The 114,280-nt window shown below is 70.8% G+C and carries 101 protein-coding genes (2 of these 101 only partly in view); 52 read left to right on the forward strand and 49 right to left on the reverse strand.

What is annotated here, in order from left to right; genetic code table 11:
* The 3 genes from ACIBO2_RS30410 to ACIBO2_RS30420 form a co-directional block, all read left to right on the forward strand.
* A protein-coding gene (locus ACIBO2_RS30410) for a carbohydrate-binding protein (RefSeq protein ID WP_397301216.1) crosses the window boundary here: on the forward strand, positions 1 to 480 show its 3' end. It extends 690 nt beyond the left edge of the window; the window shows 480 of its 1,170 coding nt (coding positions 691-1,170); its start codon lies off the left edge, out of view; the stop codon is at positions 478 to 480.
* A gap of 10 nt (positions 481 to 490) precedes the next feature.
* Complete coding sequence (locus ACIBO2_RS30415; protein WP_397301219.1) at positions 491 to 3,025, forward strand: carbohydrate-binding protein; 2,535 nt, start codon at positions 491 to 493, stop codon at positions 3,023 to 3,025.
* Positions 3,026 to 3,239: 214 nt separating this feature from the next.
* Entirely contained in the window at positions 3,240 to 5,306 is a 2,067-nt protein-coding gene (locus ACIBO2_RS30420) for a carbohydrate-binding protein (protein ID WP_397301222.1), read from the forward strand.
* Between the two features lie 114 nt (positions 5,307 to 5,420).
* Here the strand turns inward: ACIBO2_RS30420 and ACIBO2_RS30425 are convergent, their stop codons facing one another.
* From ACIBO2_RS30425 to ACIBO2_RS30435, 3 genes are all read right to left on the reverse strand, one after another.
* On the reverse strand, positions 5,421 to 6,560 hold the full coding sequence (locus ACIBO2_RS30425; RefSeq protein WP_397301224.1) for a monooxygenase: 1,140 nt from the start codon (positions 6,558 to 6,560) through the stop codon (positions 5,421 to 5,423).
* Positions 6,561 to 6,738: 178 nt separating this feature from the next.
* The gene (locus ACIBO2_RS30430; RefSeq protein ID WP_397301227.1) at positions 6,739 to 8,157 is read right to left on the reverse strand and encodes a pyridoxal phosphate-dependent decarboxylase family protein; all 1,419 of its coding nucleotides are present in this window, start codon (positions 8,155 to 8,157) and stop codon (positions 6,739 to 6,741) included.
* A gap of 31 nt (positions 8,158 to 8,188) precedes the next feature.
* A complete protein-coding gene (locus ACIBO2_RS30435) occupies positions 8,189 to 8,812 on the reverse strand; it encodes a TetR/AcrR family transcriptional regulator (RefSeq protein ID WP_358542644.1) in 624 nt (207 codons plus the stop codon).
* A 115-nt stretch (positions 8,813 to 8,927) separates the two neighbouring features.
* Here ACIBO2_RS30435 and ACIBO2_RS30440 point away from each other — a divergent pair, with 115 nt between their 5' ends.
* Positions 8,928 to 9,572 carry an HNH endonuclease family protein gene (locus ACIBO2_RS30440; RefSeq protein ID WP_358542646.1) on the forward strand — a complete coding sequence of 215 codons (645 nt, stop codon included), beginning with the start codon at positions 8,928 to 8,930 and terminating at the stop codon, positions 9,570 to 9,572.
* Positions 9,573 to 9,620: 48 nt separating this feature from the next.
* Entirely contained in the window at positions 9,621 to 10,340 is a 720-nt protein-coding gene (locus ACIBO2_RS30445; protein ID WP_397301230.1) for a hypothetical protein, read from the forward strand.
* 18 nt (positions 10,341 to 10,358) lie between these two features.
* On the opposite strand, the gene ACIBO2_RS30450 is transcribed toward ACIBO2_RS30445, so the two are convergent.
* Complete coding sequence (locus tag ACIBO2_RS30450) at positions 10,359 to 10,745, reverse strand: MerR family transcriptional regulator (protein ID WP_397301233.1); 387 nt, start codon at positions 10,743 to 10,745, stop codon at positions 10,359 to 10,361.
* A 27-nt stretch (positions 10,746 to 10,772) separates the two neighbouring features.
* Here ACIBO2_RS30450 and ACIBO2_RS30455 point away from each other — a divergent pair, with 27 nt between their 5' ends.
* Together ACIBO2_RS30455 and ACIBO2_RS30460 are read left to right on the forward strand one after the other, a co-directional pair.
* Positions 10,773 to 11,552: an MBL fold metallo-hydrolase gene (locus tag ACIBO2_RS30455; RefSeq protein WP_358542652.1), complete on the forward strand. Its 780-nt coding sequence runs from the start codon at positions 10,773 to 10,775 to the stop codon at positions 11,550 to 11,552.
* Between the two features lie 41 nt (positions 11,553 to 11,593).
* Positions 11,594 to 12,460 (forward strand): SMP-30/gluconolactonase/LRE family protein, encoded by an 867-nt coding sequence (locus tag ACIBO2_RS30460; RefSeq protein WP_397301236.1) that lies wholly within the window; start codon positions 11,594 to 11,596, stop codon positions 12,458 to 12,460.
* 48 nt (positions 12,461 to 12,508) lie between these two features.
* On the opposite strand, the gene ACIBO2_RS30465 is transcribed toward ACIBO2_RS30460, so the two are convergent.
* Entirely contained in the window at positions 12,509 to 15,148 is a 2,640-nt protein-coding gene (locus tag ACIBO2_RS30465) for an AAA family ATPase (RefSeq protein WP_358542656.1), read from the reverse strand.
* A 117-nt stretch (positions 15,149 to 15,265) separates the two neighbouring features.
* Between ACIBO2_RS30465 and ACIBO2_RS30470 the strand changes: the two genes are divergently transcribed.
* Positions 15,266 to 17,071 carry a GMC oxidoreductase gene (locus ACIBO2_RS30470; RefSeq protein WP_358542659.1) on the forward strand — a complete coding sequence of 602 codons (1,806 nt, stop codon included), beginning with the start codon at positions 15,266 to 15,268 and terminating at the stop codon, positions 17,069 to 17,071.
* Between the two features lie 7 nt (positions 17,072 to 17,078).
* Here ACIBO2_RS30470 and ACIBO2_RS30475 read toward each other — a convergent pair whose 3' ends face one another.
* Complete coding sequence (locus ACIBO2_RS30475) at positions 17,079 to 19,115, reverse strand: alpha-amylase family glycosyl hydrolase (RefSeq protein WP_397301240.1); 2,037 nt, start codon at positions 19,113 to 19,115, stop codon at positions 17,079 to 17,081.
* Between the two features lie 85 nt (positions 19,116 to 19,200).
* On the opposite strand from ACIBO2_RS30475, the gene fxsT reads away from it, so the two are divergent.
* From fxsT to ACIBO2_RS30505, 6 genes are all read left to right on the forward strand, one after another.
* Positions 19,201 to 22,242, forward strand: a complete 3,042-nt coding sequence (fxsT, locus tag ACIBO2_RS30480; RefSeq protein WP_397301243.1) for an FxSxx-COOH system tetratricopeptide repeat protein — start codon at positions 19,201 to 19,203, stop codon at positions 22,240 to 22,242.
* An 88-nt stretch (positions 22,243 to 22,330) separates the two neighbouring features.
* Entirely contained in the window at positions 22,331 to 22,591 is a 261-nt protein-coding gene (locus tag ACIBO2_RS30485) for a hypothetical protein (protein WP_358542665.1), read from the forward strand.
* Between the two features lie 27 nt (positions 22,592 to 22,618).
* The gene (locus tag ACIBO2_RS30490) at positions 22,619 to 24,085 is read left to right on the forward strand and encodes a S8 family serine peptidase (RefSeq protein ID WP_397301246.1); all 1,467 of its coding nucleotides are present in this window, start codon (positions 22,619 to 22,621) and stop codon (positions 24,083 to 24,085) included.
* A gap of 241 nt (positions 24,086 to 24,326) precedes the next feature.
* Positions 24,327 to 25,439, forward strand: coding sequence for an FAD-dependent oxidoreductase (locus tag ACIBO2_RS30495; protein WP_397301249.1), 1,113 nt, complete (start codon positions 24,327 to 24,329; stop codon positions 25,437 to 25,439).
* A gap of 174 nt (positions 25,440 to 25,613) precedes the next feature.
* Entirely contained in the window at positions 25,614 to 27,275 is a 1,662-nt protein-coding gene (locus ACIBO2_RS30500; RefSeq protein WP_358542673.1) for a protein kinase, read from the forward strand.
* A 222-nt stretch (positions 27,276 to 27,497) separates the two neighbouring features.
* On the forward strand, positions 27,498 to 28,508 hold the full coding sequence (locus ACIBO2_RS30505; protein ID WP_358542675.1) for a hypothetical protein: 1,011 nt from the start codon (positions 27,498 to 27,500) through the stop codon (positions 28,506 to 28,508).
* 84 nt (positions 28,509 to 28,592) lie between these two features.
* Here the strand turns inward: ACIBO2_RS30505 and ACIBO2_RS30510 are convergent, their stop codons facing one another.
* Positions 28,593 to 28,994 (reverse strand): dTDP-4-dehydrorhamnose 3,5-epimerase family protein, encoded by a 402-nt coding sequence (locus tag ACIBO2_RS30510; RefSeq protein ID WP_397301253.1) that lies wholly within the window; start codon positions 28,992 to 28,994, stop codon positions 28,593 to 28,595.
* Between the two features lie 41 nt (positions 28,995 to 29,035).
* On the opposite strand from ACIBO2_RS30510, the gene ACIBO2_RS30515 reads away from it, so the two are divergent.
* Complete coding sequence (locus ACIBO2_RS30515; protein WP_358542680.1) at positions 29,036 to 29,209, forward strand: hypothetical protein; 174 nt, start codon at positions 29,036 to 29,038, stop codon at positions 29,207 to 29,209.
* On the opposite strand, the gene ACIBO2_RS30520 is transcribed toward ACIBO2_RS30515, so the two are convergent.
* Complete coding sequence (locus tag ACIBO2_RS30520) at positions 29,206 to 30,687, reverse strand: sugar ABC transporter ATP-binding protein (RefSeq protein WP_358542683.1); 1,482 nt, start codon at positions 30,685 to 30,687, stop codon at positions 29,206 to 29,208. The two genes, ACIBO2_RS30515 and ACIBO2_RS30520, sit on opposite strands and share 4 nt — an antisense overlap.
* Positions 30,688 to 30,761: 74 nt before the next feature.
* Positions 30,762 to 31,562, reverse strand: a complete 801-nt coding sequence (locus ACIBO2_RS30525; RefSeq protein ID WP_358542685.1) for a DeoR/GlpR family DNA-binding transcription regulator — start codon at positions 31,560 to 31,562, stop codon at positions 30,762 to 30,764.
* Between the two features lie 228 nt (positions 31,563 to 31,790).
* Between ACIBO2_RS30525 and ACIBO2_RS30530 the strand changes: the two genes are divergently transcribed.
* From ACIBO2_RS30530 to ACIBO2_RS30555, 6 genes are all read left to right on the forward strand, one after another.
* Positions 31,791 to 34,301, forward strand: a complete 2,511-nt coding sequence (locus tag ACIBO2_RS30530; RefSeq protein ID WP_397301256.1) for a PA14 domain-containing protein — start codon at positions 31,791 to 31,793, stop codon at positions 34,299 to 34,301.
* 15 nt (positions 34,302 to 34,316) lie between these two features.
* Positions 34,317 to 35,378, forward strand: coding sequence for an ABC transporter substrate-binding protein (locus ACIBO2_RS30535; protein WP_358542692.1), 1,062 nt, complete (start codon positions 34,317 to 34,319; stop codon positions 35,376 to 35,378).
* Complete coding sequence (locus ACIBO2_RS30540; RefSeq protein ID WP_397301259.1) at positions 35,365 to 36,909, forward strand: sugar ABC transporter ATP-binding protein; 1,545 nt, start codon at positions 35,365 to 35,367, stop codon at positions 36,907 to 36,909. Before ACIBO2_RS30535 ends, ACIBO2_RS30540 begins: the two co-directional genes overlap by 14 nt.
* A gap of 41 nt (positions 36,910 to 36,950) precedes the next feature.
* Positions 36,951 to 37,889 (forward strand): ABC transporter permease, encoded by a 939-nt coding sequence (locus tag ACIBO2_RS30545; protein WP_397301262.1) that lies wholly within the window; start codon positions 36,951 to 36,953, stop codon positions 37,887 to 37,889.
* A gap of 77 nt (positions 37,890 to 37,966) precedes the next feature.
* The gene (locus ACIBO2_RS30550; RefSeq protein ID WP_397301264.1) at positions 37,967 to 38,872 is read left to right on the forward strand and encodes an ABC transporter permease; all 906 of its coding nucleotides are present in this window, start codon (positions 37,967 to 37,969) and stop codon (positions 38,870 to 38,872) included.
* A gap of 135 nt (positions 38,873 to 39,007) precedes the next feature.
* Complete coding sequence (locus ACIBO2_RS30555; RefSeq protein ID WP_358542702.1) at positions 39,008 to 39,856, forward strand: hypothetical protein; 849 nt, start codon at positions 39,008 to 39,010, stop codon at positions 39,854 to 39,856.
* Between the two features lie 352 nt (positions 39,857 to 40,208).
* On the opposite strand, the gene ACIBO2_RS30560 is transcribed toward ACIBO2_RS30555, so the two are convergent.
* Together ACIBO2_RS30560 and ACIBO2_RS30565 are read right to left on the reverse strand one after the other, a co-directional pair.
* The gene (locus tag ACIBO2_RS30560; RefSeq protein WP_397301267.1) at positions 40,209 to 40,679 is read right to left on the reverse strand and encodes a hypothetical protein; all 471 of its coding nucleotides are present in this window, start codon (positions 40,677 to 40,679) and stop codon (positions 40,209 to 40,211) included.
* Between the two features lie 38 nt (positions 40,680 to 40,717).
* Entirely contained in the window at positions 40,718 to 42,187 is a 1,470-nt protein-coding gene (locus ACIBO2_RS30565) for an MFS transporter (RefSeq protein WP_397301271.1), read from the reverse strand.
* A gap of 136 nt (positions 42,188 to 42,323) precedes the next feature.
* Here ACIBO2_RS30565 and ACIBO2_RS30570 point away from each other — a divergent pair, with 136 nt between their 5' ends.
* Complete coding sequence (locus ACIBO2_RS30570; RefSeq protein ID WP_397301703.1) at positions 42,324 to 43,478, forward strand: AsnC family transcriptional regulator; 1,155 nt, start codon at positions 42,324 to 42,326, stop codon at positions 43,476 to 43,478.
* 61 nt (positions 43,479 to 43,539) lie between these two features.
* A complete protein-coding gene (locus ACIBO2_RS30575) occupies positions 43,540 to 46,041 on the forward strand; it encodes a protein kinase (RefSeq protein ID WP_397301273.1) in 2,502 nt (833 codons plus the stop codon).
* A 191-nt stretch (positions 46,042 to 46,232) separates the two neighbouring features.
* On the opposite strand, the gene ACIBO2_RS30580 is transcribed toward ACIBO2_RS30575, so the two are convergent.
* Positions 46,233 to 47,147 (reverse strand): pirin family protein, encoded by a 915-nt coding sequence (locus ACIBO2_RS30580; RefSeq protein WP_397301276.1) that lies wholly within the window; start codon positions 47,145 to 47,147, stop codon positions 46,233 to 46,235.
* Positions 47,148 to 47,149: 2 nt separating this feature from the next.
* Here ACIBO2_RS30580 and ACIBO2_RS30585 point away from each other — a divergent pair, with 2 nt between their 5' ends.
* A complete protein-coding gene (locus tag ACIBO2_RS30585) occupies positions 47,150 to 47,287 on the forward strand; it encodes a hypothetical protein (protein ID WP_397301279.1) in 138 nt (45 codons plus the stop codon).
* 41 nt (positions 47,288 to 47,328) lie between these two features.
* Here the strand turns inward: ACIBO2_RS30585 and ACIBO2_RS30590 are convergent, their stop codons facing one another.
* The 3 genes from ACIBO2_RS30590 to ACIBO2_RS30600 all read right to left on the reverse strand — a co-directional run bounded on the left by ACIBO2_RS30590 (position 47,329) and on the right by ACIBO2_RS30600 (position 50,582).
* Positions 47,329 to 48,600, reverse strand: coding sequence for an MFS transporter (locus tag ACIBO2_RS30590; RefSeq protein ID WP_358542717.1), 1,272 nt, complete (start codon positions 48,598 to 48,600; stop codon positions 47,329 to 47,331).
* Positions 48,582 to 49,703, reverse strand: a complete 1,122-nt coding sequence (locus ACIBO2_RS30595; protein ID WP_358542719.1) for an MBL fold metallo-hydrolase — start codon at positions 49,701 to 49,703, stop codon at positions 48,582 to 48,584. Before ACIBO2_RS30595 ends, ACIBO2_RS30590 begins: the two co-directional genes overlap by 19 nt.
* A gap of 90 nt (positions 49,704 to 49,793) precedes the next feature.
* A complete protein-coding gene (locus ACIBO2_RS30600) occupies positions 49,794 to 50,582 on the reverse strand; it encodes an SDR family oxidoreductase (protein ID WP_358542722.1) in 789 nt (262 codons plus the stop codon).
* 94 nt (positions 50,583 to 50,676) lie between these two features.
* Here ACIBO2_RS30600 and ACIBO2_RS30605 point away from each other — a divergent pair, with 94 nt between their 5' ends.
* The gene (locus tag ACIBO2_RS30605) at positions 50,677 to 51,255 is read left to right on the forward strand and encodes a helix-turn-helix domain-containing protein (RefSeq protein ID WP_358542724.1); all 579 of its coding nucleotides are present in this window, start codon (positions 50,677 to 50,679) and stop codon (positions 51,253 to 51,255) included.
* A 364-nt stretch (positions 51,256 to 51,619) separates the two neighbouring features.
* Here ACIBO2_RS30605 and ACIBO2_RS30610 read toward each other — a convergent pair whose 3' ends face one another.
* The 4 genes from ACIBO2_RS30610 to ACIBO2_RS30625 all read right to left on the reverse strand — a co-directional run bounded on the left by ACIBO2_RS30610 (position 51,620) and on the right by ACIBO2_RS30625 (position 55,654).
* Positions 51,620 to 52,831: a cytochrome P450 gene (locus ACIBO2_RS30610; protein WP_397301282.1), complete on the reverse strand. Its 1,212-nt coding sequence runs from the start codon at positions 52,829 to 52,831 to the stop codon at positions 51,620 to 51,622.
* Between the two features lie 281 nt (positions 52,832 to 53,112).
* On the reverse strand, positions 53,113 to 54,267 hold the full coding sequence (locus ACIBO2_RS30615; RefSeq protein ID WP_397301284.1) for an NAD(P)/FAD-dependent oxidoreductase: 1,155 nt from the start codon (positions 54,265 to 54,267) through the stop codon (positions 53,113 to 53,115).
* 41 nt (positions 54,268 to 54,308) lie between these two features.
* Positions 54,309 to 54,740 carry a type II toxin-antitoxin system PemK/MazF family toxin gene (locus ACIBO2_RS30620; RefSeq protein ID WP_358542730.1) on the reverse strand — a complete coding sequence of 144 codons (432 nt, stop codon included), beginning with the start codon at positions 54,738 to 54,740 and terminating at the stop codon, positions 54,309 to 54,311.
* A gap of 80 nt (positions 54,741 to 54,820) precedes the next feature.
* Entirely contained in the window at positions 54,821 to 55,654 is an 834-nt protein-coding gene (locus ACIBO2_RS30625) for a helix-turn-helix domain-containing protein (protein WP_397301287.1), read from the reverse strand.
* Positions 55,655 to 55,800: 146 nt separating this feature from the next.
* Between ACIBO2_RS30625 and ACIBO2_RS30630 the strand changes: the two genes are divergently transcribed.
* Positions 55,801 to 56,160, forward strand: a complete 360-nt coding sequence (locus ACIBO2_RS30630; protein WP_358542734.1) for a VOC family protein — start codon at positions 55,801 to 55,803, stop codon at positions 56,158 to 56,160.
* Between the two features lie 4 nt (positions 56,161 to 56,164).
* On the forward strand, positions 56,165 to 56,581 hold the full coding sequence (locus tag ACIBO2_RS30635) for an SRPBCC family protein (protein ID WP_358542736.1): 417 nt from the start codon (positions 56,165 to 56,167) through the stop codon (positions 56,579 to 56,581).
* On the opposite strand, the gene ACIBO2_RS30640 is transcribed toward ACIBO2_RS30635, so the two are convergent.
* Entirely contained in the window at positions 56,479 to 57,603 is a 1,125-nt protein-coding gene (locus ACIBO2_RS30640) for an epoxide hydrolase family protein (protein ID WP_358542738.1), read from the reverse strand. The genes ACIBO2_RS30635 and ACIBO2_RS30640 overlap by 103 nt on opposite strands.
* Before the next feature lie 51 nt (positions 57,604 to 57,654).
* On the opposite strand from ACIBO2_RS30640, the gene ACIBO2_RS30645 reads away from it, so the two are divergent.
* Together ACIBO2_RS30645 and ACIBO2_RS30650 are read left to right on the forward strand one after the other, a co-directional pair.
* Complete coding sequence (locus ACIBO2_RS30645; RefSeq protein ID WP_397301292.1) at positions 57,655 to 58,593, forward strand: helix-turn-helix transcriptional regulator; 939 nt, start codon at positions 57,655 to 57,657, stop codon at positions 58,591 to 58,593.
* An 11-nt stretch (positions 58,594 to 58,604) separates the two neighbouring features.
* On the forward strand, positions 58,605 to 59,375 hold the full coding sequence (locus ACIBO2_RS30650; RefSeq protein WP_397301295.1) for a thioesterase family protein: 771 nt from the start codon (positions 58,605 to 58,607) through the stop codon (positions 59,373 to 59,375).
* Between the two features lie 56 nt (positions 59,376 to 59,431).
* Here ACIBO2_RS30650 and gndA read toward each other — a convergent pair whose 3' ends face one another.
* Both gndA and ACIBO2_RS30660 read right to left on the reverse strand, forming a co-directional pair.
* The gene (gene gndA, locus ACIBO2_RS30655; RefSeq protein ID WP_358542745.1) at positions 59,432 to 60,856 is read right to left on the reverse strand and encodes an NADP-dependent phosphogluconate dehydrogenase; all 1,425 of its coding nucleotides are present in this window, start codon (positions 60,854 to 60,856) and stop codon (positions 59,432 to 59,434) included.
* Positions 60,857 to 60,922: 66 nt separating this feature from the next.
* Positions 60,923 to 61,615, reverse strand: a complete 693-nt coding sequence (locus tag ACIBO2_RS30660; RefSeq protein WP_358542747.1) for an HAD family hydrolase — start codon at positions 61,613 to 61,615, stop codon at positions 60,923 to 60,925.
* An 85-nt stretch (positions 61,616 to 61,700) separates the two neighbouring features.
* Between ACIBO2_RS30660 and ACIBO2_RS30665 the strand changes: the two genes are divergently transcribed.
* Positions 61,701 to 62,735, forward strand: coding sequence for an aldo/keto reductase (locus tag ACIBO2_RS30665; protein ID WP_358542750.1), 1,035 nt, complete (start codon positions 61,701 to 61,703; stop codon positions 62,733 to 62,735).
* Positions 62,736 to 62,738: 3 nt separating this feature from the next.
* On the opposite strand, the gene ptsP is transcribed toward ACIBO2_RS30665, so the two are convergent.
* The 8 genes from ptsP to ACIBO2_RS30705 all read right to left on the reverse strand — a co-directional run bounded on the left by ptsP (position 62,739) and on the right by ACIBO2_RS30705 (position 69,361).
* On the reverse strand, positions 62,739 to 64,346 hold the full coding sequence (ptsP, locus tag ACIBO2_RS30670) for a phosphoenolpyruvate--protein phosphotransferase (protein ID WP_397301299.1): 1,608 nt from the start codon (positions 64,344 to 64,346) through the stop codon (positions 62,739 to 62,741).
* A complete protein-coding gene (locus ACIBO2_RS30675) occupies positions 64,339 to 64,620 on the reverse strand; it encodes an HPr family phosphocarrier protein (protein WP_358542754.1) in 282 nt (93 codons plus the stop codon). Before ACIBO2_RS30675 ends, ptsP begins: the two co-directional genes overlap by 8 nt.
* 10 nt (positions 64,621 to 64,630) lie before the next feature.
* A complete protein-coding gene (locus ACIBO2_RS30680; RefSeq protein ID WP_397301302.1) occupies positions 64,631 to 65,635 on the reverse strand; it encodes a zinc-dependent dehydrogenase in 1,005 nt (334 codons plus the stop codon).
* Positions 65,632 to 66,060, reverse strand: coding sequence for a PTS sugar transporter subunit IIA (locus ACIBO2_RS30685; protein WP_358542758.1), 429 nt, complete (start codon positions 66,058 to 66,060; stop codon positions 65,632 to 65,634). The genes ACIBO2_RS30680 and ACIBO2_RS30685 overlap by 4 nt, the downstream gene beginning before the upstream one ends.
* Positions 66,053 to 66,361, reverse strand: coding sequence for a PTS lactose transporter subunit IIB (locus tag ACIBO2_RS30690; protein ID WP_397301306.1), 309 nt, complete (start codon positions 66,359 to 66,361; stop codon positions 66,053 to 66,055). Before ACIBO2_RS30690 ends, ACIBO2_RS30685 begins: the two co-directional genes overlap by 8 nt.
* A gap of 3 nt (positions 66,362 to 66,364) precedes the next feature.
* A complete protein-coding gene (locus tag ACIBO2_RS30695) occupies positions 66,365 to 67,537 on the reverse strand; it encodes a PTS mannitol transporter subunit IICB (protein WP_358542760.1) in 1,173 nt (390 codons plus the stop codon).
* Between the two features lie 77 nt (positions 67,538 to 67,614).
* Complete coding sequence (gene pfkB / locus ACIBO2_RS30700) at positions 67,615 to 68,565, reverse strand: 1-phosphofructokinase (RefSeq protein ID WP_397301309.1); 951 nt, start codon at positions 68,563 to 68,565, stop codon at positions 67,615 to 67,617.
* Between the two features lie 34 nt (positions 68,566 to 68,599).
* On the reverse strand, positions 68,600 to 69,361 hold the full coding sequence (locus tag ACIBO2_RS30705) for a DeoR/GlpR family DNA-binding transcription regulator (RefSeq protein ID WP_358439762.1): 762 nt from the start codon (positions 69,359 to 69,361) through the stop codon (positions 68,600 to 68,602).
* A gap of 88 nt (positions 69,362 to 69,449) precedes the next feature.
* Between ACIBO2_RS30705 and ACIBO2_RS30710 the strand changes: the two genes are divergently transcribed.
* Entirely contained in the window at positions 69,450 to 70,358 is a 909-nt protein-coding gene (locus ACIBO2_RS30710; RefSeq protein WP_397301312.1) for a hypothetical protein, read from the forward strand.
* A gap of 15 nt (positions 70,359 to 70,373) precedes the next feature.
* On the opposite strand, the gene ACIBO2_RS30715 is transcribed toward ACIBO2_RS30710, so the two are convergent.
* Positions 70,374 to 70,979, reverse strand: a complete 606-nt coding sequence (locus ACIBO2_RS30715) for a class I SAM-dependent methyltransferase (protein ID WP_358542766.1) — start codon at positions 70,977 to 70,979, stop codon at positions 70,374 to 70,376.
* A 21-nt stretch (positions 70,980 to 71,000) separates the two neighbouring features.
* On the opposite strand from ACIBO2_RS30715, the gene ACIBO2_RS30720 reads away from it, so the two are divergent.
* Complete coding sequence (locus ACIBO2_RS30720; RefSeq protein WP_358542769.1) at positions 71,001 to 71,864, forward strand: hypothetical protein; 864 nt, start codon at positions 71,001 to 71,003, stop codon at positions 71,862 to 71,864.
* On the opposite strand, the gene ACIBO2_RS30725 is transcribed toward ACIBO2_RS30720, so the two are convergent.
* A complete protein-coding gene (locus tag ACIBO2_RS30725) occupies positions 71,833 to 72,219 on the reverse strand; it encodes an MmcQ/YjbR family DNA-binding protein (RefSeq protein WP_358543058.1) in 387 nt (128 codons plus the stop codon). The genes ACIBO2_RS30720 and ACIBO2_RS30725 overlap by 32 nt on opposite strands.
* A 2-nt stretch (positions 72,220 to 72,221) precedes the next feature.
* Complete coding sequence (gene def, locus ACIBO2_RS30730) at positions 72,222 to 72,761, reverse strand: peptide deformylase (protein WP_397301316.1); 540 nt, start codon at positions 72,759 to 72,761, stop codon at positions 72,222 to 72,224.
* A 140-nt stretch (positions 72,762 to 72,901) separates the two neighbouring features.
* On the opposite strand from def, the gene ACIBO2_RS30735 reads away from it, so the two are divergent.
* Positions 72,902 to 73,696 (forward strand): methyltransferase domain-containing protein, encoded by a 795-nt coding sequence (locus ACIBO2_RS30735; RefSeq protein ID WP_358542772.1) that lies wholly within the window; start codon positions 72,902 to 72,904, stop codon positions 73,694 to 73,696.
* A gap of 175 nt (positions 73,697 to 73,871) precedes the next feature.
* Here the strand turns inward: ACIBO2_RS30735 and ACIBO2_RS30740 are convergent, their stop codons facing one another.
* Positions 73,872 to 74,417 carry a hypothetical protein gene (locus ACIBO2_RS30740; protein WP_397301319.1) on the reverse strand — a complete coding sequence of 182 codons (546 nt, stop codon included), beginning with the start codon at positions 74,415 to 74,417 and terminating at the stop codon, positions 73,872 to 73,874.
* A gap of 11 nt (positions 74,418 to 74,428) precedes the next feature.
* The gene (locus ACIBO2_RS30745) at positions 74,429 to 75,403 is read right to left on the reverse strand and encodes a hypothetical protein (protein WP_358542777.1); all 975 of its coding nucleotides are present in this window, start codon (positions 75,401 to 75,403) and stop codon (positions 74,429 to 74,431) included.
* A gap of 142 nt (positions 75,404 to 75,545) precedes the next feature.
* On the opposite strand from ACIBO2_RS30745, the gene ACIBO2_RS30750 reads away from it, so the two are divergent.
* Positions 75,546 to 76,502 carry a GNAT family N-acetyltransferase gene (locus ACIBO2_RS30750; RefSeq protein ID WP_358542779.1) on the forward strand — a complete coding sequence of 319 codons (957 nt, stop codon included), beginning with the start codon at positions 75,546 to 75,548 and terminating at the stop codon, positions 76,500 to 76,502.
* Between the two features lie 40 nt (positions 76,503 to 76,542).
* Here ACIBO2_RS30750 and ACIBO2_RS30755 read toward each other — a convergent pair whose 3' ends face one another.
* From ACIBO2_RS30755 to ACIBO2_RS30765, 3 genes are read right to left on the reverse strand one after another with little or no spacing between them, the layout of a single operon-like run.
* Positions 76,543 to 77,280 carry a DNA polymerase beta superfamily protein gene (locus tag ACIBO2_RS30755; RefSeq protein WP_397301324.1) on the reverse strand — a complete coding sequence of 246 codons (738 nt, stop codon included), beginning with the start codon at positions 77,278 to 77,280 and terminating at the stop codon, positions 76,543 to 76,545.
* Complete coding sequence (locus ACIBO2_RS30760; protein ID WP_397301327.1) at positions 77,277 to 77,930, reverse strand: DNA polymerase beta superfamily protein; 654 nt, start codon at positions 77,928 to 77,930, stop codon at positions 77,277 to 77,279. The genes ACIBO2_RS30755 and ACIBO2_RS30760 overlap by 4 nt, the downstream gene beginning before the upstream one ends.
* Positions 77,927 to 80,572 (reverse strand): MXAN_6230/SCO0854 family RING domain-containing protein, encoded by a 2,646-nt coding sequence (locus ACIBO2_RS30765; protein ID WP_397301330.1) that lies wholly within the window; start codon positions 80,570 to 80,572, stop codon positions 77,927 to 77,929. The genes ACIBO2_RS30760 and ACIBO2_RS30765 overlap by 4 nt, the downstream gene beginning before the upstream one ends.
* A gap of 320 nt (positions 80,573 to 80,892) precedes the next feature.
* On the opposite strand from ACIBO2_RS30765, the gene ACIBO2_RS30770 reads away from it, so the two are divergent.
* The 3 genes from ACIBO2_RS30770 to ACIBO2_RS30780 all read left to right on the forward strand — a co-directional run bounded on the left by ACIBO2_RS30770 (position 80,893) and on the right by ACIBO2_RS30780 (position 88,036).
* Positions 80,893 to 82,767, forward strand: a complete 1,875-nt coding sequence (locus ACIBO2_RS30770) for an amino acid transporter (protein ID WP_358543061.1) — start codon at positions 80,893 to 80,895, stop codon at positions 82,765 to 82,767.
* 258 nt (positions 82,768 to 83,025) lie between these two features.
* The gene (locus ACIBO2_RS30775) at positions 83,026 to 84,882 is read left to right on the forward strand and encodes a propionyl-CoA synthetase (protein WP_358542788.1); all 1,857 of its coding nucleotides are present in this window, start codon (positions 83,026 to 83,028) and stop codon (positions 84,880 to 84,882) included.
* A 106-nt stretch (positions 84,883 to 84,988) separates the two neighbouring features.
* Positions 84,989 to 88,036: an NACHT domain-containing protein gene (locus ACIBO2_RS30780; protein WP_397301333.1), complete on the forward strand. Its 3,048-nt coding sequence runs from the start codon at positions 84,989 to 84,991 to the stop codon at positions 88,034 to 88,036.
* A 17-nt stretch (positions 88,037 to 88,053) separates the two neighbouring features.
* On the opposite strand, the gene ACIBO2_RS30785 is transcribed toward ACIBO2_RS30780, so the two are convergent.
* Together ACIBO2_RS30785 and ACIBO2_RS30790 are read right to left on the reverse strand one after the other, a co-directional pair.
* Positions 88,054 to 89,211, reverse strand: coding sequence for a HAMP domain-containing sensor histidine kinase (locus tag ACIBO2_RS30785; protein WP_358542792.1), 1,158 nt, complete (start codon positions 89,209 to 89,211; stop codon positions 88,054 to 88,056).
* Complete coding sequence (locus tag ACIBO2_RS30790) at positions 89,208 to 89,864, reverse strand: response regulator transcription factor (protein ID WP_358542794.1); 657 nt, start codon at positions 89,862 to 89,864, stop codon at positions 89,208 to 89,210. The genes ACIBO2_RS30785 and ACIBO2_RS30790 overlap by 4 nt, the downstream gene beginning before the upstream one ends.
* A gap of 155 nt (positions 89,865 to 90,019) precedes the next feature.
* Here ACIBO2_RS30790 and ACIBO2_RS30795 point away from each other — a divergent pair, with 155 nt between their 5' ends.
* Positions 90,020 to 91,441 (forward strand): hypothetical protein, encoded by a 1,422-nt coding sequence (locus tag ACIBO2_RS30795; protein ID WP_358542797.1) that lies wholly within the window; start codon positions 90,020 to 90,022, stop codon positions 91,439 to 91,441.
* Positions 91,438 to 92,043 (forward strand): response regulator transcription factor, encoded by a 606-nt coding sequence (locus tag ACIBO2_RS30800; RefSeq protein WP_358542799.1) that lies wholly within the window; start codon positions 91,438 to 91,440, stop codon positions 92,041 to 92,043. The genes ACIBO2_RS30795 and ACIBO2_RS30800 overlap by 4 nt, the downstream gene beginning before the upstream one ends.
* Here ACIBO2_RS30800 and ACIBO2_RS30805 read toward each other — a convergent pair.
* Positions 91,969 to 93,993: a sensor histidine kinase gene (locus ACIBO2_RS30805; RefSeq protein ID WP_397301337.1), complete on the reverse strand. Its 2,025-nt coding sequence runs from the start codon at positions 93,991 to 93,993 to the stop codon at positions 91,969 to 91,971. The two genes, ACIBO2_RS30800 and ACIBO2_RS30805, sit on opposite strands and share 75 nt — an antisense overlap.
* A gap of 150 nt (positions 93,994 to 94,143) precedes the next feature.
* Here ACIBO2_RS30805 and ACIBO2_RS30810 point away from each other — a divergent pair, with 150 nt between their 5' ends.
* From ACIBO2_RS30810 to ACIBO2_RS30825, 4 genes are all read left to right on the forward strand, one after another.
* Complete coding sequence (locus tag ACIBO2_RS30810; protein WP_358542804.1) at positions 94,144 to 94,548, forward strand: hypothetical protein; 405 nt, start codon at positions 94,144 to 94,146, stop codon at positions 94,546 to 94,548.
* A 13-nt stretch (positions 94,549 to 94,561) separates the two neighbouring features.
* On the forward strand, positions 94,562 to 95,395 hold the full coding sequence (locus ACIBO2_RS30815; protein WP_358542806.1) for an NmrA family NAD(P)-binding protein: 834 nt from the start codon (positions 94,562 to 94,564) through the stop codon (positions 95,393 to 95,395).
* A gap of 159 nt (positions 95,396 to 95,554) precedes the next feature.
* Positions 95,555 to 96,439 (forward strand): hypothetical protein, encoded by an 885-nt coding sequence (locus ACIBO2_RS30820; RefSeq protein ID WP_358542808.1) that lies wholly within the window; start codon positions 95,555 to 95,557, stop codon positions 96,437 to 96,439.
* 91 nt (positions 96,440 to 96,530) lie between these two features.
* Complete coding sequence (locus tag ACIBO2_RS30825; RefSeq protein WP_358542810.1) at positions 96,531 to 97,418, forward strand: hypothetical protein; 888 nt, start codon at positions 96,531 to 96,533, stop codon at positions 97,416 to 97,418.
* A 13-nt stretch (positions 97,419 to 97,431) separates the two neighbouring features.
* On the opposite strand, the gene ACIBO2_RS30830 is transcribed toward ACIBO2_RS30825, so the two are convergent.
* Positions 97,432 to 98,562, reverse strand: coding sequence for a UDP-N-acetylglucosamine--N-acetylmuramyl-(pentapeptide) pyrophosphoryl-undecaprenol N-acetylglucosamine transferase (locus tag ACIBO2_RS30830; protein WP_358542812.1), 1,131 nt, complete (start codon positions 98,560 to 98,562; stop codon positions 97,432 to 97,434).
* Between the two features lie 98 nt (positions 98,563 to 98,660).
* Between ACIBO2_RS30830 and ACIBO2_RS30835 the strand changes: the two genes are divergently transcribed.
* Both ACIBO2_RS30835 and ACIBO2_RS30840 read left to right on the forward strand, forming a co-directional pair.
* A complete protein-coding gene (locus ACIBO2_RS30835; RefSeq protein WP_358542815.1) occupies positions 98,661 to 99,611 on the forward strand; it encodes a Ppx/GppA phosphatase family protein in 951 nt (316 codons plus the stop codon).
* A gap of 56 nt (positions 99,612 to 99,667) precedes the next feature.
* Positions 99,668 to 99,904 (forward strand): hypothetical protein, encoded by a 237-nt coding sequence (locus ACIBO2_RS30840; RefSeq protein ID WP_358542818.1) that lies wholly within the window; start codon positions 99,668 to 99,670, stop codon positions 99,902 to 99,904.
* Between the two features lie 18 nt (positions 99,905 to 99,922).
* Here ACIBO2_RS30840 and ACIBO2_RS30845 read toward each other — a convergent pair whose 3' ends face one another.
* Together ACIBO2_RS30845 and ACIBO2_RS30850 are read right to left on the reverse strand one after the other, a co-directional pair.
* Positions 99,923 to 100,357, reverse strand: a complete 435-nt coding sequence (locus ACIBO2_RS30845; protein WP_358542821.1) for an ATP-binding protein — start codon at positions 100,355 to 100,357, stop codon at positions 99,923 to 99,925.
* 73 nt (positions 100,358 to 100,430) lie between these two features.
* Positions 100,431 to 100,976 (reverse strand): helix-turn-helix domain-containing protein, encoded by a 546-nt coding sequence (locus ACIBO2_RS30850; RefSeq protein ID WP_358542823.1) that lies wholly within the window; start codon positions 100,974 to 100,976, stop codon positions 100,431 to 100,433.
* Between the two features lie 109 nt (positions 100,977 to 101,085).
* Here ACIBO2_RS30850 and ACIBO2_RS30855 point away from each other — a divergent pair, with 109 nt between their 5' ends.
* Positions 101,086 to 102,657, forward strand: coding sequence for an MDR family MFS transporter (locus tag ACIBO2_RS30855; protein ID WP_358542825.1), 1,572 nt, complete (start codon positions 101,086 to 101,088; stop codon positions 102,655 to 102,657).
* On the opposite strand, the gene ACIBO2_RS30860 is transcribed toward ACIBO2_RS30855, so the two are convergent.
* Complete coding sequence (locus tag ACIBO2_RS30860) at positions 102,638 to 102,958, reverse strand: STAS domain-containing protein (protein WP_358542829.1); 321 nt, start codon at positions 102,956 to 102,958, stop codon at positions 102,638 to 102,640. The two genes, ACIBO2_RS30855 and ACIBO2_RS30860, sit on opposite strands and share 20 nt — an antisense overlap.
* 68 nt (positions 102,959 to 103,026) lie before the next feature.
* Between ACIBO2_RS30860 and ACIBO2_RS30865 the strand changes: the two genes are divergently transcribed.
* From ACIBO2_RS30865 to ACIBO2_RS30890, 6 genes are all read left to right on the forward strand, one after another.
* Positions 103,027 to 103,989: a GNAT family N-acetyltransferase gene (locus ACIBO2_RS30865; protein ID WP_358542831.1), complete on the forward strand. Its 963-nt coding sequence runs from the start codon at positions 103,027 to 103,029 to the stop codon at positions 103,987 to 103,989.
* A 125-nt stretch (positions 103,990 to 104,114) separates the two neighbouring features.
* A complete protein-coding gene (locus ACIBO2_RS30870; protein WP_358542874.1) occupies positions 104,115 to 104,969 on the forward strand; it encodes a shikimate dehydrogenase in 855 nt (284 codons plus the stop codon).
* 15 nt (positions 104,970 to 104,984) lie between these two features.
* Entirely contained in the window at positions 104,985 to 107,093 is a 2,109-nt protein-coding gene (locus ACIBO2_RS30875) for a bifunctional sugar phosphate isomerase/epimerase/4-hydroxyphenylpyruvate dioxygenase family protein (protein ID WP_397301347.1), read from the forward strand.
* Positions 107,059 to 107,724: a TetR/AcrR family transcriptional regulator gene (locus ACIBO2_RS30880; protein WP_357953133.1), complete on the forward strand. Its 666-nt coding sequence runs from the start codon at positions 107,059 to 107,061 to the stop codon at positions 107,722 to 107,724. Before ACIBO2_RS30875 ends, ACIBO2_RS30880 begins: the two co-directional genes overlap by 35 nt.
* 199 nt (positions 107,725 to 107,923) lie before the next feature.
* On the forward strand, positions 107,924 to 109,261 hold the full coding sequence (locus tag ACIBO2_RS30885; RefSeq protein ID WP_397301351.1) for an MFS transporter: 1,338 nt from the start codon (positions 107,924 to 107,926) through the stop codon (positions 109,259 to 109,261).
* A complete protein-coding gene (locus tag ACIBO2_RS30890; protein WP_397301354.1) occupies positions 109,258 to 110,049 on the forward strand; it encodes an N-acyl homoserine lactonase family protein in 792 nt (263 codons plus the stop codon). The genes ACIBO2_RS30885 and ACIBO2_RS30890 overlap by 4 nt, the downstream gene beginning before the upstream one ends.
* Positions 110,050 to 110,143: 94 nt before the next feature.
* Here the strand turns inward: ACIBO2_RS30890 and ACIBO2_RS30895 are convergent, their stop codons facing one another.
* The 4 genes in view from ACIBO2_RS30895 to ACIBO2_RS30910 are tightly spaced (at most 7 nt apart) and all read right to left on the reverse strand, a layout consistent with a single transcriptional unit that may run on beyond the window.
* A complete protein-coding gene (locus ACIBO2_RS30895; RefSeq protein WP_358542884.1) occupies positions 110,144 to 110,845 on the reverse strand; it encodes an ABC transporter ATP-binding protein in 702 nt (233 codons plus the stop codon).
* On the reverse strand, positions 110,842 to 112,752 hold the full coding sequence (locus ACIBO2_RS30900) for an ATP-binding cassette domain-containing protein (RefSeq protein ID WP_397301358.1): 1,911 nt from the start codon (positions 112,750 to 112,752) through the stop codon (positions 110,842 to 110,844). Before ACIBO2_RS30900 ends, ACIBO2_RS30895 begins: the two co-directional genes overlap by 4 nt.
* The gene (locus ACIBO2_RS30905; protein WP_225292901.1) at positions 112,749 to 113,618 is read right to left on the reverse strand and encodes a branched-chain amino acid ABC transporter permease; all 870 of its coding nucleotides are present in this window, start codon (positions 113,616 to 113,618) and stop codon (positions 112,749 to 112,751) included. Before ACIBO2_RS30905 ends, ACIBO2_RS30900 begins: the two co-directional genes overlap by 4 nt.
* Before the next feature lie 7 nt (positions 113,619 to 113,625).
* Positions 113,626 to 114,280, reverse strand: the 3' portion of a protein-coding gene (locus ACIBO2_RS30910; protein WP_358542890.1) for an ABC transporter substrate-binding protein. The gene runs 491 nt beyond the window's last position; the window shows 655 of its 1,146 coding nt (coding positions 492-1,146); its start codon lies off the right edge, out of view — the gene reads right to left on this strand; the stop codon is at positions 113,626 to 113,628.

The following is a 114,280-nucleotide window of genomic DNA, read 5'->3' on the forward strand; positions in this document are numbered from 1 at the left end:
ATCTACCGCTCGCTCGGCGACACCTCGGGCTCGCTGCAGAACTGCTACATGCTGCTCACCAACATGCGGGCCTACAAGCAGGTGCAGGTCACCGCGACCCGCCTGGAGGCGGAGAACGCGACGATCTCCCAAGGCGTGGTCGAGTCCAACCACGCCGGATACTCCGGCACCGGCTTCGTCAACTCCGACAACGTGGCGGGCGCGTACACCCAGTGGGGCTTCCAGCAGGGCACCGCGGGCCCCGCGACCCTCACCATCCGGTACGCCAACGGCACCTCCGCGAACCGGCCCATGGACGTCACGGTCAACGGCACCGTCGTCGCCTCGGGCCTGAGCTTCGCGGGCACCGGCGCCTGGACCACGTGGGCGAGCAAGACCGTCAACGCCACCCTGGTCGCCGGCGCGAACACGGTCAGGCTCACCGCCACCACCGCCAACGGCTGCCCGAACCTCGACTACCTCGACATCACCGGACCCTAGGAGCACGCATATGTCCCGTGTGTCGCGTACGGCGGTCCTCGCCGTACTCGCCCTCCTGCTCGGCCTGCTCACCGCACTGCCCGCCCGGGCCGATCTGCAACACCCGCGCCAGGCGTTCCTGCGCAACTCGATCGCCGGCCTCTTCCTGCACTGGGGCGAGCGCACCTCGCCGCAGCACACCAGCTGCAGCGGCTGGGAGGCCGACGTGACCAACGGCGGCTGGAGCGCCTCCTACTGGGTCAACGAGGCCAAGAAGCTGCACGCCCAGTACATCGTCCTGGCCACCTTCCACAGCAGGCTCGGCTACGCCCGGCCCTACCCGTCGTCGATCCCCGGCTCGTGCCGCACCACGCGGGACTTCCTGGGCGAGCTGATCGACGCCGCCGACGCGCAGGGGCTGAAGGTCATCAACTACATGACCGACGACCCGCAGTGGCACAACGAGGGGCTCAGCTCCGGCGACTGGCTCAACTCCTCGGCCTTCTCCAGCTACGTGGGCCACAACGTGGACCTGACCACCCGTGACGGATTCGGGGAGTTCAGCTACCTGCAGTTCTTCGAGCAGATGCAGCGCTATCCGAAGCTGGCCGGGTTCTGGATCGACAACGACAACGCCTACTGGGAGAGCAACAACCTCTACGCCAAGATCTACCAGCAGCGCCCGGACATGACGATCTCGAACAACAACGAAGACACGCCGATCATGGACATGATCAGCAACGAGCAGAAGACCGGCATGTCGCCCTCCTACGACTACCCGCAGGCGGTCTACACGGCGCTGCCGAGGCTGATCGAGGCCGACTTCAAGCTGCCGACCGGCGGCCCCTGGTGGTACGGCGGGTCTGACGAGGCGGTCGACCGCAAGCTCACGCTGGGCCGGCTCATCACCAACGCCGGATCGTCGGTGAAGGCGCTGATGGCCGAGACCGCGATGGTCAACGGCAAGTTCCCCGCCCAGCAGGTGAGCTTCAACAACTTCGCCAACACCTATCTGGAGGAGATCTGGGAGTCGCTCGGCGGCACCGAGGGCGGCGGTTACATGTTCGGCGGCCTCAAACCGGGCTTCTGGAACAACGGCGCCCACGGCGTGACGACGATCTCCAAGACCGATCCCAACCGGCACTACATCCACGTCGTCACGCCGCCGTCCGGCAGCACGCTGTCGGTGCGTGACAACGGCTACCGGATCAGCTCGGTGACGAACCTGCGCACCGGCTCGCCGGTGACGTTCACGCAGGCCAACGGGACGCTGACGCTGAGCGGCATCTCCTCCTGGGACCAGTACGACACGGTCTTCAAGGTGATCTCCAGCGGCCGCGAGGGCATCTACAGCGGCGTCTCGCTGTCGGCGAGCTCCTCCACCAGCGGTCACGGCGCCTCGGCGGCGGGTGACGGCGACTACCTCACCTACTGGGACAGCAACGCCGCCGAGCCCGCGTCGCTGACCTTCGACCTGGGTTCGGCCAAGCGGATCCAGTACCTGGCGTTCAACCAGCGGGAGGACTCGACGGTCTATCCGTCGTCCGGGTCGGCCCGCGTCTCCGGCTACCAGGTGTACGTCAGCAACGACGGGTCGAGCTGGGGGAGCGCGGTCAAGACCGGCACCGTGCCGAACGCGCGCGGCGTGCAGTTCATCGACCTGACCGCCACCACCGCCCGCTACGTCAGGCTCACCAAGACCGGCCACCACGGCGTCTCCCGCTGGCGGGTGGACGAGGCGTGGGTCGGCGGCCAGTACGCGGCCGGCGGCGGCACGACACCTCCGCCGGGCCGCTATGAGGCGGAGGACGCGACGATCTCGCAGGGCATCTTCGAGAACTCCCACACCGGTTACAGCGGCACGGGCTACGTCAACGGCGACAACGCCGCCGGGTCCTATCTGCAGTGGTCCGTCACCGCCGCCGCCGCGGGCACGGCGACGATCAAGTTCCGGTACGCCAACGGCACGACGACCAACCGGCCGTCGGCGATAGCGGTCAACGGCACGACGGTGTTCGCCACCCGTGATTACGCGAGCACCGGCACCTGGGACACCTGGGCCACCGACACCTTCACGGTCCCGGTCAACGCCGGGGCCAACACGATCCGGGCCACCGCGACCACGGCCAACGGCAACCCGAACATCGACTACATCGACGTGGACGTGACACCGGGCGGCGGAACCACCACCGACTACCAGGCCGAGGACGCCACGATCTCCCAGGGCGTCGCGGAGTCCAACCACACCGGCTTCACCGGGACCGGCTTCGTCAACTACGACAACCTCGTCGGCTCCTACGTCGAGTTCACGGCGAACGCCGAGTCGGCCGGGAACGCCACGCTGACGCTGAGGTTCGCCAACGGCACCGCGGCCAACCGGCCGATGGACGTCACGGTCAACGGCACCCTCGTCTCCGACGAGCTCGCCTTCGACCCGACGGCGAACTGGGACACCTGGACGACCAAGTCGATCACCGTCCCGCTGAACGCGGGCGCCAACACCATCCGCGCCACCGCCACCACGGCCGGCGGCGGTCCGAACCTCGATCGCGTCACGATCGGTTGAGCCCCGGCCGCCGTGCGGGCGTGGACGCTTCGCACGGCGGCCGGCACCAACGGCAGCCATGGCCCAGAAGGCGCACGTAGCGGCGGCGCGCCGGCTCCACCGGAGGAGCGTTCCCCTGGACAGTCCCCGGCCCCGTACGGCGCTTGGCGCTCACCGGGCCGGCCGTACGAGCAAAGGAGAGAATCCCGTGAGAGGGAGAGGGATAGTCACGGCGGTGGCGGTGCTCTTAGCGGGCCTGTTCGCAGGCCTTCAGCCCGCGGCCGCGTCCGACAACGGCCTGTCGATCAGGCCCGCCATGGGGTGGAGCAGCTGGAGCTTCGTGCGGCGCTGGCCCGATGAGACCAAGATGAAGGCCCAGGCCGACGCGCTGGTCAGCAGCGGCCTGGCCGCGCACGGCTACGTCTACGTCAACCTCGACGACTTCTACCAGAAGTGCGACTCCAACGGCTTCCAGGTCGACGGCTTCGGGCGGTGGGCCGTCGACACCGCCAAGTTCCCCGGCGGGATCAAGGCGCTGGCCGACTACGTGCACGCCAAGGGGCTGAAGTTCGGCTTCTACGTCACGCCCGGCATCGCCAAGAACGCCGTCACCGCCAACAAGCCCGTCGAAGGCACCTCGTACCACGCGCAGGACATCGCCGACACCTCCCAGACGCACAAGAACTACAACTGCAAGAACATGTACCGGCTGAACTACTCCCACCCCGGCGCGCAGCTGTTCATCAATTCGTGGGCGAACCAGATGGCCTCGTGGGGCGTCGACTACCTGAAGATCGACGGCGTGGACGCGACGACGGTCGCCGACGTCGAAGCCTGGGACAAGGCGCTGCGCCAGACCGGCCGGCCGATCAACTTCGCGCTGTCCAACAACCTGCCCATCGCCCAGGCCACCACGTGGAAGCGGCTGGCCAACAGCTGGCGCACCCAGGGCGACGTCGAGTGCTACTGCGGTCCCGGCGCGAACGGGAGCGGGTTCCCCCTCACCGACTGGTCGCACGTCTCCAGCCGGTTCACCTCGGCCGCCAGCTGGCAGCAGTACGCCGGTCCCGGCGGCTGGAACGACTACGACTCCCTGGAGGTCGGCAACGGCGACCAGGTCGGTCTCACCGCCGACCAGCGGCGTACGCACATGACGCACTGGGCCATGATCTCCAGCCCGCTGCTGCTCGGCACCGACCTGACCGCGCTCACCTCGACCGACCTGGCCATGCTGACCAACGACCGGCTCATCGCCGTCGACCAGGACGGCGTCGCCGCCAGTCGGGTTGTGAACAGTGGTGTCAACCAGGTGTGGCGTAAACGGGAGTCGAACGGCGACTACATCGTGGCGCTCTACAACACCGGAACCTCCGGCAACTCCACCGTCAGCGTCACCTGGTCGCAAGTGGGCTTCACCGGGCCCGCCGAGGTCACGAACCTGTGGTCCGGCGCCTCGGAAGGCACCGTCGCCTCCTCCTACAGCGCCACCCTGCGCCCCGGCGAGACCCGCCTCATCCGCGCCCGGCCCACCACTGTGACCCCGCACTACGAGGCGGAGAACGCGACGATCTCGCAGGGCGTCGTCGAGTCCAACCACGCGGGCTACTCGGGCACCGGCTTCGTCAACTACGACAACGTCGTCGGCTCGTACGTCGAGTACACCGTCAACGCCACCGCGGCCGGCAACGCCAACGTCACCCTCAGGTACGCCAACGGCACCACGGTCAACCGCCCGATGACCATCACCGCCAACGGCACCACGCTGACCCGCGACTTCCCCAGTACCGGCGACTGGGACACCTGGGCGACGGCCACGTTCACACTGCCGCTGACCGCCGGGGCCAACACCATCCGCGCGACGGCCACCACCGCGAACGGCGGCCCGAACGCGGACTACATCGACGTGTCGGCGGCCACCCAGCCCGGCACCGAATATCAGGCGGAGAGCGCGACGATCTCGCAGGGCGTGGCGGAGTCCAACCACACCGGCTTCACCGGGACCGGCTTCGTCAACTACGACAACCTCGTGGGCTCCTACGTCGAGTTCGCCGTTAACGCCACCGCCGCGGGCGCCACGCCCCTGACGATCCGGTACGCCAACGGGACGGCGGTGGACCGGCCGATGGAGGTCACGGTGAACGGCACGGCGGTGACCACCCGGTCCTTCCCCGCCACCACGAACTGGGACACCTGGGCCGACGGCACGGTCACGGTAGACCTCCAGGCGGGGGCCAACACGATCCGCCTCACGGCCACGACCGAGGGCGGCGGCCCCAACCTGGACCGGGTCACGCTGGGCTGACATCGACCCCGACCGAGGGCGGCGGCCCCCCGGCCCGGATCACGTCATGCTCGGCTTGACCCGACCACGGGCGCACGCACACCGGCCTGGCGGTGTGCGTGCGCCCTACCCCCTTTATGCGGCTTTCGACCAGATGGCGAGGCCCAGGCACATCTCGTCGCTGGTTCCCTCGCCCCAGACCACGTAGCGCGGCTGCAGCTTGCGCAGCTGCGGCAGCCGCGCGCGCAGCCCGGCGTCATGCGTGCAGGTCACCCGTAGCATGTCGCCCTTCTTGAGGGTGACCGGCTTGGCCAGCACGCGGAGCGCCTGGTCGTCGAAGTCGTAGTTCGGGACGTTCAGCAGCGTCTGCGCCTTGGGCGTGCCGGGGTTGAGCTCGACCTTGATGGAGCGCCCGAGCAGGTGCATGTGCCCGGCCATCGCGTGCAGCGTGATGGGCCCCGGGACGGGCCGGTCGCAGTGCTGCGTCGGCCCCGGCTTGAGCGGCCCGCACATCTTGGCCAGCTGGTCGGCCTGCTCCTCGGACCCCGGCCCGAACCTGCGCGCCACGTCCTTGACGGCGGCGGCCCGGTCGCACAGCGCGCCGGACTCCTGCGGCGTGCACGGCAGCTCCACCGGCCCCGGGAGCAGCGCGGTCTCCAACGGCTCCAGGGTCTTGTCGGTGAGCCGCAGCCGGATGCCCGACTTGTCGGATCCGGGGGTGCCTTCCACGTTCAGCGTGTTGTAGTGGATCTGCATGATGAGCTTGCTGCCCGGCGGCAACGCGTAGCCATAGCGCGAGTCGAGCAGTGTCTCGTTGGTCCCCGGCGCCCAGTGCGCCACCCAGGAGGCGTCGTCCACGCCGGCGTCACCGAAGCACGTCCAGCCCTGACCGGGGGTGCTGTCGTCGAGCGTCTTCGCCTTGGCGGCCTGCCTGGGGTCTACCCGGAAGAAGATCGCGTGGTGCACGATGTCGGCGTTCTGCGGCTGGAACTGGGCTCCGGTCAGGAACGCCTGCTTCGTCAGCTTGGGGTCGATGACGAAACACCGGTAGTCGTCCGTGCCGCCGTTGGGGGCGTGCGGCGTGTAGGGCTCCGCCATCGTCAAGGACTCGAACCGCTCGCCGTCGCGTAAGGGGGCGGCCACCGGCGCGACCTTGGCCCCATGTCCCCCGGCGTGGCTCGGGTGGGCCGCCGGGGTGGCCGTGGTGGCCGTCCCGCATGAGGCGAGCAGGGCGACCACGGCGCACGAGGCGGCGATACGGGCTAGTCGAATCATGTTTCCACGGTCCCGCGTGACCCGGCGCGGGACATCCTTCCGGAGGACGTTCCGTGTCCTTCCTTGGAATGACCGCCGAGGTCCGCCTTCCGAATGCGGGGGAGTGCAACGTTAGTTGTAGATCGCCGTGCTCGTCAGCGGTAGATCACCGGCAGGCGAGCCGCGGATCACCGGCTTGTCAGCTGTAGATCACTGACAGGAAGCGCACCAGCACCGCCTCCCGCCGGGGCGCGGGCAGCGCGTCCAGGACCGCGTTGACCAGCGCCATCTCCGGCTGTCCCGCGCCGGGCCGCAGGTCCACCCCGACCGCCGCGGCCAGCTCGGCGAAGGCCGCGTCGTCCAGTGCCTCCAGGTCGAGGTCCACGACCAGGTCGATCAGCCCGTCGGGGAGTACGGCCGGACCGCGCGTCCGGGCGGCCGCCGCCGCCTCGCCGATGACCTTCAGCAGCGCCTCGATCCCCGAGAGCGTCACCCCGGTGACCGTGATGTGCAGGTTGGCCGGGATGCCCGCGTACGACAGCTGCGGCTGGAGGTACCAGCCGCGCCGCCGCGCCTCGTCGGCCAGGACGAACACGTCGAGCTCCGCCGAGGTGAACGCCACCAGCGAGCTCTCCGGATCGCCCAGCACCCGCAGCCCCGGGATCGCCGCGATGCCCGCGCGTAATCTGGCCGTCGCCTCCAGCGTGGTCCGGCCCAGGGCCAGGTAACCGTCGCGGCCCAGAGCCTGGAGAGTGGCCCACGCCCCGCCGAGCGACCCCGCCGACCTGGAGCTCTGCACGGTGGCGTTGATGACGGTGTAGCCGGGCCAGGCGGCCGAGGCGAAGTACGCCTTTCGGCGCGTCGCCGGGTCGGCGAACAGCACGACCGAGGCGCCCTTCGGGGCGTACCCGAACTTGTGCAGGTCACAGGAGAGCGAGGTGACCCCCGGCACCGACAGGTCGAACGGCGGGATCGCCGCGCCGGCCGCCCGCAGCCACGGCAGCAGCCACCCGCCCACGCACGCGTCCACATGGCAGCCGACTCCCGCGGCGGCGGCCACGGCCGCGATCTCCTCGACCGGGTCGATCACGCCCTGGGGGTACGACGGCGCCGAGGCGACGACCAGGACGGTGTCGTCGTCCATCGCCGCCGCCACGGCCCGCGCGCCGGCCTTGAACGTGACCGGATCGACCGGCACCGGCCTGACCTCGAGCCCGAGGTAGTGCGCCGCCTTGTGGAAGGCCGGATGAGTGGTGACGGGGAGCACCAGGTTGGGCCGGTCGCGCCCGGCCGCGTCGCGGGCGGCCTTCACCGCCAGCATGATCGACTCGGTGCCGCCGCTGGTGAAGATGCCGTGGCCGCCGCCCAGCAGGTCGGCGACGGCGCCGACGACCTGCCTCTCCATCTCCACCACGCTGGGGAACGCCGTCGGGTCGAGGCAGTTGACCTCCAGCATCTCCGCGTAGGCGCGGGCCGCCGCCTCGTGAACGCCGTCCCGGCCGCTGTCGTAGACATAGGCGGTCACCTGGCCGCCCCTGACCGGCAGATCGTGCTCCTTGAGCCGGGCCACCTCGGCCAGCAGTTCGTCGGCGGCCCTCCCGGTGTCGGGCAGGTTCACACGCTCTCCTCGTATCATGGCGCCGCCGTGGTCACGGGGTTTCGCCGGGCAGCCCGAGCATGCGGTGCACGGTCAGGTGCAGGTGGGCGCGGAAGCGGCGCAGCGCCACCGTGTCGCTCCCGCCCCTGCGGTGGCCCTCCTCGTCCAGCACGCCGCCCTTGGCGAACCCGTGCACGCACCAGATCACCGACCACATGGCGTACTCCAGGTCGACCGCGCGGTCGATCACCCCGGCCGCCACCGAGGGACGCAGGGCGTCGGTCACCATCACCACCAGCGGCTGGACGTAGTGGCGTTCGAGCTCGGTGAGGTCGCTGGCGTCGGAGAGCCAGCGGTGCATCCACAGCGCCGGCACCTCGGGATGGACCACGCAGAACTCCAGGTAGTCGTCGATCAGCCGGTGAATCCCGGTGACCGGGTCGTCGCCGCCCAGGCGGCCCAGCGCCCCCTCCAGGGCGGCGCGCTCGGCCTGGTGGGCGCGCTCCATCACGGCGAGGTAGAGCTCCCGCTTGCCGCCGACGTGGTAGTTGACGGTGGCGATGTTCAGGCCCGCCGCGTCGGCGATCTGCCTGGTGGAGGTGCCGTCGAAGCCGAGTGCGGCGAAGAGCTGTGTCGCGACTTTCATGATCACGGTGACCTGGTCACTGTCTCTCATGGAACGAAACTAATCCGGCCTCCGCCGCTCCGTCAATCACTTGATGGAGTCACTTTAGGTGCCATCTCAATTACTTCTCGTGACATTCCTTTGAGGTGGCTGTTACTGGTAATCCATGACCATCTTCTCAGGGCGGTTCGTGGTCCCCTTCCTCGCGACTCTCCTGCTCGTCCCGCCGGCCGGCGCCGCCGCGACCGCGCGCACGATGCCCGTCCCGATCTCGGTGACCGAAGCCCGTACGGCGCTCGACGGCCTGACCGTCGGCGAGAGGGGCACACTCCACGGCTACAGCCACACCCGCTTCATGCCCGAATGGGCCCCGCAGCGGGGCGCGTGCGACACCCGAGAGATCGTCCTGAACCGTGACGGACAGGCCGTCCGGCGCGACGCGTCCTGCCGTGTCATGGCCGGCACCTGGTACAGCCGCTACGACGGCAAGCTGCTCACCAGCGAGGCGAACATCGACGTCGACCACCTCGTCCCCCTGGCCAACGCCTGGCGTTCGGGCGCCGACACCTGGACCGACGCCCAGCGCCACGCCTTCGCCAACGACCTGATCCGCCCCGAACTGGTCACCGTCAGCGCCACCGCCAACATCGACAAGGGCGGCAGCACGCCGATCACCTGGCGGCCGCCGGTCGTCGCCTATTGGTGCACGTACGCCCGGTCGTGGATCACCGTCAAGCGGCACTACGCGCTGCGGATCACGAAGGCGGAGAAGGCCGCGCTGCATGAGATGCTCGGCACCTGCTCGCCCTGATCACCGGGATAGGGTCGGGTGATGTTCACCCAGTAGCGCCGCCACCAGGTGCGGGCCCAGCTGATCGAGCGGGCCCGCGTGGACGACCGGATCATCGGCGCCGCGCTCACCGGCTCGGCCGCGCACGACGCTGAGGACCGCTGGTCCGACATCGACCTCTTCTTCGGCGTGGCCGACGGTGTCGAGCCGGAGGCGGTGCTGGGCGACTGGAGCGACTTCGCCTACCGGGAGCTCGGCGCGATCCACCACTTCGACCTGCGCGGCGGCTCGGCCGTGTACCAGGCCTTCCTGCTCGGGGACTCGCTCGAGGTGGACCTGGGGTTCACGGCCGCGACCACGTTCGGGCCGGTGGGTGAGGGGGCCTTCCGCACGGTGTTCGGCGCGGCGGCCGAACGGCGGTCGGCACCGGCCGATCCCGGGCATCTGGTCGGCCTGGCCTGGCATCACGTGCTCCACGCCCGCGTCTCGATCGAGCGCGGGGCACTGTGGCAAGCCGAACACTGGATCAGCGGCATCCGCGACCACACCCTGGCCCTGGCCTGCCTGCGCCTCAGCCTGCCCGCCGCCTACGCCAAGGGCGCCGACCGGCTGCCCGCCGAGATCACCGAACCCGTCGGCGAAGCGCTCGTCCGCGCCCTCGACCGCGCCGAGCTGGCCCGCGCGCTCGGCGCGGTCACGCGGGCCCTGCTGCGCGAGCTGCGCGAGACGGACCCGCGGCGCGCCGTGGACCTGGAGAAGCCGCTCCTCGACCTGGCGGCCCTTTCCTAGGGCAGGACGCGGCGCTCATCACGGAATGCGGGCCTCGATCTGCTCGCGGGCGTGTGGGCATTCGTCGAAGCGCAGCGGGCACGCCAGCGCGTGCTCGATCAGCTCCTTCGCCGTCTGCGCCTGCGCGATGCGCTGCTCGAGCACGGCGAGATGCCCCTTGAGCAGGTCGGCGTGGTCCATGGGATCGGGCGAGCCGAGCACCTCGCGCAATGCGCCCAGGCCCAAGCCGGCCTCCTTGCCCAGCAAGATCATGGCTACGCGCCGCAGATCGGCCGGGCCGTAGCGGCGGTGGCCGCTCTCGTGCCTGGCCGGATCCAGCAGCCCGGCGCTCTCCCAGTGCCGCAGCACGTGCGTGGGCAGCTCGAACCGGGCGGCCAGCTCGCCGATGGTCATGCTTGACTTCATGTGCACATTAACCTTCATCGTGGCCGCATGAGCAACCAAGCCGCACTGGCCGTCACGCGCGTGGCCAACTCGTGCGTACTCCTCGAGATCAACGGCCATGCCGTACTCACCGACCCGTTCTTCACCGAACGCTGGCACCTGCACCGAGGCGAACCGCTCGGCATGACCGTGGCCGAGCTGCCCCGGCTGGACGCCATCATCGCCAGCCACTCCTACCCCAACCATTGGGACCTGCGCGCGCTGCGGACGTTCCCCCGCAAGGCGGCCACGCCTGTCTTCGTGAGCAGCGCCCGGATGGCCCGCCAGGCGCGGGACCTCGGCTTCCGGCAGGTGGAACACCTCGAATGGGGGCAGAGCGGCCACCCCACCGAGGAGCTTTCGATCGAGGCCACCCCCGCCGGGCGCACCCTCCTGTGGCGCCACAACGCGTACGTGCTCAGCGGCGGCGGGCTCCGCGTCTTCTTCGGCGGCGAGATCCGCGACGTGTCGCTTTTGGAGCGCTACCGGGCCGAACATCCGCCGGTCGACCTGGCGCTGTTGCCGGTCAACGGGTTGCGGGCGTTCGTCGGGCCGCCGATCGTCATGGGGCCCGAGCAGGCCGTGGCCGGGAGCAGCGCCCTGGGGGCGCGCGTCCTGGTACCCGTGCACGACGCCCACAGTGACGACGACCTGCTCGCCCGCGTGATCCGCCGCAACGGCACCGGTATTGAGGCCAAGTCCCTGGCGGACGCCCGCGCGGAGGGACCCGACGTGGTGAACCTGCCGACGGGCCGGAGGTGGACCTACCCCGCGGTCAGCCGTTCGTGATCGACAATGGGGAGGTCTGAGCCCAGCTGGAGGAGATCGGCATGACCATCGCCGCGTACACCGTGACCGCACCCGTCGCCGAGCACGGGGAGGGCCCCGTGTGGTCCGCTCGCTGGGGCGGCCTCCGGTTCGTCGACATGATGGCCGGCGACGTGCTGGCGCTCGACCCGGACGGCTCGGTCCGCCGCCGCCACGTCGGCGCGGTCGCGGCGACGATCCGCCCGCGCGCCGCCGGCGCGGGCTACGTGGTCGCGGCCGAGCGGGAGCTGCTGCTGGCCGACTCCGACGAGCTGGACGCGCCGCTGCGCTCGCTCGGCGAGGCGTGGAGCGATTCGTCGGTACGCATGAACGACGGCGGCTGCGACCCCGACGGCCGCTTCTACATCGGCAGCATGGCCTACGACGAGACCCCGGGACGCGGCTCCCTCTACGTGGCCGAGGCCGGTGGCGGGCTGCGCGTGGTGCTGCCGGAGGTCACGATCTCCAACGGCCTGGACTTCAGCCCGGCCGGCGACCTCGCCTACTACGCCGACACGACGACCGGGCGAGTCGACGTGCTGGACTACGACCGGGAGAGCGGGCTCACCGGACGGCGGCCGTTCGCGGTCGTGGACCCGGCCGACGGCGCCCCCGACGGGCTCACGGTCGACTCCGAGGGCGGCGTGTGGCTGGCGCTGTGGGGCGGCGCCGCCGTACACCGCTACAGCCCGGAGGGCCGTCTCGAGGCCGTCGTCCGGCTCCCGGTACGCAAGGTCACCGCGGTCGCCTTCGGCGGCGACAACCTCGACCAGCTGTTCATCACCACCTCGGCCCTCGACGTGGACCGGGTGGAACAGCCGGCCGCGGGCGCGCTCTTCGCCGCCGAGCCGGGTGTGCGCGGCCGCCCCGTCCTGCAGTGCGCGCTCTGAACGGCCGCACTGTGGGCGCTCTGAAGGGACTCGCTGTGCGACGGCCCCTCAGCTTGACGAGCCCGCGCGGGCGCGGACGCCGTTGGCCAGGGCGACGCGGGACGACACGCCCAGGCGGGCGTACACCTGGCTGATGTGGTACTCGACCGTCTTGACGCTCAGCAGCAGCTCGCGGGCGATCTGCCGGTTGGTCAACCCGGTGGCCACCAGCTGGGCCACGGCGTCCTGCTGCGGCGTCAGGCCGAGGGGGGAGACCGCGTGCTGCTGCCCGCACGCCGCCAGCTCGATCTCGCAGCGTTGCGCGTAGGGCACCGCCTCCAGGCGGTCCAGCTCCCGCAGCGCCTCCTTGAGCTGTTCGGCCGCCGCGGCCCGGCGGCCGAGCCTGCGCAGGAACGAGCCGTACGCCAGCAGGGTCCTGGCCCGGTCGAACGGCTCCCCGGTCTCCGCGCACGCCACCTCGAACGCCGTCGTGGCCGACTCGGTCTCGTGCCCCGCCGCCAGCAACCGAGCCCGGACACCGGGAGAGACGGCCGGTACGTCACCGGCCCGGCGCAGGTCGCCCTCCGTGATGAGCGCGTCCAACAGCAGATCGCCCCACGGCAGCAGCCCGCGCTCGGCCTGGTTCGTTGCGTCGGGCAGACCAAGCTGGGGATAGGCCGTCGCGTCGGGCTGGGCGGACGCGGTGCGGTTGGGCGAGACGTTCGCGGTCCGGTCGGGTGAGGCGGACGCGGGCGCGGTGACCAGGTCGAGCAGCGGTGTCAGCAGGGCGATCACCTCGTCCGGCCGGTTCCGGGCGGCGGCCAGGTGGGCCGCGGCGTACGCGGGGCCGATGACCGCCACCGGCGCCGTCGCGTCCCTGGCCAGCCGCCGGGCCGCCTCGGCGTGCTGTCCGGCGCGCTGCCAGTCGCCTCTGGCCGCGGGCACGAGTGACGCCACCGCGTGGGCGTGCGCCGACATCCAGCAGGGACCGAGCTCGTCGGCGACCGCGGCGGCGAGCTGCCCCAAGGCCGCGGCCTCGTCCCAGCGCCCCTGCTGGAAGTCGGCCAGGCTGCCCATCACAGCGGTGAGCAGCCTGGCCGGTGGCGAGCCCCCCAGCCCGCCGGAGTGACGCATCAGCCGCAGATAGTCGCCGGGCTCGGGACGGCAGCTCCAGGCGTCGATCCTGGCGAGCAGCGCGGGCCGCGCGCACCGCTCCCGCGCCTCGGCCAGCGCCGCCACCGCCTCATCGGTACGGCCGGCGTAGTGAGCGAGTACCCCTCGCGCGAAACGACCGTCCGCTGTGTCGACCCTGAGGGCCGTCGGGGAGGCCGCGCCGACGCCGAAGGTCGAGGGGGACGCCGCACCTGGGGCAGGGCCGGTGCCGGGTTCGGCGGGCGTCCCTGAGGAAGCCGTCGCAGAGGTGCCTGGCCGGGTGGTCGGCTCGTTGGCGCCGAGCCGTACCGCCAGAGCGTGGGCCTCGGCCGGGCGGCCGTCGAACAGGAGGGCCTCGACGGCGTCGGCGCCCGGCTCCCGGTCCAGCCGGGCCGCCTGCGCGAGCAGCCGCGCCGCCTGCCCCCACTCGCCCGCCGCGGCCCTGCGCCGCCCGGCCGCCGCGATGTCCCGCACGAGCTCCGGGCCGGGACGTTCGGCGGCTCGCAGCAGGTGCTCCAGCCGGGTGGTCTCGTCCTCGGTCAGCGTCGCCGCCGCGGCGTGCAGCCGCAGCCGCTTGGTCGGGCCCATGTGCTGATAGACCGCCCCCTTGAGCAGCGGGTACGAGAAGCGGATCAGGATCCCGGCACCGGTCGGCCGCTCCACGAGCAGCCCGGCCCCCAGCGCCTCCTCCAGCGCCGAGAGCGGCGCCCCGACGCCCGCCAGCTTGGCGGCCGCACCGAGCGAAACCTCGCCCACCGCGCGTCCGGACCCAGTGAGCGAGATCTCGACCCCCGCCCGGCCGGTGCCGCCCGGCGCGATGTCGCAGGCCAGGACCGCCGCCGCCTCGACCAACGACCGGGCGGGCTCGCTGCACCAGGCCAGCCGGGCCAGGGCGTCGCGGGCGTGCTGCCCCGGCACCGGCAGCGGGACCTGCGGGTCGGCCAGCTCATCGAGGTCCGTCTCCTCCAGGACCTGCAGGATGTGCCGGGGGTTACCGCCCGTGTGCTCGCACAGCCGCCCGGCCGCCTGCTCGGTCAGGGGCAGGTGGGTCAGCGCGCGCACCTGCCGGGCGCCGATGCCGGTCAGCGCCAGCCGTACCGACATCTCGCGGGTGAGCAGCGGCTGGAGTGAGGCGGGCTGGTAGGGGTCCGGGCTGGTCAGCACGGCCAGGACGCGGGCGGGCCGCAGCCGTCGCCAGGCGAACGCGAGCGCGGTGAGTGAGACGGAGTCGGCCCAGTGCGCGTCGTCGACGGCGATCACCACCGGCCGCGCCTCCTGCAGCTCGTCGAGCCGGTCGCGGAGCCGGGCCCCAGCCTCGAACGGATCCGCGGGCTGCAGACCGGCGATCCTGGTGAGCACGCCGTACGGCAGGACCGACTCGCTCTCCACGGCGTCGGCGGCGATCACGTGCGCCTGGTCGTCCAGGGTGGCCAGGAACCGGCGCAGCAGGGTGCTCTTCCCGATGCCGGCGGGGCCGTGGATCAGGACCAGCCCCGGCTCACCCCGGCGGGCCAGCTCGAAGCGGTCCGTCAGCGATTCCAGCTCTCGTTCTCGCATGCGCACACAGTGCTCTTGCGCGCTCGCAGCTCCCTTGTCGCCGACTGCAAGCGAAGGTTAAGCGGCGCGAGCTATACCAGCATCGGGAGATTTAGCGCGACATGCGAGGGGGCTTGCATGGCTGGGGAGACGTTCACGATCGTGCTGAGAGGCGGGGCGATCCGTCCCGACGCGAGGCTGGGGGTGTTCAGCAGCCTCGACGGCTGGCGGGCCCGCGTGCCCTGCCGCTACGTGGAGGGTGCGGACGAGTGGCGGGTGGAGCTCGACAGGCCGCCCGCCGGGACGGCCGTGGAGTTCAAGTTCCACTGTGACGGGGCGTGGGAGGCGCTGGACGGCAACCGTACCGCCTGGCCCGCGGACATCGCGGCGGGCGAGCGGATCGAGACGATGACCGGCACCCAGTCGGAGCTGTTCCCGACCCGTGACGACATCATCGTCACCAACCCGCTCCCGGCCCGCCGCCACTTCGCCCCCATGCTGGACGAGGCCGTGGTGTACGACTACATCCTGGTCGGCAGCGGCATGGGCGGCGGCGTGCTGGCCCATGAGCTGACGAGGATGGCCGCGGCCAAGGGCGGGCGGATGCCGCAGATCCTCGTGCTGGAGGCCGGCGGGTACCTGTTCTCGACCCACGTCGGCAACATGCCCAGGCAGCAGAGCTCCAGCGCGGAGGCCGACCGGACCGTCTGGGGCCTGTGGTACCAGTACCGGTCGGCGCGCTACCGGACGAGCTCGTCCGGGATGCAGGTCGCCGAGGCGTTCTGCCTGGGCGGCAAGTCGGTCTTCTGGGGGGCGCTGATCCCGAAGATGGACGGGCGGGAGTTCGAGTCGTGGCCGCGCGGCGTCCGCGAGGAACTGCGCACCGAGTGGTACGACGAGGCCACCGATCTGATGCACGGCACGCGCCCGACGCTCAGCGACTACCGCAGGACGATCAAGGAGTTGCTCCGCACCCAGATGAAGCGCTTCCGCCAGCACGAGGTGCAGGTGGCGGCCGAGAACTCGGTGGCGCACCGGCTGGGCATCCCCTCAGGGATCTTCTCGACGGCGGCGCTGCTGATGGAGGACCGCCTGCGCGACGGCTGGAACAAGAGCCTGCACGTCAACCTCAACCACGAGGTCGTCGGGTTCGAGTGGGACCGCTCGGGCGGCCGGACCAGGGTGGCGGCCGTGCGGGCCCGCGACCTGATCGCCGGGAAGGACCGGGTGTTCCGGGTGGCCGACGGCGGGCGGGTGATCATGGCGGCCGGCACCGTGGGCAGCGCCGTGCTGGCCCGCCGGGCGCGGGTCGACAACGAGTGGGTCGGCAAGGGGATCACCGACCACCCCACGTACGTCTGGAAGTTCACGCTGCCGAGCGACGCGCCCGGGTACGCCGCGCACGACTCGGTCAAGATCCTGCTGCGCGGCTCGGTCGGCGCGATGCCGCTCAACGTGGTGGTGGAGATGGGTGTGGGGCTCAACCAGTACCGGGTGGACGAGGACGCCGTCCCGGCGCACGCGGACGTCTCCAGGATGGACTGCGAGATCGTCTTCTTCCCTTCGGTGCCGCTGCTCGACGGCAACACCGTCGAGTTGGACCCGGACACCGGCCGGCCGGTGATCACGATGAAGCCGGTCGAGATCCCCGGTTACCTCGCCGCGGTGCGGGAGATCGGCGGCCGGATCATCCGCATCATGGGCGGCGACCCGGCGGCCTCGGAGCCGTTCGCCGCCGATCTCGGGGCGGTCGGTCACGAGGTCGGCACGCTGCGGATGAGCGAGGACCCCGGCATGGGCGTGGTCGACCCCGACCTGAAGGCGTGGGGGCACGACAACCTCTACGTCTGCGACCTGTCGGTCTTCCCGACATCGCCGGCCGCGAACCCCTCGCTGACGCTCACGGCCTTGGCGATGCGGTTGGCGGACCACCTTTCTGGTTGAGCCGGATTTAGTTGACGGGCTGGTTCGTCAGGACCAGCGCGGACGCGGGAGGCAGATCCTGCAGCTCGATGTGGCGCGAGGCACCCGGGCCGGGCAGCACGGTCACGGCCGACCTGAGCGGGTGCTTCGTCACCCCGCCGATCTCGGCCGTGTTGGCGACCACGGTGAGCTCCTGCGTGCGGGCGTTCAGGGCGCCGTCGATCTCGACAAGGGCGCCGCGCGTCTCGGTCAGGCTCGGGTTGACCACGCAGACCACCTCGGTCCCGGCCAGTACGCGCGACCAGCACAGCACGTCGCCGGGCCGGGGGAGCGCGTAGCCGCCGTCGGCCCGGCCGAGCCTGCGCAGGTACTGCCGCCCGGCCCGCAGCGCCCGGTGGGCCGCCCGCGCGGCCAGCAGCATCCTGATCCGTTGGTAGATCTCGTTGTCCTGGTCGAAGACGTGGTGGCCCGTGGTGCCGTACGGGCCGAACCCGACCATATCCATGTCGAACAGGTGCGCCGCGGTCGGCGACTCGCCATCGACGGGCCGCCCGGCGGCGCCCGCCTTGCGCGGATGCTCCGGCCCGAACATGGCCTCCCGCAGATACCGATCCCCCGACAGCTCGCGGCGGCCCCAGCCCTCGCCCATGAGCCACCCCCGCTCGCTCTCCTCCGGGCCCGTCAGCCCCTGCTCGATGCCGTAGTAGAGGCACGGGATGCCCAGCGAGTACAGCAACAGCGCCACCCCGACCGTGACCTGGCGGGGATCGGGCTCACTGTGGCCCGGTGGCGTCAGCGCGCCGAACCGGAGCTGGGGATCGATCGACAGATCGTCGTGATCGTCCACCATCGAGACGTAGACGGAACCGAGAGAGCGATGAGAGACCCCCTGCGTGGCGAACCTGCGGAAGAACTCCTCGACGGCGTCGGGGAAGGGGAAGTCCTCCCGGCCGAGCGCGACATCGCGCAGGAGCCGCCGCGTCTCGCCGGTCTCCAGGACGGCGCTCAGATTGCGCCCGATCAGGTCCAGGTACCGCTCCTCGATCGTGTCGCCGCCGCCGACCTCTCCCACGATGAGGAAGTTCGCCTTCCCCAGCCCGTCGGCGAACTCCCTGAGCGCCCCGCAGAACAGCGTGGCGTCGCGCGGCGGCACGTGCTTGAGCGTGTCGATGCGCACGCCGTCGATGTCGGTGAGCGCCATCCAGTAGGTCCAGATCCGGATGAGCGTCTGGAGCTCTTTGGACTGGTCGAGGTCCCGGCTGAACCAGTCGGCCCGCCGGTAGGGCGCGTCCGGCTCGTCGTCGCCGCCCTGGCCCCAGCCGAGCCCGTCGCCGCCGGCCCTGGTGTAGGCGTCGGGGTCGTGCAGCTCGTTCGGCCACACGCCGTGGTCGGGCTCGGTGGGCGCGGTGCCGTGCGGCAGGCGCCCGCCGGTGCCGTCACGCCAGGCGCCGAACGGCAGCTTCCCGTCCCGGCCCGCGTACGGCGGGCGGACCACGTACTGGGGGGAGCCCGGGGTGCCGAGGTCGTAGTCCCAGTTCTCGCCGCTGTGGTTGATGAGGATGTCGAGGATGACGCGGATGCCGTGCTCGTGGGCCTTGCCGACCAGCTCCACCAGGTCCTCGCGGGTGCCGAATCTGCGGTCGACGTCCAGGAAGTGCTGGATGGAGTAGCCGTGGGGGTCGTCCGGCGCGGGGACGCCGTCCACGGTCGTGACGGGCCGCTGCTTCCACACGGGCGCGATCCACAGCGCGGTCACGCCGAGCTCGCGCAGGTAGCCGAGCTTGGAGATGACCCCCCGCAGGGTGCCGCCCTGGAAGCGGTCCCGGCCGGAGGCCGCCCACTGGTTCCACATCCACCCGGCCGGGCGGGAGTTCGCCGGCCGGGCCCGGTCGACGAGCTCGCGCTGGTGCTCGCGGCCGTCGCTGAACCTGTCGGGCAGCAGGAAATAGATGACCTCGTCCCGCCAGTCGGACGGCGACGGGTGGTAGCTCTCACGCTGGGGCCAGACGGCCTCCCAAATGCTTCGGGGCGGGGCTTGGCCGATGATCTCGTCGATGTTCGCCATGGCGCCGGGCTCCTTGGCTGTGTATTCCTGCCTGTCTGCCCAATCTGAACCGGGTTACAGTCGCAGGCAAGAGGAGAGGAGAGGCGTGGACATCCGGATTCTGGGCACGTTCGACGTCCTGATCGAGGGCGACTCCGTCGCGCTCGGCGGACCGCAGCGGATGGCCATTCTCGCAGTCCTGCTCCTCCACCAGGGTGAGGTCCTCAGCTCTGACCAGCTCATCGAGTACGTTTGGAGCGGGACACCGCCCAAGAGCGCCCTCAGCGCGCTGCACGCGCACGTGTCACGGCTGCGCAAGGCGCTCAACGGCGCCGACATCCTGCAGTCCTACGGCTCCGGCTACCGCGTCGTCGTCGAACCGGAGAAGGTGGACGCCTTCCGCTTCGAGCGGCTGGTCGAGCAGGGCGCCCGCGCGCTGGCCCAGCAGGACTGGGCGGGGGCCGTGGCGCTGTACAGCCAGGCGCTGGAGTTGTGGCGCGGTCCGGCGCTGACGGAGTTCGCCACCGAGCCGTGGGCGCAGTGCGACGCCATCAGGCTCGAGGAGTTACGCTTCAGCGCCGAGGAGGGCAGGACCGACGCCGAGCTGGCCCTGGGACGGCACGCCGAGGCGCTGCCGCGGCTGGAGCAGCGCGTCAGTGAGCATCCGCTGCGCGAGCGCTCCGTCGCCCAGCTCATGCGCTCGCTCTACCGGTGCGGGCGGCAGGGCGACGCGCTGAACGTCTACGACCGGGTCCGCCGGATCCTGGCCGAGGAGCTCGGCGTGGACCCCGCCCCGGCGCTGCAGGCCACCCACCAGGCGATCCTGCTGCACGATCCGGGACTCGACGGCAGCCCCGCCCCGCCGCCGCGCCAGGACGCCCCGCCGCGGCGGATCATCAACCTGCCCTCGCGCAACCACGTGTTCTCCGGCCGCCAGACGATCCTGGCCGAGATCGAGGGCGCGCTGACCGAGCCGACGACGCGCCCGCCGCCCCGGGTGGTGGCGCTGCACGGGCTCGGCGGCACCGGCAAGACGCAGATCGCCCTGGAGTACGCGCACCGGCACGCCGCCGACTACGACGTGGTCTGGGAGGCGCAGGCCGCCGAGCCCGTGGCCTTCTGGAGCGTGCTGGCGGAGCTCGCGCTGCGCCTGGGCGTACGTCAGCAGGCCGATCGCGGCGAGATCCTGGCCGCGCTGGCCGAGCGCCTGGCCGGGATGGACCGCTGGCTGCTCATCCTCGACGACGTCGAGGACGGCACGCTGATCGAGGCGTTCCTGTCGTCCCTGCGGGCCGGGCACGTCATCGTGACCTCGCGCAACCCCGCCTGGGGCCAGCTGGCCGTGGGCGTGCGCGTGGGCTCCTTCTCCCGGGCCGAGTCAGTCGATTTCCTGTCCACCCGCGTGGCCAGGACCAGCGGTGCCTGGACGCTGGCCGAGCAGCTCGGTGACCTGCCCTTCGCGCTGGAGCAGGCCGCCGCCTACAGCGAGCAGACCGGCATGAAGCTGGATGAGTACGGCGACTTGTTCCGCCGCCGGGCGGACCAGTTGCTCACCCGCGACAAGGCGTTCGCCACGGTCTGGCAGCTTGCCTTCGAGCGGGTCGCGCAGGCCTCGCCGGTCGCCATCGAGCTGCTGCACCTGTGCGCGACGCTGGGCCCCGGCGGCGTCTCGCTCGACCTGCTGGACTCCATGCCCGGGGTCCTGCCGCCCGCTCTCAGGGACGCGGTCGAGGACGAGCTGGCCCTGCAGGACGCCATCGCCCACCTGCTGCGCCACTCGCTCGTCGAGCGCGACAGGGGACGGCTGCGCATGCATCCGCTCGTCAAGGCGGCGGTCTGGGCCAGGCTGCCCGACGAGGAACGGCGTACCTGGGTGACCTGCGCCGTCAAAATCCTGAGCTCGATCGTGCCCGCCGACGCCGAGAACCCCACCACCTGGCGCACTTGGGACAGCGTCATCCCCGACGTCATCCACCTCGGCCAGGAGGCCGACAGCGCGGACATCGCCGTGTCCGGTCTGCCGCGCATGCTCTGCGGCTCCGGCCACTACCTCACGGTACGGGCGGCGTTCGAGCGGGCGCAGGAGCTGTTCGAGCTGGCGCTGCGGCTCGTCAGGCGCCAGCCGGGCGCCGACGCCGACCTGGCGGCCGTGCTGTCCGACCACGGCAACCTGCTGGAGCTCACCGGCGACGTCAACGGCGCCCGCGCCGCCCAGGAACAGGCGCTGGTGCTGGCCGAACGCGCCCTGGGCGGCGACGACCCGGCCGTGGCCCGGGTCCTGCGACGGCTCGGCAACGTGCTGGTCTGCCAGCGCCGCCTGCCCGAGGCCAGGCGTACCCTCGAACGCGCCCTGGCCATCCTGACCGCCCGGCAGGAGCCGGACCGCAGGGAGATCGCCCGCGTCAGCCGGGAGCTGGGCTTCGCCGCGTGGACGGCCGGCGACCTGCGCGCCGGCCAGGAATGGCTGACCAAGGCGCTGGCCACCGCCCGGACGATCCTCGGCCCCGACCACCCGGACGTCGCGCACACCCTGTCCGGGCTGGGGCTGATAGTCCAGGACACCGGCCGCCCGCAACGGGCCGTCAAGTTGCAGGAGCAGGCCGCGTCCATGCTCACCGCCGTGTACGGCGACGAGCACCCCGAGGTCGCCCACACGCTCGACAAGCTCGGGTACGCGCTGCGCCTGTCGGGCCACTTCGAGGAGGCCAGGGTCAGCCACGAGCGGGCGCTGTCGATCCTGGAGTTCTGCTACGGCCCCGGCCACGGCGAGGTCGGCATGCCGCTGACCAACCTCGGCCTGGTCTACCTGGACACCGGCGAGCCGAAGCTGGCCAGGGACCACCAGGAGCGGGCGATCCAGGTGTTCAGAAACGCCTACGGCGACGACCACGCCCACGTCCACCTCGGCGTCCGCCGGCTGGGCCAGGCCATGCTGGCCGACGGCCGGGCCGCCGAAGCGCGGGACCTGCTGCGCAGCGCGCTCACGGGCACCGAGCGCGTGCTGGGGAGTGGCCATCCCGACGTCGCGGGCACCCTGCTCGACCTCGCGCAGGCGTACGAGGTGCTGGTAGAGCAGGAGTCGGCCGACGCCTGCCGGGCGAGGGCCGAGCGAATTCTGGCCCGTGGCAGGAGCCCCATTCAGGGTTAGCCTTCAGCGTTGTCAGCTTTCAGCATTGAGGGTTAGCCCTCAGCCGTCACCTGAGGCCGGATTCGCTCACGGACCCGACTCTGGGGACATGCCGGATTTCACGGACGCGTCCCCGGAGCACCGGGTCATCTCCGCCGAGGTGGAGCCGGTGCCGGGACGACGGCACCAGGCGGCGGCCGTGTTGAGCCGGCTCGGCCTGCGCGTTCTGCACCTCGGCCCGACGATCAGCGTGAGCGCACCGGAAGAGGTCTGGGAGCGGACGTTCGGCCTGCCTGAGCCCGCCATCCCTCGCGAACTGCGGGGACTTGTCACAGGGATCCATCTCGCCGGGCCTCCCGACCTGCACTGACCCACTGACATGCCCCGAGGGGGAAGCATGACCACGATCATCGAACGCCGCGAGTCCACCGTCCACTTCGAGGCAGTGGTGCGGCCGCCGGGCCGGGCCTCCATGTTCGCCGAGTCGTCGGCCGTACAGGCGGCGGGTCTGGACGACCTCATGCCGCCGCCGGAGCGGGCCGCGCAGACCGCGCTCGCGCTGCAGCGCAGAGGGTTCGTCGTCCGGCACGTCGGGACGTTCTCCATCAGTGCGGAGGGCCCGCGCCGGCTGTGGGAGGAGACGTTCAACACCCGCGTGGCCGTCAGGCCGCACACCCTGCGCGGCGCGCCGGCCGCCGAGCCGGGTGATGAAGTCTCCTATCTTTCGCATGTGTCCGGGGTCCCGTTCACGCTGCCCGCCGACCTGGAGCCGCTGGTCGAACGGGCCTACCCGCAGGCGCCACCGCAGTTCTACGGCTCGCCGCTGCCGCCCAGGGTCTCTTATCACCACCTGCGCGTGCCGGACGATGTCGGGCTCCTCCTGCGCGCCTGCCACGTGCACGAGCGGGGGGTGACCGGCCGGGGGGTGTTCGTGGCCATGGTCGACACGGGCTTCTACAAGCATCCCTTCTATCCGCATCACGGCTACAACTACAACGCCACCCTCGCGCCGGACGCCGCCCGCGTGGACCACGACGAGTACGGCCACGGCACGGCCGAGGCGGCCAACATCTTCGCCTGCGCGCGCGACGTGGACTTCGTCGGGGTGAAGATGGGCGGCAACGCCACGCTCGCGTTCAAGACCGCCGCCGACCTGTCGCCCGCTGTTCTGACCAACAGCTGGGGCTACGACCTCAACGGGCTCACCGGGCTGCCCAACTTCCTGCGGCCGCTGGAGTTAGCGGTGCTGGAGGCCGTACGGGTGCGCGGCATCACGGTCTGCTTCTCCGCGGGCAACGGCCACATCTCCTTCCCCGCGATGATGCCCGACGTCATCGCCGCGGGCGGCGTGTACGTGGAGGAGACGCAGGTCAACGGGGAGTTCAAGATGGAGGCGTCCGACTATGCGAGCAGCTTCGACAGCCTCATCTATCCGGGCCGGCACGTGCCCGACGTCTGCGGGCTGGTCGGACGGCAGCCCAGGGCGCTCTACATCATGCTGCCGACCGAGCCCGGCGATGTCATCGACTCCTCGCTGGCCGGTCCCGGCTACCCGGTCAAGGACGGCACCGCGCCCGACGACGGCTGGAGCGTGATCAGCGGCACCAGCGCCGCCGCGCCCCAGATCGCCGGGGTGTGCGCGCTGCTCAAGCAGGTCCAGCCGGGGTTGTCGCCCGACCTGGTGAAGGCGCTGCTCAGGGCCTCGGCGCGGGACGTCGTCGACGGAAAGAGCGGGACGGGGGAGCTCGCGGGGGAGGGCTTCGACGGGGCGACCGGGGCGGGGCTCGTGGACGCCGCGGCGGCGTACCGGCTGGCGCGCTCGGTCACGCCGCGCAGCCTGCACACCGTCCCGCCGCCCGTCTGACGGGCCGGACTTCTGATGGATCGACGGTCTGACGGGACGCCCCTCTGACGGGCTTGCCGTCTGATGGGTTGACGGTATGGCGGGCCCAATGACTGCTGGGCGGCCCTGCCGAGGGGCGGGGTTCGACCGGCGGGGGCCGCGGTGGTGACGCGGGGGCGGCCGCCGCGGCCCCGATCGCTCTTCCCGGGACGCTGCGCTCGTTCCGGGAAGAGCGCCGGGGGTTCGCCGGTTGCATCCGTACGTGGACGAGATCGACGTCGTGGTGATCGGGGCCGGGCAGGCCGGGCTGTCGGGCGCGTACTTCCTGCGCCGGTTCGGCTTCGAGCCGCTGGTGCTGGACGCGGACGACGGGCCGGGCGGGGCATGGCGGCACCGGTCGCCGTCGCTGACCATGGACAAAGTGCACGGCATCTTCGACCTTCCCGGTGCACGGCGCTCCGATCCACCGGTGGCCGCCTCGCCCGGAGCTGGTCGGGCTGATCTGTCCGGGGCCGATGGGCGGCGGCCCGCCGCCGTGGTCGTCTCCGAGTACTTCGCGGACTACGAGCGGGAGCTCGGGTTCGCTGTGCTACGGCCGGTCAAGGTGACGGCCGTGGCGCCGGGGGAGGGCGGGCGGCTCCTCGTCACCTCCGGGGCGGGGGAGTGGGCGGCGCGGGCCGTGGTCAACGCCACCGGCACCTGGACCCGCCCGTACTGGCCGTACTATCCGGGCGCGCGTTCCTTCCGCGGCCGTCAGCTGCACTACGCGGCGTACCGGGGGCCGGAGGAGTTCGCCGGGCGGCGGGTGGTCGTCGTTGGCGGTGGGACCTCGGCCGCGCACGTGCTCTCCGAGATCGCCGGCCTCGCCGCGAGCACGCTCTGGGTCACCCGCCGGCCGCCCGTGTTCCGCCCGCTGGACGACTTCGGCGAGGACGCGCGCCGCGACGCCGTCGCCCTGGTCGAGGCGCGGGTACGCGCCGGGCTGCCGCCGCAGAGCGTGGTCGCCGTGACCGGGCTCGGGTACACGCCGGTCGTCCGGCAGGCGCTGGCCAAGGGGGCGCTGGAGCGGCTGCCGATGTTCGGCCGCATCAGCGCCGACGGGGTGAGCTGGGATGACGGACGGTACGTGGAAGCGGACACGATCATCTGGGCCACCGGCTTCCGCTCGGCACTCGACCACCTCGCCCCACTGCGGTTGCGCGAGCCAGGGGGCGGGATCAGGGTGGACGGCACCGAGGTGATCGCCGAGCCGCGCCTGCAACTCGTCGGCTACGGCCCTTCGGCGAGCACGATCGGCGCCAACCGTGCAGGCCGCACCGCCGCCCGGAACATCCGCCGCCTCCTCGCCCAGACCCCCTCCGTTCCGGCCGCCTGACCTATTGACGTCCCCGCCTCCTCGCCGCGCCCCTCCATTCCAGCTGCCTGACCTACTATGAGAAGTAGTAAAAATACCGATTGAGGCAGAGGCCGGTAGCACTCTCGACACGGGGTGTTACCACGGGATAGCGTCGGGTGAAAGGATCTTTATCCGTCTCTGGAGGTCCCCCCGATGGATGTTCCCGGCTACACCGAAATTCGGGAACTCGGACACGGCGGGACCGGACGGGTGATGCTCGCGTTACGCACGTCCGACGGGACGCCTGTGGCGATCAAGCACCTCGCCGCGCGATTACGCGACGACGAGCTGTTCGTCGAACGCTTCCGCGCCGAGGCCGGGCTGATCCGCGAGCTCGACAGCCCGCACACGGCCCGCCTGCTCGACTACGTCGAAGGCCACGACGACGCCTGCATCGTGATGGAGCTGGTGGACGGCATCACCTTGCGCCGCCTGTTGCAGCACGCGGGCGCCACCGGCCCCGAGGCGGCGCTGGCCGTACTGAAGGGCGCCCTGCTCGGGCTGGCCGAGGCGCACCGGCACGGCGTCGTACACCGTGACTTCAAGCCCGAGAACGTGATCGTCTCCCAGGACGGCCAGAGCAAGCTCGTCGACTTCGGCGTCGCCGCCCACACCGGCGAGAACGCCCCACTCGCCGGAACCCCCTCCTACATGGCCCCCGAGCAGTGGGCGGACGCCCCGGCGGGGTCGGCGTCGGACGTGTACGCGGCGGCCGTGGTGTTCTTCGAGTGCCTGTCCGGGCACCGGCCGTTCATCGCGGACAATTTCGCCGCCCTCGCCTACCAGCACCAGCACGCCGAACCCCCGCTGGCCGACATCGAGGAGCCGATGCGGGCGCTGGTCGGGCACGGCCTGGCCAAGGACCCCGCCGAACGGCCGGAGTCGGCCGAGGCGTTCCTGGCGGAGCTGGAGGAGGTCGCCGACTCCGCCTACGGCACCGGCTGGGAGGTACGCGGCCGCGCAGGGCTCGGCCTGCTGACCGTCCCGCTGACCTCTTTGCTACCTCTGTCGCGGCCGCTGCCCACGTCGGGGAACGGCGGCACGAGCCTGTTCAGCAGCGCGCTCGCGCCGGTGACCAAGTTCGCGGTGACGGGCGGCCTGGTGGTCGCGACCGCCGCCGCGGTGGCGTCGGCGTTCGTGATCTGGAACGACGCGCCGGCGGAGCGCCTCGCCGGGCTCCCGCCGGTCAGCGCGCCCGCCGAGTCGGCCCTGATCCCCACGCCATCCGGTACCGCGGAGCCGTCCATCCGCACCCCGGTGCCCAGCGACCTCGCCAGCCCCCCGCCCACCACCGACGCCGCGGACCCGGTGGTCACCGGGGACCAGACCGAGCCCACCGAGCCCACCGGCACCCATTCGCAGGAGCCCACCCGTACCCGCTCGCAGGAGCCCACCCGCAGGCCGGAGCCGACGCGGACTACGCGCCCAGCCACCTCCGCACCCGCCACTTCCAAACCGACCACCCAGCCGCCCACCAAGCAGGCGTCGCCGACGAAGCCCGCCACCAGCGAGCCCAAGCCCTCCGCCCGCCCGGCCACCACCAGCCCCCCGGACACCCAGGCCCCCGCTCCGACCAAGGCCGCCGGGCCGCTGGTCTCGGTTTCGGTCAAGGTGTCGATCGACGTACCCGTGCTCAAGGGCAAGGACGGCCTGCTCGACGTCGACCTCGGTCTCGGGCTCGGGAGCGGCCTGCTCGGCTCCGTGCTGGTCCCCGGTTCCGCGCTGCTCGGCCGCCACTGGGCCGTCCGCAGAGCCAGGCGGGCGCGGTCCTCGCACACGTCGTCCTGTCCTCCGCCGGACATCGACAAGCCGTGATCCGCGCCGCCCGCCGGCAGCGAGGCGTTCGCGGAGACCGCTGTACTACGGAGACCGCTGTACCGCGCGAGCCCGCCCAAGCGCCCGCTTGCCGCCCCACCGCCCGACATTTCGCCCATACCAAAATTTGCTGATTTGCCGACCGATACAGGTGATCCCCTACTATCTAGCCTCGGATAGGGGGCGTACTTCTGGGCCCCGCAGTTCGGGCGAAGGAGAAGTGTGGCGGTTGCATGCCCCGCCGACCGGCGGCGCCGTCCGATCCTCACCAACGCGCTCACCGCGATGATCACGGCGGTGTTCCTGTTAGTGAGCCTGGCCACGCCCGTGCACGCGGCCCCCAAGCCGACGATCAAGCAGCTCAAGAAGGAGCTGGCCGCCCTGGGGAAGCAGTCGGACAAGCTGATCACCGAGTACTACAACGGCCGCATCGCCCACCAGAAGGCCGAGAAGGCGGAGAAGGCCGCCCAGGACAAGCTGGCCGCCGCCCAGGAGGTCTATGACCGAGAGTCGGCCGAGCTCAGGCTGATGGCCGTCGCCCAGTACACCAACGGCGGCCCCCCGAGCCCCGCCACCATGCTCTCGGCGAACGAGGACCCCTCCGCGCTCATGAGCCGCCTCGCGCTCTCCAACCACCTGGTCGACCAGCAGAGCGCCAGGCTGGCCGGCTTCGCCAAGGTCAGGGACGACCGCAAGCAGGCTGAAGGGGAGGCGGCCGCCCGCGCCAAGGAGCTCGGCGACCAGGTCGCGGACCTCGGCAAACGCAAGGACAAGGCCGAGCAGCTGATCAAGAAGATCAAGGACAAGATCGACAAGCTCTACCAGGCGCCCGGCGTCCGGCGGTCGGACGGCACCTGGGTCCCGCAGCTTCCCGGGGGCTCCGACAACATCACTCCCCGGATGCGCCTGGTCAAGACCCTCGTGAAGGAGCGCTTCGCCGTACCCAATGGAATCGGTTGCTACCGGGCGATCCAGGACGGCGGCGAGCACCCGCTCGGGAGGGCGTGCGACTTCATGCTGAGTCGCGGCGGCTCGATGCCGACGGCCGCGGAGGTGGCGCGCGGCAACGAGATCGCCGCCTGGGCGATCAAGAACTCCAAGCGGCTGGGCATCATGTACATCATCTACCGCCAGCGGATCTGGCACGCCAGGACCGGTGCCTGGCGCACGATGTCAGACCGCGGCGGCACCACGGCCAACCACTACGACCACCCGCACATTTCGGTGTACTGAGTGTGCTCCCGCTCTCCGGACCGGACTCCCGCACGAGGGGCGCGTGAACGGCGCGTTCGCTGAGGGCGGTTCGGATGCCGAGAATCATGGACAAGCATCGGCCGTCGCGTCGAGTTCCGCGTATCGGGCCTGGCAATCGCGATAGAGCGGAAGCAGCCCGCGCTCCTCGGCTTCGCGCAGGGAAGGAGCGGTCCTGTCCATGTCGGAGAGAATGAATTCGTGCTCCCGCGGCCAGGGCACGTTCAGCTCCGGGTCCAGCGGGTTGATGGACACGGTCGTGCTCGGCGAATAGAGGCTGGAGCAGAGATACGAGACGGTCACCTCCTTCGTCAGCGCGAGGAATCCGGCGGCGAGCCCCTCCGCGACGTAAAGGGCCTTCCTGCTCTCGGCGGTCAGTTCGACCGCGATGTGCTCGCCGTAGGTAGGCAAGCCGATCCTGGTGTCGAGTACGACGCAGAGCATGGCCCCGTGCGCGCAGCAATTCAAGACTCGCGCTGAGAGAGATCATCGACATCTCCGAACACACGATGTCTCCGACACTGCATCGCATCGTCGAGAGAATCGCCGGACTGCGTGAGGAGTTCCCAGAGTACGACGGCGTGATCAAGCCACCGTCGTTCGTGGCCCGGCTCATCGAAACGCCGGAGATGGGGTACGCGATCATCGTGGCCACCAAGCCTGAGCGCCTGGCGGGGAGCTAAGCCTTCGCCAGGGCCGCGAGCAGCCGATCCTCGGTCACCTCGGCGCCGTTGAGCTGCTCGCTGATCGCGCCGTCGCGCAGGACCACCACGCTGTCGCAGTTGCCCGCCAGCTCGGCCACGTCCGAGGAGATCAGCAGGATGGCCAGCCCGTCGACGGCCAGCTCGTCGAGCAGCGCCTGCATCTCCAGCTTGGTGGCCACGTCGACGCCGCGGGTCGGCTCGTCGAGCAGCAGCACCTTGGGGTGCATGGCCAGCCAGCGGGCCAGCAGCACCTTCTGCTGGTTGCCGCCCGACAGCTCGCCCGCGGGCTGCCGGGGTGAGACGGCCTTGATGCCGAGCCGCTTCATGAAGGTCGCCACGATGCCGTCGATCTGCGCGTCGGAGACGATTCCGGCGCGGGACAGCCGGGGGAGCGCGGCCAGGGCGATGTTGTCGCGCACCGAGAGGGTCGGGATGATGCCCTCGGTCTTCCTGTTCTCGGGCACGAGGCCGACGCCGGCGCGGATGGCGCTCCTGATCGACCACTTGCGGGCCGCCGCCCCGGCCACGGTCACCTGGCCCGCGTCCACCGGCATGACACCCGCGATCGCCCTGGCGGTCTCGCTGCGTCCGGCGCCGAGCAGGCCGCCGAGGCCGACGACCTCGCCCGCGCGCACCGCCAGCGACACGCCGTCCAGCACGTGGTGGCGGGTGAGCCCCTTCGCCTCCAGGACGGGGTCGTCGCCTGGTTCGTCGGGCTGGGCAGCGGAGTACGGCTCCTGGACGGGGTGGAACGGCCTGCCGAGCATGAGCGACACCAGCCGGAGGCGATCCAATCCGGCCAGCGGGCCGGTGTGTACGACGCGGCCGTCACGCAGCACGGTGACGCGGTCGCAGACCTCGTACAGCTCCTCCAGCCGATGGGTGACGTAGACGACCGAGCGGCCCTCGTCGCGCAGCCGGGCCACCGCGCCGAACAGCGTCTCCAGCTCGGCGTGTTCGAGTGCCGAGGTGGGCTCGTCCATGATGACCAGCCGGGCGTCCGCGGTGGCCGCTCTGGCCAGGGCCACGAGCTGCCTGGCCCCCTCGCCCAGCGTGCCCAGGGGCCTACGGACGTCGGTGCGCAGGCCGTACTCGGCCAGGATCCGCTCGGCACTGGCGTTGGTGGCCGTGAAGTCGATCAGCCCGAGGCGGCCGCGCGGCTCCCGGCCGAGCAGCAGGTTGCGGGCGATGCTCATGGTCGGGACGAGGTTCGTCTCCTGGTGGATGGTGGCGATGCCGGCCCGCCTGGCCTCGGCCGGGCTGCCGAACCTGACGGGCTCGCCCAGGTAGCGCAGCTGGCCCGCGTCCGGCTGGCACACGCCGGAGAGCACCTTGACCAGGGTGGACTTGCCGGCGCCGTTACCGCCGATCAGCGCGTGCACCTCGCCGGGGCGCACGGAGAGCGTGACGTGGTCGAGCGCGGTCACGCCCTGGAACGTCTTGAGAACTCCAGCCACCTGTAGCACGGTTGCCTCCGCCTCGATCGTGGTCGCGGTAGGAAACAATCCAGTAACAGAAGTGTCACATTCGATCAGATCCGGGCGACGTGCAGCCTGACGCCCCTGCCGCTCAGCTCGTCGAGCACGTCGCCGGGGGCGCCCTCATCGGTGACCAGGTGGTCGATCTGCTCGGCGGCGACGGTCTGCACCATCGTGTCGACGCCGATCTTGGTGTGGTCGGCCAGCACCACGACCTCCTCGGCCGCCGCGGCCAGCGCCCGGTCGACGCCCGCCACCTGCATGTTGGGCGTGGACAGGCCGCGCTCGGCGGTGAGCCCGTTGCCGGAGATGAACGCCCGGCGCACCCGCAGTCCGGACAGCGAGTGCTCGGCCGCACTGCCCACCAGGGCCAGGATCGAGCCGCGCAGCGTGCCGCCGGTCAGCATCACCTCGATCCGCGGCGAACCGGCCAGAACCTGGGCGACGAGCAGGGAGTTGGTCACCACGGCGAGCTCGGCGTGCCTGGTCAGGCGGCGGGCGAACTCCTGCGTGGTGGTGCCAGGGCCGATCACGATGGCGTCGCCGTCCTCGACCAGCGCCGAGGCGAGGTCGGCGATCGCGCCCTTCTCGGCGGACTCCAGCGAGACCTTGTGCGCGTAGCCCGCCTCCCGCGACAGCTCGCCGGGCAGGGTGGCACCGCCGTGGTGGCGGTTGAGCAGGCCCTCCGACTCCAGCGCGCGCAGGTCGCGGCGGACGGTCACCTCGGAGGAGTGCACGGACTGGGCGAGTTCGCGCAAGGACACGGCGCCGTTGGCGCGCACCAATTCGAGGATGCGCTGCCGGCGTTCTGCGGCGAACACCGGCCGTCGGCCGTCGCTCTGCGTGTCGCTCACGTCCCGATCATAGTCGAATGCTCAACTCCGGCTCACCTCTGATCATATGAGAACGAATTTGATCGGAAATCTTGACCGGCTCGGTCCATCGGTGCTTATTTGGGAGCCAGGCAGGGTCATAACCTGTCCGATCCTGATCGAAGGACATGCCATGCGTCTTGTCTGTCCGGTCGTCATCCCGCGGTCCTCCGCTTGCTCCCTCCGCCCCCCAGCGTGAAAGGACACTCCGTGCGAAAGTCACTCGCGGCTATGATCGCCGTGCTGCTGGCCGTGTTATGGCAGGTTCCCACCCCCGCGGGCGCCGCGGCCGAACGGCACGGGCTGCGCGGCGACTACTACCTCGCCTCGGCGCCCGGCGCGTTCGACTTCGGCGAGCTCAAGGCCAGCGTCGTGGATCCGAGCCTCGAACAGGGCGATCTCAACCCCGTGTTCAAGCTGCTGGCCGGCCGGGAGGACGACGTCACCGTCCGGTGGACCGGCAAGATCCGGCCCGCGTACTCCGAGACATACACCTTCTCGATCATCGGTGACAACGGCTTCCGGCTCTGGGTGGACGGCAAGGCCGTCATCGACCACTGGGTGGACGACTGGGACAGGGAGCAGGTGGGCATCCCCATCGTGCTGGAGGCCGGCAAGGACTACGACGTCAAGGTCGAGTACTTCGAGCACTTCGGCGGGGCGAACCTGCACCTGCGCTGGCAGAGCCCCAGCCAGCCGAAGGCCGCGGTCCCGGCGACGGCGTTCACGCTGCCGGACGGGTTCGACCCGCCCGGACCGGCGGCCGCGTCGGTCGGCGCCTCCGGTGATCTGGCCACGCTGACGTTCGCCAAGCCCCTGAGCTCGCTGCCGACCACCCTGACCGACCACCTGGCGCTGACGGTCGCAGGCACCAAATGGCCTATAGCCTCCACAGCCCTGAAAAATCGGGACACGGTGGTGCTTAAGCTGCAATATCCGGTTCCGGCAAAGGCGGGCAACACACTCCGCGCCACCTACGACGGCACCGGTCTGAGCTACGCCGACGGCACGCCGGTGGCGGCCTTCCCGTACGCGTACGTCCTCAACGACTCCACATACATCCTCAGCACCCGCTGGTCCAAGGACGTCGACCGAAAGAACCCGCTGCCCGAGTACCCTCGCCCTCAGCTGGTCAGGGACAGGTGGCGCAGCCTCAACGGCGTCTGGCAGTTCGCCGCCGCCAAGCAGGGCGAGGCCGCCCCGACGGGCCGCGACCTGGCCGAGCGCATCGTCGTGCCGTACCCGGTGGAGTCGCAGCTGTCGGGCATCGGCCGCCACGAGGACCGCATGTGGTACCGCAGGACGTTCGAGGTGCCGCGCTCGTGGAGCGGTGACCGACTGCTCCTGCACCTGGACGCGGTCGACTGGGACGCCACGATCTACGTCAACGGCAAGCAGGTCGGCACGCACAAGGGCGGCTACGACCGCATCACCGTGGACGTCACCGACGCGCTCAAGCGCGGCGGCCGGCAGGAGCTCGTCGTCGGCGTCGCCGACCCGACCGACTCCGGCGCGCAGCCGATCGGCAAGCAGCGGCTCGACCCGAGCGGCATCTGGTACACCGCCGTCTCCGGCATCTGGCAGACGGTCTGGATGGAGCCCGTCGCCAAGGACCACATCGAGCGGGTCGACACCGTCCCCGACGTCGCGGGCCAGGCGCTGCGCGTGACCGTCCAGGGCGCGGCGGGCACGGCCACCGTGGTCGCCAAGGACGGCCACCGCGTCGTGGGCACCGTGACCGGCCCCGTCGGCACCGAGCTCAGGCTGCCGGTCCCGAACCCCAAGCTGTGGTCGCCGGACAAGCCCTTCCTGTACGACCTGAAGGTCCGCACCAAGAAGGACGATATTTCGTCTTATTTCGGGATGCGCTCCATCGAGCTGAAGAACAACCGCATGCTGCTCAACGGCCAGCCCGTCTTCCAGCTCGGCCCCCTCGACCAGGGCTTCTGGCCAGACGGAATCTACACCGCCCCCACCGACGAGGCGCTCAAGTACGATCTCACGCAGACCAAGAAGCTCGGCTTCAACACCGTACGCAAGCACACCAAGGTCGAATCCGACCGCTGGTACTACCACGCCGACAAGCTGGGCCTGCTCGTCTGGCAGGACATGCCCGCCATGTTCAGGACCAGCGACAAGCCCCAGTTCGAGGCCGAGCTGCGGGAGATGGTCGACCAGCACCGCAGCGTCCCGTCGATCGTCATGTGGGTGCCCTTCAACGAGGGCTGGGGCCAGTACGACCAGGCGCGCATCGCCGACCTGGTCAAGAGCTGGGACCCCTCGCGCCTCGTCGACAACATGAGCGGCATCAACTGCTGCGGCGCCCAGGACGGCGGCAACGGCGACGTGAAGGACTACCACATCTACCCGGGCCCCGGCGTCCCCGGAAAGCCCACCGGCACCCGCGCGGTCGTCATCGGCGAGTACGGCGGCCTGGGACTCCCGCTCATCGGCCACACCTGGTCGGGCGGCGGCTGGGGCTACGCGGTCGAGCCGGACCCGGCGGCCCTCACCACCCGCTACGTCGGCATGATCCAGGAACTCCAGAAGCTGCACGCCTGCGACCAGCTCAGCGCCGCCATCTACACCCAGACCACCGACGTCGAGACCGAGCTCAACGGCCTCATGACCTACGACAGAGCCGTCACCAAGCCCGACGTGGAGCGGGTCAGCGCCGCCAACCGGGCGCTCACCGGGCAGATCAGCCCGGCCTGCGCCTGATAGGAAGGAACCCCCATGAATCTCCGGACAGCCTGCCTGGCGCTGGCCGTACTCCTGACCGCGTCGGCCTGCGCCAAGGCGGAGGAGCCGCAGAGCGCGCCCGCCGCCACCAGCACGGCCGGGCAGCAGGTCGTGCAGAGCCCCAGCGGCACGGCCGGGCCGACGTGCACGCTCGACCAGTTCGGCGGCAAGAAGTTCGACCTCAAGACGGCCGCCGTCGGCTTCTCCCAGTCGGAGAAGGAGGCCAACCCGTTCCGCATCGCCGAGACCAAGTCGATCAAGGACGAGGCGGCCAAGCTCGGCATCGCCAATCTCAAGGTCACCAACGCCCAGTCGCAGTTCTCCAAGCAGATCACCGACGTACAGCAGCTCATCGCCCAGGGCGCGCAGCTGCTGGTCATCGCGCCGCTGAACTCCGACGGCTGGGAGCCGGTGCTCCAGCAGGCCGCGGCCAAGAAGGTACCGATCATCACGGTCGACAGGAAGATCAACGCCAAGGCGTGCAGCGACTACCTGACCTTCATCGGCTCCGACTTCTACGAGCAGGGCAAGCGGGCCGCCGACCGGATGATCGACGCCCTCTCCGGCAAGGGCAAGGTCGCCATCCTGCTGGGCGCGCCCGGCAACAACGTCACCACCGAGCGGACGAACGGGTTCAAGGACCGGATCAAGGAGAAGGCCCCCGGCATCACGATCTCCTTCGAGCAGACCGGTGAGTTCGCCCGCGAGAAGGGTCAGCAGGTCACCGAGCAGCTCATCCAGTCCAACCCCGACATCAACGGCATCTACGCCGAGAACGACGAGATGGCGCTCGGCGCCGTCACCGCCCTGAAGGGCGCGGGCAAGGAGGCGGGCACCATCAAGATCGTGTCGGTGGACGGCACCCGCAGCGCCGTCCAGGGCATCGCCGACGGCTGGCTGCACGCGGTCATCGAGTCGAACCCCCGCTTCGGGCCGCTCGCCTTCGAGACCGCGCGGAAGTTCCTCGACGGCCAGGCCATCCCCGACAAGGTGATCATCTCCGACCGCGACTACGACACGTCCAACGCCAAGGACTCCCTCGGTGAGGCGTACTGAGTTGGCAGCGGTTCTCGAGGCGAAGGGGATCAGCAAGCGCTTCCCCGGCGTACTCGCTCTCGACGGTGTGCATCTCGCCCTCCTCCCCGGCGAGGTGCACGCCCTCGTGGGGGAGAACGGCGCCGGCAAGTCCACCCTGATCAAGGTCTTCACCGGCGTGTACCATCCCGACGGCGGCGAGCTGCGCCACCACGGCGCGCCCGCCGCCTTCGGCACGCCGCTCGACGCGCAGCGCGCCGGGATCTCCACCATCTACCAGGAGGTCAACCTCGTCCCGATGATGAGTGTCGCCCGCAACCTGCTGCTCGGCCGCGAGCCACGCGGCCGATTCGGGGTCATCGACGCCACGAAGATGTACGCTGAAGCCGCCCGCGTCCTGTCCGGCTACGGCGTCGAGACCGACGTCCGGCGGCCGCTGCGAACGCTCGGCATCGGCGCCCAGCAGATGGTCGCCCTGGCCAGGGCCGTGGCTGTCGAAGCTCGCGTGGTCATCATGGACGAGCCCACCTCCTCCCTGGAACCGCGCGAGGTCGAGACGCTGTTCGGGGTGATCAGGCGGCTGCGCGACGAGGGCATCGCCGTCATGTACGTCAGCCACCGGCTCGACGAGCTCTACCAGGTGTGCGACCGGGTCACCGTGCTGCGCGACGGCCGCGTCGCGCACACCGGGCCGCTGGCCGGGCTGGACCGGCTCAAGCTCATCTCGCTCATGCTGGGCCGCGACCTGAACGATGTCAAAGCGGACGGCCTGACCAGGTTCTCCCGCGACCGCCACCGCGCCGCCGACGGCCAGGAGCCACCGGCCGTCGAGGCGCGCGGCCTCACGCGGCGGCACGTCCTGGACCGGATCGACGTGTCCGTACGGCCCGGCGAGGTCGTGGGTCTCGGCGGCCTGCTCGGCGCCGGCCGTACCGAGACCGCCAAGGCCATCGTCGGCGCGATGCCCTTGGACGGCGGGCAGGTGCTCGTGGCCGGGCTGCCGCTGCGCGGCGGCTCCACCACCGCGGCCATCAGGGCGGGCGTCAGCCTGCTGCCCGAGGACCGCAAGGCCGAGGGCATCGTCCCTACCCTGTCCGTCCGCGAGAACATCGCGCTGGCCGCCCTGCCCGCCCTGGCCAGGGCGGGCGTGGTGTCCGACGCGAAGATCGACCGGATGGTCGAGATCTTCATGCGGCGGCTGCGCATCAAGGCGGCCTCGCCGAACCAGCTCGTGTCGGAGCTGTCCGGCGGCAACCAGCAGAAGGTGCTGCTGGCCCGCTGGCTGGCCGTCCGCCCCAAGGTGCTGCTGCTCGACGAGCCCACCCGCGGCATCGACGTGGGCGCCAAGGCCGAGGTGCAGGCGCTGATCGACGAGCTGGCCGAGGAGGGGCTGGGCGTGCTGCTGATCTCCTCCGACCTGGAGGAACTGGTCGAGGGCGCCGACCGCATCCTGGTGCTGCGCGAGGGCGCGGTCGTCGGGGAGCTGACCGGCGACGAGGTGACCGAGGAGAGGATCATGGCAACGATCGCGGATGACCGTGGAGTGACCTGATGACTGAGCTCGCTTCGAAACCGGCCCCTCGGAGCGGGGGGATGGCGGACCTCAAACCGCGGATCTTCGCCTGGGTGCAGGACTACGGCGTGTACGCGGCCGTGCTGGCGCTGCTGCTGTTCAACGTGCTGTTCACACCGCACTTCCTCGACGCCTTGAACTTCCGCACCCAGTTCGTCCAGGTCACGCCCATCGTGATCGTGTCGCTGGGCATGGCGCTGGTGATCGGAACGCAGGGCATCGACCTGTCCGTCGGCTCGGTCATGGCGCTGGCCGCCGCGCTCGTCGCCCTCTACCTGGGGTACGGCGCGTTGCCCGCGCTGATCGTCGCCGTGCTCGGCGGGGCCATTGTCGGCGCGGCGGGCGGGGCCCTGGTCGCCTACGTGGGCGTCCAGCCGATCGTGGCCACCCTGGCGCTGCTCGTGGGCGTACGCGGCATCGCCAACGTCCTGGTGCCGCAGCTCGTGGAGTTCCGCAACCCGGACCTGATCGCGCTGGGCAGCAGTTCGATGGCCGGGATCCCGGTCATCGTGCTGATCGCCGCGGGGCTGACGCTGATCGTGCTGTTCGTGGTGCGGCGCACGACGTTCGGCCGCCAGGTCGTCGCGATCGGCGGCAACCGGTCGGCCAGCGAGCTGTCCGGGCTGCCGGTCAAACGGGTGCTGCTGATCGTGTACGTCATCTCCGGGCTGCTCGCCGCGCTGGCCGGGGTGCTGGCCACGGCCCGCCTACAGGCCAGTGACCCGACGTCGCTCGGCCTGTTCATCGAGCTGTCGGCGATCACCGCCGTCGTGGTCGGCGGCACGCCGCTCACCGGCGGGCGTATCAGGGTGCTCAGCACGGTCATGGGCGCGCTGCTCATGCAACTGCTCGCGGCTACGTTGATCAAGCACAATCTGCCGCAGTCGTGGACCCAGATGGTCCAGGCGGTCATCATCCTGGCCGCCGTCTACGCCACCAGGGAGCGTGCGAACCGATGACCTCTGCTTCTTCCGCTTCATTTGCTTCTTTGCGACGTGAGCAGGTGAGCCGGGTGCTTCAGCAGCACGGGGCGCTCATGGTGCTGGCGCTGCTGGTGATCGTGGGCAGCGTGGCTTTCGACTCCTTCGCCACGGCGGGGAACGCGGCCAGCGTGGTGGTCTCGTCGTCGTTCCTGGCGATCATCGCGATCGGGATGACGTTCGTGATCATCAGCGGCGGGATCGACCTGTCGGTGGGGTCGCTGTTCGTGCTGGGCGGGGTGCTGGCGGCCTATGGGTCGCAGTACGGCCTGCTCGTGGCGCTGGCGCTGCCGCTGGGCACGTGCGGGATCGTCGGCTTGCTGCAGGGCTTGGTCATAGCTCGCACCGGTATGGCTCCTTTTATCGTGACATTGGCGGGTTTGCTGGGTGTGCGGGGGTTGATGCTCGCCATCTCGGATGAGGGTGCAACCACCTATTTGGTGAAAAATCCCGCTTTCGCGGCCTTGGGGCAGGGAGAGTTGCTCGGACTGACGTACCCCGTATACATCACCGCGGCGCTGGCGCTGGTCGCGATGGTGCTGCTGCAACGCACCGGCTTCGGGCAGAACGTCTACGCGATCGGCGGCAACGAGCAGGCGGCGGCGCTCATGGGCGTGCCCGTGGCGCGTACCAAGGTGACCGTGTACGTGATGTCGGCCCTGCTGGCCGGCCTCGCCGGCGCGCTGAACGCGGCACGGCTCTCGTCCGGGGTGACGATCCTGGGTATCGGCCTGGAACTGGACGCGATCGCCGCCGTCGTCATCGGCGGCACCCTGCTGACCGGGGGCGCGGGCGGGATCACCGGGACGGTGGCGGGAGTGCTGCTGCTGGGCGTGATCCAGAGCCTGATCAACCAGGTGGGGAACCTGACATCGGCCTTTCAGCAAGTAGTCAGCGGGGCGTTCCTGGCGCTGGTGGTGGTGGCGCAGCGGCTGCTGAGCAAGGCACAGCGGCTGTCGTAGTGGTGGCGTGGCCCCCGAGTCGCGTCTGGTGCCGTGTCCTCCCGAACCGAGACAGTCGATGCTGAGGCTTTATTCACCTTTGCTTTCCCTGTCCGGGGAAGTCCCTTTCGGCGTGGCGTCGAGGGGAGCCTGGCTGTGACTGTAAGCATCTTTATCGTCACGCTGGGTTGCTCAGCGGGCAGGAATGGGCCGTCTTCCGGCCAATGGGTTAGCCGCGACCGCTGGCCGCGCTCCAAAAGAAACGGTACCTCTATGTTCACGCACACTCCGAGAGCCGACGCCACAGGCATACCGACCCGCCCGGCGAGGTGGCGGGCCAGAAGACGGATGATGCTGGCCGTGGCGGCCCCTCTGTCCGTGGCGCTTGCGGGCATCACGACCACCCCGGCCAACGCGGATCCGCTGCCGGATCATCGGTTCCACCGCAACCACCACTTCTTCCATAGGTTCCACAAGCCAGTTCTGACCGACAGCGGGAATGGCTGCGAGCCGGGAACCTTCGTCAGGGCTCACTCTCTGAGACCCCACAACTTCTTCATTCCTCGCACCAGGTACACCGATGGTCCCGGCGGCTCGATGACCGTCTCGGTCCACCACGAGTATGAGGTGCTCGCGTTCGTGGAGGCCGACAAGATCAAGACCAAATCGGTCAGCGACTCGGTCGCCAAGACGATCGGCAGCACGGTCACCACCGAGGACATCCTGCGCGCGCTCACCAGGGAGGTCACGCCACACCTGGAGAAGAGGCACATGATCTTCACGGGGCACGACTACACGCAGACAATCCACGACGGCAAGTACGGAAACATGTGGTACCGCGTCTTCGGTTACCGCATCGGCTGGGGTCAGTGGGCCCGGCTCCACAACTGTGCCGAGGTCAGAATCGCCACCGGTATCGCCGACATTCCATCGAGAGTCGAAGGCTGGCGATACTGGGAGACCGACCATCCGATTTTCCGCGGCCACAAGCTTTCCGACAAGTAAGGGGCCGACCTGCCGCCCGGGGCCTCCCGGCCCCGGGCACCAAAAGACGAAGCCGGCTATCCGTTTTTCCTCTCCCCCGAAGGGGGCATCCCTCCATGGGGACCCCAGCTATGACGGGCCGTCTTCCTCGGCTCCCCCGGAGGGGTATCCCTCCATAGGGCCCATGTCGCGGCGAGCCGTCTTCTTCTCCTCCTCCGGAGGAGGCATCCCTTCAGAGGGCCTGTGCCGCGACGGGCCGTCTTCTTCCTGTCCCCCGAAGGGGTATTCCGCTAAAAGGACCCCAGCCACCACGGACCGTCACGGGCATCGGGACGGTCGCGTGGCGAACTGCCCTGCCATCGTGGTCGCTGCACTAGTTGTGCTGGGGCTCTTCGGTGGGGAGAGGGATGCCGAAGTGGGCGAACAGCGTCTCGAACATCCGAGTGTGCATGGCCAGCGTCTGGGTGTGCTCGGCTAGCGTCTGGGTGTGTCCGGCTAGCGTCTGGGTGTGTCCGGCCAGTGTCTGGGTGTGCTCGGCTAGCGTCTGGGTGTGTCCGGCTAGCGTCTGGGTGTGTCCGGCCAGTGTCTGAGTGTGTCCGGCCAGTGTCTCACTGTGCCCGCCCACCACCGTGGCGAGTTTGCCGACCTTCTCGTCTAGCCTGTCGAACTTCTCGTCCAGTACGTCGATTTTCTGCGTGTGCGTACGCTGGACCTTCAGGATCTCGTCCTGAGTCAGAAGGATCTTGGAGGCCTCTGAGCCGATGACCCGGATGTCTTCTCGCTGGTTGTCCGAGCGCTCTTCGAGGCGCGTCACCCGGATCTCCAGCTCCTGGAGGGTTGTCATGCCGAGAATCCTAACGGTGATCGGTACATCACGCTGCGTCACAAGTCGAGATCGAGGAGGGCATCTTTACTCCCGGGATGAAGATCCTGTAACTGCGGCTCGGCCCCCGTCATAAGCGCAGCGGAGAGGAAGCTCGCCACGAGCAGGCCGCCCGCGACGCAGCAGGTCACCTGGATCGCGCCACCAGGCGAGCCGGCCGTGGAGCCGTTGAGGTAGACGCTGCCCAGGACGGCGACGCCGAGCGTGGCGCCGAGTTGCTGGACGGCGTTGAGCAAGCCGGCGGCTGAGCCGATCTCTTGAGGCTTGAGCGGTTTCAGCGCGGCGGTGAAGAACGACGGGGTGAAGACCCCGACGCCGAGACCCGCGGCTCCCAGGGCGCCGAGCAACGGCGTGAGGTAGGCCATGGGGGAGGCCGCGTGGTAGACGGCGATGGCGGCCACTATGCCCACCCCCAGCGTGGCGAGTCCGGCGAACATCACCCGCCGCCCGTAGCGAGGAACCAGATACGCGCCCGCCACCCACGACGACACCGCCAGGCATACCGACCAAGGCGTCATGGTCAGGCCCGCGGTGCGCGCGTCGGCGCCGACTCCCAGCTGAAGGTGCAGGACCACGACGAACATCAGCCCGGTCGTCACCGCGAAGAACAGGGTGGACGTCATCAGCGCGGCCGGGAAGGCGCGGTGCGCGAACAGGCTGGTCTCCACCAGCGAACTGCGGCCGAGCCTGGCTCGCCGTCGCTGCTGCAGGCCGAAGCCGAAGACGGCCGCCAGGCCGATGCCGATGGCCACCCAGTTCCCCGTCGACACGTGCGCCGTCCCGGCCCCGATCAGGGGGTAGACGATCAGGGCGGTGCCGAGCATCGCCAGTGCGGTGCCCGTGGGGTCGAGACTCGGCCGCCGCGGCGCGTGGTCCTCGATCAGGGTCGGCGCGACGGCCAGCACGGCGACGCAGAGCGGGACGTTGACCAGGAACGTCGACCGCCATGACGAGCCGAACAGGTCGGCCTGGGTCAGCACGCCACCGAGAATGGGCCCGCAGACAGCGGCCAGACCCATGACGGGACCGATGCTGCCCAAGGCCTTGGACATCTCCTCGCCGTCGAACATGGCGCGGATCAGGCCGATGGTCTGCGGAATGATCGCCGCGGCCGCGGCGCCTTGCACGGCGCGGAAGCAGATCAGCGCGCCGACCGAGTCCGCCAGCGCGCAGGCCAGCGACGCGGCCAGGAACCCCGCGACACCGATCCGAAAGACCAGCCGCCGACCGGCGATGTCACCCAGCCGGCCCCCGGTGATCAGCAGCAGGGCGAAAGGCAAGGTGTACGCCGTACTGAACCACTGCATGTCCGACCCCGACCCGCCCAGGTCGGCCCGGATCGCCGGTGTGGCGACCTGCACGATCGTCGAGTCCAGCAGATTCATGGCCTCGGCCAGCAGCAACGCCGCCAGCGCCACCCACCGCCACCGGTAAGCCGCCCTCGGGGGCGATGACACATGTACTGACATCCCACGTTCCTCTCCGACTCCGCGAACCCGCGCCGTCGACGGGCGGGGTCCCAGCGTGAAAGAGGCCGGGTCGGTTGTTCCATCCGGAGCGTATAGTTGGCGACTATCTTCCAAAACTGATGGATCAGTGAGGGAAATGCTCACGCTCGACGATGTGGACCGAGGGCTGATCCACGCCCTGAGCATTGACGGGCGAGCACCCTTCGGCCGTATCGCCGAGGTGATCGGCACCTCGGCGCAGACCGTGGCTCGCCGCTATCGGCGACTGCGCGCCGAGGCCGCATTGCGCGTGGTCGGGCTCCCGAACCCGGACCGGGCAGGCCAGACCCAGTGGATGATCCGGCTCACCGCCACCCCGTCCACCGTGCGAGATCTTTCGCATTCGCTGGCCCGGCGAGCCGACACCTCGTGGGTCAAACTGGCCTCCGGAGGTACGGAGATCTTCGCCGTCATCCACGCGCCGAGCGGTGCGCAGGCCGTACCGTCGCTGCTGCTGCACGACATCCCCCGAAGGGCCGGCATCACCGCGGTCTCCGCCCACTGCCTGCTGCACACCTACCTGGGCGGGCCGACCGGGTGGCGAGGCCGCCTCGAGACCCTCACCGAACAGCAGCAACAGCGGCTCGCACAGGCCCGCGACACTGATTCGCCAGCCCGCCGGCCATCGTCGACCCATCAATCGGCCTACCCGCCATCGTCCACCCATCAGTCGGCTCGCCAGTCATCTCCGGCTGATCGGCCGACTGATCAGTCGACTGGTCGGCCGACGGATCAGCCGGCTGATCAGCCGACCGATCTGTCGGCCGGTCGGCCGCCGCTGGCGCGCGTCGATCACGACCTGATCGACGCTCTGCGTCACGACGGCCGGGCCACGTACGCCGACCTCGCCGCGGCCACCGGACTGTCTCAAGCCACCGTCGGCCGCCGTCTGGCCGAACTGCGCGCCAGCGAGACGATCTTCTTCGATGTCGAGGTCGCCCCCGCCGTTCTCGGGGCCACCACCCAAGCCCTGCTCTGGATGTCCGTTCAGCCAGGACACCTCGACCGCGTCGCTACCACCCTGGCCGGCCACCGTGAACTCGCCCTGGTGGCCGCCACCACCGGCCGGACCAATCTGCTGGCCAACGCGCTCTGCCGCAGCCCTGCCGATCTGCACGATTACCTCACCCATCGGCTGGGTGGCCTCGACGCCATTCACACACTCGAAACGGCCCCCGTACTGCACACCGTCAAGGCCGCGGGCCCGCTGGTCCCGATGGGTATGCGCGCTCCGTCGTCCATGCCGTACTGACACGAAATTTCCGGACAGGGCAAGTTAAGCCATTCGCAAGAAGCACGACCATAATTTGGTCATGCCGTCGATGAGTGAGCTGAGAGCAGGAGATCCCGCCGGTCTCGGAGGTTATGAGATCCGCGGACGGCTGGGAGAAGGCGGACAAGGCGTCGTTTATCTAGGCGTCGACGAGCAGGGCGACCAGGCCGCCATCAAGTGGTTACGGCCGAACCTGGCGGGCGACGAGGTCGCGGCCGAGCGGTTCGCGCGGGAGGCGGCCGTGGCGCAGCGGGTGGCGCCGTTCTGCACCGCGAAGGTACTGGCGACCGGGGTGCACGAGGAGCGGCCGTTCATCGTCAGCGAGTACGTCGAGGGGCCGCCGCTGCGGCAGGTGGTGACCAAGGAGGGGCCGCGCGCGGACGCCGCCCTGTACCGGCTGGCCATCGGGAGCGTCACCGCGCTGGCCGCCATCCACCAGGCGGGCATCGTGCACCGTGACTTCAGCCCGAACAACGTGCTGCTCGCCGGCGAAGGCCCCCGGGTGATCGACTTCGGTATCGCCAAGGCGCTCGACGCCACCTCGACGATCACCTCCACCCCGGTGGGAACGCCGGCGTTCATGGCGCCGGAGCAGGTTCTGGGGCAGCCGGTGGGGCCGGCCGCTGACATGTTCGCGTGGGGGAGCACCATCGTGTTCGCCGCCACGGGCGCCGGGCCGTTCGAGGCGGAGTCGGTGCCGGAGATCGTCGACCAGGTGCTGTACAACGAGCCCGATCTGTCCTCCCTGACCGGGCCATTGCGCGAACTCGTGGCCGCCTGCCTGTCGAAGGACCCCGTCCGGCGGCCCACCGCCGAACAGGTGATCATGCGGCTGCTGGAGCATCCCACGTCGAACCCCGCAGAGCTGGAGCAGGCGGCCGCCCTGGTCAGCGGTTCCCCACCCCATCCCTCGGCTCCGCCTCAGCCTCCGTCCCAGCCCCAGCCTCCGTCCCAGCCGGGGTCAGGGTTCCCCATGCAGCCCCCATATGGACAGCCCTCTTACGGTCAGCCTCCGTACGCGCAGTCGGGGCCATACCCCCAAGGGCCGTACCCGCAGGCTCCGTACGGGCAGCCGGGGTCATACTCCGAAGGACCGCAACCGCAATCGGCGCCGCACCCTCAGGGGCCGTACCCGCAGGCTCCGTACGGGCAGCCGGGGCCATACTCCGAGGGACCGCAACCGCAGTCGGGGCCATACCCCGAGGGACCGCAACCGCAGGCGGCGCACCCGTACGGACCACCACCCCAAGGTCCGATCCCGCAGGGCCCGCCACTACAGGGACCGTCTCCGCAGGGCCCGCCACTACAAGGTCCACCTCCCCAGGGTCTGCCACCGCAAGTCCCGTCTCCACAGGGTCCGTACGCGGAGTCGGGGCCGCACCAGCAGGCGCAGTGGGTCTCTCCGACCACGCAGGGGCAGTCCCCGCAGTACGGCTCCGGCCCGCAGGTGCCGCCGCCTCGATCGGGCGGGAAGAAGAGCTACGTGGTGGCGGCGGTCGCCGCGGCTGTGGCCATCGTCGCGACCGTCGTCGTGGTGGCCGTCGCGCTGACCAACCTGCCCGGCCCGCTGACCCCGACCTCCTCCCCGAGCGCCGAAGGCACGGCCACATCCGCGGCCCCGGCGGTCGTTCCCACCGCGAACCTGGTCACCTCAACGCTTCCCGGCACCGACGCGGTCATCTACGAGAATCCGGGCGACGCCGTCAGGCTCACCACCTACATGGTCCGCGACGCCAAGACTCAGAACTGGATCTACTACGCCCGGGACTCCCTGACCGGACCATTCACAAAATATCCGGACATGTGGGAGAGCATGCTGTCGCCCAACGGCCGCTATCTGGCCCAGCGCGGCAAGAACTTCGCCGACGGCTACGACAGCGTCAAGATCACCGACAAGGTGTCGGGTGAGGCGTTCACGGTCAAGACCTCGCGCCAGCCGCTCAGCGCGTACGTGCAGGGCTGGTCGCGTGACAGCGGCCGCCTGCTGTTCAACGTCGGCAACCCGGTGAAGGGCGTCTGGCAGTCGACCGGGTTCGCGATCGTGACCGTCGCCACCAGGCAGGCCACGGTCGCCTCGCTCAGGGAGGGCTCGCTGCACGGCATCCGTTACGGCTTCGACCAGGCCGACACGGGCGTTGTGGCCCTGTCGAACGACGCCAAGCAGCAGGCGCTGCGCTTCTTCGACGCGAACGGGCTGCGGCTGCGCCGGATCCCGAACGTGGGACCAGGCATCGCCGATTCGCTGTTCTCGCCGTCGGGCAAGCAGTTCGTCACCAACTGCCCCGGTCTGAGCAACGGCAACAACTGCGTCTACGACACCCAGACCGGTGCCGAGTTGAAGCGCTTCGAGTCGCCCTGCACCGGCCTGGCCACCTGGTACGACGACAGCCACCTGGTCTGCTGGATCAGGCCCGACGCGAGCGCGGAGAAGCAGCAGGTGCAGGTGGTCGATTTCGCGGGCACCGCGGTGCGCCTGCTGGCCGAGATGCCGACGAACGGCACGAACATGGACGTGATCTACACCTTCCCACACCGGAACTAGCCCTGTTCCCGCACGTCAACGGACCTAGCCCGGTTTTCTGTACGCCACCGGAACTGGTCCTGTTGTCCGCACGTCAATGTCCCCTTGCCCGCACGTCACTGTCCCCGGGCGGCGCCGATGACATCGAGTGCTGGATCAGCCATGGCGGCTGACCTGCGGCAAGGCGGGCGGTATGGGCGGGAAACGGAAAACTAGCGGACACGGCCCCTGGGCCGCAGCCGGGTGCCCGGCAGGACGGGCGCGGGGAGCGGGCCGCCGTCGAACCCCTCGACGGCGCCGAACCCCTCGCCCTCCATCCACTCCTTGCGGAACGCGACGATCTCGTCGTGGTCGCGGCCGACGAAGTTCCACCACATCACGATCTCCTCGGCGAACGGCTCGCCGCCGATCAGCAGCACCCGCCCGCGCCCGCTCAACCGCAACAGGCTGCGGCCCGGCGGCACATAGAGCAGCGGTCCCGCCTCCAGCGGCTCGACCTCCCCGTCGAGCAGCAGCACCCCGTGCTCGAAGCCGGGGTCGAGCGGCACTTCGGCGTTCCCTTCGACGGCCACCTCGGCGCCCACCAAGGGGCTGTAGGTGGTCGCGGGCGAGGTCACGCCGTCGAGCGACCCCATGATCACCGTGGCGTCGAACCCGGCGCCGGACCGCACGGGCAGTGACGAGTGGTGCTCGAACCCGGGCCCGGTACGCCGGTCCGCGCCGGGCAGCGCGACCCACAGTTGAACGCCGTGCAGCAGCGTCTCGGGCGACTCCTCCGAGTGGGAGATGCCGCGTCCGGCGGTCATCAGGTTCAGCTGGCCAGGGCGTACCTCCTGGAGACTGCCGACACTGTCGCGGTGCAGCACCTCGCCGGCGACCAGCCAGCTCACCGTCTGCAGGCCGGTGTGCGGATGCGGAGGCACCCGCATCACCGCCACCTCGGGGCCGTAGGCGTCCACGAAGCACCACGCGCCGATCATGCGGCGGTGCGCGTTGGGCAGCGTCCTGCTCACCGACATGCCGCGCGGACCGCCCAGCGGCACCGCGCGCCCGGCGAGCAGCTCGGTCTCACCACCGCTCTCGGCGCCGCAGCGGATCTCGTCGGGGTCCTGCTCCAGGTTGCTCACGTATGAACTGTACGACGGCACTGTACGGCGGCATGGATCAGCTCTCGGCGGGTGCGGGTGCGGGTGCGGAGACGGAGGGGAGACGGCGGCATGCGGAGACGGAGACGGAGACGGAGTACGGCGGCATGGATCAGCACTGAGCGGGTGCGGGTGTGCGAGCGGGAGCGGAGCACGGCATGGGTCAGCTCTCGGCGGGTGCGGGTGCGGAGGTGTGGCGGCGGGCCAGCAGGGACTGCGCGATGCCCACCACGACGACCGCGAGCGGGAAGACGGTGCCGACCAGCAGCCCGGCACGGAGTCCGGCGCCGTCGCCGAGCAGGCCCCCTTGAGCGACGGCGCCCTCCCCGAGCAGACCGCCTTGGGCGACGGCGCCCGCCAGCCACGGGCCCGCCGCCGCCCCCGCGTCGCCGAACATCGCCAGGACCCCGAACATCGCGGTCCCGCCCAACGGGAAGCGGGCGGCCGTCAGGCTGAACGTCCCCGGCCACATCAGGCTGACCGCCAGCCCGCACACCGCACACCCGACCAGGCTGAGCACCGGGTCCCGGGCCAGGGCGGCGGCGAGGTAGCAGGCGGTGGCCAGCGCGCCGCAGGCGATCACGGCGGGCAGCAGGGGGATCCAGCTGCCCCAGAGACCGTAGGCGATCCGGCCGAGCCCCATGAGCACCGCGAACAGGCACGGTCCCGCGAGGTCCCCCCACACCTTGGCCACGCCCAGCCCCTGCTCGGCGAAGAGCGAGGACCACTGCGACATGGTCAGCTCGGCCGCGCCCGCGCAGAGCATGAGCAGCAGCGCCGCCCCGAAGAACGGGGTCCGCAGCAGCGCCCCGAGCCCGGTCCGGTGCTCCTCGGGCACTGTCGCGGGCAGCGGGACGCGCAGGAAGAGCACGAGCCCGGCCAATGGTACGAGTGCCCACAGCAGCGGCAGCGCCTGCCAGGCCGCGTCGCCGATCCAGGCCAGCACCAGCGTCGTGCCCAGCACGACCGCGACCTGGCCCCAGCAGTAGAAGGAGTGCAGCAGGCTCATCCTGGCGGCCCGGTGCTCAGCCGGTGCGGGCAGGGCGTCCACCACCGGGCTGACCAGGACCTCCAGCAGCCCGCCGCCGATCCCGTAGACCACCACCGCCACGGCCAGCCCTGTGTACGGCGATGGCAGCGCCGACGGAGCGACCGCCAGCAGCACCAGCCCGGCCACGCTGAACACATGCGCCAGTGCCAAGGGCACCCGGTAGCCCGTCCGGTCCACCACCTTGACCGCGATCAGGTCAGTGACGAGTTGGGTGGCGAAGTTGAGCAGGACCAGGCGGCCCAGCATCTCGTACGGCACCTGATAGCGCGTCTGGAAGACGATGAACAGCAGTGGCGCCAGGTTGTTGACGATGGCCTGGGTGACATATCCGGCGTAGCAGGCCCGCCGGGTGTGGTCGAAGGTGGTCAGCCCAGGGTCTCCCACCAGCCGTCGACGGCCGGAGCGCCGTCGGTGTCGACGGCTTCACCGGGGCGTGGCACCGCGATCTCGACGTCGCGAGCCTTCGCCTCGCGCCACAGCCGCTCCACCGGCTCCGCCCACGGGTGCAGCGCCAGCGTGAACGTCGCCCAGTGCACCGGCAACAGCAGCCTGCCGCCCAGGTCGAGGTGCGCGTTGATCGCCTCTTCCGGGTTCATGTGGATGTCGGGCCAGGAGGGGCTGTAGGCGCCGATCGGCATCAGCGTCAGGTCGAACGGGCCGTGCGCCGACCCGATGCCCCGGTAGCCCTCGAAGTAGCCGGAGTCGCCCGCGTAGAAGACCCGCTTGCTCGCTCCGGCCACCACCCAGGAGCCCCACAGCGTGTCGTTGCGGGTGAGCACGCGGCCGGAGAAATGGCGGGCGGCCGTCGCGATGAAGCGCAGCCCGGCCACCTCGGCCTCCTCCTCCCAGTCGAGCTCGATGATCCGGTAGGCGGGCACGCCCCATCGCTCCAGGTGGGCGCCGATGCCCAGCGGGACCAGGAACGGCGCCTTCTGCGTCGCGGTGAGCGTGCGCACGGTCCCCATGTCGAGGTGGTCGTAGTGGTCGTGCGAGATCGCGATCGCGTCGACCTGCGGCAACCGGTTCAGCGGGACGGGCACCGGGTGGTGCCGCTTCGGCCCGACGAGCTGCGACGGCGACGGCCGTCTGCTCCACACCGGATCGAACAGCACCCGACGCCCCTCGATCTCCACCAGCGTGGAGGCGTGGCCGTACCAGATCGCTCTCAGCCCGGTCGGCGACGGGTCGCCGGTCGGCGGGACACGCAGCGGAACGGGGCCGGACGGGCGGCGCAGGTCTCTGTCCTTGGACATCTCACGCAGCAGACCCGGGGGCGGCGCGGACAGCATGGTGGTGGATTCCGGCATCGGGTTGTAGAAGGCGCCGTCCTTGAACTGCGGTGAGCGCCGCACTCTGGCCGCCCGGTCCGGTCCTGAGGTCAAAGGCCGCACGCCCAGCTCGGCGGGTACGTCACGCAGGGCCCAGCCCGCCGCGGCCAAGGCCGCCCCGCCTACGAGAATCCGTCGTATCGTCCGCAGTCTCGCCATCGCTCACACTCCCCTGAAAGTCGGTCCACACCACTCAACTGATCGCGATATCCCCGATGTTCCCGATTTCGACGATATATCGCGATAGATTCAGACCGTCTTGATCGCGCCGCCGTCGATGACGTAGTCGGCGCCGTTGACGCTCGCGGCGTGTGGCGAGGCCAGATAGGTCACCAGGGCGGCGACCTCCTCGGGAGCGACGAACCTACCCGTCGTCATCCCCGTACTCGACGGCAGCCCCGCCAGGAGCTGATCGTGCTCCAGGCCCATCTTGGCGGCGAGCGCCGCGCCGTAACCGTTGGGATCCTCCCACATCGACGTGCGGCTGGCACCGGGGGAGACGGTGTTGACCCGCACCCCCTGCGGCCCGAACTCCTCGGCCAGCGCCTTGCCGAACGCGGTCAGCGCGGCCTTGGCCGTGGTGTAGGTGATCGGGCCGGCGTGCGGCATGCGGGCGCCGTTGGAGGAGATGTTGATCACGGTCCCGCCCCGGCGCAGCAGGCTGGGCAGGGCGGCCCTGGTGGCGCGGACCGCGCTGAGGAAGTTGAGATCGTGGGCCTGGCGCCAGTGCTCCTCGGTGAACCCCAGGAACCCGTCCAGCTGTCCCTCGCCGCCGTCGCCGCCGCCCACATTGTTGACCAGCAGATCGAGCTCGCCCAGCTCGGCCAGGGCGGTGCCGATCAGCTCGGCCGGGCCTTCGGCGCTGGACAGGTCGACCGCGATCGCCGTCGCGCCGGTCTCCTTCAGCTCGGGCGAGATCGTCCGCGAACCGGCCACGACCCGCATCCCCTCCGCTCGCAGCGCGGCGACGATGGCGAGACCGAGGCCCCTGCTGGCGCCGGTGACGACGGCGGTCTTGCCGGTGAGTCGCATGTCCATGGTGACGCCTTCCTCCGTAAGTGCATCGCTGATGATGCCAAGAACGTAGCACTTGCAACATCAGTGTTGCAACTAGGGAGTGTATGGTTGCACTGTGGAAGCGATTCAGCAGGGGCGCGCGCTGCGTTCCGACGCCGAACGGACCGTACGCACGATCCTGGAAGCGGCCGAGCGGGTGCTCAGCAAGAATCCGTCGGCCAGCATGGAGCAGATCGCCGAGGCGGCCGGGGTCGCCCGCACGACCGTGCATCGGCGCTTCGCGTCCCGCGATGCCCTGGTCAGCGCGATGGAGGGGTGGGCCACGCGGCAGTTCGCGGCGGCGGTCGAGTCCGCCAATCCCGAGACCACGCCGCCGCTGGTCGCGCTCTACCAGGTCACGGCCAGCGTGTTGCGGGTGAAGATCGATTGGGGATACGCGATGAGCCGCGCGTCGTCGGACCCCGAGGTGGCCCGTGTGCACTCAGAGGTCGAGGACAGGTGCGACCGGCTGTTCCGCAAGGCGCAGGCCACCGGCCTGCTGCGGGCCGACGTGGATCCGGCGTGGGCCAGACGCGTCTACTACGCGCTGATCCACGAGGCCGCGCAGAGCCAGGGCGACGACGCCGACACCCTGGCCACGCTCCTGGTCGACACCCTGCTACGGGGCGTCGGCACCGACCGGGGCCTGGGATAGCCCTCCCGCAACGCGTCGGCACCGACCGGGGCCTGGGTTAGCCGTTCTGCCGTACGGCGTCGGCGCCGACTGGGGGCCTGGGTTGGCCCGTCCTGCCGTACGGCGTCGGCGCCGACCGGGGTCTGGTCGACACCTTGCCATGCGGTGTGGGCACTGACTGGGCCTGGGGTTGAGAACTGGGTCTCAGGCCGCTGACCATTTATGATGATCTTGTCACGATCGGTTCAAGGGGCATGCGACCTGACGAACACCGAGTGGGAGTGGCGCAGGCCGCTGCCGCCCGAGAGTGGGCGGTGGAATGATGACCGAGCCGCCCGGCTGCTCTCACCGAGGCGGCGCCGGCGATGCGGTCGCATGTTCGGGCTCAGCTTGCTTTGACCAGCAGCCGGCGTGGCCAGTAGACGAACCCGTCGCTCCACACGACGGCCGACAGGTCCTCCTGCGCGTGCAGTCCTGGCAGGCGCGTCACCAGAGCGTGGAACGCCTCCCGCAGTTCCATTCTCGCCAGGTTCGCGCCTAAGCAGTAGTGAGGGCCATGGCCGAATGCCAGGTGCGGGGTGGACCGGGCATCGGTGAACCTCTTCACGTCGAACCGCAGCGGGTCCTGGAACACCGACGGGTCGTGGTCGGCGGCCCAAAGGTTGGGCAGCACGACCGTGCCGGCCGGGATGGTCCCGCCGGACACCTCGACGTCCTCAGTGATCCGCCGGAGCATGCCGTTGGAGCCGGGCCCCTCGTGACGCAGGATCTCCTCCACCGTCGGCTCGACCAGTTCGGGATGGGCCGCGAGTGCGGCGTACTGGTCGGCGTGGCAGAGCAGGCGGAAGCCGCCCCGGGCGATCATTGAGGCGGTCGTCTCGTGCCCGGCCATGATCAGCGTGAACACCATGTTGGTCAGCTCGTCCTCGCTGAGCCCATCGCCTTCGTCGCGTGCCGCGATGAGCAGGTCGATCAGGTCGTCGCCGGGCTCGGTCCGGTGCTGCTCGATCAGCTCCCGCGCATAGGCCGTGAACGCGGCGAATCCCTGGGCCCGAGCGTCGGCGCTCGCGTCCGAGGCGGACAGAAACATCTCCGTCCAGCCGCGGAACTGCTCGAAGCGGTCCATCGGCACGCCGAGCAGCTCGCAGATCACCCGGGCGGGCAGCGGCAGCGCGAAGTCCGCGACCATGTCGAACTCATCACCGACCGCGTCGATCAACTCCCCGGCGATGGCCGCCACGCGGGGCCGCCAGCGTTCGATGTGCCGGGGTGTGAACGTGCCGTGCATGATGCGCCGGTATCGGGTGTGCTCCGGCGGATCCTGGTTCATCAGCGCCGCCGGGTCGTCGTCCAGGAACGTGCCGCTGACCATCCTGGGCAGGCCGGGCTCGCGCAGGTTACGGCTGCTGGCCGGCGAGGTGAGCACACCGCGGACATCCGCGTACCGGACGATCATGGGCACCCGGTCGCCGCTCGGCAGCGTGGCCGCCGCCATCGGCGCTTCAGCGTACCGGCGGGTCAGGTCGGGCGACGGGGTGCCGTACGGTCCAGGGGGAAGGTCCGGCCAGGTCGATGTGGTGCTGGACTGTTCTGTCAAAGCCGCCTCCGGGCGATGTCGTCGTCCAAGCTCGCCGGGAACGTACGAAACAAGCCGCCGACGGTCAAGACCCATCCATGCGTGGAAGGGTGCGTGGAGCGGCTGGCCTGGTCGTTTGGCTCCAAACCTGATCCAAGGAACAGCTCTCAGTCGTCCTGCCCGCCGTCTGAGGGCCGGATGTCGATGGGCTGACTCAGGCGGGGAGGCGTGCGTACGGGTTGATGTCGATGGGCTGGCTCAGGCGGGGAGGCGTGCGTACGGGTTGATGTCGATGGGTGGGCTCAGGTGGGAATGTGCGCGTACGGGCTGATGTCGATGGGTGGGGATTCGCCCAGTGCGAGAGCGGCGGCGATCTGGCCGGTGAACGGGCCGGCCGTCAGGCCGTACGCGCCCAGGCCCGTCGCCACCACCACCCGGTCGGTGAGCCGGTCGATGAGTGCCGTGCCCGCCGCGTACACCGGACGCAGACCCACCCTCGTCTCCACCACCCTCGCGCCGTCCAAGCCCGGCGCCAGTCGCAGGCCCGCCGCCAGCACCTCGTGGATGCCGCCGATGGTGACGTACGGCGAGAACCCGGCGTCCTCCACGGTCGCGCCGACCACCAGTCGCGAGCCGGGGAAGCCCAGCAGGTACGGCCCACTCCGGGGCAGCACGATCGGCCAGGAGGTGGTGTCCACGCCGTCGACGGCGGCATGCACGATCTGCCCGCGTCTGGGGGACACCGGGATCTCCACCCCAAGTCCGCGGCACACCTCCCCGCTCCAGGCTCCGGCGGCCACGATCACCACATCCGCCTCCACTCGCACCCCGGCCTCCCCGACCTGCGTCTCCGCACTCGGCTCCGGGCCGGGCGCGCCGGTTGTGGTGCGGCGGAGCGGATCGCCGTCGGGTGTGGTGCGGAGAAGCACGCCGCCGTCGGGGGTGAGGGTCGCGGTGCCCGTACGGAGGTCGGCGCCTTGGTGGATGGCGGCGCGGAGGAGGGCGTCACGTACCGCCCGACCGTCCACCCGAGCGGCCCCCGGCACGTGGATCGCGCTCAGACCGTCCCTGAGCGGCGGGAACAGTGCCGACGGAGCCGCCACATCCGTGATGTCCCCCATTTCGGGTGCCTCCGGATGGCGGCGCAGCAGGAGGGCGCGTATCGGCTCCAATTCGACCGGATCCGTGGCCACCAGCAGGGCTCCCACCCGCGCGTACCCGATGTCCTCGCCCAGCGCCGACACCAGATCCGGGTAGCGGCGAGCCCCCTCGCGCGCCAGCCTGTACCAGGCGTCGTCGTCGGGATGGTCCACCCACGGGCACACGATGCCCGCGCCGGCGTCCGTCGCCCGCCCGCTGAAAGCCCCGTCCACCACCGTCACGGACACTCCGCGCCCGCTCAGGTGCCAAGCCGCGGCCGCACCGACGATCCCGCTCCCGATCACCGCAACACGCATGTCCCCATGATCGCAGCCAGGAGGACGCCGAACGAAGCGGGTCAGCCGCCGGCGGTCCAGCCGTACGTCTTCATGAGGTGAGCCGCCACGCGGGCGAAGCGCGTACCGTCGAGCACCGCGCCCTCACGCCTGATGTCGTCCTCGTCCAGGCCGAACACGCGGTCCAACCGCAGGTAGGACGTCTTGCCGTCGCGCCCCCACACGCCGACCTCCAGCCAGTCGGGGCCGTCGTCGCCCTGGCTGGACAGCATCATGCCCAGCAGTCTGCGTCCGGTGCGGCCCACGATCAGCAGCGGGCGGTCCTTGCCGCGCTCCGGGTCCTCCTCGTAGGGCACCCAGGCCCAGACGATCTCGCCGGGGTCGGCCAGTCCGTCGAGGTCGGGGGAGTAGGACAGGGTCGCCGCCTGGCTGAGTGAGTGGATCTCCCGCACCGCACCGCGGGCGGGCCGGGGGTCCTCACCTGAATCGCGCACGCCAGGGAGCTTACGCCACCGGGCCGTCGTTGATCGAATCCGGTGCGGTTGCCCGCGAAGAGGACCACGACGTCAACATGTCAAGCGGGCCCTCCGTCGGCGACCCCTGGAGGGGCGAGCAGGCGGCGCAGCGCCGCGGGGGTGCGGCCGGCGTGGCGGCGGACCGTGCGGGTCAGGTGGGCCTGATCGGCGAACCCCAGCTCGGCGGCCAGCAGCGCCAGGTTCGCCGCGCCGCCCTCCAGGTGATCGAGGGCCCGCCCGACGCGCACCCGGTTGCGGTAGTGGGTCAGAGATATGCCGAGCTCTCGGGTGAAGGCCCGGCTCAGCTGGTACGGCGAGACAGCCAGGAACTCCGCCAGCGGCAGGAGCCCATCGGCGGCGGGATGGCCCGCGGCGATGGCCTCCCGGGCACCCTCCACGATCACCTCCGAGCTCGCCGGAGCCCGGCCGCGCCGGGCCGGCGCGGGGGTGAGCTGGTCGAGGGCGGTGGAGAGGAGGGGCAGCAGGGCCTCGGCGAGCTCGAAAGCCGTGTCGCCGGTGCGGGCGGCGGCCAGGAAACGGCGGTGCGCCAGGTCGAGGCGGGCGTCCACATAGATCGTGGAGCGGGAGGGCACCACGTTGTCGCCCGCGAGCGAGCGCCACAGGTCCGGCGTCACGCACAGGGAGGTGCACACGTCGCCACCCGCCGGGTGCGCGTAATGCTCCTCCTCGCCAGGAGTGCCGAGATAGGCCATCGTCGGATCCACCACGGCGGCCCGCCCGTCGGCCTTGCGGCGGAAGCGGCCGCGGCGCACCAGCACCACCCGGTAGGCGGAGCTCGTTTCGGGCGGCGACCACCTGCGGTGATCGTCGTGGCAGGTCACCGCGTCGAGGGTGAACCCGGACCCGGTGCCGAGACGGACTGCTGAACGCACCTGCCGAACCCTACGCTCCGGCTACGACAATCCTGCCGCCGTCGCACGAGGGTATGCCCAGCGCCGCCGCGGCCAGGCGGCGAAGACCCAGCGGTGGTGCAAGGATGTTCAAGACCCGGCCGCCCGCCCCGCCCCACCCTGGACTCATGACAACAACCATCACGGTCTCCACCGTGATCTTCGACTGCCAGGACCCGGCCGCTCTCGCCGACTTCTACGCCAAGGCCACCGGCGGCCGGATCGCCCACAGCGACGACGACTTCGCCACCGTCGAGGGCGGCCCCGTCGGGCTGGCGTTCCAGCGTGTCGCCGGCTACCGCGGCCCCGGCTGGCCCGCCGACGCCAAGCACGTCCACCTCGACCTCCAGGTGACCGACGTCGAGATCGCCGTCAAGGAGCTGGTCGGGCTCGGCGCCGCCGTACCGGAGTTCCAGCCCGGTGGCGCCGACTGGACCGTGCTCACCGACCCTGAGGGCCACCCGTTCTGTGTCGCGGCAGGTGGCTGACCCCATGGCCGCCATTCACAAGGAGACGGTGCTCGACGTCCCCGCCGAGCGGGTGTGGGCGGTTCTGCGCGAGGCCGGCCGGGTTGATCTGCTCGCTCCCGGGTTCGCGCTCGAGTGCCGTATGGAGGGCGATGTCCGGATCGTCACGTTCTTCAACGGAGCCGTCGCCCATGAGCTCATCCTGGACGTCGACGACGAGGCCCGCCGCATCGCCTATGCCATGGTCGACAGCCCGCTCGGGCTGCGGCACCACAACGCGTCCTCGACGGTGGTGGACGAGGGCGACGGCCGTTCGCGGTTCGTCTGGCACGCCGACCTCTACCCTGAGGAGGCGGTGCCCGTCGTCGCCGAGTTCATGGATCGGGGGCTGAGCGCCATGAAGAACGCCCTGATGTCCTCGGCGAGCAGCAGCGGCGCCTGAAGCGCGGCGTAGTGGCCGCCGGCGGGGAACTCCGACCAGCGCACCACGTTGTGCGCGACCTCGGCGTAGCGCCGCACCGAACTGTCGCCGGGGAAGACCGCCACGGCGGTCGGTGTTCTGCCCGGCTCGGCGGGTGGCTCCCAGGCTGAGGCGCCCTCACGGTAGAGGCGCGCGGAGGAGCCCGCCGTGTCCGTGAGCCAGTAGATCATCACATTGGTCAGGATGTCGTCGCGCGACAAGCCGCCGATGTCCTGACCCCACGAGGCGTACGCGTCGAGGTTCCAGGCGAGCTGCCCGGTCGGCGAGTCGGCCAGGCCGTAGGCCAGGGTCTGCGGCCTGGTCCCCTGGATCATCGCGTACCCGGAGTAGTGACGGTGCCAGCGCTCCACCCCCTTGGCCCGCTCCACCTCGGCCGGGCTCAGCCCGGCCTGGTCGTCGTTGACGAGCGTCGTGAGCGCGTTCAGATGCACTCCGACGACGTGGTCCGGGTCGAGTCTGGCCACCTCCGGGGAGATCAGCGAGCCGAAGTCGCCGCCCTGCGTGCCGTACCGCGGATAGCCGAGCCTGCTCATCAGCTCCGCCCAGGCGGCGGCGACGCGCCGCACGCCCCAGCCGGTCTCCGCCGTCGGTCCCGAGAAGGCGAAGCCGGGGATCGACGGGATGACCAGGTGGAAGTCGCGGCTGAGGGGTTCGGCGACATGCGCGAAGTCGGCGAACGTGCTGGGCCACCCGTGCGTCAGCAGCAGCGGCAGCGCGTCCTCGCGGGGGGAGCGCAGGTGCGCGAAGTGCACGCGCTGCCCGTCGATCACGGTCGTGTACTGCGGAAGGGCGTTCAGCCTGGCCTCGTGTTCACGCCAGGAATAGCCGTCGAGCCAGTAATCGGCCAGCTCGCGTACCGCTGGAAGCGGTACGCCGTAGGACCAGCCGACGCCCTCCAGCGCGTCGGGCCAGCGCGTACGGCGCAGCCGCTCGGCCAGGTCGGTCAAATCGGCCTGTGGGACATCGATCACGAATTTCTCCATGTCGCACAAGCTAGGCGGCATCGCGGCCAGGATCAGGACACAATTGCCCTTGTGTTGGACACCTCCGCCAGGCTGCTCCGCCTGCTGTCCCTGCTGCAGGCGCGGCGCGACTGGCCCAGCGCCGACCTGGCCGAACGGCTCGGCGTCGCGGTCAGGACCGTGCGCCGCGACGTCGAGCGGCTGCGCGGCCTCGGGTATCCGGTCCACTCCACGCCGGGTGTCTCCGGCGGTTACCGGCTGGGCGCGGGCGCCGAGCTGCCGCCGCTGCTGCTGGACGACGACGAGGCCGTAGCCGTCGCGGTGGGCCTGCGCACGGCCGCGGGCGGCACGGTGACGGGCATCGAGGAGACCTCCCTGCGCGCCCTGGCCAAGCTGGAGCAGGTGCTGCCCGCCCGGCTGCGGCACCGGGTCAACGCGCTGCAGACCCACACCGTGCCGATCACCACCGACGGTCCGACGGTCGCCGCCGAGGTGCTGACCGTCGTGGCCGCCGCCTGCCGCGACCACGAGCAGCTCCGCTTCGACTACACCGGCCGCGACGGCGTCACCACCGAGCGCAAGACCGAGCCGCTCACCCTGGTCAACTGGTCGCGCCGCTGGTACCTGGTCGGCTGGGACGTCGACCGGCGGGACTGGCGCACCTACCGCGTCGACCGCCTGCGCCTGCGCACGCCGAACGGTCCCCGCTTCACACCGCGCGAGCCGCCAGGCGGCGACGTCGCGGCCTGGGTCGAGCGCCGGCTGGGTCACGACATGTGGCCGATCCAGGCGCGCGTCCTGCTGCACGCCCCTGCCGATCAGGTCGCGGGCCGTACGGCGGGTGTCGTCGAGCCGGTCGGGGAGGACACCTGCGTGCTCACATTGCGCGGTGACGACCTGCATCTGATCGCCGTGGTCGTGGCCTTCCTCGACCTCGACTTCGAGGTGCTGGAGCCGGCCGAGCTCAAGGAACGGCTGCGCGGGCTCGGGCGGCGACTCACCACCCTCTAGAATCTCATTCTGTGACGTCAGCGTTCTTCACGCGTAAGAGGGGCGAGTTCGTGCCCGCTCCGCACGCCCGCAGCCCTTGGTCGCCCGACATGCTCCACGGCCGCCTGCTCGGGGGCCTGGCCGCCATGGCCGTCGAGCAGGAGTACGGCGAGGCGGATCTGCGGTTCGCCCGGCTCACCGTCGATCTGTTCCGCAACAGCCCGATGCTCCCGGTCACCGTCGAGACCGAGCTGGTCAGGGACGGGCGCCGGATCCGGGTGGCCGACGTGACGATCCGTACCGACCAGGGTGTGATCGGCCGGGCCAGCGCCGTGCTGCTCAGGCAGAGCGAGCAGCCGGACGGCGAGCGGAACGTCACGCCCGCGTGGGACGAGCCGCCGCCCGCCGGACCGCCTGTGACGGGCGGGGAGTGGGAGCCGCCGTTCGACCTGTGGCGGCTGACCGACTGGAGCGAGCCGGGCCCCAACCGGGTCTGGCTGCGCGAGACCCATCCGCTCGTGGACGACGAGCCGGTCACGCCGTTCACCAGGGTGGCGCTCGCGGCCGACTTCGCCAGCCCGCTCAGCACCGGCGGCACCGGTGGTGTGCACTTCATCAACGCCGACTACACGATCACCCTCGGCCGGGTCCCCGAGGGAGAGCTGGTCGGCGTGGAGGCGACCGGGCACCTCAGCGATGGCGGCGTCGCCACAGGGCAGTGCACCCTGCACGACGCCGCCGGGCCGATCGGCTTCTGCCTCGTGACCGCCGTGGCCAACCCGATCCCCCTGCGGACCCGCTGAAGAACAGCACGAAGCCGCTCGAAAACGGGCCCGCTTCAGAACGCGGCCGCTGGGGACTACGCGGGGCGCTCGGAGCGGTCGCCGGACCAGTCGGTGTGGTAGGCGCCCTCACGGTCCACCCGAAGGTAGGTGTGCGCGCCGAAGAAGTCGCGCAGACCCTGGATCAGCGCGGCGGGCAGCCGCTCGCGGCGCAGCCCGTCGTAGTAGGCCAGCGCCGAGGAGAAGCCCGGCGTCGGCACGCCGATCTGCACCGCCGTGGTCACCACCCGGCGCCAGGACTCCTGCGCCAGGTTCAGTGCCGCCGCGAACGTCGGGTCGGCCAGCAGCGTCGGCAGCGCCCGGTCGGTGTCGTAGGCGGCGCGGATCCGGTCGAGGAAGCGGGCTCTGATGATGCAGCCGCCTCGCCAGATCGTGGCCATGGCGCCCAGGTCCAGGTCCCAGCCGTACTCCTTGGAGGCGGCGGCCATCTGGTCGAAGCCCTGCGCGTAGGCGACGATCTTGGAGGCGTACAGGGCCTGCCGTACGTCCTCGATCAGCTCCCGCCCGCCGACGCCCGACAGCTTCGGCCCCTCCAGGGACGCGGCGGCGGCGCGCTGCTCCGGGTGGCCCGACAGCGCGCGGGCGAACACCGCCTCGGCGATGCCCGTCACCGGTACGCCCAGGTCGAGCGCGCCCTGCACGGTCCAGCGGCCGGTGCCCTTCTGCTCGGCCTGGTCCACCACGATGTCCACGAACGGCTTGCCGGTGGCCGCGTCGACCTGGTCGAGCACCTCGGCGGTGATCTCGATCAGGTAGGACTCCAGCTCGCCCTGGTTCCACTCGCGGAAGACCCCGGCGAGCTCCGCCGGGGTGGCGCCGAGAGCCTGACGCAGCAGGTCGTAGGACTCGGCGATGAGCTGCATGTCGGAGTATTCGATGCCGTTGTGCACCATCTTGACGAAGTGCCCGGCACCGTCGGGGCCCACGTGCACCGCGCACGGGACGCCGTCGACCTTGGCCGAGATGTCCTGCAGGATCGGGCCGAGCGCCTCCCACGACTCCTTGGAGCCGCCGGGCATGATGCTGGGGCCGTTGAGCGCGCCCTCCTCGCCGCCGGAGATGCCGGTGCCGACGAAGTGGATCCCCTTGTCACGCAGGGCCGCCTCGCGCCGCCGGGTGTCGGCGAAGTGCGCGTTGCCGCCGTCGACGATCATGTCGCCCGGCTCCATCAGCTCGGCGAGCTGGTCGATCACCGCGTCGGTGCCCGGACCCGCCTTGACCATGATGATCGCCCGACGCGGCCGCTTGAGCGAGGCCACGAAGGCCGCCAGCTCCTCCGACGGTACGAACGTGCCCTCGCCGCCGAACTCCTTGACCAGCTGCTGCGTCCGGCTGGGCGTGCGGTTGTGCACGGCCACCGCGTAGCCGTGCCTGGCGAGGTTGCGCGCCAGGTTCCTGCCCATGACCGCCAGGCCGGTGACCCCGATATCTGCCAAGTCCATATCAAGCTCCTCTGTGGGGGATACGCATGATCCAGCGGTAGAGGTTCGGCTGGATATTCCAATATTTCAGTCGCTTTGGCGTACGCCCAGCTCGTCGAGCCGATGCAGCATGTCAGCCGGATCGGAGTACACGCGGAAAGCACCCGCGCGCTCCAGTTCGTCCCTGCCGTATCCGCCGGACAGCACCCCGATCCCGAGCGCCCCCGCCCGGCGGGCGGCGAGCAGGTCCCAGACGCTGTCTCCTACCACCATCGCATGCCGCACGTCCACCTCCAGCAGCGCCGCACCCGCAAGGAACAGGTCGGGGTCCGGCTTGGCCCGGCGCACCATGTCGCGGGTCACCATCGGAGTGTCCTCCGGCAGGCCCAGCATGCCCAGCGCCAGCCGGGCCGTACGCGCGTAACCGCTGGTCGCGATCGCCCACGGCACGCCGCGCGAGGTCAGCTCGCTCAGCAACTCGGCGGCGCCCGGCAGCGGGCGGACGGAGTCGATCTGCTCGGTGTAGGCGTCACCGTGGATCGTCTGCAACTCGTCGATCTGCTCCGTCGACAGTTTCAGCCCCGTCTCCCGCAGCAGCGCGCTCACGAACAGCCCGCCGCTCATTCCGATGCGGCGGTGGATGCGCCACACCGACAGGTCGATGCCCAGTCCGGACAGTGCCTGGCGCCAGGCGATGACATGCTGGTAGACGCTGTCGATCAAGGTGCCGTCGAGGTCGAAGAGGAAGGCCGGTGTGGGTGCGTGCGGGAACTCCGTCATGGCTCCATGACACCACGGCCGCCATGAACGCCCTCATCGCGGTGCGGCTGCCCGCCGCCCAGGCGGTCATGCCAGAGTGAGGGGCATGACGGAATATCGGGTACTCGGACATACCGGTCTCAAGGTCAGCCCTCTTTGCCTCGGCGCGATGATGTTCGGCGGGTTCGGTGAGGAGTCGGCCGAGAAGTCGGCCGACATCATCGACCGCGCCCTCGACTCGGGCATCAACTTCATCGACACCGCCGACGTCTACTCGCGTGGCCAGTCGGAGGAGTTCGTCGGCAAGGCTCTGGCCAGGTCGGGCAAGCGTGACGACGTCGTCCTGGCCACCAAGTGCCACGGCGCCATGGGTGACGGCCCCAACGAGGGTGGCAACTCGAGGCGCTGGATCTTCCAGGCCGTCGAGAACAGCCTGCGCCGCCTCGGCACCGACTGGATCGACCTCTACCAGATCCACCGCCCCGACCCCGCCACCGACATAGACGAGACGCTCGGCGCCCTCACCGACCTGGTCCGGCAGGGCAAGGTCCGCTACATCGGCAGCTCCACCTTCCCCGCGCACCAGGTGGTCGAGGCCCAGTGGGCGGCCGAGCGGCGCGGGCTCGAACGCTTCGTCTGCGAGCAGCCGCCGTACTCCCTGCTCGCCCGCGGCATCGAGGCCGACGTGCTGCCCACCGTCCAGAAGTACGGCATGGGCGCCATCGTCTGGAGCCCGCTGGCGGGCGGCTGGCTGAGCGGCCGCTACCGCAAGAACCAGGAACTGCCGGAGAGCCGCCGCGCGAGCCGGCTGCCGCACCGCTACGACATGAAGCTGGAGGTCAACCAGCGCAAGCTGGATGCCGTCGAACAGCTGGCCGTCCTGGCCGAGGAGGCCGGGCACACACTGATCGAGCTGTCCCTGGCGTTCACGATCAGGCACCCGGCGGTCACCTCGGCCATCATCGGGCCGCGCACGATGGAACACCTGGAGGGCCAGCTCAACGCCCCCGATGTACGGCTCAGTGACGACGTCCTGGACAGGATCGACGCCATCGTGGCGCCGGGCGTCACCATCAACCCGGGCGACGAGGGCTGGCAGCCTCCGCAGCTGTCGGACGCGAAGCTCCGCCGGCGCCCCTGACCGTCACCGGGCGAGTGCCGCCAGTTCGCGGCACTCCTCCAAGGTGTGCTGGGACAGCTCCTCGCGTACGGACGGCACGCACACCGCCGCCATGGACAGGCTCGTCACCCCCAATCCCACCAGCACCGGGGCGAGCCGGGGATCGCCGGCGGCCTCGCCGCAGACGCCTACCGGCTTGCCGGCGGCGCGGCCGGCGTCCGCGCAGGCGGCGATGAGCTTCAGCAGTGCGGGCTGCCACGGGTCCAGGAGGTCGGCCAGGCCGGGGTGCTGACGGTCGGCCGCGAAGGTGTACTGGCTGAGGTCGTTGGTGCCGATGCTCAGGAAGTCCACCTCCGCCAGCAGGCGGTCGGCCAGCAGGGCGGCGGCCGGCACCTCGACCATCGCGCCGACCCGGGTCAGGCCCCGGGCGCGGGCGCGGCGGGCGAAGCCGGCCGCCTCCGCCGGTGTGGTGACCATCGGGGCCATCACCCAGGCGTCGGCACCCGTCGAGCGGGCCGCCTCCGCTATCGCGTCGAGCTGCGTATCCAGTACGGCCGGGAGCACCCGGTCCACCCGCAGGCCGCGGATGCCCAGCGCCGGGTTCGGCTCCGGCGGCAGGCCGAGGAACGGCAGCGGCTTGTCCGTGCCCGCGTCGAGCGTGCGCACCACGACCGTCCCGGCCCGCGCGAACACCTCGGTGTAGGCGGCCATCTGCTCCTCGAACGACGGCTCCTGCTTGCGGTCCAGGAACAGGAACTCGGTCCTGAACAGCCCGACCCCCTCCGCGCCCGGCCGGAGGTCGTCGGCCGAGCCGATGTTGAGCAGCAGCTTGACCGGGTGGCCGTCGGCCGTCCTGCCGGGGCCGCTGCTGTTCGCCAGGCGCTCGCGCTCCTCCCGGTCGCTCCTGCGGACCTGCGCCACGGCATCGTCCGTCAGGCCGACGCCGACCTGACCGGTCTTGCCGTCGACCGAGATGACCGTGCCGTCGGCCAGGTCGGTGATGCCCATGCAGGCGACCACGGCGGGCAGGCCGCGGCCGCGCGCCAGGATCGCGGTGTGGCTGGTCGGGCCGCCCTTCTCGGTGACCAGCGCCACCACGTCCGCGCCCAGGCCCGCCGTGTCGGCGGGGGAGAGGTCCTCGGCCACCAGGATGTACGGGTGGCCTGGGGCGGGGATGCCGGGCATCGGCAGGCCCAGGCAGGCGGCGATGGCGCGGTGCTTGAGGTCGTCCAGGTCGGCGGCCCGCTCGGCGAGGTAGCCGCCCAGGGCGGCCAGGGTCTCGCGGTGGTGGGTGAAGGCGGCGTCCAGGGCGTGGGGCGCGTCCAGGCCATCGCGGACGGCGGCCTCGGCGTCCTCGCGCAGCATCGGATCGTCGGCGATCATGGCGAGCGCGTCGAGAATCTCCGCCGCGTCGCCGCCACCCGCGAGGACCACGCGTTGCCGCAGGTCCGCGGTGACCGACTCCAGGGCCTTCACCACCGCGGCGGCCTCCGCGGCAGGGTCGGCGACCTGCCTGGGGCTGGGAAGTACGGGCGGCGGCGCCATGCGTATCACCGGCCCCGCGGCCCGCCCCTGACTGACCCCCAGCCCAGCCAGCCCCGCACCCGGTGGGCCGTCGCCCGGGTCAGCCATCGAGGGCCCCTTCCGCGTCCAGGTCCTGGGCGAGCAGTGCCACCAGCGCGTCCAGCGCGGCGTCCGCGCCCGGCGCGTCCGACTCCAGCGTCACCTCGGTGCCCTGGGTGGCGCCGAGCGACAGCACGCCGAGCATGCTGTTCGCGGGCACCGACTTCGCACCCACCCGGATCCGCACCGGAACCCCCAATCGCACCGCCTCCTGGACGAACAGCTTCGCGGGCCGCGCGTGCAGGCCGCTCGCCGATGCCACCGTCACCGTACGTTGTGCCATCACAACCCCCTCAGGGCTCGATCGTGACCTTGATGGCCGCGCCCCGGCTGACGAGGTCGATCCCGTCGAGCACCCGGGACAGCGGCAGCCGGTGGGTGATCAGGTCCGCCACCGGCACCAGACCTTCGGCGATCAGCCCGAGGGCCTCGGCGTTGTGCGCCGGGCTGGAGCCGTTCGCGCCGACGATGGTCAGCTCGCGGTAGTGCACCAGGTTGGAGTCCAGGGCGATGATCGGGGCGTCCTTGGGCAGGCCGCCGAAGAAGCTGATCCTGGCCTGCCTGGCCGCCATGCGCAGGGCCTGCTCCTGGGCCGCGCCGGAGGCCGCCGCCGTGATCACCACGTCGGCGCCGCGGCCACCGGTCAGCTTGAGCACCTGGTCCACCGCGTCGGTGTCGACGACCGCGTCGGGGCGTACCAGCTCGGCCGCCATCGCCAGCCGGTCGGCGTTCACGTCGACCAGGAACACCCGCGCGGCGCCGCGCGCGCGGGCCAGCCGCACGTGCAGGCAGCCGATCGGGCCCGCGCCCATGACGACCACGTCGTCGCCCGGGCCGACCCGCGCCAGCGACTGGCCGTTCAGCACGCAGGCGAGCGGCTCGGCCACCGACGCCTCGGCGAAACCGACGCCGGACGGGATGACGTTGACGCCGTCCACGGCCCGCACCTTCGCCGGGATCACCATGTACTCGGCGAAACCGCCGTCGTAGTGGTACCCCATCGACTCCTGGTTCGGGCAGACGGTGAGGCGGCCGCGCCGGCACTCCTCGCAGGTGCCGCACGGGATGGCCGCGATCACCTGCACGCGTTCGCCGGTGCCGACCACCTCGCCGGCGATCTCGTGGCCCATCACCCGGGGCGGGCGGATGTGGTGGTGGCCGTGCTTGAAGATCTTGGCGTCGGTGCCGCAGGTCGAGCAGTTGCGTACCCGGATCTTCAGCTCGCCGGGACCGGCGACCGGCTCCGGCGCGTCCTCCACGCGGATGTCCCCTGGGGCGTGGAAACGGGCGACCTTCACGATCTGAGCTCCTTCATGACTTGGCCGACCTCCGTCGCCTCACGGAGTGCTCTGGCGCGTTCGGGGTCGAGCAGGATGTCGGCGAGCGCCGCCAGCAGTTGTACGTGCCCGTCGTTCTTCGCGGCGATACCGACGCAGAGGGTAACGGGCTCGCCGCCCCAGTCGACGCCATCCGGGAAGCGTACGACGCAGATCGCGTCGTGCCGGACGACCTCCTTGGCGGCCGCGGTGCCGTGCGGGATGGCCACGCCCTCGCCGACATAGGTCGAGATCGTCTGCTCGCGTTCGAGCATGGCGTCGATGTACGGCTCGGCGACCGCGCCCACCTCCACCAGGGCGCGCCCGCACCGCCTGATCGCCTCGTCCCGATCGGCCGCGCTCTCGTGCAGGAGTACGGCCCGCGGATCGAGCAGGTCGTCACGCATCGACCGTGCCGCCGTTCTTGATGGTGGCGATCAGCTTGGTCACGGCCGGGTCGCCGAGGAAGATCTGGAAGGACACCAGCACCTTGCCCGGCGCCGAGACCCTGGCCCGGGCGGCGAGCCCGGAGTGGCAGACCACCACGTCGGCGTCGGCCGGGATCTCGTTGACCGGCGTGTGCTCCACGGTGACGCCGGTGTCCTTGAGCTGCTTGCGCAGCTGGCTGGCCAGCATGACGCTGCTGCCCATGCCCGCGTCGCAGGCCACGATGATCTTGTGAATGTCCTTGCTGTCGATGCTGGCCATGGTTCACGCCTCCTTGGCGACGGGCTGGGCCTGGGTGTCGCGGTCGTTCGCGCCGCTCTCCTCGACGCGGTCGGCCGTGGGTTCGGGGGCGGCGGTGGCTTCCGGGGTGTCCTCCGGCGGCTCCTCCTTCTCGCCGCGGCCGAAGCCCAGCAGGAGCGAGGAGACCGCGAACGACACGGCGGTGGCCACGAGGATGCCGGCGATCACGCCCAGCCAGCCGCCCTTCGGCGTCACCGCCAGGTAGGCGAAGATGCTGCCCGGCGAAGGAGTCGCCACCAGCCCGGCACCGGTGATCATGAAGGTGAACACGCCGGCCGCGCCGCCCGCGATGACCCCGAGGATGAGGCGGGGCTTCATCAGGACGTACGGGAAGTAGATCTCGTGGATCCCGCCGAAGAAGTGGATGATCATCGCGGCGGGCGTGCTCGGGCGCAGCGGGCGCGGGCCGAACAGCAGGAACGCGATGAGCAGGCCGAGTCCGGGGCCCGGGTTCGACTCCAGCATGAACAGGATCGACTTGCCATGCTTGACGGATTCGGCGACGCCGAGCGGCCCGAGGACGCCGTGGTTGACGGCGTTGTTGAGGAACAGCACCTTGGCGGGCTCGATCAGGACCGAGGCGAGGGGCAGCAGGTTGTTGACGATGAGCCACTCGACCGCGTTGCCGGCGGCCGTGGTCACGACGCGGACGACCGGCCCGATGGCCCACATCCCCACGATGGCCATGACGGCGCCGACGATGCCCGCGGTGAAGTTGTCGACGAGCATCTCGAAGCCGGACTTGGTCCGATCCTCCGTGAACTTGTCCACATATTTCAGGATCAGGGCGGTGAGGGGGCCGATGATCATGGCGCCCAGGAACATCGGGATGTCCGACCCCACGATGACGCCCATCACCGCGACCGCGCCCACCACCGCGCCGCGTTGCCCGTGGACCATCCGGCCGCCGGTATAGGCGATGAGGATGGGCAGCAGCGTCTTGATGATCGGGTCGACCATCGCGCCCAGCGCCGCGTTCGGCAGCCAGCCGGTGGGGATGAACAGTGCGGTGATCAGCCCCCAGGCGATGAACGCGCCGATGTTCGGCATGATCATGCCGGCCAGGTGGCCGCCGATGCGCTGGATGGTGGCCTTGGCTCCGGTCCCATAGACCGCAGGTGTGTAGGTTTCGGCCATTGGACGTGCTCCTTCGGGGGGATGAGCAGGTTCCTGGTATGTCGAAGTCGGGTCGGTGAGGGCTTCCAGGAGGTGGGTCAGGTGGGGTCGGCGGGGGATTCCAGCGGGCGGGTCAGGAGGGGCGGGCCGGTGCGGACGCCGTCGCGGCGGATGTCGGCCGGTGCGGGCATCCGGCTGCCCGGCAGGCACACCGCCGCCGCGCCCCAGGCCAGCGCCTCGACCAGCGCCCGCTCGCCGTGCCCGCCGCCGGCCAGGAAGCCCGCCAGCATGGCGTCCCCGGCCCCGACCGAGCTGCGCGGCTCGGTCACCGTGGCGTGGCCGTACCAGATGCCGCTGTCCTGGACGAGAACCGCGCCGTCGGTGCCGAGGCTGGCCAGGACGGTACGCGCGCCCGCCGCCCGCAGCTTGCCCGCGGCCTCCACCACGTCGCCGAGACAGCGGATCGGCATGCCGGTGGCGGCGGCGAGCTCCTCCAGGTTCGGCTTGACCAGGGCGGGGCCGGCGGCCAGCGCGTTGGACAGCGCCGGGCCGCTGGTGTCGACGGCGACGTGGATGCCCGCGCCGGCGAAGCGGCGGCAGAGCCTGGCGTAGACGTCGGCGGGCACTTCCGGCGGCAGGCTGCCCGAGGCCACCACCCAGTCGGCCTCGTGCGCGGCGGCCAGTACGGTGTCGGCGATCGTGTCCAGCTCGCCGGGGGACAGGGCGGTGCCGGGCTCGTTGATCTTGGTGACGGTGCCGTCGGGCTCGGCCAGGGTGACGTTCGACCGGGTCGTGCCGGTCACCGGGACCGTCACCATGTCGAGCCCTTCGAGGGTGAGCAGGCGGACGAGCTGCCTGCCCTCGTCGCCGCCAAACGGGACCACCGCGCGCGAGGCGACCGCGTTGGCGAGCAGCGCGCGCGAGACGTTCACGCCCTTGCCGCCGGGGTCCAGGCGGGCGGCGGCGGCCCGGATGACGGCGCCCCGGTCGAGCGAGCCGATCTCGATCGTGCGGTCCAGGCTGGGGTTGAGCGTCAGCGTGAGAATCATGGCCGCCACCCTCCGCCGAGGTCTCTGTAAGGGTTCATGCGCGGACCACCTCCGGGCCCGCGGCGGACAGGTCGGCGGCCAGCGCCAGGTCGAGACCCGCGTCGGTGATCACCACGTCGATCTCGCTCAGCTCGGCGAAGCTCGCGAGGTAGGTGTTGGTGAACTTGGTGTGATCGGCCAGCAGCACACTGCGCTCCGCGGCCGACACCATCGCCCGTTTGATCGCCGCCTCCGCCGGATCCGGCGTGGTCAGGCCCTTGGCGACCGAGCAGCCGTTCGTCGCCATGAACGCCACGTCCACGTGCAACTGGGACAGCGGCCGCAGCGCCCAGTCATCCACCGTGGCCAGCGTCCGGCCGCGCAGCCGGCCGCCGAGCACGATGACGCTGATGTTGGCGCGGGCGGCCAGCGCGGTGGCCAGCGGCGGTGAGTTGACCACGACCGTGAGCTCCCGGTCGGCGGGCAGGATCTGCACCAGGCGGCCGGTGGTGCTGCCGGCGTCGATGATGACCGAGCCGTCCTCCGGCAGCTCGGCCAGGGCGGCCTTGGCGATGCGCTCCTTCTCCGCGGTCATCACCTCGTCGCGGGTGGCGAGCGCGGGCTCGAACCCCATCCGCTCCACGGGAATCGCGCCGCCGTGCACCCTGCGCAGCACGCCCGCCCGCTCCAGCGCGGTCAGGTCGCGGCGGATCGTCTCGGTGGTCACGTCGAGCTCGCCGGCCAGCGACACCACGTCGACACGGCCCGCGGCGCGGGCCCTGCGAAGGATCTCCTGCTGCCGCTCCTCGGCGTACATGATGTTGATTCACCGCCGTTTCAGTGTGGTTTCATCTGTGTTTATACCCGAGTCTGTTGGTTGGTCAAGACTCTGGTAGGTATGTCGGATGCGAACCAAGCCCTGGGCCGCCGTCGCGGCAGCCTTACCTCTCGCCGTGGCATGCGTCGCCGGGCCGCCGGCGGCCGCGTCCACCGATGGCGTCAAGCCTCCGACGGTGCCGGCTGGTACGACGGCGTCGTGGCTGGTGTTCGACAGGAAGGCGGGCAAGTTCGTCGCCACCCGCAACGCGCACCGCAAGTTCCGCTCGGCCTCGGTCGTCAAGATCCTGATCGCGATCGACTACCTGGACAAGCGCAAGACCGTCCCCGCCGCCGACGCCCGGCTGCTCAAGGTCATGCTGCGCTCCAGCGACGACGGCGCGGCCACCACGTTCTGGAACCGCGGCGGCAAGGGCGCGATCGTCCAGCGGATGGCGCGCGAGCTCGGGCTGTCCGACACCACGCCGCCGCCCGCGTCCAAGCCCGGGTTCTGGGGTTACACGTCGTTGAGCGCGTACGACATCGTGCGGACCTACCGCTACCTGCTCGACACGGCGGCGCCCGGGGTGCGGGAGACGATCCTGGGGCACCTGCGCAACTCCACGCCGTGCGGCACCGACGGCTTCGACCAGTACTTCGGCATCCCGCGCGCGGTGCCCAAACCGTGGGCGGTCAAGCAGGGCTGGTCGGGGTTCGGCGACGTCGCGCCCACCAAGTGCGGCACCGGCGCCTCGATGAACCCGGTCCCGCTGCGGGCGCCGGGGGCCGACCTGTCGATCAGCGGGGTAGCGTCACGGGCCACCGGGTCCGGCGTGCCCGACTACGGCCGTCCGGTGCTGCACACCACCGGCCTGCTGGGCAAGGACGACCGGTTCATCATGGCGCTGCTCACGGCCCACCCCGTGGGCGGCACCTGGAGCTCCTCGGTCAAGCGGATCACCGGGCTGACCCAGGGTCTCTACCGGAGCGTGTCCTAAAGACCGGAGCGTGTCCTAAAGAAAGGTGAACATCCGGACGCCCGGCTCCAGCGGCCTGGGCGGGCCGGTGTAGCGGTGCACGCCGACGCCGTAGTGGCCGTCGCTGTCCAGGTGGATGCGCTCGAACTCGTCCTGCTCGAACCAGTCGCAGATGGTCGCCAGCAGGTCGGGTTCGTGGCGGCCCCTGGTCCAGATCACGGTCGCGCCGGGCGCGCAGAGGCGGGGGAGTGTGGCGACCGTACGCCGGATGTCGGCGTCACTGATGTTGCCGAAGATCCCGCAGGCGAGGACCAGGTCGGCGGGCACGGCCCCCGCGTAGGCGTCGGTCAGCGCGGCGTCGCCGCACACCACCTCGACGCCGTCGGGCGCGTCACGCTCGGCGATCCGGGCGTTGTGCTCGTCGAGCTCCACCAGCCTGGCGCGTACGCGGTCCCTGCGGGGGTGGGCGGCGAGCACGGGCAGCAGGTCGCGGCCCTGTCCGGCGCACAGGCTCACCACCCGTTCGGCGCCGGCGTCAAGGGCGAGCCGGACGTGTTCGCGTACCACGGCCAGCCGCCGGCTCAGGGAGGAGCCGGGCGTGTCGTAGTGGTCGTGCCAGGAAATCCAGTCGCGCTCACTCATGATCACGATCATGCTTGGGTGATGGGTGATGAATCAACGGCTTTGCGGCGGGTGCTCAGGAAAGCGGGCGGTCCCGAGATCCTCGACGTGCTGGCCGAGCGGCTGTCCGGCGCCGACCTCACCACGCTGCTGCTCGAAGTCATGCGGGTGCGGGCGCAAGGCCTGACCCCGGCCGATGTGCTCCGCCGCTACACGACCGACCGGTTCGTGGGGCCGGCCACGGTGCCGTTCGAGCGCGTCCGCCGGGCCGAGGACGCGGTGCTGTCGGTCGTACCGGACGCTTTCGAGCTGCTCACTCTGGCGCCGGTCGCGCCACTCGGGGCGCACTCGGCGCCGGCCACCGTGGACCAGAACAAGGTCATCACCACGATCAGGAACACCGAGGTCGCGGCCGACCCGACGAACGCCCTGGCGCTGGAGGCGGCCGTCCGGCGGCGCCGCTCCACCGGTCCGGTGCGGCTGGCCGCGTTCCAGCGCGTGGTGCGGGCGCAGCACTTCGCGGGCGCGGGGATGTGCGCGCACTTCGGCCTGTTCGCGCTGGTGTCGGGCGACCGGGACACGGGGAACCTGGCGTTCGAACGCCATCATTTGGCCGAGCACCTGGACGTGCTGACGGACGCCGTCCGGGCGTGCGGCGTCCCCGAGCCGGAGGTTCGCGTCACCGTCCTCGACCCTCGCTTCGAACGGGTGGCGGACGGAATCGGCGCGACGGACGACCCGGACCGCCACTCCGGCCGGGGCTACTACACGGGACTGTGCTTCAAGATCTACGCGGACGGTGTGGAGCTGGGCGACGGGGGTTTCGTCGACTGGACGGCCCGCCTGCTCGGCAACCGCAAGGAACGCCTGCTGATCAGCGCGTTGGGTGTTGACCGGCTGAGCTGATGTAGGCGGCGTAGACCTTCTTCGGGACCGTCAGCCGCCACGCCTCGACGACCAGCTCCCGCATCTCGTCGGCGTCGATGGCGGCCATGCGCGCGACGACCCAGTTGAACCGCATGTCGGACTCGCCGGGCAGCAGGAACTTGTCCGGCTCGGCCGCCACCAGGGCGGCGCGCTCCTCCTTGGGGAAGCCGAAGCCCATGAGGGTCTCGTCGCGGGAGAAGGCGACGTAGACGATCGAGCCGACGCGGAACTTGATCCGATCTCTGATGAGATGCTCCGACGAGCGCGGGAGCGTGATCGCCAGCCGCCGCACGTCCTCCACTGTGATCACATCGCCACCGTAGCCCAATTCCATGGTCACCTCACGGCGCGGGACTCCTCGTACGCCGCCAGCACCTGCTTGCGGCGCTTGGCCGGGAGGCGGTCGATGTAGAGGTAGCCGTCGAGGTGGTCCGTCTCGTGCTGCAGGCAGCGCGAGAGCATGCCGGTGCCCTCGAAGATGACCGGCGCGCCCTCGGCGTCGAAGCCGTGCACGGTGGCGTGGTCGGGGCGGGGGAGCGGGGCGTACTGGCCCAGGACCGACAGGCAGCCCTCCTCGCCCGCGTCGAGGTGCCGCTCGCCGAGTCCGGGCAGTTCAAGCGACGGGTTGACCACGACGCCCTTGTGCCGGTCGCCGTTCTCGTCGGGGCAGTCGTAGACGAACACCCGCAACGCCACGCCGATCTGGTTGGCGGCCAGGCCCACGCCCTCCGCCGCGTACATGCTCGCGAACATGTCCTCCACCAGCGCCGCCAGCGCTCCGTCGAACCGGGTGACCGGTTCGCAGGGCGTATGCAGCACCGGGTCTCCCACCTGAACGATCGGCCGGACCTCTCCCACGACCAGTGCCCTTTCCACATGCGGATGTGTCGCCACAAAGTCTACGAGCGACCAGGAGATGATCAGCACTCGACAGTGCTCAAATAATGAGACATATATTCTTGAATTGTGAGATAGGGGCTATGGTCGTCCTACCGAGGCGAGACGAAGGAGTTTCGATGGACGCCGTCTACACCCATGGCCACCACGAGTCCGTGCTGCGCTCCCACCGCTGGCGCACCGCCGAGAACTCGGCCGCGTACCTGTTGCCCCATCTCAAGCCCCAGATGAAGCTGCTGGACGTGGGTGCCGGGCCCGGCACCATCACGGCCGACCTGGCCGGCCGGGTGGCGCACGTGACGGCGTCCGAGGTGAGCGCGGAGACGCTGGAGCTGACCAGGGCCGGAGTGGGAGCTGTAGGCAACGTCGAGTTCGCCGTCGCCGACGTGCACGCGCTCGACTATCCCGACGCCACGTTCTGCGTCGTCCACGCCCACCAGGTGCTGCAGCACGTCGGCGATCCCGTACGGGCGCTGCGGGAGATGCGGCGCGTGACGAAGCCGGGCGGTCTGGTGGCGGCGCGTGACAGTGACTACGCCGCGTTCGCCTGGTACCCGCTGCTGCCGGAGCTCGACGAGTGGCTGGCGCTCTATCAGCGGCTGGCGCGGAGCAACGGCGGCGAGCCGGACGCCGGGCGGCGCCTGCTGTCGTGGGCCAGGGCCGCGGGCTTCGACGACGTCACCGCCACCTCGTCCACCTGGTGCTTCGCCACACCGGAGGACCGGGCCTGGTGGGGCGGGATGTGGGCCGACCGGATCAAGCAGTCCGCCATGGCCGAGCAGGCACTCGCCTCGGGCGCCGCCACGAAGGAGGACCTACGGCGCATCTCCGAGGGCTGGCTGAAGTGGGCCGCGGCCGACGACGGCTGGCTCTCGATCACCCACGGCGAAATCCTCTGCCGCATCGCCCGCTAGCCCGTTCGCCGCACGACGGACCGCCTGCCTCTTCTCCTCCGAGGGGGTGTCCGTCCTTTGGGACCTGTGCCACGACGGACCGCTCGCTTCTTCTCCCCCGAAGGGGGTATCCCTTCCAAGGGACACCAGCCACAACGGACCGTCACAGGGAGCGGACCAAACCCGGGGGCCGTTGCTAAAGGACAGAGGTGCGGGCCCACTGCGGGTCGCGGTAGAGGACCACGTCGGCGCCGTCCAGCAGCTCGTCAGGAGCCGACAGCATGGTGATCTCGCCCGCCGCCTGCAGCCGCAGCAGCAGGTCGCGGACGCGTGGCCCCACCGGCAGGCGGCCGGGCGGGAGCCCGAGGCCCGATCGGACCGCGTCCGCGACCTCCGACAGGTGGAACGGCCCGCCGAACTCCGCCACCACACCCCGCACCAGGCTCATGGTGATCACCTGTTCGGCCTCGGCGTGGGCCAGCTCCCAGACGATCTGCTCCCTGCGGCGGCCCGTGGCCGCGCAGGCCGTGCAGGGGCGCATCAGGCCACGCGAGAGGCCGGGCAGGATGCCGGGCGCCAGGCCGGGCAGCACCGGCTGCTCCGCCGAGCCGAGGCAGACGGTGCACTGGTTGGTCTCGGAGGCGTGCAGCTCGGCGGACATGAGGTCGGGCAGGTCCGCCTCGCAATCGCAGGAGTACGCGCCGAGAACGCCGGTCCGCGGGCTGATCGTGTGGTTCGTCATCTCGGGAGACTCTACCCGCGGGCGTCCATCAGGCCGTGCCGGCGCAGCGCCTTGCGGGCCGCCGCCACCACCCGCTCGTCCGGATGATGGTCGATGAACACCTGTAGCACCCGTTCGGTCCAGGGATGGTCGCCGAGGGCCAGGAGGGCGATCGTGCCCGCCTGCTCGTCCTTCTCCATGCCCTGGGAGACCGACTTGATGACCTCGGCCGCCTCCCCGCCGAACTCCAGCAGCGCCGCCGCCATGTCCACGAACGCCCACGCGATCTCCTCGGGCGTCGGCGGCCGTTCCTCGCGGCCCAGCCGGGCGGCCACGACGGCGCCCAGCCTCGGCGCCCCGAGCAGTCCGTCGAGCGCCTCCGTGCCCGCCTCGCCCAGCCCTGTGGCGAGCAGTTCCACGCCGACGGCCCGGCTCAGCGGGCTGACCTCGCTGAGCGCGGCCGCGATCTCGGCCGCCGCCTCGCCCTGATCCCGGTCGGCCAGCCAGCCGGCGAGCTCCTCGTCGCGCTCCGGCTCCGGGTAGGAGCGCAGGCCGTACAGCAGCGCGCCGGCGTCCCGCCCGGCCAGCGAGCCCATGACCGGGATCTCCTGCCCGGTCGCCTCGCCGATCACCAGCCCGGCCGCCCAGATGCCGAGCGGGGTCAGGGTGCGCGGCGGCGCCTGGCGTACCAGGCCCAGGTCCGTCAGGACGGCGGGCACCTCGTCGCTCAGCGGGCCGCGGCCCAGATAGAGGCGTACCACCTCCATGAACAGCGTCTCGTCGGTGCTCAGCGTGCGGCGGCAGACGTCCGCCCACACCTGGAGCACCTTGTCGTCGGAGCCGTCACGCAGCGCCTCCGCCGCGTCCGGCGCGAACGCCGGATGAGCGGAAGCGTCGGCGTCGCCGGTCGCCAGAGGAGTCTCGCGTACGGCCGCCACCAGCTCGTCGTCGGCCGGCAGCCGGACGGGAGGCTGGAGCGGAAGCGTGTCGTCGTCGTAGGAGCCCACGTCCTTATCCTGTCGGAACTCGCCTTACATTTGCGATAAAGTCCCCGCTGACCGCGAAAAGTCCGGAAGAAGGGAGGCGTCGAGATGGTCCGTGGTATCCGGACGCTCTCCGCGTCCGCTGGTGTAACTTTCCGGAGGAATCGTGCTTTCTGCCACAACGCTTTTCCGCTCCACGGTCGAGGCTGACCTCGACCGACTGCTTGACTGCGTCGTCGACGAGCCCATCAGCTGGGCCGACTCTGACCGGCTGCTCTCCTTCCTCGAAACCGGCCACTACCGCCACGACCGCATGTGGGTCGCGGAACAGGACGGCCGCATCCTCGCCCGCGCCGTCTGGTGGGGCTTGCCCGACGGCGACCGCCCGCTCGCGCTCGACTGCCTCTGGGTCCACCCGTCGGTGCCCGACCGCGTGGAACTGGCCGCCGAGCTGCTGCGACACGCCCATAAGGGGTACGGCGACGCGCCCGCCTACCACGTGTTCGTCACGAACGGCTGGCGGGACGACCCGGAGGTCACGGCCGCCATCGACTGGCGGTGGCGGGCCGGGGCGCTGGCCGGGCTGACCGACGAGCTCGAACGGCTCAGGTACGAGTGGACGCGCGGCACGCCGGTGCCGGAGGCGTCGGAGCGGCTGGTGTTCCGGGCGGAGGCCGACGACGAGGCGTTCGTCGAGGCGTTCAGCCGCGTGGCCGTCGGCACGCTCGACCACCACACCCGGCAGGCCCTGGCCGCGACCGCCCCCGAGGCGCAGGCCCGCGAGGATGTCGAGGGCTACCGGAGCATGCCGGGCGACAGGGGCTGGTGGCGCCTGGCGTACACGCCGGACGGCGACCTCGCCGGTGTGGCGCTGCCGTCGGCCAACGCGGGCGGGCCCGTGGTCGGCTACCTCGGCGTGGTGCCCGAGCACCGCGGCCACGGCTACGCCGACGACCTGCTCGGCGAGATCACCCGGCTGCACGCCGAGCGGGGCGCCGAGCGGATCGTCGCCGACACCGACGCCGTGAACGTCCCGATGGCCAGGGCCTTCGAGCGGTCCGGCTACCACAACTTCGCCGTCAGACTCGTCCTGTCGGCGCCGTCTGACCCTCTGAGCGCGTGATCCGGCGGCACCGCCCGGTCCGGTGAACAGGGCGTCGAACTCACGCGGTGGCGAGGCGCGCCCGGACCACGAGGTCGTGCATGGCCTCCCGGACCGTGGCGGCCTCCGGCAGCGGTGAGGAGTCCCTGGCCGCCTCCAACCCGGCGGTCAGGCGCGCCACGTCGTCCCCCGCCGTGCCCACCCCCGGCGCACGGCCGTGCTCGGCCTCCCGCTTGGCGGCCACCAGGTCGGGCAGGTACGCCGGTACGTACGCGAACAGGTGGGTCAGGTCGGCGTCCAGCTCACCGGTGCGCATCAGGTGGATGCCGGTGGCCAGCACGCGGAAGGTGTAGAGCAGCGGCTTGAGCTCCCCGTTCTTCTCGAACAGCCGCCACTGCGTACGCGCGAACCCCAGATAGTGGTGGGCGTGGTGCCGCGTCAGGCAGCCGGGCGCCAGGTCCTTCAGCTCCTCATGCAGCGGAGAGGAGGACACGACCAAGGGGGAGAGGAGCTGCTCCAGGACGTAGCCGTTGCGGTTCAGCAGCAGCCCGCAGAACTTGGCCAGGTCGTGCGTGACCAGGTCCACCTCGACGCCGTCGCGCGTCCAGGTCCGGTCGAGGGTCGCCGGTCCGGTACGCAGGCCGACGACCTCCCGCAGCGGCAGCAGGTGTACGCCCCGCAGGTCCACGTCCGAGTCGGCCGAGGGGAAGCCGTAGAGGTGCGCGCCGCTTATCGTGGCGAACACCAGCGGGTACGGCTGCTCTTCGGGGATCTCCGGCAGCCAGGCAGGCAGGTTCACACGCGCTCCCGGGACAGGTGGGCCCTCCGCACGGCCACGAGGTACGTCTCGACGGACGCCCGGTCCGGCGCCGCCGGCAGGACGCCGGTCGCGTCGGCCAGGTCGCCGGTCAGCTCGGCCCGCCAGGCGGCGATCTCCGCCCACGCCACCTCGCCCCGCTTGATCGCCAGCAGCCGGTCGCGGTGGTCGCCGACCTGGATCAGGGGCTCGCCGTGGCGCACCAGGTGGCGGCCGCTCAGCAGCAGCCTGATCAGGTGCATCGCCTGCTTCCACTTCGGCGCGGCCGGGTCGAGGCGGCGGAACTGGGCGTCGGCGTACCGGGTGAACGACTCGTGCGCCCGCCGCGACAGGAACGCCCCGCGCAGGTCGCGCAGCCGCCCGCCCTCCGGCGTGAGCACCTCCGTGAGGGGAGACCACAGGCACTCCAGGACCGTGGGGTTCGCGTCGAGGGCGAGCCCGCAGAAGCGCTCGACCTCCCACGAGAACTGCTCGGGCAGCGGCCCGTCGCGGTGCGTCACCGGCTTGTCCAGCCGCCAGAACGCCTCCGTCGGCACCACGAACACACCGCGCCGGTCGGTGTCGGACTCGGCGGTGTCCAGACCGTAGGCCCGCGACCCCACCACGACCGAGAGGATCAGGTCTTCGCTCACGTGGCCACTTTCACGGGGTCGGGGGACAGACCGCTCAGCATGTCGGCTGCTCCAAGCTGGTGTACCTCGCCGAGGCCGTCCGGGTGCAGCGCGTACGCCGCGCAGCCGCTGGGCAGGGGCAGGTCGCCCTGGACGAGCATGGCGAGCTCGACCCCGTCGAACGACGCGGGCTGTCCGACGGCCGGGGCGTCGGCGCGGGCGATCAGCCGGTCGGCGAACGCGGCCACGTCCTCGCCCGGCCGCCGCTCGTAGCGGACCACCTCGCCCTGGCGCTTTCGTACCAGGACCTCGGCGGCGCGCGCGGCGGCGTGCCAGCAGCCCACCTCCCACAGCGTCACCCGGTGCGTGAACGCCTGCTCCAGCGCCGCGCCCAGCAGGCTCAGCTCGTCGGCACTCCCGTCCACGCTGTGCCCGTAACCGGCGGCGCCCAGGTTGAAGTCCGCCCACCGCATCGTCCGCGTCCACAGGTCGGCCACCAGCGGAACCAGGATCTTGGCCTGCCCCGTCAGATCGAAGCGCTGCCGGACGGCCAGCGGGTCGAACAGCCCCTCCGGCTGTTCCATGAACCCGGCGAACCCGCGTACCAGCTCCTCGAACGGTACGTCGTTGTAGCTGAAGACGACCGGCACGAGGTAGCGGCCGCGCAGGGCCCGCACGTTCACGTCGATGAACTCCGACGCGCCCAGGGGCTCGGGCGCCGACGTCAGGTCGCCCGAGTGGGTGACGGCCTTGCCCAGCCGCAGGTTCGTGTAGTCGCACAGCCCGACGAAGGCCCAGCGCTCGTCGAAGACGGCCACGGACAGGTCGAGGTCCACCCGGGTGTCCTTCGGCTCGGCCCAATGGAGGAAGAACCGGAGCCGCTCGCCGCCGGGGATGGGCTGGACGCTGCCGCGCGGCAGCTGTACCAGCGTCTTGACCGCCGTCCGCTCGGACGTGGGCGCGATCAGGTCGGCCAGGCCCTCGTCCAGCAGCACTCGCCGCAGCGGGGGGAGCGCGGCGGCGCGGCGCAGCAGCTCGGCGGCCAGCGTCCGCTCGGCCTCCAGCACGACCTCGTCCGGCAGCGGCGGCCGGTCGTCGCGCCGGGTGTGGAAGCGCGCGGTGCCGCCGCGCGGCAGGAACAGCCGCAGCCCGCCGGGCGGCGTCCTCAGCTGCCCCAGGGCGGCGAGGAGCACGCCGGGCGCGACCCGCGCCGCCACACCCGCCAGCCCGGCAGACGTCGCCACGCGCGACAGCCCGGTAGACGTCGCCACGCCCGCCAGTCCGGCAGACGCCGGTCCGGACGCGGGTGTGTCCGCCTCTGCCCGGCCGATGGTCTCCAGCAGGCCGGGGGAGAGGCGGAGCAGCTGCGACAGCCGCCGCATCAGCTCGCCGGGCCGGTGGACCAGCAGGTCGGCCGCGTCGGAGTGGCGGCCGTCGGCCAGGGCCGTCTCCACACGACTCGCGAACGACGTGGCCACCAGCCGCCCGTCGCGCACCCGCAGCACCTCCGGCCGCCGCGCGGCCAGCTCCAGCAGGGTCCGCCCGAACGCCGTCTCCGGATCGAGGCGGGTGCCGCGCACGGCGGCGAAGGCCAGCGCGGCGTTCGGGTAGCGGGCGTGGTGCTCGTGGGGGTGCAGCACCTCGGCCATGCGCTTCCACTGCCCGCCGTACCGGAACAGGTCCTCGATCGCGTACGGCATGGCGTCCAGGCACGACAGCAGGGTCCGGCGGACGGCGCGCGGCAGCGACACGCGGCGCCCCGGGCGGATCCGCAGCCCTGGGTCGGCGTCCATCAGCACGTACAGCAGGCGCAGCACGTCCGTGGCCGTCTCCAGATGGTTGCGCAGCAGCTCGGGGGCGCCCCGGCGCAGGGCGACGGCGAGCACGACGGCGCGCGTCTCCTTGACCGGGACGCTCTCCGGCAGCCAGTCGCCCGACTCGGGCCAGAACGCCTCCAGCAGCGCCTCCAGGTCGGCCCGGTCGTGCGGCGGCATGGGGGTGCGGCGGGTCATCAGGTCCACGGCCACCTCGCGGCAGGCCGCCGTGGGGTCGCCCGCGAGACGCAGCAGGCCGGTGGCGGTGACGGCGGCGCGGTCGACGCTCGTGCGCTCCTCCGACGGGAGCAGGAACGGATCGTCCGGGTCGACGCGCCGGTGGCAGATGGGGCAGGCGCTGAAGTCGGCCCCGTCCCAGCACGTACGGCACACCAGGTGCGCGCAGGGCGACACGGCGTGGACGGTGCCGACGTTCCCGCACAGGACGCACGGCCGCTCCGGCTGCTGCAGCAGCAGCGAGAACACCCGCCGCACGTAGAAGTCGCCGGTGTCCCGGGGCACGCTGTCCGGAAATTTCCGGAAAAGGGGTACGTGCGAGACCGCCGCGCCCAGCTCACCCCGCAGCCCGTGCAGCAGCCGCCGCCCGACGCGCGTCAGCTCCTTCGACGACAGTGCCACCAGCGCCCGATACAGCTCCGCCGACACCAGGAAGCCGAGCTGCAGCAGCTCGAACTCCAGCGCAGCCACCCCGGACCGCACCTCGGCCCGCGTCATGTTCAGGGACTTGGGCAGCTTGCCGACGGCCTCGGGCATGCGCGGATCGGCGGCCAGCAGCGCGGGCGCGACCACCCGCGTACGGCGCAGCAGGATCTCGGCGGGACCGTTCATGGAGACACCTCCGATGCCCTAGAGACCGCGGAGCGACCTTCGCATTGAGAGAGGTCGCGTGGGAGCCCCGCGCGACCTCTGGAGAGGTGGAGAGCGGGCGCGCTGGACTCATTTGAAAGATGAAGAAGGAAGCACACCCAAAGAGCCACCCCGGTGATCCACGGTACCGGCACAAATCGCCAAATGTCCGCCGAATTTCCAGTCCGGCAAGGCCCGGCATGCGCGAGAGCCGCTCCGATGGATAGGGTCTCCGAATTCGACCAGGACAGAGACGTCCAGGACAGAGACCCAGGACAGATAGAAGGGGCCGACCGGTGACCATGCGGAGCTGGCTGCTACACGGGCTGCAGCCGACGTCCGGGATGCACGACGAACATCCCGGCAAGCGTCACTCCTGGTGGCAGGTCATGTGCCTCACAGGTGTCGACTACTTCTCCACCCTCGGCTACCAGCCGGGCATCGCCGCGCTGGCCGCGGGCGCGCTGTCGCCGATCGCCACGCTGATGCTGGTGGCGCTGACGCTGTTCGGCGCGCTGCCGACCTACCGCGTGGTGGCGGCCGAGAGCCCCAACGGCATGGGCTCCATCGCCATGCTCGAACGCCTGCTGCCGAGCTGGTGGGGCAAGCTGCTGGTGCTGGTGCTGCTCGGGTTCGTGGCGACGGCCTTCATCTTCACGATCACACTGTCGGCCTCCGACGCGACCGCCCACATCCTGCAGAACCCGTTCTTCCCCGACGCGCTCGCCGGTCAGCAGGTGCCCATCACGCTGCTGCTCATCGCCGCGCTCGGCGCGATCTTCCTGCGCGGGTTCAGCGAGGCCATCGGGCTGGCCATCGCGCTCGTGGCCGTCTATCTGGCCCTGAACCTGGTCGTCGTCGGCACCGCCGTCGCCCAGGTGCTGTCCCGCCCGGAGCTGGTGGGCGACTGGCAGGACGCGCTCACCGCGGGGCACTCCAGCCCGCTCGCGATGATCGCGCTGTCCGCCTTCGCGCTGCCCAAGCTGGCGCTCGGCCTGTCCGGGTTCGAGACGGGCGTCGCCGTGATGCCGCAGATCGAGGGCGACCTGGAGCAGCGCGTCAAGGGCGCCAAGCGGCTGCTCACCACGGCGGCGTTGATCATGAGCGTGTTCCTGGTGTTCAGCGGGTTCGCCACGGCCGTGCTCATCCCGCACAAGGAGTTCGAGGAGGGCGGCCACGCGGCCGGGCGCGCCCTGGCGTACCTGGCGCACGAATACCTGGGCGACTGGTTCGGCACCCTCTACGACATCAGCACCATCGCCATCCTGTGGTTCGCGGGCGCCTCGGCGCTGACGGGCCTGCTCAACATCGTGCCGCGCTACCTGCCCCGCTACGGCATGGCGCCCGACTGGGCGCGGGCCGTACGCCCGCTGGTGCTGGTGTTCACCGCGATCTCGTTCGTCATCACGATCCTGTTCGGCGCGAACGTCGAGTCGCAGGGCGGCGCTTACGCCACCGGCGTGCTCGCGCTGATCCTGTCGGCCGCGGTCGCCGTCACCATCTCGGTCGCGCGCGCCGGGCGGCGGGGCGCGGCGGCGGCGTTCGGCCTCATCTCGCTGATCCTCACCTACACCTTCGCCGCCAACGTGATCGAACGCCCCGACGGCCTGTCGATCGCGGTGTTCTTCGTCGTGGCGATCATCGTCACCTCGATTATCTCCCGCGCCACGCGCTCCACCGAGCTGCGGGTGACGGGGGTGGCGCTCGACAAGGAGGCCAAGCGGCTCATCGACGAGCTGCCGCCGGGCGAGCTGCGCATCATCGCCAACGAACCCGACGCCCGCGACGAGGCCGAATACGCCGAGAAGGACACCGAGACGCGCCAGTACCATCACCTGCCCGACGACGAGCCGATGCTGTTCCTGGAGGTCACGCTCGGCGACACGTCGGAGTTCGAGTCCGAGGTGCTCGTGCGCGGCGAGGTGCGGCACGGCTACGGGGTGCTGACCGCGACGAGCGCGGCGGTGCCCAACACGATCGCCGCGATCCTGCTGCACCTGCGCGACTCCTCCAGCCGCCGTCCCCACGTGTACTTCCACTGGGCGGAGGGCAATCCGGTGCTGGCGCTGGTGAGATATCTGCTGTTCGGCGGGGGTGACGTGCCGCCGCTCACGCGTGAGGTCCTGCGCCAGGCCGAGGAGGAGCCCGGCCGCCGCCCTCAGGTGCACGTCGGCTGATCCTTTTACCAACCAGACGATCTGTTACGGAACGGCCGCTCCGATCGCCACTCGCCGCACGGAGTGGTTGGCCTCCGGGAATACGGACGATCTGTTACGGCACAGCCGCACCCACCGCCACCCGCCGCACGGGGCGGGTGGCCTCCAGGAAGACGGCCGCTGAACCCGCACGGGGCCGGGCGCCGTTACGCGCGTCTTGTTGGCCATGGCTTCCGTTTGCGCTTGCCATCGGGGGTGAGGCGCTGATCTGATCGGATTATGAGTGCTTATGATGCGGTCTACCAGCGGAGCATCGTGGAGCCAGAGGCGTTCTGGGGAGAGGCCGCCCGGGACATCGAGTGGGATGTGGCTCCCACGATCGTGTTCGACAAGGGGCGCTGGTTCGTCGACGGGCGCCTGAACACCTGCCACAACGCCGTCGACCGGCATGTGGCCGGCGGACGGGGCGAGCAGGCCGCGTTGATCTACGACAGCCCCGTGACCGGGGTCGTGCGGAGCTTCAGCTACGCCGAGTTGCTCGACGCGGTGTCCCGGACCGCCGGGATGCTGCGTGATCTCGGCGTGGTCGCCGGGGACACCGTGGTGATCTACATGCCGATGGTGCCCGAGGCGGTGATCGGGATGCTGGCCTGCGCCCGGCTCGGCGCTGTGCACTCGGTGGTGTTCGGCGGCTTCGCCGCCAATGAGCTGGCCGTGCGCATCGACCACGCCAAGCCCAAGGTCGTGCTCTCCGCTTCCTGCGGGATCGAGCCGGCCCGGATCGTGCCGTACAAGCCGCTGCTCGACACCGCCCTTGAGCAGGCCGAGCACCGGCCGGCGCGCTGCGTGATCCTCCAGCGGCCCGAGTCGCCCGCCGACCTCGCCGAAGGGCGGGATCTGGACTGGGCGGAGACCGTACGCGACGCGGCGCCTGCCGGATGCGTGAGCGTGGCGGCCACCGATCCGCTCTACATCCTCTACACCTCCGGCACCACCGGCGTGCCCAAGGGCGTGGTCCGCGACAACGGCGGGCACGCCGTGGCGCTGCGCTGGAGCATGTCCAACGTCTATGGCGCCGCGCCGGGCGAGGTCTACTGGGCGGCCTCCGACGTGGGGTGGGTCGTCGGCCATTCCTACATCGTCTACGCGCCGCTGCTGGCCGGGTGCACGACCGTGCTGTACGAGGGCAAGCCGGTCGGGACGCCTGATCCGGGCGCGTTCTGGCGGGTCGTGGCCACGCACGGGGTACGGACGCTGTTCACCGCGCCGACCGCGCTCCGCGCCATCAAAAAAGACGACCCATCCGGAAATTTCGCGCAAAAGTGGGATTTGTCGGGTCTGCGGTATCTGTTCATGGCCGGGGAGCGGCTCGACCCCGACACCTACCACTGGGCGTCCGACCTCCTCGGGATCCCGGTCATCGACCACTGGTGGCAGACCGAGACCGGCTGGCCGATCGCGGCCAACTGCGTCGGCCTCGAACCGCTGCCGATCAAGCCGGGCTCGCCGACCAAGGCCGTGCCGGGCTGGGACGTACGCGTCCTGGACCCGGAGGGGAAGGAGTGCCCGCCCGGAGTGGAGGGCGCGGTCGCGATCAGGCTGCCCCTGCCGCCCGGCGCGCTGCCGACGCTCTACCGCGACGACGCCCGCTTCGCGGAGTCGTACCTGTCCCGCTACCCCGGCCACTACCTGACCGGCGACGGCGGTTTCCTCGACGACGACGGCTACCTGTACGTCATGGGGCGCATCGACGACGTCATCAACATCGCCGGCCACCGGCTGTCCACGGGCGCGATGGAGGAGGTCATCGCGGCCCACCCCGACGTGGCCGAGTGCGCGGTGATCGGCGTGAACGACGCGCTGAAGGGTCAGCTCCCGCTCGGCTTCGTGGTGCTCAAGGCCGGCGCCGACCGCGACCCGGCCGAGGTCGAGCGCGAGCTGGTGGCCCTGGTCCGCGAGCGCATCGGCCCGGTCGCCGCCTTCCGCCGCGCCGTCGTCGTGGCCCGCCTGCCCAAGACCCGGTCCGGGAAGATCCTGCGCGCCACCATGCGCGACATCGCGGCCGGCCGTGACTACCGCGCCCCCTCGACGATCGAGGACCCGGCGGCCCTGTCGGAGATCGCCGACGCACTCTAACCCAATCCGGCCAAACCCTCATCCGCCGAAACTCTCCCTCAAGGCGATGGAACGCGCCATCATGGGAATTCCTCTGCTCTTCAGAGACCTGATGACGGAGACCGTGATGACGGAGACCTTGAGCTACGCCGACGCTCTGAAGATCCTCGGCTGCAAGGACAGCAGGCTCGTCAAGGTGATCGACTTCGCCGCGACGGCCGCACTGACCGGATGGGCGCTCGCCGGTGGCGCCGACCTGGCGCTGGGCCTGCGCGATCTGCAGGAGGACGCCGTCCGTTACGGCAACGACGTGGTGCGGCGGGTGCCCGAGTGGCGCGGCGGCGCCGGCCGGTTCGCCCGTACCCAACGGCTGGCCGCCGTGCACGCCGTGGTGATCGTCTCGGCGTACTTCGAGGCGCTCGGCCGGGCCAGCCTGCCGTTCGGGCTGGACCGGCTCGACCGGGACCGCGCGGCCGGCGGCACCCGCGCGGCGGCGTTCGCCGAGCTGGTGGAGAAGCTGCTCACGCGGCCGCTGCCCATGCCGGAGCCCTACCGCCCCTACGCGGAGACCCGTGAGGACGTCGAACACCACTACCGGCGGATGTCGGAGGCCGTGGCCGGGTATGTGCGCGAGGTGGCGGCCTGGGACGAGCTCTCGGCCGACGAGCGCGTCCGCGTCCCCCTCGCGCTCGTGGAGGGACCGTCGGCGCACGCTCTGCGGATCTATGACGAGGACTACCGCTCGCTCACGCTCGACAGCCCCGAGTTCCGGATGTGGAGCCTGGTCACCGAGACGCAGGCGTTCGCCCCCGGGCTGTCGCGCGTGGCGCGGCTGCTGGCGGAGCTGGCGCCGCCGCGCGTGGGCGACCGGCCGATGATCCACCTGGTCAGGATGGCCGCCGCCGCGCTCGACCAGTCGCTCATGGCCGTCGGCAGGGCGCCGGACGACGTCACGCTGCCGCTGCTCGGCGAGGGATACATCAGCCCCCGGTGCAAGGTCGCGGAGATGACGCGCGAGTCCGCGCCGGCGGCGAAGAGCTGGTGGAAGGGCCGGGTGGAGCTGCCCGACGCGGAGGCGTTCCTGGTGGGACACCTCACCTCGCCGCACGCCACCCAGGCGCCCCTGGTGGTGCTGGGCGAGCCGGGGTCGGGCAAGACCAAGCTGACCGAGGTGCTGGCCGCCCGGCTGGCCGCCTCGGAGTTCCTGCCGATCAAGGTGGAGCTGCGCGACGTCGCCGCCGAGTCGTCCGTGATCTCGCAGATCGAGCAGAGCGTTTCCCCCTTACTCCACGAGAAGGTGAAATATCGGGACCTGGTGGAGGCGGCGGAGGGGATGCTGCCCGTCGTCATGCTCGACGGGTTCGACGAGCTGCTCCAGGCCGCCGGCACCAACCGCTACGACTACCTGGAGCAGGTCCAGGAGTTCCAGGACGAGCAGTCACGGCACGGCTGTCCCGTCGCGGTGATCGTGACCAGCCGGACCGTCGTGGCCGACCGGGTCCGCTTCCCTGAGGGCGTGCTCACGATCGAGCTCCAGCCGTTCGAGAAGGAGCAGGTCCGCCAGTGGCTGGAGATCTGGGCGGAGACCAACCGCGCGGTCCTGTCCAGGCGCGGCAGGACGCCGCTGCCGGCCGACGTCGCGCTGGCCCAGGGCGAGCTGGCCAGGCAGCCGCTGCTCCTGCTGCTGCTGGCCATCCACGACGCCGCCGAGAACGCGTTGCAGCGCGACGAGGCGGTCCTCGGCCGCGGCCGCCTCTACGAGTCACTGATCAGGGACTTCGCCTACCGCGAGCTCCTCAAGGACCCCGAGGTGCGGGCGCTGCCGGCCGCCCGGCATGGTGGGTTGGTGGACCGGGAGCTGGTGCGGCTCGGGACCGTGGCGCTGTCGATGTTCGTCCGCGGCCGGGCGGTCGTCTCGGAGACCGCCCTCGACCGGGACCTGCCCGCCCTGTGCGCGGCGCCGGGGGAGGAGTGGGACGGCGAGGGCGGCTGGGCGCGGCGAGCCACCGAGCGGTTCTTCTTCGTGCACATGAACGACCCAGGCGGCACGCAGGGTTATGAGTTCCTGCACGCCACGTTCGGCGAGTTCCTGGTGGCCTGGCTGGCCGTGTACGCGCTGCGCGACCTGATCAGGCGGCACGGCCACGACGAGGAGCTGGCGGGCCAGCTGGTCGACGACGACCTGCTCTACGCGATCACGTCGTTCTCCTGCCTGGCCGAGCGGGGGCCGACGGTCGGCTTCGCCATGGAGCTCATGGGCGCGCTGCCGGCCGAGGTCCGGGCCAGAAGCGTGACGCTGCTCAGCGCGCTGCTGCGTGAGTCGCTGCACGAGCGCCCGCGCCGCTCCTTCCTCGCCTTCCGCCCGGTACGCCATCCCGTGCCGCGCCGCCTGGCTGCCTATTCGGCCAACCTCACCCTCCTGGTGGTGGCCGCGTCGGACAAACCGGTCAGCGTCGCGGAGCTGCTCGGCGACTCGGGGGACTTCGCCCGGTGGAGCTCGTACGCGCATCTTTGGAAGAGCCAGCTCGGCGGGGAGGGCTGGACCGGCCTCATCGGCGCCATGCCGGCCCGTCGCGTCATGGACGGCGGCAAACGCGACATCCGGCTCGGCGGGAGCGGCGAGTCGTGGGAGTTCGAGGGCGCGGGCTGGTGGTTCGGCCGCCCGCGGCCCGCGACGCGCACCAGGGCGCTGGGCCGCTACAAGTCCTACGCCCTGCTGGAACGGCCCTACCTGCTCAACGTCGACGCCGACCTGCTGACCGACTCGCTGCGCGCCGACGACGAGACGCACCCGAGCCTGATCGTCGTGCAGCGGGGGTCCGGCCAGGTGGTGAGCTGCACCCGCCTGGTCGAGGAGGTGCTGATGAACCGGCCGTCGAGCGTCGAGGCCCGCGTCGCGCTGTACGCCGACGCGATCGAGGCGGTCACCGCGTTCCACACGCTCGAGAACCGGCGGCTGCTCGACCTGGTGTTGCGGGCGCTCGCCCTGGAGGGATCGGCCATGCCCTTCCAGGACCGGGCCGGCCTGCTCAGCGGGCTGGCCGGCGATGGCGTCGACCCGGCGCTGTGGCGGCCGCTGCTGGAGTCGATGTTCTTCGAGCGGTCCGACAGCTGGGAGCTCCTCCTGCGGGCGGGCGTCCCGGAAGCGGTCATGCGCGAGGTGCGCTCGCCCTAAGGCGGTCTAAGTCGGCCTCAGGCGGCTGATCGGTCCAGGGGCAGTTCGACCGTGATCGTCAAGCCGCCCTCCTCGCGCGGCCGGGCGACGACCGTGCCGCCGTGGGCCTCGGTGATGACGCGCACGATCGACAGGCCGAGGCCGCTGCCCCGGTCGGAGCGCAGCCGGTCGCCGTGCAGCCGCCGGAACGGCTCGAAGATCGTCTCGATCTCGTACGACGGCACGTGCAGGCCGGTGTTGGCCACGACCAGCTCCACCTGCTCGACGCGCCGCCGAGTCGTCACCCACACCTCGCCCTTGGGCTGGTTGTGCCGGATCGCGTTCTCCACCAGGTTCTGGACCAGCCGCTCCACCAGCACCGCCTCGCCGGTCGTCGGCGCCGCGTCCAGCAGCCGGTGGATCGTCACCTCCCGCTCGGCCGCCTCCTCCGCCGCCTGGTCCAGCACATGCTCGGCCACGTCCGTCAGGTCGAACGGGCGCCGGTCCAGCACCGCCTGCTCGCCCTCGGTCAGCGCCAGCAGTCCGTCGATGAGCCGCTCGTGCCGGGCGTTGACCAGCAGCAGCGACTCGCCGAGCCGTTTGACATCGTCGGTGGCGTCGGGCCGCCGCACCGCCACGTCGACCAGCGTCCGGTTGATCGTCAACGGGGTGCGCAGCTCGTGGGAGGCGTTGGCGACGAAGCGCCGCTGGCCGTCGAAGGAGCGGGCGAGGCGGCCGAGCATGGTGTCGAAGATGCCGGTCAGCTCCTTCACCTCGTCGTTCGGCCCGTCGTACCCGATCCGCTCGGCCAGGTCGTGGCTCTGGGCCACGCGGCGCGCGGTCTCGGTGACCGAGGTGATCGGCCGCAGCACCCACCCGGCCGCCCGCCAGCCCAGACCGAACGCGCCGCCCGTGACGGCCAGCACCGCCAGCGCGCCGATGTTGCGCACGCTGGTCAACGTGTCGCGCTGGTAGGTCGCCACGACCTGGAGGGTCCGGGCTCGCGCCACCTCGTAGTAGTCGTCGTATCTATAGAAGCCCCTGCCGTTGGGCAGGGTGATGGACTTGGGGGTGATGAGATCGGCGCGGTAGGAGAGGTTCGACCGTACGAGGAAGTAGACGGCCGTCAGCAGCAGGCCGCCGCCGATGAGGAACACCACCGCGCAGGCCAGGGCGAAACGCAGACGGACGCTCATGGAATGCGATACCCCGATCCCGGCACGGTCTCGATGACCTGCGGCTCGCCCAGCTTCTTGCGTAACTTCATCATCGTGGTCCGCACCGTGTTCGTGAACGGGTCGATGTGCTCGTCCCACACCTTCTCCAGCAGCTCCTCCGCCGAGACCACCGCGCCCTGCGCCCGCAGCAGCTCGGCCAGCACCCCGAACTCTTTGCGCGCCAGCGGCACATAGCGCCCCTCGCGGAACACCTGCCGGTGCGCCCAGTCCAGCCGCACCCCGGCGCGGGCCAGCATCGGCGGGTCGGCCCGCCTGGCCCGGCGGCCGAGCGCGTGCACCCGCGCCACCAGCTCCTCGAACGCGAACGGCTTGGGCAGGTAGTCGTCGGCCCCCAGCGACAGCCCCGCCACCCTCGCCCGTACGTCCCCGGCGGCGGTCAGCATCAGGATCCTGACCGGCCACCCCCGCTCGACCACCGCCTGACACACCTCGTCGCCGTGCACCAGCGGCAGGTCCCGGTCCAGGATCAGCACGTCATAGTCGTGCACGCCGAGCCGCTCCAGCGCCCCGTCACCGTCGTAGGCCACATCGACGGCCAGCGCCTCCCCCCGGAGCCCCTCGGCGATCGAATCGGCGAGCATGCGCTCGTCCTCCGCGACCAGAACACGCAATGTCGCCCCCATGAAGATCGAAAGTCCCGACAGTCTGCTCCAGCCTGCATAACGCGGACATAACCACTTTTGGTGACGCTCAGGTTAGCGCCGACTCGGTGGACTGCCCTCCCTACGGCCGGGACTCGCCCGGCCTCTCATGGGGGAGAGATGTCATGGTTGCCGCTCTTGTGGCGCCCGCGCGGCCCCGCCTGGCCGATCCGGTCTTGAGGAAGACGGGTCACCGACTGTTCGGGGTGGTCCTGGTGCTGGCCGCGGCGCTGCGCGTGCTGGTCATGCTCGGGTACGACACCGCGCAGGTCTACTGGTACGACTCGTTCACCTACCTGAACACGGCCGTGCACATGAAGCCGCAGGGCGCCTTCCATCCGGCGGGCTACTCGTGGTTCCTGTGGCTGCTGCGCCCCTTCCACAGTGTCGAGCTGGTCGTCGGCGTACAGCACGCGATGGGCCTGGGCATCGGCGTGCTCATCTACGTACTGCTGCGCCGCTGGTCGCTGCCCGGCTGGGGGGCCGCGCTGGCCGCGGTGCCGGTGCTGTTCGACCCGGCGTTCCTGCGGCTGGAGCACGCCGTGCTCTCGGACCTGCAGGTGATCTTCCTCGTCATGTCCGCGCTCACGGTGCTGATGTGGCGTCAGGAGGTGTCGTGGCGGGCCGCCGCGCTGGCGGGGGCGCTGCTCGCGCTGGCCGGACTGACCCGGACCGCCGCGGTGCCGCTGCTCGCCCTGGCCGCGCTCTACCTGCTGCTGCGCCGCACCCCGTGGCGGAAGGTCGTCGTCCTGGTGGTCGCCGGGGCGCTGCCGCTGCTCGCCTACGCGGGCTGGTACGCCCAGTATCACGGCCGGTTCGCGCTGAGCGGCTCCGACGGCGTCGCCCTCTGGGCCCGCACGATGACGTTCGCCGACTGCTCGATCATCAAGCCGCCCGCGGCGGAGGCCAGGCTCTGCCCGAACGGCACCGTCGTCGACGCCGCCTCCGAGTACGTCTGGGCGCCCGGCGCCGCGCTCAACCGGCTGCCCGGCGACCGGTTCGCCTACAACGACCTGGCCAGGTCTTTCGCCCTGAAGGCCATCGCGGCGCAGCCGCTCGACTATCTGCGCGAGATCGTCAAGGACACCTCGCTGGCCTTCACCTGGGAGCCGGTGGCTCATCCCAAGCGGGTGGGCGCCATGTCGAACTTCCCGCACGGCTCGTGGGGGCTGCCGGAGGAGCACGCCCTCATCGGGCAGGTGCGCAAGGAGTATGACCCGGCCATCCGTGGCATGAGCTCGGTCGAGCCGTTCGGGTCCATCCTCGCCGCCTACCCCTATCCGTGGTTCCTGCACGGCACGCTGTTCGGCGTGATCCTCCTGGCGGGGGCGGCCGGGGCGATCGGCCGCCGCCGTCCGGCCCTGCTGCCGTGGGCGTTCGCGATGTTCCTGCTCGTCGCGCCGGTGGCGGCACTGGACTTCGACCACCGCTACGTGCTGCCCGCCATTCCGATCGCCTGCGTGGCCGCCGGGCTGGCCGTACACGGGCTGCCGTGGCGGCGGCGGAATCGCGCGGTGGAGAGTGAGCGGATTACCGTACCGGTGTGATCCGGATTCTGATCGCGGAGGACATGCACATCCTTCGCGAGGCGCTGGTCGAGTTGCTGTCGCTCGAGGACGACATCACGGTGGTGGCGGGGGTCGCCTCGGGCCTGGAGATCGTCTCCGCCGCACTGGAGCACCGGCCCGACGTGGCCGTGATCGACATCGATCTGCCGGGGCTGGACGGCATCTCGGCGGCTGCCGAACTGCGCGGCCGGCTGCCCGGCTGCCGGGTGCTGATCTTGACCGCGCTGGCCAAGCCGGGCGTCCTGCGCCGGGCGCTCGGTGCGCAGGTCGCCGGATTCGTCCAGAAAGACATCCGTCCGGCCGAGCTGGCCGCGGCGATCAGGACCGTCGCCGCCGGGGGACGGGTGGTGGACCCGGCCCTGGCCCTGGTGGCGCTGGAGGCGCCGGAGAGCCCGCTCAGCCAGCGGGAGACGGAGGTGCTGCGCCTGTCGGCCAGCGGGGCCCAGCCCGCCGAGATCGCCGAGCGGCTCTTCCTGACCTACGGCACGATCCGCAACTACCTCACCTCAGCCGTCACCAAGCTGGGTGCTCGCAACCGGGTGGACGCCATCCGGATCGCCACCGAGTCCGGCTGGATCTGAGCCGACTCCCGCTGGGTCTGAGCTGAGTCCGGTTGGGTCTGAGTCGAACTCGGCGACCACCTCGAACCTGTCGCCGGGCAGGCGCACCGCCGTCAACCGCCCGCCGGTGCGCCGCGCCAGGCTGCCGAGCCCGGAGCCGTGATGCCCCGGCTCCGGCGGCGTCGATGGTTGGGTCCGCGTGACGGGCCGGACGCCGTCGTTGACGACACGCAACCGTACGAGTCCGTCGGCGCCGGAGACGGTCAGCTCACAGGTCCGGGCCCGGCTGTGCCGCAGGACGTTGGTGACGGTCTCGCGGAGCGCGGTGGCCACCGCCGTGTCGACCTCGGCCGGCAGCGGGCCCGTCGTGACCCGTGCCCTCGCCTCGATCCCGGCGGCCGTCAGCACCTCTCGCGCCGCGTCCAGCTCGGCCGCCAGCCGCAGCTCGACCCGGTCGCCGGCGATGGACCCCAGCTCCACCAGCGCCTGTTCGACCAGCGACACGAGCGAGGCGAGCTCGGTCCTGGCCCGTCCGGGGTCCGTGTCCAGCAGCCGCTCGGCCAGCTCGCCCTTCAGGGCGACCGCCGACAGGCTGAAACCGAGGACGTCGTGCAGGTCGCGCGCGACCCGGGTCCGTTCCCGCCGTACCGCGGCCTCGGCGAGCTCATGCCGGGCCCGGTCCAGCACGGTGATCAGCCCGGTGAGGCGCCCCAGGCTGTACACCAGCCACGCGAGCATGACGTGACCTCCGAAGTTGGCCAGCGCGTTCAGGATGCCGATGCCGGCGGTGATGCTGTCGTACAGGAGCCAGGCCAGATGCCCGGCCAGGACGGCGCCGGCGATCGCCCACGATCGAGGCGGTCGTACGGTGAGCAGCACCTTGCCGGTGAAGAAGCTCAGCACGCGGTCCCAGGAGCCGGGGATGACCGCGAGGGGCAGCAGGAACAGCAGGCCCTGCACGACGAACGTGACCCGGGTCTGCGGCAGCACCTGCAGGACCACGATCCCGATGAGCCCGAGCAACGCCCAGGCGACCGTCGGCGGGGCGGCGTGCTCCCAGTAGTAGAGGTTGATCAGCACCAGCACGCACTGGATGAGCAGCACCGCGAGCAGGACGAACCGCGCCAGCCGGGGTGACTCGATCCGCGCCGCGGGCTCGGCGATCGGCTCGGCGCGATAGGCGCCGGCCGTCGCCCGCACCTCCGCCAAGGTACGCCGGGCGAGCGCCACGCCCTCACGAATGTCCTGCCGAGCGTCCACCGGCTCTTCCCCGGCCGCATCGCCCACACGGAACGTGGCCGCTTCCCCCATCGGGAACGTGGCCGCTTCCCCCATCGGGAACGCGGCCGCTTCCCCTATCCGGAACGCGGCCGCCTTCCGCATGCGGAACGCGATGGCCCCCAGTTTCCCGCCCAGGACGTTCCGCAACTCGTCGTCCAGTCTCAGGCGCTCCCTGACCAGGGCCGGCCGGGCCAGCTCTCCTTGGGTGTCGTGCAGCCGCCGTGCCGTCCCGACGAGCGCGGCGAGGCTGAACACGATGAGGGCGTCGTCCGCCGTGACGATCACGAACCAGATCGAGTCGTAGACCCCGTACCCGAGCAGCGCGGCCGTCGTGCCGGTGGCGGCCAGGACGAGGGCGAACAGCGGCCAGGCCGGCCGCGCCGGGAGCACGCAGAGCACTCCGGCGGCTACCGTCCACGGCATCCAGTCCCACGCCGAGCCGATCACGAGGAAGGGCAGCAGGTAGAGCAGCACCACTGCCGCCAGCAGCCCGTACCGGACGGCCGGGCGCCGGTGCCGCGCGAGGAGCGCGATCAGCGGCGGGTACGACGCCATCGTCAGCAGCAGCGCGAGCGGGGCGGCGTCGCGCGACACCCCGCTGATCGTGCGGATGTAGACCAGGATGCCGAACGAGGCCCACAGCATGCCCTGGGCGACCCGCAGCGGGAGGTCGTCAGCGGTCCGTGCCAACCCGAGCTCCCGATGAACTATGCAAAATGCATGACCGCCTGATTACAGGGACACTATCGGCGCTTTCCCGGTCGCTGTCACCCTTTGGGGAGATCACCTGGATCCGCTCACCATGACCTGGGTCATGGCCGTACAAGGGCAGGGAGCCTGATGGAGCCCACCAAAGTCTTGCCGATCATCGCGATCGCCTCGCTGGTCACGGTCGAGTTCGGCGGGCACGCGCTGCTGCGCTTCATCACCACCGATCGCGACAAGCTGGGTGAGTTCCGCGAGCGGTTCTTCCGCGCCGGCCACGCGCATGCCGGAGCGTTGCTGCTGCTCTCCCTCGTGTACCTGCTCTACCTGCCCCGTGCCGGTTTCTCCGACGGGCTGGAGTGGCTGACCGGCGGTGTCCTGCTGGCCGGGGTGCTGGCGCAATCGGGTGGATTCTTCCTGCACCTGGCCGTTGGCGAGCAGGGTGCCCGCTCGTCCGGCACGATGGTCACCCGGGCCGGGGGACTGCTCCTCGCCGCCGCGCTGATCGCCCTGGCCGTGGGCCTCGTGGGTGGGGCTTAACACAATGGGAGACATGATGATCTTAGTGACCGGCGCCACCGGCAATGTCGGATCGGCACTGGTGGCCGCTCTGGCTCAGGCCGGGCAGGGGGTGCGCGCGCTCGTACGCGATCCGCGGGCCGCCACGCTGCCGCCCGGCGTCCAGCCCGTCACCGGCGACCTGAACGAGCCCGGCAGCCTGTCCGATGCCCTGAACGGCGTGCGGGGGGTGTTCCTGCTGCCGGGATACGCGGACATGTCAGGACTGCTGGCCCAGATACGGCGGGCGGGGGTGGAACGGGTCGTCCTGCTGTCGGGCGGCTCGGCCGCGCAGGCGGACATGAGCAACGCGGTCTCCCGCTACATGGCGCTGTCCGAGCAGGCCACGCGAGAGGCGGGCGTGCCCTGGACCTTCCTGCGGCCCAGGGCGTTCATGTCCAACGCGCTGCGCTGGCTGCCGCAGCTTCAGGCCGGCGACCTGGTGCGCGTACCGTTCGCCGGGGTGGCGGCCGCGACCATCGACCCCGCCGACATCGCGGCGGTCGCGGCCCTGGCGCTGACGAGCGGCGGGCACGAGGGCCGGATCTACGAGCTGACCGGCCCTGACTCGCTGCTGCCCGCCGACCAGGTCGCCGTGCTGGCCAAGGTGCTGGGCAGGGACCTGCGCTGCGAGGGCCAGCCGGACGAGGAGGCGCGGGCGCAGATGGAGGCGACCACGCCGGTCGAGTACGTCGACGCCTTCTTCAGCTTCTACGTCGACGGCACACTCGACGAGTCCCAGGTCCTGCCGACCGTTCAGGAGGTGACGGGACACCCGCCCCGCACCTTCGAACAGTGGGCGCGGGCACACGCCGACGCCTTCCTCTGATCTCGCCCCTCGTCCGGGTGCCGTCGATCATGGACGCGATTGGTGAGCCGACCGGCGGTTTCCTCGACTGTCCCCCATGCGAGGCTGCCGCTCCAGCGAAATGTTACGTAGTATCCGGACATCACGAGCGTTGGGGGCGCCAGGGTGCCAGGACAGAGCGTGGGTGTGGTCGTCGATCCGGGAGTACCCCCGGAGGTCGCCGGAATGCTGCGTGCGAACGCCCCGCTCCTGTCCAGGATCCGAGCAGGCTGGGTGCCCCCTGCCGTGCAGCCGGTCGAGCGGCGCTGGCCGTCGAGCCTTGCGCTGCTGGCCGCAACACCCCTGGTCGTCGCGCTGATGTCCGCGCTCCTGGCCTCCCCGGTGAAGCCGATCGGCTTCGTGCTGCTGGGCGGCTTCGTCTTCGTCGTGCTCGTCAAGATCGCCTCCATCAACGAGGGGCCGTTACACGACCGCCCCTACGAGCGTGGCGTCTACGAGCGGGCCCGCTGGTACGACGGGCGCTACCTGCTGGCCGACGACTTCGACGCGGAGGCCAAGGTGGTGCTGGCCAGGGCGCAACGGGCGATCGGCGCCGTGCTGCGTTCCCACGTCAACGCCGAAGGACTGCTGGACGACGCGCGCAACGCCGTGATGCTGCCGGAGCAGGAGTGGGAGATCGCCCGGCTGCTGGCCAAGCTCTCGGCCCTGCGCGGTGAGCACAAGGAACTGCTGATCCGCGGCATCGCGCCGGAGGTCGCGGCGGTGATCGAGCCGCTGGATCGCGCCCTGGTCACCAGCGAGGCCGCGGTCGTGGCGCGGGTCGAGGCGCTGGAACGTTACGCCGGGCACGTCGCCGAGGCCGAGCGCGCTTACCACGCCCGCGGCCAGATCGAGGAGCTGCGGGCCCGGTTGCCGCGCTACGAGGAGCTCTTGGCCGAGTCGGGCGCCGACGCGCTGGCCGTACCCGAGATCGAGAAGCTCGCCGAGGACGCCGACGACCTGGAGCGGCTGCTGCGCAGGAGCGTGAGCTCGGCGCACGAGGCGTTCCGCCACCTGGAAGGCTGATGCCGGAACAGACCGTGAGCAGGCGGTTGCGTCTTGTCGTATGACACGTTCCAGCACCTCGCCAGGTGACAATCCCATAAAATCCGTTTTTGTGGCGGATGTGGTGGTCGATCCAGATGTCCCGGAGGATGACGCCCAGCTGATCACGGAGAGCGAGCATCTCCTGATCCGCATGCGGCGTGGCTGGGCGCCCGACCCCCTGCCGTCCAGGGCATCCGGCAAGACCGGGCGCGTGGCCATCGCGGCCATCACGCTGATGGTTCTGTCCCTTCTGCTGTCCGGGACGCACGTCTTCCGGGGAGGCGGCCTGCTGCTGGTCGGCCTCATCGCCATCCCCGTCCTGCTCGTGGTCTTCCTCCGCAAGGACCTCGACGAGGACGAGGAGACGGCCGTCGACCGGGAGACCTACGAGCAGCTGCGCTGGTACGAGGGCCGCTACGTGCTCGCCGCCGACCTCGACGAGTCCTCCCGCAGGCTGCTCGCCCGGGCCAGGCGGGCCGTGGCCACGGTGACGCACTCGGCGGTCAACGTCGAAGGACTGCTGGACGACGTGCGCAACGCCGTGATGCTGCCCGCCCAGGAGTGGGAGATCGCCCGGCTGCTGGCCAAGCTGTCGGCGCTGCGGACCAAGCACCGCGAGACCATGTCGGAGGTGAACTCGCCGGAGGTCGCCGCCGTGGCCGAGCCGCTCGCCCGGGCGCTCGACAGCAGCGAGGAGGCCGTCGTGGCCCGGGTGGAGGCGTTGGAACGGTACGCCGCCAATGTGGCCGACGCCGAGCGCGCCTACCGGGCCCACCATCAGATCGAGGAGTTGCGGGGCCGGATCCACCAGTATGAGGAGCTGGTGTCCGAGTCGGGCGCGGACGGCTTCGCCGTACCGGAGATCACCCGGCTCGCGGAGGACGCCGACCAGCTGGAGCGGGCGCTGCGGCGGAGCGTGCGCTCCGCCCACGAGGCCTTCCGCTACCTGGACCCCTGACAGCTGTCCGGGACTATCGGACGTGCGCGGCCTCCAGCAGCACGTCGCACAGAGCCTCGGCCGCGTCGATCCGGCCCAGCTTGCGCGCCGCCTCGGCCATCGTCGCGCGCAGGCCGGGATCGGCCAGCAGCGGCATCAGCTCGGCCAGCAACTGCTCGCCCGTCGGGTGCGGCTCCAGCAGCGCGCGGCCCGCGCCCGCGGAGGCCAGGTAGCCGGCGTTCTTGCGCTGCTCGTCGCCGCCGGTCGGGATCAGCGGGATCAGCACCGACGGTCGGCCGATGGCGGTCAGCTCCGACACCGTCCCGGCGCCGCTGCGCGCGATCACCACGTCGGCCGCGGCGAACAGATCGGGCAGCTCCGAGCCCACGTACGGCACCGGGTGGTAGCGGTCGGCCAGGTCCGGCGGCAGCGCGGTGGCGCGCATCTGGTCGATCCACGCGGGCCCGCACTGGTGCACGATCTGGGCGTGCGGCAGCAGCCGCGGCAGGATCTCCGCGATCAGCGTGTTGATCTGCTTGCTGCCCTGGGCGCCGCCTGTCACGTAGATCAGCGGCACCTCGAACGTCAGCCCGAACAGGTCGTAGGCCGCGGCCCGATTGCCCTGCAGCAGTTCCGGCCTGATCGGATTGCCGGTCACCACGGCCTTCGCGCGCGCCGACGGCGGCAGGTATTCCAGCGACGACTCGTGGGACAGCGCGATCCGCGTCGCCAGCCTGGCCAGGATCCGGTTGGCCAGCCCCACCACCGTGGTCTGCTCGTGCATCACCAGCGGGCGGCGGATCAGCTTGGCCGCCACACCGATCGGCACCGCCACGTAACCCCCGGTCGACAGCACCACGTCGGGCAGGTAGCGGGCGGCGTGCCCGATCGCCTGGACCACGCCCACCGGGATGCGGAACACGTCGGCGATGTTGGTGCCGAGCTCCTTGAGGTTGGGCCGGCGCCGCAGCTTTCCGGTGGTGATGGCCTTGAACGGGATGCCGTGCTCGGTGGTGATCCTGGCCTCCAGGCCGTTGGCCGTGCCCACCCAGAGCACATCGTGCGGCACCTGACGTCGCTGAACGGCCGACAGGGTCGTCAGGGCCGGATAGGTGTGACCGCCGGTGCCGCCGCCGGTGATCAACAGTCGCAGGGTTCGTGACATGCGATCAGACTAGGGCCCCGGCGGGAAAGGTCGTCGCGCCGCACGGTCACTCAGGGCTCGGCTTCGCCGTACAGGCGGTTGACCGGTAGCGTTTCCTCATGCGACTCGGCGTGCTGGACATCGGCTCGAACACCGTCCACCTACTCGTCGTGGATGCCCACCGCGGCGCGCGGCCACTGCCCGCCTACTCGCACAAGGAGGAGCTGCGGCTGACCGAGCACCTCGACGAGCGCAACGAGCTGTCCGCCGAGGGCATCGAGCGGCTCGGCGAGTTCGTCGAGGAGGCGCTGAGCATCGCCGAGGACAAAGGCGTGGAAAACTTCCTGGCCTTCGCCACCTCGGCCGTGCGCGAGGCCGCCAACGGCGAGCACGTGCTAGCGCAGATCAACGACCGCTGCGGCGTGCACATCGAGGTCCTGTCCGGCAGCGACGAGGCCAGGCTGACGTTCCTGGCCGTGCGGCGCTGGTTCGGCTGGTCGTCGGGGCGGCTGCTCGCCTTCGACATCGGGGGCGGCTCGCTGGAGATCGCCGCCGGGGTCGACGAGGAGCCCGACGTCGCCGTCTCGCTGCCGCTCGGCGCGGGGCGGCTCACCCGCGGCTGGTTCGCCTCCGACCCGCCGTCCGCCGACGAGGTCCGCAACCTGCGCCGGCACGTACGCGCCCAGATCGCCCGCACGGTCGGCGACATCGTCCGATACGGCGAGCCCAACCGGGCCGTGGCCACCTCCAAGACCTTCAAACAGCTGGCCAGGATCGCCGGGGCCGCGCCCACCAACGACGGCCTCTATGTCTCCCGGTCGCTGTCGCGGCAGGACATGGCCGAGTGGGCCGTCAAGCTGACCACCATGAGCTCGGCCGAGCGGGCCGCGCTGTCGGGCGTGTCCGACGGGCGGGCCGCGCAGCTGGCCGCGGGGGCCATCGTGGCCCACGCGACCATGGACCTCTTCGAGGTCGACCGGCTGGAGGTCTGCCCCTGGGCGCTGCGCGAGGGCGTCATCCTGCGTCGCCTCGACATGCTGCCCAGTCGGCCGGATGTGACGTCGAGGTAACCGCGATCTACCCGAATCTCGCGCATAACTGCCGGTTCTCGGGGCATCTCCGGCTGATGTTGGCAGTGCTCAGCACGATCGCCTCGCTGGTGATCGTCCTCATCCTGGCGTTCCTGGCCGTCTTCCTCATCTCCGTGGCCGTCCTGCTCGCGCTCGCGCTGATGGCGGGATCGACGGCCCACAAGCCCGAGGCGCGGCCGGTCATGGGAGGGCTCGAGGCACGGTTGCGGGGGACGACGATTGGGAGAACACGATTGGGGAGGAGGGGTGAGCAGGTACGACCGTCCGCCTGAGCGTGGGGGTCGTGCTTTTCAGTTGGCGATGAAGTGCGGCCCCGCCGCGCCCGGCGCGAAGCGCAGGCGCTTCTCCAGGCATACCACCGACCCGTCCTCGTGCCGGTTGGTGAAGCGGATGTCGTCGGCCAGCGCCCGCATGATCTGGATCCCCCGGCCGGACTCGGCGTTGGGCGCCGCCCCGCCGTTGTTGGGTGGCGGGTCGAAGCCGCCGCCCATGTCGATCACTCTGATGACGCAGAGCTTGTCGTAGACCCCCGCGCTCACCACGAACTCGTCGCTGGGGCCCGCGTGCCTGACGACATTGGAACACGCCTCGGTGAGCATGAGCTCGATGTCGTCGCGGATCTGCGGCTCCACCCCCAATGACCTCAGTGTGCCGTCGAACATCTGCCTGATCAGGGGGACGCTGGCCGCATCCCTGGGCAGCCGGAGCGCTATCGTGGCCTCCACCGCACCTCCTCCGTAGTCCCTTGGACGCGTCAGTGGCCACTCCTCTGCCCATTCAGACCCGCCCCAATCGTCCCTACGGTTCCATGAGGCGGAGCGCCACCTCCATCGCGGCCTGGCTGATCTCCTCTTCGGTCAGCTTCTCGTCCTGCGTCATCCACTTGCCGGCGTGCAGCGTGAACAGCGCCATCGAGCGGCTGATGCGCACGGCCAGCGGGTCGCCGGGATCGGTGACCTCGGAGGTCAGCTCCAGCATCACCTCGCGCATCCGAAGGATCTTCGGGTGATCGCGCAGCGCCGTCTGGTTGCGCTCCATGAAGCGGGCGACCTCGAGGTAGCGCTCGTTCGTCAGCTTGTCGGCGTAGCGCAGGAGCAGCTCGCGGCGCGTCTCCGGCGTGTTCGACCGGCTCCTGAACCAGGCCAGGAGCTCCTCCATGTCCGCCACCCGCAGGTCGGCCAGGCTGGCGACGATGTCTTCCTTGGTCTTGAAGTGGTAGTAGAGCGCCGCCTTCGTCACGCCGAGCTCCTCCGCGATCTCTCGCAGCGAGGTCGCTTCGTAACCCTGCTCGATGAAGAGCTTGAGCGCGATCTCCTGGATCCGGCTCCGCGTGTCTTCCCGCAATGTGCACCTATTTCGACTTGTATCGACTTGACCGTCGGCAAGTAAGGTTTCTAGCTTATTCTATGCTTGCCGGTCGGCAGGTAAGCAAGGACGTCCTGTGGGGGTGTGTATGGCGGAAACGGTCGCACGACGGCGTGAAGTCATGGTGGTCCTGCCCGGGCTGATGCTCGCGATGCTCCTCGCCATGCTCGACAACATGATCATGGGTACGGCGATGCCGCGCATCGTCGGCGAACTCGGGGGACTGACCCATCTGTCATGGGTCGTCACAGCCTACGTTCTCGGTACGACCGTCTCCACCCCCATCTGGGGAAAGATCGGCGACCTGTACGGCCGTAAGACCATCTTCATGATCTCGATCGTGATCTTCATGATCGGCTCCATGCTCTGCGGGATGGCGGGCTCCTCCCTGCTCGGCGGCCCCGACGGCGGAATGGCCGAGCTGATCGGGTTCCGCGCGCTGCAGGGTCTGGGCGCCGGCGGCCTCGTGGTCAACGTGATGGCCATCATCGGCGACCTGGTGCCGCCCCGCGAGCGCGGCCAGTACCAGGGCATCATGGCGGGCGTCATGTCGCTGGCCATGATCGCCGGCCCGCTGGTGGGCGGCTTCATCACCGACAACCTCGACTGGCGCTGGGCCTTCTACGTGAACCTGCCGGTCGGCGCCATCGCCCTGGTCGTGCTGGCGCTGAGGTTGAAGCTCCCCAAGCTGCACAACCGGGTGCGGATCGACTGGCTGGGCGCGATCCTGCTGTCCGTCAGCATCACCGCGATGGTCCTCATCACCACCTGGGGCGGCAACCAGTACGGCTGGGGCTCCTGGCAGATCCTCACTCTGGCCGCGCTCGCCGTGGTCACGCTGGCGGTGTTCATCTTCGCCGAAGGCAGGGCGGCCGAGCCGATCATGCCGCTCCAGCTGTTCCGCAACCGCAACTTCGCCCTGATCTCGGGCATCGGCTTTCTGCTCGGCTTCGCCATGTTCGGCGCCATCAACTTCCTGCCGCTGTTCCAGCAGACGGTTCAGGGCGCCTCGGCGACCAACTCGGGCCTGCTACTGCTGCCGATGATGGCCTCGGCCATGGTGGTGTCGCTGTTCGTCGGCCGGGCCATCACCGCCACGGGCAAGTACAAGATCTACCCGGTGCTCGGCGGCGTCGGCATGGCCGTGGCCATGTGGCTGCTGTCGACCATGGACGTCGCCACGCCCAGCTGGCGGACGGGCGTCTACATCGCCGTCCTCGGCCTCGGCATGGGCTTCCTCATGCAGACCACGATGCTCATCGCGCAGAACAGCGTCGAGCAGAAGGACCTCGGCGTCTCCAGCAGCGCCGCCACGTTCTTCCGCTCGATCGGCGGCTCGTTCGGCGTCTCGATGTTCGGCGCCATCTTCAACAACCACCTCCTGTCCGAGCTGACCGGCCGGTTCGGCCCGCAGGCGGCGGACAAGATCGCCAAGGGCGGCGGCCGGTTGGACCCGGCGACGCTCGGCCAGATGCCGCCGCAGATGCGCATCGGCCTGCTGGAATCACTCGCGGCGTCGATCTCCGGCGTCTTCTGGTGGGCCATCATGTTCGCCGTGGCCGTGCCGGTGCTGGCGGTCTTCATCAAGGAGATCCCCCTGCGCGGGGGCCCGTCGGCCGACGCCGCCCAGCAGGAGGCGGTCAGCCCGGCGGCAGGCTGAACAGCTTGTCGAGCCCGGTCATCCGCATCAGGTTACGCAGATAGGGCGTCAACGCCACCACGCGCAACTCGGCGTCGGCGCCCTCGACCTGCCGCTGGAGGCGTACGAGAGCGGCCAGACCGGAGGAGTCGATGAAGGCCAGCTCCGACAGATCGAGGTCGAGCCGGCGATAACCGGCGTCGAACGTCAGCCCCGATAGCTCGGCGGCGGTGTCGAAGTCGAGGTCGCCGCTGAGCGCCAGCCGGATCGTCATTCCGTCCAGCGTGGCGACATCGATGCGCAGCGGCGTCTTGTCGAGCACCGTCTCAGCTTATCCACCGCGCGGATAATGGGAGGCGTGGGGCGCCCGGGTTCGGGAAAATCGCCGCTATGAAGCCCTCTGCTGCCCATCGGTTCAGCCGCCCACGAGCGGCGGACGCCCCCGCCATCCACGAGCTCGTCGCGGCCTGCGACCTGGCCGTCATCGGTGTTCCCGACGCCACGCTCGCCGACATCGCCGACGAGCTGGCCGAGCCGGACTTCAACCTCGACACCGACGGCTGGCTCGTCCACGACGCCGACGGCACGCTGGTCGGCTGGGCCTGGGCGGGCGCCAAGGGCGACAGCGACATGCTCGACATCGAGGTCCTCGTGCGCCCAGGCGTCGAAGGGCTCGCCGACGAGCTCTGGCGCCTCGTCCTCGACCGCGCCGGGGAGCTGGCGCTGGAGCGGGGCCACGACGCCGCCACGGTCGACATCGGCATCTACCGGGCCGACACCGTCAAGCAGGCGCTGGCCAAGGAGCGCGGTTTCGAGCCCGGCACCAGCTTCCACCGCATGCGCGTCGACCACGAGGGCCCGGTCGAGCCGCCCACCCCGATCCCCGGGCTGACCCTCCACAGCGGGGAGACCGACGCCGTCCGCCGGGAGGCGCACCAGATCTACCAGGAGGCGTTCGCCGACCACTTCGGCTTCGTCAAGAACGACTACGACCATTGGCTCGAACGCAGGCAGGCGCAGAGCATCACCGACTGGACCCAACTCGCCGTCGCCAGGATCGACGGGCGGCCGGCGGCGGTGGTGATCGGCAACAACCAGTTCGTGCCGGACGAGGACTGCGGCTACGTCGCCACGCTGGCCGTCCTGCCCGAGCACCGGGGGAAGGGGCTGGGCCGCTTCCTGCTGCGGCACGCCTTCGCCGCCGACGCGGCGCGCGGGCGGCGGGGGACGCTGCTGCACGTCGACTCCAACAACACCTCGCCCGCACTCGACCTCTACCTGTCGGCGGGCATGCGGCCGGTCCTGGTGATCGACGTCTGGCGCCGGCTGATCCGCCCCACCCGAGCCGCCTGATCCGCCCCGCCTGAGCCCACCGGCCCCCGTCTTACGGTTGGGTCTCACGGGTGGTGCTCCTTCCGGCCTAGCGTACGAACGTACTAGTTCGTACATTTGATGGAACTGGAGGAGAGTGAGAGCGGATGAGCTCCTATCTGATCGGCCTGATCGGCGCCGGGATCGGCCCGTCGTTCAGCCCCGCGCTGCACGAGCGCGAAGCCGACGCGCACGGCGTGCGCTATGTCTACCGGCTGCTCGACATCGGCGAGCTGGGGCTGGGGGCCGACGCCGTGGGTGAGCTGGTCCGTACGGCGCGGCGGCTCGGGTACGACGGCCTCAACATCACCCACCCGTGCAAGCAGACCGTGATCCCTTTCCTGGACGAGCTGTCTCCGGACGCGGCGATGCTCGGCGCGGTCAACACCGTCGTGTTCGAGGGGCGGCGGGCCGTGGGGCACAACACCGACTGGGCCGGGTTCGCGGAGTCGTTCGCCCGGGGGCTGCCCGACGCGCCGACCCGGCGGGTGGTGCAGCTGGGCGCGGGCGGGGCGGGGGCCGCGGTGGCGCACGCCCTGCTGACACTCGGCGCCGATCAGGTCGTACTGGTCGACGCCGCCGAAAGCCGGGCGGCCTCGCTCGCCGCCGACCTGGCCGGCCGGTTCGGGCCGGACCGGATCCGCACCGCGGCCCAGGCCGAGCTGGGCGGGCTGCTCGCGACGGCGGACGGGCTGGTGCACGCGACCCCCACCGGGATGGCGCAGCACCCCGGGCTGCCGCTCCCCGCTGAACTGCTGCGGCCGGAGCTGTGGGTGGCCGACATCGTCTACCGGCCCCTGGAGACCGAGCTGCTGCGCAGGGCCAGGGCGCTCGGCTGCCGGACCATGCACGGCGGCGGCATGGTGGTCTTCCAGGCCGCGCACGCTTTCCGCCTGTTCACGGGCCGCGAGCCCGACGCCGAACGGATGCTCACACACCTCACCGACCTGATCGACGCCTGACCGGGAGGTCCCCTCATGCGCAAGTCCATCGCCACCGTCTCGGTCAGCGGGACGCTGGCGGAGAAGCTGGCCGCCATCTCCGCCGCGGGCTTCGACGGCGTGGAGATCTTCGAGAACGACCTCCTCGTCTCCCCGCTGAGCCCGGAGGAGGTGCGCGCCAGGGCCGCGGATCTGGGTCTCGGTATCGACCTGTACCAGCCGTTCCGCGACTTCGAGGCGGTGCCCGGCGACGTACTGGCCCGCAACCTGCGCCGGGCCGAGCGCAAGTTCGAGCTGATGGAACGCCTCGGCGCCACCACGCTGCTGGTCTGCTCCAGCGTGTCGCCCGACGCGGCCGACGACGACGAGCTGGCCGCCGAGCAGCTGCGCCTGCTCGCCGAACGCGCCGCCGGACACGGCATCAGGATCGCCTACGAGGCGCTGGCCTGGGGCCGGCACGTCAACGAATATCTGCACGCCTGGCGGATCGTACGCATGGCCGGCCACCCGAATCTCGGCACCTGCCTCGACAGCTTCCACATCCTGTCGCGCGGCTCCGACCCGATCGGCATCGAGGCGATCCCGGGCGACCGGGTGTTCTTCCTGCAGCTGGCCGACGCGCCGCTGCTGGCGATGGACGTGCTGCAGTGGAGCAGGCACTACCGGTGCTTCCCCGGCCAGGGCACCTTCGACCTGGCCGGACTGGTGAGTCATGTGCTGGACGCCGGGTACGCCGGGCCGCTGTCGCTGGAGGTGTTCAACGACGGCTTCCGGCAGGCCGACGCCGGCCGGACGGCCCTGGACGCCATGCGGTCGCTCATCGCCCTGGAGGAGGCCACGGCCCTGCGACGCGGCGTGACCCCGCCGATCCTGTCCACGGTCAGCCCAGCTCCCGTCAGCCTGGCTCCGCTAGTCCCGTCTCCGCTAGTCCCGCCTCCGGTCATCCCGTCCGGCTTCGCGTTCGCCGAGTTGTCTGTCCCTCCCGCCGACCTGCCTGGGGGATCCGCCGCCCTGTACGGAGGATCCGGGGGCCGGTCTGGGGCGTCCGGCGAGCTGCCCAGGGCGTCCGCCGACCTGTCTGGAGCGTCCGCCGACCTGTCTGGAGCGTCCGGCGAGTTGCCCGGACCGGGGGAGTCGCGTGGGCAGTCCGGTCATGCGTACGAGGTGGGCGGGCTGCTGGCGGCTCTCGGGTTCGTCCGCACCGGAACACATGCCCACAAGCCGGTCGAACTCTGGGAACAGGGAGAGGCCCGGATCCTGCTCAACGCCACCGGCGACGGACCCGCGCTCGCGGCGATCGGGCTGGAGAGCCCGGACCCCGCTGGTTCCGTGCGGCGCGCCGAGTCGCTGCTGTCACCGGTCCTGCCCCGCCACCGCGCCCCTCGGGACGCCAGGCTGGACGCGATCGCCGCACCGGACGGGACCGAGCTCTTCTTCTGCCGCACCGGACACCCCGACCATTCCAGCTGGACCGACGACTTCGAGCCCCGCGCGGAGGGTGAACCGGCGGCCGGAGGCATCACCCACATCGACCACGTGGCGCTCACCCAGCCCAGGCACCACTTCGACGAGGCCGCACTGTTCTACCGCACCGTCCTCGGCCTGCGCCCCCAGGAGAGCCTGGAGGTCCCCGACCCCTACGGCCTGCTGCGCAGCAAGGCGATGTCCACGGCGGACGGCGCCGTACGGATGGTGCTCAACATCAACCAGGTCGGCGCCCAGCACATCCCCTGGCAGCACATCGCCCTGGCCTGCGACGACATCGTGGCCACCGCCCGCAGGCTGCGCGCCCTACACCCCGACCTGCTGCTCGCCGTCCCCGCCAACTACTACGACGACCTCGCCGCCCGCTACGACGTGCCACCCGAGCTGCGGGAGCTCGGCCTGCTGTACGACAGGGACGAGCAGGGGGAGTTCCTCCACCTGTACACGATCACGGCCGGGCGGGTGTTCTTCGAGCTCGTCCAGCGCGTCGGCGGCTATCAGGGGTACGGCGCCGCCAACGCGCCCGTCCGCCTGGCCGCCCAGCACGCCCGGGAAGGACACGCCTCGCAAGGAGAGCCGTCATCTAGGATGAACGCGACCCCCGTCGGCCCGACCGTGGAGCCCCATGACCTCGCAGCCACTCGCTCGCGCCGCCGGTGAACGTCAGCGTGACGCCGACCGGACCAAGGCGGAGATCCTTCAGGTCGCGCAGCGGGAGTTCGCGCGGCACGGGTACGCCGGCGCCAGGGTGGACGAGATCGCCGAGCGGACGCGCACCACCAAGCGCATGATCTACTACTATTTCGGCGGCAAGGAGCAGCTCTACATCGCGGTCCTGGAGAAGGCGTACACCGAGGTGCGGGCCGCCGAGCGGACCGTCGACGTGGCGCACCTGGCGCCGGTGGAGGCCATCCGCACGCTGGCGGAGCTGACGTTCGACCACCACGACGCGCACCGCGACTTCATCAAACTGGTCGGCATCGAGAACATCCACGAGGCCGAGCACATCCGCAAGTCCGAGGTGCTGGCCAATCTGGGCGCGCCCGTGCTCGACATCATCTCCCGCATCCTCGACGCGGGGCAGGAGTCCGGCGACTTCGTCACCGAGGCCGATGCCATAGACGTGCACATGATGATCAGCGCGTTCTGCTTCTTCCGGGTCGCCAACCAGCACACGTTCGGGGCGTTGTTCGGCCGCGACATGACCGCGCCGGAGCACCGCGCCCGGCTGCGCACGATGGTCGGCGAGCTGACCGTCGCCTACCTGCGTGGCGCCGGCGCCCCCGCGTAGCGTCGACGCCTTCGCGTAGTGCCAATCGCCCGCGTAGTGCCGCCCACTCGCGTAGCGCCAGCGCTCCGTGTAGTGCCGCCCACCTGCGGCCGGACTGCCGCACCCGATCTCGGCCGCTCGGGAGAGGGTTCGTTCACACCCTTGTAATGTACGAACCAGTGAGTTAGTTTCGGGGCTATTCTCACCCGGGAGGAGCCCCGTGACCGACATCCCCACTCCCCAGGGAAAGCCGCGCAAGGCCGCGATCGCCGCCTGGATCGGCAGCGCCCTGGAGTACTACGACTTCTTCATCTACGGCACCGCCGCCGCCCTGGTCTTCGGCAAGGTCTTCTTCCCTTCGTCCGCCCCGGGCACCGGAACGCTGCTGGCCCTGGCCACGTTCGGCGTCGGCTACCTGGCCAGGCCTGTCGGCGCGTTCGTGCTCGGGCACGTGGGGGACAAGTTCGGCCGCAAGAAGGTGCTGGTCTCCACGCTGGTGCTGATGGGGCTGTCGACGTTCCTGGTCGGCTGCCTGCCCACCTACGACCAGGTCGGGGTGCTGGCACCGGTGCTGCTGGTGGTGCTGCGGCTGATGCAGGGCTTCTCCGTCTCGGGTGAGCAGGCGGGCGCGAACTCCATGACCCTCGAACACGCCCCGGAGGGCCGCCGCGCCTACTACACCAGCTTCACGCTCAACGGCACGCAGGCCGGGCAGATCATCGCGACCGCGATCTTCCTGCCGATCGCGGCACTGCCCGAGGAGCAGCTGCTGAGCTGGGGCTGGCGGGTGCCGTTCTGGCTGAGCATTGTGGTGGCGGCCGTCGGGTTCGTGATCCGCCGCACGCTGGAGGAGACGCCCGCCTTCGAGCGGGAGGTCGCCGAGAACGGCGTCGCCAAGCTGCCGCTGGTCGTGCTGTTCCGCGAGCACGGGACGGACGTCCTGCGGGTGATCGTGGCCGCGGTGATCGCGTCGGTGAGCACGATCTTCACCGTGCACGCGCTGTCGTACGCGGTCAACACGATGGGGCTGGAACGCGCGCCGATGCTGTGGGTCGGTGTGCTGGCTAATGTCGCGGCGGTGATCACGATCCCGCTGTGGGGGAAGCTGTCGGACCGGGTGGGGCGCAAGCCGGTGTTCATCGGCGGCTCGCTGGGGTGCGCGGTGCTGATCTTCGCCTACCTCTGGGCGATCTCGACCGGCGGCTATCCGCTGATCTTCGCGGCGGGGATCCTGATGTTCGGTGTCGTGCACAGCGCGACCAGCGGGGTCTGGCCGTCGTTCTACGGCGAGATGTTCAGCACCCGGGTACGGCTGTCCGGGATGGCGATCGGCACGCAGATCGGGTTCGCCATCGCCGGGTTCGCGCCCACGCTCGCCACGGCGGTGGCCGGTACGGGCCGGGACAGCTGGCTGGGCGTCTCACTGCTCACCGCAGTGCTGTGCCTGATCAACGTGGCCGCCGTCGCCACGGCGCGGGAGACGTACCGGATCCCCACCGACCAACTCGGCGTCAAGCCCGCCACCCCCGCACCGACCGCGACGGCGCGTGCGACGTGAGCGACGAGTTCCGTGTCTACGCCATCCAGTACGCGCGGCGCGCCGCCCTGCGCGGTGAGCACTTCCACGGTCACGACGGGCGGGTGGGCGAGCCGCACCCGACGGCCTACTACACCTGGCTGGCCGTCTCCGACCGGCACACCGTTGTCATCGACACCGGCATCAGCCGCGCCCGCGCCGCCCGGATCGACGGCCTCGACTACCTGGCCGCACCCGCCGAGACGATGGCCGAGCTGGGTGTGGACGCCGACGCGGTCGGCCACGTGGTGCTCACCCACCTGCACTACGACCACACCGGCACGGCCCGCGACTTCGGCGCCGCCCGGTACGTCCTGCAGCGCGCCGAGCTCGACTACTGGACCGGCCCCTGGGCCCGGCGCGTCGCCAGGGAGCGCTGGCTGATGGACGAGGACGACGTGGCGCGGCTGCGGGTGGCGGAGAAGGAAGGCCGGATGGGCCTGCTCGACGGCGACGCCGAGGTGGTCCCCGGGCTGAGCGTCCACCTGGTCGGCGGGCATACAGCGGGCATGCAGGTGGTACGGATCCGGACCGCACGCGGCCACGTGGTGATCGCCTCGGACGCGAGCCACTTCTACGAGAACCTCGAGGACGACCGGCCGTTCCCGATCCTGCACAGCATGACCGGCATGTACGGGGCCTTCGACCGGATCAACGAGCTCGCCGACGGTCCGCACCTGGTGGTGGCCGGCCATGATCCTGAGGTGCTCACCCGCTTCCCGCCGCTCACCGGGGCCCTGAGCGGCCGGGTCGCCGTGATCGCCCCGTAGCACCCACCGGAGCACCGGCGAAGGACTGCAGGAGCACCGGTGGAGGACCTGCGGGAGCACGGGCGGGGAGCATCGATGGGAGTACCGAAGGGGCTCACAGGCCGAGGTAGATGCGCCGGACCTGGGGATCGACCCGCAGGGCGGCCGAGGTGCCGGTGGCCGCGATCTCCCCGTTCTCCATGACCAGGCAGGCGGAGGTGACATCGAAGGTGAGCTTGGCGTTCTGCTCGACCAGCAGGATGCTCAGCCCGTCGGCGTTCAGCCTCTTCAGCCCGGTCACGATCTCCTCGACCAGGATCGGCGACAGTCCCATGGACGGCTCGTCGAGCAGCATCACCCGGGGTCGGCACATGAGCGCGCGGCCGATCGCCAGCATCTGCTGCTGACCCCCGGACAGCGCCCCGGCCAGGCGGTGCCGCATCTCGCCGAGCACCGGGAACAGGTCGTAGACCTCACCGATCGGCGTCCGCTTCCAGTTGCCGGTGTATGCGCCCAGCAGCAGGTTCTTCTCCACGGAGAGCCCCGGGAACACGTGCCGCCCCTCGGGGACGTACCCGATGCCGTGGCGGACCAGGGTGTGCGCGGGCGCCCGCAGCAGGTCGTGCGCGCCGAAGGCGATGCGCCTGGCCTGCCGGGGCGCCAGGCCCATGACGGCCTTGAGCGTGGAGGTCTTGCCCGCCCCGTTGGCGCCGATGATGCCCAGCGACTGACCCGGCTCCACCGTGAAGCTCACGTCGCGGGCGGCCCGCACCCCGCCGTAGTGCACCGACAGTCCTTCGACGATCAGCGTGCTCATCTGGTGGCCTCCTCGGCAGCGGACCCGGCATCAGACTCGGCGGCGGACTCGGCATCGGAGCCGGCGGCGGACTCGGCGGCGGTCCGGGACGGCGCGGACATCGAGTCGCCCAGGTAGGCCGCGACCACGTCCGGCTGGACGGCGACGTCCGCGGGCGCGCCGTCGGCGATGACCTTTCCGCCGGACAGTACGGTGACCCGGTCGCACAGCGACATGACCAGGCCCATGTTGTGCTCGATCACCACGACCGTCACGCCGGAGTCCCGGATCGAGCGGACGATCTCGGCGAGCTGCCGTACCTCCTCGCCGTTGAGCCCGGCCGCCGGCTCGTCGAGCAGCAGCAGCGCGGGCGCCATCGCCATCGCGCGGGCCATCTCGATCCGCCGCTGGATCCCGTACGGCAGGGCGCGCGGCGCCGCGTCGGCGAAGTCCCGCAGCCCGAACCGGTCGATCAGTTCATCGGCCCGCACCCGCAGCGCCCGCTCGAACCCGAGCACGCTCCAGGGCAGCACGAGGTATCGCCAGACCCAGCGCGTCCGCGTGCGATCCAGGCCGACCAGGATGTTCTCCCGGACGGTGAGGTCGCCGAACAGCCGCAGGTTCTGGAACGTGCGCGCCACCCCCAGCTGCGACAGCCGGTACGGAGCCGCGCCGGTGACCTCCCGCTCCCGGAAGATGACCCGGCCGGAGGTCGGCGTGTAGAAGCCGCTCACGACGTTGAACAGCGTCGTCTTGCCCGACCCGTTCGGCCCCACGACGCCGCGGATCTCGCCGGCCGTGATCGTGAGCGACACCTGGTCGAGCGCGGTCAGCCCCTTGAACCGCATGGTCACCCCGTCGACCTCCAGCAGATCCGCGCCCGAGCCCGCGTCCGCGCCTACTCGGTCATCGGTCCGTTCGTGCGCCTGCTCGTCCGCCCGGCCGTCCCCCAAGCCATCCGCGCGGTCGTACGGCTGGAAGGCGCCCAGTGCGGCTCTCGCCCCGGCGGCCCGGCGGCGCCGGAGCCGGGCGGGCAGTCCGGCCAGCCCGGTGGGGGCGAAGACCACCACGAGGACGACCACGCTGCCGTACCCGAGCTGGGCGTAGGCCGACACGTCCAGCAGCGCCTCCCGGACCAGCGACAGCGCCACCGCCCCGACGACGCAGCCGAGGATGCTCCGCCGCCCGCCGATGATCACCATGGCCAGCAGGAGGAACATGTTGGCGATGCTGAACGTCTCCGGCGCCACGAAGCGGATGAGCCCGGCGTACAGCACCCCGGCGATCCCGCCGTACAGGCCGGACAGCACGAAGGCGGTCATGCGCAGCAGCGGGATCTCCGCGCCGAGCGCGCCGGCGGCCAGGTCGTCGTCGCGCATGGCGCGCAGCCGGCGGCCGAGCGGCGAGTGGGTCACGAACAGCGCGAACGCCAGCGCGAGCGCGAACACCACCAGTTCGACGTAGTAGAAGAGGTACTCACTGGACAGGTCCACCCCGAACAGCGGCGGCACCGGGATGTCGCTGATGCCCTCGGCCCGCCCGGCGATGGTCGCGTTGGTGATCCAGTTGACGAAGGCCAGCGCCAGCCCGAGCGTGACGATGCCCAGATAGTGCGACTGCATCCGCAGCGCGGGCAGGCCCACCAGCAGCCCGACGAGGACGGCGGCCAGCAGGGCCAGCGCGGCGGCGGTCCAGAAGCCGAGCCCGGCCCGGGTGGTGAGGATGGCGACGGCGTAGGCGCCGACGCCGAAGAAGGCGATCTGCGCCAGGTTGATCTGCCCGGCCACGCCCATGGCCAGCCCGAGCCCGATGCCGAGGACCGCGAAGATGATCGCCACGTCGACGACGTGGATCGCGTAGCCGCCCAGCCCGTACGGCAGCAGCCAGGCCGCCACGGCGGCGGCGATGAGAGGGATCAGCCGTTTCACGCTCGGTTCACCGTCGTCTCTCCGAAGATGCCGGTGGGGCGGACCATCACGATGGCGGCGAAGACCAGGAACGTCACCAGCTCGGAGTACTCCTGGAAATGGCCGGCCGCGAAGGAGTCGAGCAGCCCGAACGCCATGCCGCCGGCGATCGCGCCCCGCATGCTGCCGAAGCCGCCGAAGATCGCGGCGGCGAAGCCCTTGATGCCCAGCGAGCCGCCCATCGTGGGGTTGACGTAGAGCATCGGCCCGATGAGGCCGCCGGCCAGCGCCGCCAGGCCCGCGCCGATGGCGAAGGCCATGGCGTTGCTGCGGCCGACGTGGATGCCGACGGCGGTGGCCGCCTCGTGGTCCATCGCGACCGCCTGCATGGCCGCGCCGCGCTTGGTGCGCTGCAGGAACAGCCCCAGCAGGACCGTGGCCGCCGCCGCCACGGCGATGACCAGCAGGCTGTAGGTCGGGATCTTGATCCCGGCGACGTCCAGCGGCGCGGTCGCCACCGGCGACGGAACGGCATGGCCGGTCGCGCCGAACACCCGGATCGCCCCGGCTTCCAGCACGGTACCGAAGCCGATCGTGCCGATCAGCATGAGGTCGAAGTCCTTGTTCTCCAGCGGGCGCAGCACCCGCTCGATGACCAGGCCGATCAGCGCGGTCACGGCGATGGCCACCGCGACCGCGACGGGGAAGGGCAGCTTGGCGAACATGTACAGGTTGGACGCGGCGTAGGCGCCGATCATCACCACGTTGCCGTGGGCGAAGTTCACCAGGCCCATGGTGCGGTAGACGATCGAGAAGCCCATGGCGACCAGCGCGTACACCGCGCCGAACGTCACGCCGCCGATGAGGGTCTGCAGAAAGACCTGCACGGTGCTCCTAGCCGGCCGACTCGGCGACGATCTTCCCGGCCTTGATGAGGCCGATCTGGGTCGCGTGGATGCCCACCCCGGAATCGTCGTAGGCGAAGTCGCCGAGCAGGCCGTCGTGCTTGACCGCGCGGATCGCGTCGGCGAGCGGCCGGCCGCCGGCGCCCTTGGTCTGCTTGAGCGCCTCGATGAGGATCTTGGCTCCGTCATAGGCCTTGGCACCGTGCAGTTCGGCGGCCTCGCCGAAGGCGGCCTGGTAGGCGGCCGAGAAGGTCTTGCTCGCCTGGCTCGCGTCGTTGCTGAGGTAGGGCGAGCTGATGACCGAGCCCTCGGCGTTGTCCGCTCCCGCGGTGGTCACGTACACGTCGGTGCCCATGGGGGCGCCGCCCGCCAGGACCGCCTTCAGCCCCAGCTCGCGGGCCTGTTTGGCGATCAGCCCGGACTCGACCTCCTCGGCGCCGACGAACAGTACGTCGGGGTTCTTCTGCCGGATGGCGGTGAGGGAGGCGCTGAAGTCCTTCTGGTCGGGGGTGACGGCCTCGTCGGCGATGGGGGTGACGTTCCTGCTCTTGAGCGCGGCCAGGAACGCGTCGTGCTCGCCCGCGCCGTACGTGCCGTTGTTGCTGATCAGCGCGATCTTCTTGTAGCCCTTGCCGTCGACCAGG

This window comes from Nonomuraea sp. NPDC050022 (assembly GCF_044460705.1).
Classification (GTDB): domain Bacteria; phylum Actinomycetota; class Actinomycetes; order Streptosporangiales; family Streptosporangiaceae; genus Nonomuraea.

Bases quoted from the DNA above. Each gene is read 5' to 3' on its own strand.
- ACIBO2_RS30415 (WP_397301219.1), top strand. From the start codon at position 491: ATGTCCCGTGTGTCGCGTACGGCGGTCCTCGCCGTACTCGCCCTCCTG.
- ACIBO2_RS30425 (WP_397301224.1), bottom strand. From the start codon at position 6,560: ATGATTCGACTAGCCCGTATCGCCGCCTCGTGCGCCGTGGTCGCCCTG.
- ACIBO2_RS30435 (WP_358542644.1), bottom strand. From the start codon at position 8,812: ATGAGAGACAGTGACCAGGTCACCGTGATCATGAAAGTCGCGACACAG.
- ACIBO2_RS30440 (WP_358542646.1), top strand. From the start codon at position 8,928: ATGACCATCTTCTCAGGGCGGTTCGTGGTCCCCTTCCTCGCGACTCTC.
- ACIBO2_RS30450 (WP_397301233.1), bottom strand. From the start codon at position 10,745: ATGAAGTCAAGCATGACCATCGGCGAGCTGGCCGCCCGGTTCGAGCTG.
- ACIBO2_RS30455 (WP_358542652.1), top strand. From the start codon at position 10,773: ATGAGCAACCAAGCCGCACTGGCCGTCACGCGCGTGGCCAACTCGTGC.
- ACIBO2_RS30460 (WP_397301236.1), top strand. From the start codon at position 11,594: ATGACCATCGCCGCGTACACCGTGACCGCACCCGTCGCCGAGCACGGG.
- ACIBO2_RS30465 (WP_358542656.1), bottom strand. From the start codon at position 15,148: ATGCGAGAACGAGAGCTGGAATCGCTGACGGACCGCTTCGAGCTGGCC.
- ACIBO2_RS30470 (WP_358542659.1), top strand. From the start codon at position 15,266: ATGGCTGGGGAGACGTTCACGATCGTGCTGAGAGGCGGGGCGATCCGT.
- ACIBO2_RS30475 (WP_397301240.1), bottom strand. From the start codon at position 19,115: ATGGCGAACATCGACGAGATCATCGGCCAAGCCCCGCCCCGAAGCATT.
- ACIBO2_RS30485 (WP_358542665.1), top strand. From the start codon at position 22,331: ATGCCGGATTTCACGGACGCGTCCCCGGAGCACCGGGTCATCTCCGCC.
- ACIBO2_RS30490 (WP_397301246.1), top strand. From the start codon at position 22,619: ATGACCACGATCATCGAACGCCGCGAGTCCACCGTCCACTTCGAGGCA.
- ACIBO2_RS30500 (WP_358542673.1), top strand. From the start codon at position 25,614: ATGGATGTTCCCGGCTACACCGAAATTCGGGAACTCGGACACGGCGGG.
- ACIBO2_RS30515 (WP_358542680.1), top strand. From the start codon at position 29,036: ATGTCTCCGACACTGCATCGCATCGTCGAGAGAATCGCCGGACTGCGT.
- ACIBO2_RS30535 (WP_358542692.1), top strand. From the start codon at position 34,317: ATGAATCTCCGGACAGCCTGCCTGGCGCTGGCCGTACTCCTGACCGCG.
- ACIBO2_RS30545 (WP_397301262.1), top strand. From the start codon at position 36,951: ATGGCGGACCTCAAACCGCGGATCTTCGCCTGGGTGCAGGACTACGGC.
- ACIBO2_RS30550 (WP_397301264.1), top strand. From the start codon at position 37,967: ATGGTGCTGGCGCTGCTGGTGATCGTGGGCAGCGTGGCTTTCGACTCC.
- ACIBO2_RS30560 (WP_397301267.1), bottom strand. From the start codon at position 40,679: ATGACAACCCTCCAGGAGCTGGAGATCCGGGTGACGCGCCTCGAAGAG.
- ACIBO2_RS30565 (WP_397301271.1), bottom strand. From the start codon at position 42,187: ATGTCAGTACATGTGTCATCGCCCCCGAGGGCGGCTTACCGGTGGCGG.
- ACIBO2_RS30570 (WP_397301703.1), top strand. From the start codon at position 42,324: ATGCTCACGCTCGACGATGTGGACCGAGGGCTGATCCACGCCCTGAGC.
- ACIBO2_RS30575 (WP_397301273.1), top strand. From the start codon at position 43,540: ATGCCGTCGATGAGTGAGCTGAGAGCAGGAGATCCCGCCGGTCTCGGA.
- ACIBO2_RS30585 (WP_397301279.1), top strand. From the start codon at position 47,150: ATGAACTGTACGACGGCACTGTACGGCGGCATGGATCAGCTCTCGGCG.
- ACIBO2_RS30595 (WP_358542719.1), bottom strand. From the start codon at position 49,703: ATGGCGAGACTGCGGACGATACGACGGATTCTCGTAGGCGGGGCGGCC.
- ACIBO2_RS30600 (WP_358542722.1), bottom strand. From the start codon at position 50,582: ATGGACATGCGACTCACCGGCAAGACCGCCGTCGTCACCGGCGCCAGC.
- ACIBO2_RS30615 (WP_397301284.1), bottom strand. From the start codon at position 54,267: ATGCGTGTTGCGGTGATCGGGAGCGGGATCGTCGGTGCGGCCGCGGCT.
- ACIBO2_RS30630 (WP_358542734.1), top strand. From the start codon at position 55,801: ATGACAACAACCATCACGGTCTCCACCGTGATCTTCGACTGCCAGGAC.
- ACIBO2_RS30635 (WP_358542736.1), top strand. From the start codon at position 56,165: ATGGCCGCCATTCACAAGGAGACGGTGCTCGACGTCCCCGCCGAGCGG.
- ACIBO2_RS30640 (WP_358542738.1), bottom strand. From the start codon at position 57,603: ATGGAGAAATTCGTGATCGATGTCCCACAGGCCGATTTGACCGACCTG.
- gndA (WP_358542745.1), bottom strand. From the start codon at position 60,856: ATGGACTTGGCAGATATCGGGGTCACCGGCCTGGCGGTCATGGGCAGG.
- ACIBO2_RS30660 (WP_358542747.1), bottom strand. From the start codon at position 61,615: ATGACGGAGTTCCCGCACGCACCCACACCGGCCTTCCTCTTCGACCTC.
- ACIBO2_RS30665 (WP_358542750.1), top strand. From the start codon at position 61,701: ATGACGGAATATCGGGTACTCGGACATACCGGTCTCAAGGTCAGCCCT.
- ptsP (WP_397301299.1), bottom strand. From the start codon at position 64,346: ATGGCTGACCCGGGCGACGGCCCACCGGGTGCGGGGCTGGCTGGGCTG.
- ACIBO2_RS30675 (WP_358542754.1), bottom strand. From the start codon at position 64,620: ATGGCACAACGTACGGTGACGGTGGCATCGGCGAGCGGCCTGCACGCG.
- ACIBO2_RS30685 (WP_358542758.1), bottom strand. From the start codon at position 66,060: ATGCGTGACGACCTGCTCGATCCGCGGGCCGTACTCCTGCACGAGAGC.
- ACIBO2_RS30690 (WP_397301306.1), bottom strand. From the start codon at position 66,361: ATGGCCAGCATCGACAGCAAGGACATTCACAAGATCATCGTGGCCTGC.
- ACIBO2_RS30695 (WP_358542760.1), bottom strand. From the start codon at position 67,537: ATGGCCGAAACCTACACACCTGCGGTCTATGGGACCGGAGCCAAGGCC.
- pfkB (WP_397301309.1), bottom strand. From the start codon at position 68,565: ATGATTCTCACGCTGACGCTCAACCCCAGCCTGGACCGCACGATCGAG.
- ACIBO2_RS30705 (WP_358439762.1), bottom strand. From the start codon at position 69,361: ATGTACGCCGAGGAGCGGCAGCAGGAGATCCTTCGCAGGGCCCGCGCC.
- ACIBO2_RS30710 (WP_397301312.1), top strand. From the start codon at position 69,450: ATGCGAACCAAGCCCTGGGCCGCCGTCGCGGCAGCCTTACCTCTCGCC.
- ACIBO2_RS30715 (WP_358542766.1), bottom strand. From the start codon at position 70,979: ATGAGTGAGCGCGACTGGATTTCCTGGCACGACCACTACGACACGCCC.
- ACIBO2_RS30720 (WP_358542769.1), top strand. From the start codon at position 71,001: ATGGGTGATGAATCAACGGCTTTGCGGCGGGTGCTCAGGAAAGCGGGC.
- ACIBO2_RS30725 (WP_358543058.1), bottom strand. From the start codon at position 72,219: ATGGAATTGGGCTACGGTGGCGATGTGATCACAGTGGAGGACGTGCGG.
- ACIBO2_RS30735 (WP_358542772.1), top strand. From the start codon at position 72,902: ATGGACGCCGTCTACACCCATGGCCACCACGAGTCCGTGCTGCGCTCC.
- ACIBO2_RS30740 (WP_397301319.1), bottom strand. From the start codon at position 74,417: ATGACGAACCACACGATCAGCCCGCGGACCGGCGTTCTCGGCGCGTAC.
- ACIBO2_RS30765 (WP_397301330.1), bottom strand. From the start codon at position 80,572: ATGAACGGTCCCGCCGAGATCCTGCTGCGCCGTACGCGGGTGGTCGCG.
- ACIBO2_RS30770 (WP_358543061.1), top strand. From the start codon at position 80,893: ATGCGGAGCTGGCTGCTACACGGGCTGCAGCCGACGTCCGGGATGCAC.
- ACIBO2_RS30775 (WP_358542788.1), top strand. From the start codon at position 83,026: ATGAGTGCTTATGATGCGGTCTACCAGCGGAGCATCGTGGAGCCAGAG.
- ACIBO2_RS30780 (WP_397301333.1), top strand. From the start codon at position 84,989: ATGACGGAGACCTTGAGCTACGCCGACGCTCTGAAGATCCTCGGCTGC.
- ACIBO2_RS30785 (WP_358542792.1), bottom strand. From the start codon at position 89,211: ATGAGCGTCCGTCTGCGTTTCGCCCTGGCCTGCGCGGTGGTGTTCCTC.
- ACIBO2_RS30795 (WP_358542797.1), top strand. From the start codon at position 90,020: ATGGTTGCCGCTCTTGTGGCGCCCGCGCGGCCCCGCCTGGCCGATCCG.
- ACIBO2_RS30810 (WP_358542804.1), top strand. From the start codon at position 94,144: ATGGAGCCCACCAAAGTCTTGCCGATCATCGCGATCGCCTCGCTGGTC.
- ACIBO2_RS30815 (WP_358542806.1), top strand. From the start codon at position 94,562: ATGATGATCTTAGTGACCGGCGCCACCGGCAATGTCGGATCGGCACTG.
- ACIBO2_RS30830 (WP_358542812.1), bottom strand. From the start codon at position 98,562: ATGTCACGAACCCTGCGACTGTTGATCACCGGCGGCGGCACCGGCGGT.
- ACIBO2_RS30835 (WP_358542815.1), top strand. From the start codon at position 98,661: ATGCGACTCGGCGTGCTGGACATCGGCTCGAACACCGTCCACCTACTC.
- ACIBO2_RS30840 (WP_358542818.1), top strand. From the start codon at position 99,668: ATGTTGGCAGTGCTCAGCACGATCGCCTCGCTGGTGATCGTCCTCATC.
- ACIBO2_RS30855 (WP_358542825.1), top strand. From the start codon at position 101,086: ATGGCGGAAACGGTCGCACGACGGCGTGAAGTCATGGTGGTCCTGCCC.
- ACIBO2_RS30865 (WP_358542831.1), top strand. From the start codon at position 103,027: ATGAAGCCCTCTGCTGCCCATCGGTTCAGCCGCCCACGAGCGGCGGAC.
- ACIBO2_RS30870 (WP_358542874.1), top strand. From the start codon at position 104,115: ATGAGCTCCTATCTGATCGGCCTGATCGGCGCCGGGATCGGCCCGTCG.
- ACIBO2_RS30875 (WP_397301347.1), top strand. From the start codon at position 104,985: ATGCGCAAGTCCATCGCCACCGTCTCGGTCAGCGGGACGCTGGCGGAG.
- ACIBO2_RS30880 (WP_357953133.1), top strand. From the start codon at position 107,059: ATGACCTCGCAGCCACTCGCTCGCGCCGCCGGTGAACGTCAGCGTGAC.
- ACIBO2_RS30895 (WP_358542884.1), bottom strand. From the start codon at position 110,845: ATGAGCACGCTGATCGTCGAAGGACTGTCGGTGCACTACGGCGGGGTG.